Consider the following 81,644-nt stretch of genomic DNA (forward strand, 5'->3'; position numbering starts at 1 on the left):
GGTTTGTCTCCGGCACGTTCGACGACGATGCCGCCTTTGAAAAGTTGAAAGTAACGATCGACGAGCTGGATCGAGAGCGTGGAACCATGGGCAACCATGCGTTCTACCTCTCGATCCCGCCGAAGGCATTCCCGCAGGTGACCGAACAGCTTCGTCGCTCAGGCCTCGCCGACCAGAAAGCCGGTCAGTGGCGCCGCGTCGTCATCGAGAAGCCGTTCGGCAGCGACTTGAAAACCGCACGCGAATTGAACGCCGTCGTCGAGTCGGTCTTCCCGGCCGACTCCGTCTTCCGCATCGACCACTATCTCGGCAAAGAGACGGTGCAGAACATCTTGGCTCTGCGTTTCGCAAACCAGATGTTCGAACCGCTCTGGAATGCCAACCACGTCGATCACGTGCAGATCACCATGGCCGAAGACATCGGAGTGGGCGGCCGCGCCGGCTACTACGACGGCATCGGCGCCGCACGCGACGTCATCCAGAACCACCTGCTCCAGCTGCTGGCGCTCACCGCGATGGAAGAACCGATCTCGTTCGACGCCGCAGACCTCCGCACCGAGAAAGAGAAGATCCTCGCCTCGGTGCGTCTCCCCGACGATCTCGGCACCGGTACCGCCCGCGGCCAGTACGGCGGCGGCTGGCAGGGTGGTGAGAAGGTTCTCGGCTTCCTCGACGAAGACGGAATGAACCCGGAATCTCTCACCGAGACCTATGCAGCACTGCGCCTCGAAATTGACACACGTCGCTGGTCGGGTGTGCCGTTCTACCTGCGCGCCGGCAAACGTCTCGGTCGCCGCGTCACCGAGATCGCTGTCGTGTTCAAACGCGCGCCGCAGTATCTCTTTGCCGCGAGCCAGACCGCCGAGCTCGGTCAGAACGCTCTTGTGATCCGGGTACAGCCCGATGAGGGAGTCACGATCAGGTTCGGGTCGAAAGTTCCGGGCGTCGGCATGCAGGTGCGTGACGTGACGATGGACTTCGGTTACGGTCACGCCTTCACCGAGGCCAGCCCCGAGGCCTACGAGCGGCTCATCCTGGACGTGCTCCTCGGCGACCCGCCGCTGTTCCCCCGTCACGAAGAAGTTGAACTGTCCTGGAAGATCCTCGACCCGATCGAGGAGTACTGGGCAACCCAGGGCCAGCCGGAGCAGTACCGCCCGGGCACCTGGGGCCCCGATTCCGCTGATGAACTGATGGCCCGCGACGGCCGCACCTGGAGGCGTCCATGATCGTCGACCTGCCCGACACAAACACGTCGAAGATTTCGAAGGCACTGGTCCGCATCCGTGAGGAGGGCGGCGCCGTCGCCCTCGGTCGTGTCCTGACCCTGATCATCGCGTCGACCCACGGCCACGAGGAAGTCGCGATCGAAGCGGCCAACGACGCGTCGCGTGAGCACCCGATGCGCGTCATCGTTGTGTCGACCGCTGCGGTTGACGGCCCCGACCCGGATGCCGAAGCCCGCGTCGACGCCGAAATCCGTGTCGGCGGCGACGCCGGCGCCAGCGAGGTCATCGTGCTTCGTGTGTACGGCGAAGCGGGCGCCGACCCGGAGAGCCTGGTCACCGGACTTCTCCTCCCCGACGCTCCTGTCGTTGCCTGGTGGCCCGGAGAGGCACCCCACATCCCGGCAGAGTCGCCACTTGGCCGCATCGCCTACCGTCGGATCACCGATGCGTCGGCGCAGTCTGACCCGCAGGCGGCACTGCACCGGCTCTGCACCACGTACCGCCCCGGCGACACCGACTTCGCCTGGACCCGGTTGACGCTGTGGCGTGCCCAGCTTGCCGCGGTGCTCGACCAGCCACCCTACGAGACGATCACCGCCGTCGAGGTGACCGGTGCGGCCGACTCCCCCTCCACCGCATTGCTCGCCGCCTGGCTGCAGATGCAGTTGAAAGTTCCGGTCGACTACGAATTGACGACGGGGCCGCTGGCGAACGGCATCCACGGTGTGAGCCTCACCCGTGAGTCCGGTGTCATCTCGCTGGAGCGCGAGGTGCCGGATGTCGCGACACTCGCGCAGCCTGGCCAGCCGACCCAGGACCTGACGCTCAAGCGTCGGAGCCTGCGCGATTGCCTCTCTGATGAACTCCGCCGGCTCGACCCCGATGAACTGTATGGTGAGGTCATCACGCACGGTTTGCCGCATCTCGCCGACGCCGTCGCGCTACAGGCCGGAGTATGACCGTGACTAACGAACGACGCGTACTGGTTCATTCCGACAAGCTGGCGCTGGCCGGCTCGGTCGCGGCCCGCTTCATCACGAAGACTGTCGACATCCTCGACGACAACGGTGTGGCACACATCGTGTTGACCGGCGGATCCGTCGGCATCGCGGTCCTCGAGGCCATCAACGCCTCGTCGGCCCGCGACAGTATCGACTGGTCGAAGGTGAGCTTCTGGTGGGGTGACGAGCGGTGGCTTCCGCGTGCAGATGCCGAGCGCAATGACGTGCAGGCTCGCGCTGCGCTGCTCGATCACATCGCCGTCCCCGCCGAGAACGTGCATCCGTTCGCTGCGTCAGACGACGGAATCACGTTGGAGGATGCGGCTCTCGCCTATGCGGCGGAGTTGGCCGAGGCTGCGCCGTCCGATGCGGCTTTCCCTCGTTTCGACATCACCTTMCTCGGTGTCGGTGCCGACGGACACATCGCGTCGCTGTTCCCGCACCTCGGCGGCATCCGTGAGACGGAGTTGAGTGTCGTCGCGGTCACCAACTCGCCCAAGGCACCTGCGGAGCGTCTCAGCCTGAGCCGCCCGGCCTTGAACTCGTCAGACCGTGTCTGGTTGGTATTGGCGGGCGCCGACAAGGCATCCGCCCTCGGGCTGGCCTTGGCCGGCGCGAGCCGCGATGAGGTTCCGGTCGCCGGAATCAAGGGCCGTCGCCGCACGGTCTTCTTCGTGGACGGTGCCGCGGCCGCGGAGGTTCCCTCGAACCTGATTGCGCCCAGCTACTAAGCGAAGCAATCCGGTCGACCTTCCGGTTAACCAACTGTGGCCCAGCTGATGAGAATCAGCTGGGCCACACGTGTATAACGGGGCGAAACCTTAGTTGGTCGCAGAGAGCTTTCCACGACGGATGCGCAGCTGCACGAGCGCCTCTTCGAGAAGCGACTCGGCTTCTTCTTCCGTACGACGTTCCTTCACGTAAGCGAGGTGCGTCTTGTACGGCTCAAGCTTGGCGACCGACGGCGGGTTCTCCTTGTCGCGACCTGCCGGCAGACCGGAGGTCGGGCAGTCGATCGTCTCGGGGATTTCTTCGTCGGGCAGGTTCGCCGCGAAGTAACGGACCGTCTCGTTGCCGAGGGCATCCCAGTAGGAGACCTTGATACGGTCCGCGTGGAAGCCACGGTCCTGCTCGCCCATGGGGCCAGCTCCAACACGGGAGCCGCGAATTGCGCTACCACCAGATGCCATTGTGTTCCTCTGCTAGAAATCTAAGTGTGTGTCAGGTGCCTGACGCGCTGAGTCTGGAGAAACTTACGCGCCGGTGTCGAACTTGGTGATCAAACCAAGAACCACGATCGTCGAGATCCAGAGCAGACCCAACACAACGGTGAAACGGTTGAGGTTGCGCTCGGCAACACCCGATGAACCGAGGCCCGATGTAACGCCGCCTCCGAACATGTCTGACAAGCCGCCACCGCGGCCCTTGTGCAACAAAATAAGCATGGTGAGCAGGAGGCTCGTAATGCCGAGCAGTACCTGCAACACAACCTGGAGAATCTCCACGCGAAACCTTTCACAAAGCGGTGGGCATGAGGGCACCACCAGGGCCACTGGCAATTATAGCCTGACGGCAGTCCCCGGCCGGGGACGACCCGCACGTGCACGACGCACAAGCGTCAGCCGGCGAGCAGAAGAAGGCCCGTGTCGACCGGCATCCGCCGGCTGACACGGGCCGTCTTGCTACAGTCCGACGTGCTTCTGGTAACGAACGATGCTCGAGAACTCCGGGATGTCGAGGCTGGCGCCACCGATGAGAGCTCCGTCCACGTTCGGCTCACGCATGAAACCGGCGATGTTTGCCGCCTTCACCGAACCACCGTAGAGGATGCGGGTCTTGTCGGCGACATCGTCACCGAGCAGTTCCTGGATCACGGCGCGGAGTGCCGCGGCAACCTGCTCGGCCTGCTCGGGCGTTGCGGCCTGTCCGGAACCGATCGCCCAGACCGGCTCGTAAGCGACGACGAAGTCGGCGGCGTTGGACACGCCGGCGAGAGCGGCGCGCAATTGGGACACCGGGACGGCGCTCGGGCCGTGCTCGGCGAGGTCTTCGGCGGTTTCGCCGACGCAGATGACCGGGACCAGGTTGTGTCCGAGGGCTGCGGTCACCTTTGCGGCGACGACCTCATCGGTCTCGTTGTGCAGAGTGCGACGTTCGGAGTGACCGATCAACACGTACTGGCATTCCAGCTGAGCCAGGAACGATGCCGAGACCTCGCCGGTGTAGGCGCCCGATTCATGCATTGACACGTCCTGCGCACCAAAGGTCAGCGGAAGCTTGTCCGCCGAAATGAGGGTCTGCACCGAACGCAGGTCGGTGAACGGCGGGAAGATCGCAACCTCGACGGTGGCGAAGTCGTGGTGCGCGTCTTTCAGGCTCCAGGCCAGCTTCTGCACGAAGGCGATCGCCTGAAGATGGTCAAGGTTCATCTTCCAGTTGCCCGCCATCAGCGGGGTACGACGCGGGTTGATGGTTACGCCCATCCGAGGACCTCCAGTCCTGGCAGTCGCTTACCCTCGAGGAACTCGAGGCTGGCGCCACCGCCTGTTGAAATGTGACCGAATTGGTCGTCGTTGAATCCGAGAATGCGCACGGCCGCGGCTGAATCGCCACCGCCGACCACGCTGAGGCCGTCGACCTCGGTGAGCGCTGACGCGACGGCACGGGTGCCTTCGGCGAACGGTGCCAGTTCGAACACGCCCATCGGGCCGTTCCAGAACACCGTCTTCGAGTCGCGGATGATTGCAGCGAACGCCTGCGCCGTGTCGGGGCCGATGTCGAGCCCGAGGCCTGCGGCACCGAACGGGGTGTCCTCGATGGCGTCGGCGGCGGTGACGACAACATCGGCGTCGGCGCCGAACTTCGAGGCCACGACCACGTCGGTGGGCAGCACGATCTGCACGCCGAGACGCTCAGCCTCAGCCAGGTAGCCGCGCACGGTGTCGAGCTGATCGGCTTCGAGCAGACTGGAGCCCACCTTGTGACCCTGAGCGGCCAGGAAGGTGAATAGCATGCCGCCGCCGATGAGCAAGGAGTTCACGCGGGGCAGCAGGTGGCCGATCACGCCGAGCTTGTCCGACACCTTCGAGCCGCCCAGGACGACCGTGTACGGCGCCTCAGGCTTCTCGGTGAGGCGATCGAGTACATCGAGCTCTGCGGCGATCAGAAGACCGGCAGCGCTCGGAAGAATCTGGGCGAGGTCGAAGACACTCGCCTGTTTGCGGTGCACAACACCGAAGCCGTCGGAGACGAGAGCGTCACCGAGTTCGGCCAACTGCGCGGCGAAAGCGCCACGCTCGGCGTCGACCTTGCTCGTCTCCCCCGCGTTGAAACGCAGGTTCTCGAGCACGACGATCTCGCCGTCGGCCAACGCGGCGACGGCATCCGTGGCGGATGCGCCAACCGTGTCGGTCGCGAAGGACACCGGGCGCTCGAGGAGCTCGCCGAGGCGGGCGGCAACCGGCGCCAGGCTGTACTTCGGGTTCGGCTCCCCGTCGGGGCGCCCAAGGTGGGAAACAACCACCACGCGGGCCCCCTCGGCGAGAAGCGCAGTGAGAGTGGGCAGTGACGCTCGCACGCGACCATCGTCGGTGATCCGGCCGTTGTCCAACGGCACATTCAGATCACAGCGAACGATGACGCGCTTGCCGCGGAGCGTGCCGAGCGATTCAATGGTGCGAAGCGTCACTGCTCTTCCCCTACAGGCTCTCTGCGACGAACTCGGTCAGGTCGACGAGACGGTTGGAGTAACCCCACTCGTTGTCGTACCACGAAGCAACCTTGACCTGGTCGCCGATCACCTTGGTGAGGCCGGCGTCGAAGATCGAGGAGTGCGGGTCGCCGACGATGTCGCTGGAGACGATCGGGTCTTCGGTGTACTTGAGGATGCCCTTGAGGGGGCCCTCAGCTGCAGCCTTGTATGCCGCGTTGACCTCTTCGACGGTAACCGGGCGCGAAGCCGTGACGGTCAGGTCGGTGATCGAGCCGGTCGGAACCGGAACGCGCAGGGCGTAGCCGTCGAGCTTGCCGATCAGCTCGGGGATGACCAGGCCGAGGGCCTTGGCCGCACCGGTCGAGGTGGGGATGATGTTTGCGGCGGCGGCGCGGGCACGACGCAGGTCGCTGTGCGGGCCGTCCTGCAGGTTCTGGTCAGCGGTGTACGCGTGAACCGTGGTCATCAGGCCACGCTCGATGCCGAAGTTGTCCATGAAGACCTTGGCGAGGGGTGCGAGGCAGTTCGTGGTGCACGAGGCGTTGGAGATCACATCGTGGATCGCTGCGTCGTAGACGTGCTCGTTCACGCCGAGAACGATGGTCGCGACGTTGTCGCCCGTGGCGGGAGCCGAGACGAGAACCTTCTTGGCGCCGGCGGCGATGTGCTTGCGGGCCAGTTCAGCCTTGGTGAAGAAGCCGGTGGACTCGATCACGATGTCAACGCCCAGCTCGCCCCAGGGGAGGTTGGCGGGGTCGCGGTCGGCGAGCACCTTGATGCGGTGGCCGTTGACGACGATGGTGTCGCCGTCGAGCTCAACCGTGGCGTCCAGGCGACCGGTGATGGTGTCGTACTTCAGGAGGTGGGCGAGCGTCTTCGGGTCGGTGAGGTCATTGACCGCGACGATTTCGAGGTCGCTGCCCTTGGCAAGCGCTGCTCGGAAGAAATTACGACCGATGCGGCCGAATCCATTAATACCGATCTTTACAGACACAGATAACTCCTGTTACTGAGGGCGCCTGAGGCGCGTTGGGTGGTGAACAAGAATGGACGCCGGTGTCCCGCGGATGGGTCCACGGGACACCATCACGCTATGACAGTAGCAGCAGGCCGTTGGTCTTCTCGCGCGCGGTTTCGAAGCGCTGCTGCACGTTTGCCCAGTCAACGATGTTCCAGAACGCCTTGACGTAGTCGGCGCGCACATTGCGGTAGTCGAGGTAGTAGGCGTGCTCCCAGACATCGAGCATGAGAACGGGAATGGTGCCGGCAGCGAAGTTGGCCTGCTGGTCGAAGAACTGCTGAACGATCAGCTGCTGACCGATGGAGTCCCAGGCGAGAACGGCCCAGCCGGAACCCTGAACGCCCAGTGCGGTTGCCGCGAAGTGAGCCTGGAACTTGTCGAACGACCCGAAGAAGTCGTCGATGGCCGAGGCGAGCTCGCCGGTGGGCTTGTCGCCACCGTTCGGGGACATGTTGGTCCAGAAGATCGAGTGGTTGACGTGGCCGCCGAGGTTGAACGCCAGGTCTTTCTGCAGCTTGTTGACGTTCGCGAGGTTGCCGGACTCACGGGCCTCAGCGAGCTGTGCCAGGGCGGTGTTCGCACCCGTCACATACGCCTGGTGGTGCTTGCTGTGGTGCAGCTCCATGATGGCCCCGCTGATGCTCGGTTCCAGCGCCGAGTAGTCATAAGGCAGGGCGGGCAGAGTGTATTCGGGCATTCTTTTCTCCTCTGTGAGTTGCCGGTCGGCACGCTCGAGATTCGAGCTCGCTCACCAGCGTTGTGAACGACATTTTCAGTCTAGTCAGATCGAAAAGTGTCTCTCGGGTCAACGGTCGACACACTCCATCGATTCCCCGTGTGACGGTTTAGACGTCGTCGAGGTCAGCAGGCAGGTTGGCGTCGGTGCCCGGAATGTTCAGGTCGACGGCCTTCTTGTCGGCCATCGCGAGCAAACGACGGATGCGACCGGCGACGGCATCCTTGGTCATCGGCGGTTCGGCATGGTGGCCGAGTTCGTCGAGGCTCGAGTCGCGGAACTTCAGACGCAGCTCACCTGCGTAGCGCAGGTGCTTCGGAATGTCATCGCCGAGGATCTCCATGGCCCGATCGACGCGCGCACAGGCCGCAACCGCAGCCTGGGCTGACCGACGCAGGTTGGCGTCATCGAAGTTGACCAGACGGTTGGCGGTGGCGCGCACTTCGCGGCGCTGACGCAGCTCTTCCCAATTGAGCACGGTGTTTGCCGCGCCCATCTGAACGAGCATGGCGCCGATCGCGTCGCCGTCACGGATGACGACGCGGTGGATGCCGCGCACCTCACGGGCCTTGGCAGCCACGCCGAGACGACCCGCGGCGCCGACGAGGGCCATGGCCGCTTCGTTGCCGGGGCAGGTGATTTCGAGTGCTGCCGAGCGACCCGGGTCGGTCAGGGTTCCCTGAGCCAGGAACGCGCCGCGCCAGATGGCCGCGACTTCTTCCTTGGATCCGGTGGTCAGACGGTTCGGCAGACCGCGGATCGGACGACGTCGGGCGTCGAGCAGACCGGTCTGGCGGGCGAGAGTTTCGCCGCCTTCGAGCACACGGACAAGGTAGTGGTTGGTGCGGCGCAGACCAGATGCCGGAATGACGGTGGCCGTGCTGCGCACACCGTAGAGTTCGGCGAGATCTTTGCGCACCCGACGGGCAAGCAGCGGGGTGTCGAGTTCGGACTCAATTGCGATGCGACCCGAGATGAGGTGCAACCCGCCGGCGAAACGAAGAATCGTCGCCAGTTCTGCGGCCCGCACTGAGGTCTTCGAAACCTCGACGCGGGTGAGTTCGTCTTTAACGTCGGCGGTGAGTGCCAATCGTATTTCCATTCTGTTGTTCTGGCCGACTTCTGTGGTGTACAGCGGCCGTAATTATTCGCGCCCCAGGTCGCGGTGCTTGATGCTGACCGCAACGCCGGGAAACTGAGAAATCAAGGATCCGATTTCAATGGCAATGGCGACCGAACGGTGTTTGCCGCCCGTGCAGCCGATCGAGATGGTTGCATGTCGTTTGTTTTCGCGCTGATAGCCGGCCAAAACCGGCTCCAGTGCTGCCGCATAGAGGTCGATGAATTCGCGTGCACCCGTTTGGGCCAGTACGAACTCACGCACCTGCGCGTCCAGTCCATTGTGTGAACGGAGCTCTGGCACCCAAAACGGGTTCGGCAGGAAGCGGGCATCGGCGACAAGGTCAACATCCGTTGGCAACCCGTACTTGAAACCGAAGCTCATAATTGTAACCTGCACACCGGCGGTGTTTTCATCAGCGAAGCGTTCGGTGATGGTCGTGGCCAGCTGGTGAATGTTCAGATCTGATGTGTCGATGACGCTGTCGCTTGACTCCCGCACCTCCTTCAGGCGCGTACGCTCAGCGGTGATCCCGTCGAGAATGGTTCCCTCGCCCTGCAACGGGTGGGGGCGCCTGACCGATTCGAATCGGCGAACCAGAATGTCGTCGCGCGCTTCGAGAAAGATCACCCTGACCTGGGTGCCGTTGCGCAGCGACTGCACCATCTCCTGAAAATCACTGAAGAAGTCGCGGCCACGGATGTCGACGACTGCTGCGATCTTCGGCAGATTCGTTCCGGCCCGCGACACCAACTCGACGAGTGGTCGCAGCATCTGCGGGGGCAGATTGTCGACAACGTACCAGCCCAGGTCTTCAAGAGCGTTTGCGACGGTCGAAYGACCCGCTCCGGACATTCCAGTCACGATCAGCATCTCCTGCTGCTCGTTCTCCGTTGTCATCGTTGATTTACGCCTTCGTTCGAGGGGAAGTCTGTTCCCCCAGCCTAGCGACAGCCTGCCTGATCAGGCGCGCAAATGCTGGTGAATAGTGACGGCCAGCGCCGGGCCGATCCCCTGCACGTCACAAATCTGCTCCACCGACGCTTCTTTCAGCTTGGCGACCGAGCCGAAGTGCCGCAGCAGCACCTTCACCCGGGCCGGGCCGAGGCCGGGAACCTCACCGAGTACCGAGGTGATGTCGCGCTTCCGCCTGGCCCGTTGGTGGGTGATGGCGAAGCGGTGCGCCTCGTCTCTGATGCGCTGAATCAAGAACAGCGCGTCACTGTTTCGCGGCAGGATGACGGGGTAGTCCGAGTCGGGAAGCCAGATCTCTTCGAGCCGTTTGGCGATGCCGCAGAGCTGGATACCGGTCACCCCCGACTCCTCAAGGGCTCGGGCCGCGGCCGCCACCTGGGGCTGACCGCCGTCGACAATGAGCAGGTTCGGGCGATAGCGGAACTTCTTGCGTTTCGTCTCAGCAGTCTCGGCCTCAACGCCCTCGGCCTCGGAAACCGAATCGGTGGGCGGCACCAGATAGGCCAGCCGGCGCGTCAGCGTGCGGTACAGCGAATCGGTGTCGTCGGTCGACTCCGGAATGCTGAATCTGCGGTACTCGTCTTTGCGCGGGAGACCGTCTTCGAAGACGACCATCGACGCGACAATGTTCGTGCCGCCGAGGTGAGAGACGTCGTAACATTCCATCCGCAGGGGGGCGTCGGACATCCCGAGCGCCTCTTGGATGTCTTCGAGCGCCTTCGACCGGGCGACGAAGTCCGAGCTGCGTCGCGACTTGTACAAGATGAGGGATTGCTTGGCGTTCTGTGTTGCGGTGGCCAACAATGCGGCCTTCTCGCCGCGCTGCGCGGCAACCAGCTTGACCTTGCGCTGCGAGATCTGAGCGAGCCATCCGTCAAGTGCCTCGGCGTCGTCAGGCAGTTCGGGAACCACGATTTCGCGGGGCGGTGGGTTGTCGGCGTTGTAGACGGTCTGCATGATCGAGTCGATGAGCTCACCGGTAGAGACGTCGAGTTCCTTGTCGACCATCCAGCCGCGCACACCGCGGATGCGTCCCCCACGCACGATGAACTGCTGAACCGCCGCGGCGAGTTCGTCTTGTTCGATGCCGAACAGGTCGATGTCGACGCTGTCGCGCAGCACCACAGCGCTCTTCTCCAGCACCGCTTCGAGGGCGAGAGCCTGGTCGCGACGTTTTGCGGCGAGCTCATAGTTCTGCTCGGCGGCCGCCACCTTCATCTCGGCGGTCAACGCGTTGATGAGCTTACGGTCTTGGCTCCCCATGAAGCTGACGAAGTCGTTGACGACGGCACGGTGCTCCTCGAGCGTGACCTTCTGCGAGCAGGGGCCGAAGCACCGGCCGATCTGGCTGGCGAAACACGGTTTGCCGCTCTGCATGGCGCGCTTGTAGTTGGCGGCGTTGCAGGTGCGGATCGGGAAGGCCTTGAGCATCAGGTCGATGGTCTCGTGTACCGCCCAGACCTTCGGGTACGGCCCGAAGTAGCGGGCTCCCTTGATGCCGGTGGTGCGGGTGACGAGGGCTCTGGGTGCCTCGTCGGCCAGGGTGACCGCCAGATAGGGGTAGCTCTTGTCGTCTTTGAACTGCACATTGAAGGGCGGATCGAACTCCTTGATCCAAGTCCATTCGAGTTGCAGGGCCTCCATCTCGGTGCCGACAACGGTCCATTCGAGGCTGCTGGCCGTGGTCACCATGCGCCGGGTGCGCTCGTGCAGGCTCGTCAGCGGCGCGAAATAGTTGCTCAGCCGGGCACGCAGGTTCTTCGCTTTGCCGACGTAGAGCACCCGGCCCGTGTCGTCGCGAAAGCGATACACACCAGGATCGGTGGGAATTTCGCCGGTTTTGGGCCGGTAGCTCAGCGCATTCGACATCGTTCTTCGCTCGCCTAGTTCGCGGCGAGAACTTCCTTGAGGAAGGTGCCGGTGTGGCTCTTCTTGACCGTCGCGATGTGCTCCGGTGTGCCGGTCGCGAGGATGCGCCCTCCCCCGGATCCGCCTTCAGGGCCCAGGTCGATCACCCAGTCGGCCGATTTGATCACGTCGAGGTTGTGCTCGATCACGATCACGGTGTTTCCCTTGTCGACCAAACTGTTCAGCACCAGCAGGAGCTTACGAACATCTTCGAAGTGGAGACCGGTCGTCGGTTCGTCGAGCACGTACACGCTGCGTCCGTTCGACCGGCGCTGCAGCTCGGTCGCCAGCTTCACCCGCTGCGCCTCACCGCCAGACAGTGTCGTGGCGCTCTGGCCGAGACGCACATAGCCGAGGCCGACCTCGACGAGAGTCTTGAGATAGCGGTGGATGGCGGAGATCGGTTCGAAGAACTCGGCGGCCTCGCTGATCGGCATGTCCAGCACTTCGGCGATGTTCTTGCCCTTGTAGTGGATGGTCAGCGTCTCCCGGTTGTACCGCGCACCCTGGCACACCTCGCAGGCCACATACACGTCGGGCAGGAAGTTCATCTCGATCTTGATGGTGCCATCGCCCGAGCAGGCCTCACAGCGCCCGCCCTTGACGTTGAAGCTGAACCGGCCGGGCAGGTAGCCCCTGGCCTTCGCCTCCATGGTCTCCGAGAACAGGGTGCGGATGCGGTCGAAGACGCCGGTGTAGGTGGCCGGGTTCGAGCGCGGGGTGCGTCCGATCGGCGCCTGGTCGACGTGGATCACCTTGTCGAGGTGGTCAAGTCCGGTCACCCGGGTGTGCTTGCCGGGCAACTTGCGGGCGCCGTTCAACTGGTTGGCCAGCACCCGGTAGAGAATGTCGTTGACCAGGGACGACTTACCCGATCCGCTGACGCCGGTGACGGCCGTGAACGTACCGAGCGGGAAGGTGACCGATACCTTCTGCAGGTTGTTCGCTGCAGCACCGGTGACCTTGATCTCGCGTTCCGGGTCGAGCGGGCGCCGTGACGTCGGGGTTTCGATCGACTTGCGACCCGAGAGGTAGTCAGAGGTCAGCGACTTCGTGTTGCCGAGCAGATCGTCGTAGGAGCCGGAGTGCACGACGTGGCCGCCGTTGACGCCGGCGCCCGGTCCGATGTCGACCACCCAGTCGGCCGTGCGAATCGTGTCTTCGTCGTGCTCGACGACGATGAGCGTGTTGCCGAGGTCGCGGAGCGCGACCAGTGTCTCAATCAACCGGCGGTTGTCGCGCTGATGCAGGCCGATGCTCGGCTCGTCGAGAACATAGAGCACCCCGGTCAACCCGGAGCCGATCTGAGTCGCCAGACGGATGCGCTGCGCCTCGCCGCCCGACAGCGTGGCCGCGGCCCGGGCGAGGTTCAGGTAGTTCAGGCCGACCCGGATCAGGAAGTCGAGGCGTGCCTTGATCTCGCGCAGCACCTGGGCGGCAATGGCAGCCTCGCGGTCGGTGAGAACCAGCTTGTCCATGAAGTCGCGGGCGTCGATGAGACTGAGTTCGCAGACATCCGCGATGCTGGCCTCATAGACCGTCACAGCCAGCACTTCCGGCTTCAACCGGGTGCCGTCGCAGACGGGGCAGTTGACCTCGCGGAGGTATTCAGCCCAGCGCTGACGCTGGGTGTCGGTTTCGGCCTGCAGGTACTGGCGTTCGATGTAGGGAACGACGCCTTCGAAGCCGGAGGTGTAGCTCATCTCCCGGCCGTAGCGGTTCTTCCACTTCACCTTGACCTCGAAGTTGTCGCCGCGCATCACGGCGTTCTGCACGTCGGGCTTGAGCTTCTTCCACGGGGTGTCCAACGAGAAGTTGAGGTCGCGGGCCAGGCCGTCGAGCAGTTTCTCGTAGTACTGGAAGAGCCCCTTGCCCTGGGTGGTCCAGGGCAGCACAACGCCTTCGGCAATGCTGAGGTCCGGGTCGCCGAGCAGCAGATCCTGGTCGACCGACATCCGGGTGCCGAGTCCCGAGCATTCCGGGCAGGCGCCGAATGGGGCGTTGAACGAGAAGGTGCGCGGTTCGATTTCGGTCAGCTGCACCGGGTGGTTATTCGGGCAGGAGAGCTTCTCAGAGAAGCTCTGCCAGGCTTCGTCGCCCTCGCGGTCGATGAAGTTGATCTGCACCAGGCCGTCGGTGAGCTTGAGGGCGGTCTCGAGCGAGTCGGTGAGGCGGCCGAGCAGCTCGGGGCCGGCGACGAGACGGTCGACGGTGACCGAGATGTCGTGCTTCTGCTGCTTCTTGAGAGTCGGCGGCTCACTCAGCTGAATCTGGATGCCGTCGACGACCGCTCGGGAGTATCCGCCGGCGGCCAGCTCGCTGAACAGGTCGACGAACTCGCCCTTCTTCTGCGAGACGACGGGGCTGAGAATCTGGTACCTGGTGCCGGTTTCCAGCTCCATCAGCTGGTCGGCGATCTGCTGCACCGTCTGCGACTGGATCTTCTCGCCACAGATCGCACAGTGCGGCACACCGATGCGCGCCCAGAGCAGACGCATGTAGTCGTAGATCTCGGTGATCGTTCCGACGGTGGAGCGCGGGTTGCGGTTGGTCGACTTCTGGTCGATCGACACCGCGGGGCTGAGGCCCTCGATGAAGTCGACGTCCGGACGGTCGACCTGGCCGAGGAATTGCCGGGCGTAGGCGCTGAGCGACTCAACGTAGCGGCGCTGGCCCTCGGCGAAGATGGTGTCGAAGGCGAGCGACGACTTACCGGAGCCAGAGAGCCCGGTGAAGACGACGAGGGAGTCGCGCGGGATCTCCAGATCGACGTTGTGGAGATTGTGCACACGTGCGCCGCGGACGCTGAGCTTGGACCCGGTTACCTTCGAAATTGACACTCGTCGAGTCTATGCAGTGCTGCCTCCGAAATGCCTGGTCCGACACGCGCTCTGAGCGAACATATGTTCGAGTTTTTTGAGCGTTCGTCAGGTCGATTCACTCAACGCCGCGAACCGCCGATGAGAAGTGTGGCGAGGTAGCGGTGGGCGTTGCGGGCACGGAAAGCGTTTCCGAGCACCAGGCGGAGCGCGTCGGCGTTCGCTCCTGGTTCGGACAAGGCGGCTTGCGCCCGCGTCTGCAGAATCGTTCGCCAGCCTGCGGCGTGGCGCACGACGTGATAGTCCTCGAGAGTCTCGATCTCCGCACCTGCGACCAGCACGGCCACCAGACGGGATGCTAGGTCAACGGCATCGAGCATCCCCGTGTTCAACGAGGAGCCGCCGGCGGAGAAGACGTGCGCTGCATCACCGGCGAGGAGCACCCGGCCGACTCGGTAACGTTCGGCTTGGCGGCTGTTCGCGACAGTCGAGCGCAGCCATTCGCCGCTGCTGATCGGCAAGTCGAATCCGAGGACCCGCGAGATGCTCGCCCGGAACTCGTCCAGGGAGATTTCTGTGGCCGACTCCTGCTCGTTGCGCGGCTCTTGGGTGCCGACCAGGTAGAGATCTTTCGGTGCGTTGCGGTCGAGGTCGGAGACCGGTGCCATGGTGAAGACGCCGGCAGCGGTGTGCTGGGGCTGGAACAGCATCAACTGGCGATCATGTTCCAGCGTGACGATGTTCCGTCTGCGACGCAGCGCCGAGGCCGGGATTGTGACTCGACCGATGCGGGCAAGTTGATCGCTCGTGATGCCAGGAAATGCGACGCCGAGCCGATGACGAATGAAGCTGTGCGCCCCGTCGCAGCCTGCGAGAAAGCGCGTAGTCACGGCGTAAGCGCCCTCGTCGGACTCGACGGTCACGGTGACGCGATCACCCTCATCGTTGAATTCCGCAACAGCATGGCCGCGCCGGATGTGCGCGCCGAGAGCAACCGCACGTTGTGCGAGCAATTCCTCAAGACGACGCTGCGGAACGGGGAGCACTCGCAATGGGTTGGCTCGGAACGGATTCAACCGCAGCGTGAGAACTCCAAACGAATAACGCGGCACCGGGAGTACTCGCAGGCCTTTCTGCCCATGCAGGAGCCCGCGCTTTCTCAGCACGTTCGCGATCTCCCCAACCAGGCCGTTGCCCTTCGGCATCGCATCCGGCTCAGATTCCTTCTCGAGCACCAGCGCTCGGATCCCCGACCGCCCCAGCTCACACGCGAGCATGAGCCCTACCGGCCCCGCACCCACGATGACGACATCCGCCTCGTCCGGATCAACCACCGCAATTCCGCCTTCCGTTCACGACGTCCCGAGCCCTCAGCAGGGACCAAAGCGTGCCCGCTCGGCCTCGTGCTCTGCCGCTACGAGCTCAGGTGGCCGGCCTTCTCCATCTGACGCAGCTCCCGCTTGAGCTCAGACACCTCGTCACGCAACCGGGCGGCGAGCTCGAACTTGAGCTCCCCGGCAGCCTCGAGCATCTGTGTGTTGAGGTCGAGGATGATCGATTCGAGGTCGTTGGCACCGTTCGCGGCAAGACCCTCCCGGCGCAGATTGGGCGTCGGCGCTTTCTTGCGCTTGTCGCGCCCGGCGAGAAGTTCGGCCGTGTCGGCCTCTTCGCGCGCGAGTATGTCGGTGATGTCGGCGATCTTCTTACGGAGCGGTGTCGGGTCGATGCCATGGAGGGTGTTGTAGGCGACCTGCTTTTCGCGCCGTCGGTTCGTCTCCTCGATGGCGTGCGTCATCGACGGTGTGATCCGGTCGGCATACATGTGCACTTCGCCGGACACGTTGCGCGCGGCGCGACCGATGGTCTGGATGAGTGACGTCGACGACCGCAGGAATCCTTCCTTGTCGGCGTCGAGGATGGCGACGAGCGAGACCTCCGGCAAGTCGAGACCTTCACGCAGCAGGTTGATGCCGACGAGCACGTCATAAATGCCGGCCCGCAGCTCAGACAGAAGCTCGACTCGGCGCAGCGTGTCGACATCCGAGTGCAGATAGCGCACCCGCACGCCGGCCTCCGTGAAGAAGTCGGTGAGTTCCTCGGCCATCTTCTTGGTCAGCGTCGTCACGAGCACACGCTCATTGAGAGCGGTACGTTTGCGGATTTCTTCGAGCAGATCGTCGATCTGCCCGGCGCTCGGCTTGATCACGACCTCGGGGTCGATCAGGCCGGTCGGGCGAATGATCTGCTCGACGATGCCGTCGGCGATGCCCATCTCGTACTTGCCCGGCGTTGCCGACAGGTAGACGGTCTGGCCGACACGGTTCTTGAACTCACCGAATTTGAGCGGACGGTTGTCGAGCGCACTCGGCAGACGGAAGCCGTGATCGACGAGGGTGCGCTTGCGGGAGGAATCGCCCTCATACATGGCGCCGATCTGCGGAACTGTGACATGCGACTCGTCGATCACGACGAGAAAGTCGTCGGGAAAATAGTCGAGCAGGCAGTGCGGGGCCTCCCCCGGCTTGCGGTCGTCAATGTGCCGCGAATAGTTCTCGATGCCGGAACAGAAACCGATCTGCTCCATCATCTCGAGGTCAAAGGTCGTGCGCATGYGAAGCCTCTGCGCTTCGAGCAGCTTTCCTTCGCGTTCAAGCTGTTCGAGGCGCACCTCGAGTTCTTCTTTGATGCTGACGATCGCGCGCTGCATCACGTCGTTGCTGGCGACATAGTGCGACCCGGGGAACACCGACACCGAGTCGAGTTTGCGCACGATGTCGCCGGTCAGCGGATGCAGGCTGTAGAGCGCTTCGATCTCGTCACCGAACATCTCGATTCGAATGGCGAGCTCTTCATACATCGGGATGATTTCGATCGTGTCGCCGCGCACCCGGAAGTTGCCACGCGAGAAGTCGACATCGTTGCGCTGGTACTGCATCGAGACGAATTTGCGGATCAACCAGTCGCGGTCGATGCGCTGGCCCACCTGCAGGGCGATCATCGCTTCGAGGTAGCCCTCTGGGGTGCCGAGGCCGTAGATGCACGACACCGTCGAGACCACGATGACATCGCGGCGGCTGAGCAGTGAGTTCGTCGTCGAGTGCCGGAGTCGCTCGACCTCGGCGTTGATCGAGGAGTCTTTCTCGATGAAGGTGTCGGTCTGCGGAACGTAGGCCTCAGGCTGGTAGTAGTCGTAGTACGAGACGAAGTACTCGACGGCGTTGTTCGGCATCAGCTCGCGGAACTCGGTGGCCAGCTGGGCCGCCAACGTCTTGTTGTGCGCGAGCACGAGCGTGGGGCGCTGCACCTGCTCGATCAGCCACGCCGTCGTCGCGGACTTGCCGGTTCCTGTCGCACCGAGCAAGACGACGTCGGTTTCACCGGCGTTGATGCGGGCGGCGAGGTCGGCGATTGCACCAGGCTGGTCGCCGCTCGGGGTGTATTCGCTGATGACCTCAAACGGATGAACGGAGCGCGTTGGTTCCATGGCCCCAGTCTACAAAGCACCACCGACACGCGGCTGTCGATCCCTCACGATCACCGAGCGCGCAGGGGAACGTCCACATCGGCACCGCCCTCTTCGGTGAGGCGACCGCCCATCGTGACCATGGTCGGAGCGAGTACGAATCCACCGGCGAACAATCCCTCTCCCTGAAGGAAGCGCGGTGACCTGGCCAGCATCGCGGCCGGGACAAAGCCGAAGATCGTCGCGAGTTCGTCAAGATCGACGGGAGAACTCATCTTCATCAACACGAGGTTGTCGCATTGCGAGACGATGCTCGAATGCACCCGGGATGGCCGCTGCGTCGAGAGCAGAAGCCAGAGGCCGAATTTTCTGCCTTCGGCCGCGATCTGAATGATCCGGTCACGGACGGCCGTGTGGAGCGGGCTGTTCTGCTCGGGCGAACAGAAATTGTGCGCCTCGTCGATGACGATCAAGATCGGCCGCCGTTGCTCCCGTTTCGCCCACAGATCGTCCAGCACGGCCATCGCGACGAGGAGCGGCTCATCCGGATAGGTGAACCCGCCGAGGTCCAATACCGTCGCGTCTGGCCGGGAGTCGATGATGTCGGTGACCGCTGCTTTGCCGCCGGCCCAGACGTCCCAGTCGGTGAGGCTCAAATTCTCGATTCGGTCGGCCAACGCGTGCGCAGCCGCACTGTTGCTCGCGCGCAGCTTCGGCGCGATCATCTCGGGGCTCAGGCTGCCGACCGTCTCTTCCAACCGGGCCAGCTCGTTGTACTCCTCCCTGTCGGCCAGCGGATCCAACCGGAATACCGCCGCTCTTCCGCGCAGCGGGAGGTCGGTGAATTTCACCCGCAGAGGGTCGTGATCGTCCAAATCGGGCCGCAACACCCGGATTGTGCGCTCGGTCAACGCCTTTTGCCCGTCAGACTCGGCGTCGGCACCGCCGATGTGACGGAGCTCACGCAGCCGAACGAAGTCGGCATTCGGGTCGAAGATGACCATCGGCAGCTCGGTGTGAATGAGAAGCTGTTCGAGAACGACACCGAGGGCATAGGTCTTTCCGGACCCGCTCTGGCCACACCAGAAAGTGTGACGGTTGAACCGACGTGAGAGCAACCGGGCCGAGACGTCGCCCGCCGCCATCACCGTCCCGATTCCCACTGTCGGCACAGATTCGGGATAGAACCGGTCGAGGGTGCCCGGATCTGCCGGGCGCACCTCTGCAGCGGAGAACCGGCTGAACGTTCGAGTGTCGAGCCGGCCATCGGCTTTCAGCTGACCGATCACGCGGCCGGAGCCATACGGCGCCGATCCCATGGTCAGCGTCACATCCTCGATCTGCCCGACCCTGACCGGACTTCCCGGCGAGTGAATGGTCACGAAGTCGCCGGAGTTTGCCGAATCGTCGGCCGCGCCGGCAAACTGAAAGTGGCGCCCATCGAGCGAGTCAGCTGTCGCCACGGGGCCGGGCTGGAATGCGGTCAACACAGCCGAATGTTCCATGATTCCTCTTCCCCGTTGTGCCGTCCTGCGCTACTGCAGTGCAGAGGTGAGTCGGGCAACACCGTCGAGGAAGGTGGCCGTCGCCGGTTCCTTGTCCCATTCTTCGAGGGTGAGCACGCGTCCGGCGTCGCGGTAGCCCTGCTCTACCTCCCGCATCTGCCGCACGAACTCGGTTCCCCGCACGAGCAAAGTCACCTCCGAGTTGAGGGCGAACGAGCGGATGTCCATATTGCTCGATCCGATCACCGCCACGTCGTCATCGATCGAGAGGTGCTTCGAGTGCAGAATGAACGGTGCCTGGTAGAGCCAGATCGTCACACCGGCCGTGAGCAACGGGCGATAGTACGAGCGCTGGGCGTGCCAGACCGACCCCTGGTCCCCGATCTCAGAGACGAAGAGCTGCACATCCAGGCCGCGCTGGCAGGCGGAGGTGATCGCGTACATCATCGCCTCATCCGGCACGAAGTACGGACTCGTGATGATCACCTTGCGCTGAGCCGAAGTCACCAAGGTCAAGAACTGGCGCAGGTTGTTCTCGCTGTCGTAGCCAGGGCCGCTGGGCACGACCTGGCAGACGAGGGCATCCGCCGACGGGTCCCGCGGCACATCGATGGCGGGAAGGTTGGCCTCGTCACCGAGCAGCTCGTCGGTTTCCAAGTACCAGTCGGAGAGGAACACGGCATTCGTCGCCGCCACGATCGGGCCGGAGACCCGGGTCACCAGCTCCTGCCACTTGAGCCCGCGTTTGAGGTTCTTCGGCGAGTTGTAGCTGCGGTCGATGAGGTTCTGGGAGCCGACGAATGCCACCAGGCCGTCGACGATGACGAGCTTGCGGTGGTTGCGCAGGTCGGGCCGGGAGTACTCCCCCTTGAACGGGCGTACTGGGAGCATGTAGCTCCATTTCACCCCGATGCGGTCGAGTTCGGCGAACGTCTCGTCGTGGCCGGACACGCGCCGGGAAGCCACATAGTCGGCGAGGAGGCGCACCTGGACGCCACGTTGCACGGCGCGTTCGAGAGCGGCGAAGAAACCTCGCGTGGTCGCATCGAACGAGACGATGTAGAACTCCACATTCACGAAGCGGGTTGCCGTGTCGATCTCCGTCGCCATCGCATCGATCGACGCCTGGTACTCGCCGATCAGAAGCGCCGTGTTTCCTCCGGCGGCCGGCAGCGCGCCCACCGCCTGGTTCTGCCGCACGAGCGACGCGAACCAGTCGGGCCAGGTGTCGCGATCGGTCACGAGATCGACGTGCGCGGCACGCTCTGTGATCATCGTGTTGAGTTCGTCCTGCTTCTGACGACGCTTCTTCGGCAGCGAGACGTTGCCGATCAGGAGGAACAGGATGATGCCGACGAACGGGATGAGGAAGATCGCGAGCAGCCAGGCCATCGCCGCAGTGGGCTTGCGGTCTCGCGGAACAATGATGAGGGCGGTGATGCGGATGGCGAGATCTACGACGACAAGTACGCCGCCGGTAATCGCCGTGAGGTCACTGATCACGTGGCACCTTCCCCGATGGCCGCTGCACGCGGCATGGTCGTGAGTATGCCAGTAGTTGGCCCCGGGTGGTACAAAAAAGTTCTTCGGTTCGGCGGCAGCCCGTCAAAATCTGCGCGCGGTGTATTCCGTTCGGCGCGGGTAAAAGCGCGCGCCCAGCGGGATAATCCGCGCCGAGATTAGTGCGAGAGCGCAGCGGCTTTGTGCGCCCGTTCCCAGAGCTCATCAACCTGCGCCAGCGTGTGCTCGAGTGTGCCGTCGGTGTCGATCACGACGTCGGCGACGGCCAACCGCTCGGCGTCGCTGGCCTGCGAGTTGATGCGATTCGCGGCATCCGTCTCGCTCATCGCCCGGAGCTCGACCATGCGGCGCAATCGGGTCTCCTCGCTGGCATGCACGACAACAATAAGATCGAACGGATGGGCATGCGGCTGGGCGGTGCTCGCCTCGATCAGCAGCGGCACGTCGTAGACGACTACTGCCTGCGGATCGGCCGAGGCTTCGCGGATCAGAGAATCGGACAGCTCGCGCACCGCGGGATGCACGATCGCGTTCAGCTTTTCGAGCTCGGCGGCGTTGCTGAACACATGGGCGCCCAGGGCAGCACGGTCAAGACTGCCGTCGGCCCGGATCACGCCAGCGCCGAAGGTCTCGCTGATTGCCGCGAGCCCGGGCGTTCCTGGTTCGACGACGGCGCGGGCAAGCTGGTCCGCGTCGATGTGCACGGCACCGTGTTCGACGAGCCGGTTGGCCACGGTGCTCTTGCCTGCTGCGATCCCGCCGGTGAGTCCAATCAGATACACGGTTGCAATGCTAGCGGCGCCGCATGGAACTTCCCGCTCCGTATGGAAACCACCGACGACTACCCGGTGGGCGCTGCGATCCAGGTCTCGGTGAGATACGGCAGCTGTATTGGGTCTTCCCGCGTCTCGGCGTGAGCGTCGAGAACGGCCTCAACACGCCGAAGGATGGCGGCCTTTTCGGCGTCACCGGCCACGAGATAATAGCTGCGCGTCGTCACCAGGTTCCGGATGCCGTCGCGCGTGGTCTCCTGCATCCACCGGTCCACGCGTTGGTCGATCAGAGCCCAATCCTCGCCCAGCACGGGCGCGAAGGCACCGGCCGCATGCTGCCCCGGGTTCATCGCCCGCGACAGTTCGTTGGCCCAGGGCACCGATTCGTCCCGGCTGTTCCAGACGAGGGCCAACCGGCCCCCGGGGCGAAGAACGCGCCGCACTTCGGCACTCGCCGCGGCAACGTCGACCCAGTGCCAGGCCTGGGCGTATGTCACCAGGTCGACCGACGAGGCAGGCAGCGGGATGCGCTCCCCCACTCCCTCAATCGCCTGCGCGGTGGGAAAATGCGCGCGGAGCACCCGCAACATGTCCGCCGACGGGTCGACGGCCACGACGCGGGCTCCGAGCTCGACCAGGAGGCCGGTGAGTTTGCCGGTGCCCGCACCGATGTCGGCAACCTCACCGGCGTTTCCGAGCAGCCAGGCGACGGTCTCGCGCGGGTACGACGGCCGATGGGCGTCGTACGCGTCGGCTCCCGCCTGGAACGATTCGGCGTGAACGTGGAGGCGACCTTCTTGCATGCATCGAGCCTACGTCGGGCGCCGGATGTCGGTCATCCGTTCTGCCAGTGTGAGGGCCTCTCGAGATCTGCCGGAAGAAGGGTGAGGAGCGTGCCCCGAGCCGCGTTGACGTGCGGCTGGGTGAGGAACAGCGACTGGGAGAGGTCAGCGCCGTCGAGCCGCGCGTCACGGAGGTCGGCGCCGAGCAGATCCGCGCCAGACAGGTCACTCCCCCGCAGATCCGAGGCGATCAGATAGGCGCCCCTGAGGTCAGCCCCGCACAAGCGGCGTGACCTCAGATTCTGGCCCATCAGGTCAGCGCCCGGCTTCAGCGCGGCATCGAGATGGTCGTCGCCAGCGGCGAGATACGAAGCCCGGACTTCCAGACTGACGTCAATCAGCGTTGACCGCACCTGGGAGTGAAGGTCCTGAACATTCAATTCGAGCAGATCCGTCAGCTCGCCACCGACGGCCTGTCCGATCGTGTCGCTGAGCCGTGTCACGCGATCTGAGGCATCCGGATCGAAGGTGCGCGCCTGAGCCTCTGCCAAGTACCAGAGCATCTCATGCAGCTGTCGCGCGGCAGCGAACGCGGAGAACATTTCGGCTTTCGTCTCAGGGTTTTCGAGCCAGCTCTTTCCGGCGTAGAGCCGCTGCGACACGTATTGGCCTGCTCCGAAGCAGTCGAAGACCGTGCAGCCACGGAAACCGCGCGGCCCGAGGCTGTCATGGATCGTGCAGGAGAAGTCAGAGGCGAGGTTGCTGCACGGGGTACCGGCCGGTTTGTCGATGGGAAAATCTGCGGAGCGCGAGAATCCGAAAGCTGTGCAGCAGAGTGCGAAGCAATTGCCGCAGTCAGCTCGCAGGGATTGCCGGCCAGCCAGAGTTGAGCCAGACGGTGTGGAGCCAGACGGTGTGGAGCCAGACGGTGTGGAGCCAGACGGTGCGCCCGCGGCAGACGACGTGTCAGTGGCAGACGAAAAGGGTGCGGAAGAATCCGACGATGTCATGTGAATAGGCACTTTCAGTAGTGAGTTCGAGAGAGGGCCGGTGCGTCGGGGAACTCACAATGGAGTTCCCTGCGCGGGCACACTGAATCACCACTCCGACGCGAATCGCACTGATCCGGAGCGAACTGAAGCTACTGGAAGGACTCTGAGTCACAGAGAAATATGAATTGGCACTGACGTCAGACTAGCTGGTCAGCAAGCCCTGGTTAACGCAAACTGGCCGCACCCCGAAGGGTGCGGCCAGTCTGTAGTTCACTTAGCGACTACTCCGAGGAGTACGCGTTCAAGCTGACTAGTTGCCGCCTGACAGCTTCTCGCGCAGTGCGGCAAGAGCCTCGTCGTCGGCAAGGGTGCCGGCGCCTGCGGTCTCGCTCGAGAAGGAGGAGCCAGCAGCCGACGCGACGTCGCCGACAGCGATGACCTCGTCGTTTGCCGAAGCAACCTGCTTCTTGTGCGCTTCCCAACGAGCCTGGGCTGCAGCGTAGTCCTGCTCCCACTTCTCGCGCTGGGTCTCGAAGCCCTCGCGCCACTCGTTGGTCTCCGGGTCGAATCCTTCAGGGTACTTGTAGTTGCCCTGGTCGTCGTACTCGGTGAGCATGCCGTAGAGCGCCGGGTCGAACTCGGTGCCTTCGGGGTCGACACCCTCGTTGGCCTGCTTGAKGCTCAGCGAGATGCGGCGACGCTCGAGGTCGATGTCGATGACCTTGACGAACACCTCGTCGCCGACCGAGACAACCTGCTCAGCGAGCTCAACGTGCTTGCCGGACAGCTCGGAGATGTGGACGAGGCCTTCGATTCCCTCGGCAACGCGAACGAACGCACCGAACGGAACGAGCTTGGTGACCTTACCCGGTGCAACCTGGCCGATGGCGTGGGTGCGGGCAAATACCTGCCACGGGTCTTCCTGCGTAGCCTTGAGCGACAGGGAGACGCGCTCGCGCTCCAGGTCAACCTCGAGGATCTCGACGGTGACTTCCTGGCCAACCTCAACGACCTCGCTGGCGTGCTCGATGTGCTTCCAGCTGAGTTCTGAAACGTGAACCAGACCGTCAACGCCACCCAGGTCGACGAACGCACCGAAGTTGACGATCGACGAGACGATGCCCTTGCGGACCTGTCCCTTCTGGAGGTTGTTGAGGAACGTGGTGCGGCTCTCAGACTGGGTCTGCTCGAGCAGCGCACGACGCGACAGAACGACGTTGTTGCGGTTCTTGTCGAGTTCGAGGATCTTCGCTTCGATTTCCTGGCCCAGGTACGGGGTCAGGTCGCGAACGCGACGCAGCTCGATGAGCGAGGCGGGAAGGAAGCCACGGAGACCGATGTCAACGATGAGGCCACCCTTGACAACCTCGATGACTGAACCGGTGACAACACCGTCTTCATCCTTGATCTTCTCAACGTCGCCCCATGCACGCTCGTACTGAGCACGCTTCTTCGACAGGATGAGGCGGCCTTCTTTGTCTTCTTTCTGAAGAACGAGGGCCTCAACCAGGTCGCCGACCTTGACAACCTCGGAAGGGTCAACGTCGTGCTTGATGGAAAGTTCGCGGGAGGGAATGACGCCCTCGGTCTTGTATCCCACGTCGAGGAGTACCTCGTCGCGGTCGATCTTCACGACGGTGCCCTCGATGAGGTCTCCATCGTTGAAGAATTTCAGCGTCTTTTCGACCGCGGCGAGAAAGTCTTCAGCAGATCCGATGTCATTGATGGCGACCTGCTTGGGTGCCTTGTCGGTCGTTGCGATTGTCATGTAGTAGTTGCTCCAGTATGGACATATATCGGGCCGGCACAGGCAGAACGTCAAGTTTCGACACTCTGGTTACTCCGCACCGGCAGCGGATAGTTCGTCACGAACGTGACGTTCAAGCTTAGCTGTTTGGCCGCGTCTTCAGCAAGCCGCGATTATGCACGATTTGAGTGAGTGCCGGCTCCAAATTCGGGTACGAAAACGCATAGCCGCTACTCACGAGTCGTTCCGGAATCACCCAGCGACTCTTCAGCACAAGTTCAGTTTCAGTACGAATCAGGACGGACCCGGTTTCCAGCATCCAGCGTGGCGTCGGGATGCCGACCGGCGCGCCGACCGCGCGCCGCAGGGCCGCCATCATCCGCTTGTTGTCTTCGGGTTCGGGGGCCGCGGCGTTGATCACGCCGTCGATCTCGTCGTGATCGACGAGGTAACGGATGATGCCCAGCACGTCGTCGATGTGGATCCAACTGAAGCGCTGGTGTCCGCCGCCGGTCCGCCGTTCGTGGAACGTGCCGGCTTCCCGTCGTGCCCGGGTGGACGGCCAGCGTCCGTCGAGCTGCGACCCGCCGAGGCCGAACTGCGCGAGGCGAATCAGCGGGATCAGCGCACTGCCGTCACCGAGCACGATGGCCATCCGGAGCGCGACCCGTCGCGTGCCGGGGAGCTCCCCGGCAAAGAGCTCCTTCTCCCAGGCCGTGGCAATGCCGACCGAGAACCCGGTGCCGATCTCACCATCCGCCTCGGTCATCGGGTGGTCTTCGGCATGCCGGTAGATGGTGGCCGTCGACGAGTTGACCCAGAGCGGTGGCGGCGTGGCACAGGCCCGGATGGCCGTGGCCAATTCACGGGTGGTCTCGACGCGAGAGCGCATGATTTCGGCACGGTTCACCGGGGTGTACCGGCAGTTCACGCTCTTGCCGGCCAGATTGACCAGCAGGTCGGCCCCGTCGAGCAGCCGGCTGATCGCGGCGGTGTCGCCCCACCGGGCGTCGGGACCCGAGCGGCCGATCAGGCTCACCTCGGCGCCGTCGGCGCGAAACGCCTCGGACAGATACTGCCCGATGAAGCCCGAACCGCCGGCGATCACGACGCGCCGCGGTACGGCATGCTGATGCTGAGTCACGCTGAACCATCCCCCTCGCGGAGGCCATAGCTGAACGACCCCGCGTACTCGTACACCGTACCGATCAGCGGCGCCGTGAGAGTCATCGCCACGCGCTGCAGCCCGACGACATCGTCGAAGCGTTCCACCAGGGTGACGTGTGGCGAGAGCACCTGAGGCAGCGTCAGCCAGCGGCGACCGATTCGCAGCGCGACAACGGTCGAGTCGAGGTGCATCGAGCCGTCGACGACGCTCGCCTCAAGCGACGCCCGCACGCGGCGGTGGGCGCCGAGATAGTCGACGAGGCCGATCGGCGCCGATTCGGCGGTGATCGCGTCAACCATGGTGCGGTCACCCGACGTGAAACGAAAAGTGCGGGAGGCGGCGACGGCTGCAGCGCCGGACGGGGAGCACGCCGGTCGGTTGATCACCGTGAACGGGACGTTCTGGTGCCAGCCGGGGAACACGACATCCGGCCGCCCGAACAGCCAGAGGAACGGCCAGAGCCAGCGCCTGGGGGTGCCGACACGTTGGAAGACGCCGTGCCCGTAGCCGTGGTGACCCGGCGGGATGGCCCCGCAGTAGTCCCGCAAGCGGGAATGCAGGGTGTCGGGAATTCCGCGCCAGACCGTCTCATACGGCGAGAGACGCTCTGCCGGTACTGGTTGTTGCGGATCCCCCGACACCTCGACTGCCGCTACTTCAGCAGGGTCGAACGCAGTGTGTCGAGTCCGACACCGCCGAGATCAAGGGCGCGCTTGTGGAAGTCCTTGATCGAGAAAGCTGCCCCCTCCCGCGCCTGGCACTCGTCGCGCAGCTGCTCCCAGATGCGTTGGCCGACCTTGTACGAGGGCGCCTGGCCCGGCCAGCCGAGGTAGCGATTCACCTCGAACTTCACGAAGCCGTCGTTCATGTTCACATTCTTGCCGAGGAAGTCGAACGCGTAATCGGCCGTCCAGGGGCCCGAACCGTCGGGCAGCTGCTTCTCGAGGTGCACGCCGATGTCGAGTACGACGCGGGCGGCGCGCATCCGCTGCCCGTCGAGCATGCCGAGACGGTCGGCGGGGTCGTCAAGGTAGCCGAGCTGTTCCATCAGGCGCTCGGCATACAGCGCCCAACCTTCGGCGTGGCCTGAGGTGCCGGCCAACTGGCGGCGCCAGGTGTTCAGCGTCGCTCGGTTGTAGACGGCCTGGCCGATCTGCAGATGGTGGCCCGGAACGCCCTCGTGGTAGACCGTGGTCAGTTCGCGCCAGGTGTCGAACTCGGTGACGCCGACGGGTACCGACCACCACATGCGGCCGGCTCGCGAGAAGTCGTCGGTCGGACCGGTGTAGTAGATCCCGCCCTCCTGGGTCGGGGCGATCATGCATTCCAGCCGACGGATCTCCTCGGGAATGTCGAACTGGGTGGCCGAGAGCTCGGCGACAGCCTTGTCGCTCGTCTCCTGCATCCACTTCTGCAGCGCATCGGTGCCGTAGAGCTTGCGCGCGGGGTCGGCGTCGAGCAGCTCGATGGCCTCGAGCACGCTGGCTCCCGGCTTGATCTGGTCGGCGATGCTCTCCTGCTCCTCGACCATTCTGGCGAGTTCTTCGATGCCCCACTCGTAGGTTTCGTCGAGGTCGATCTTCGCGCCGAGGAACCGGCGGGAGGCGAGCTCGTAGATCTCGCGGCCGACGGCATCTTTCGAGGTCGCGGCGGGTTCCAGCTCGTCGCTGAGAAAGGAGGCGAGGGTGTTGTAGGCCTCGGCCGAGACACGTGCGCCGGCGTCGAGGTCGGCGGCCAGGGCGGCGGGGACGCCTCCCGATTCGAGTCGCGCGCCGGCGACGAAGCTGGTGAAGAAGCCGTCGGCCGCGGCCGTGCGCTTGGCCTGCTCGATGACCTCGCGCACCTGGCGCTTGGCCGGCGTGACGCCGCGTTCGATGCCAAGACGGAGCGTCTCGATATAGCCCTCGACGGCGGCCGGCAGCGCGGCGAGGCGCTGGGAGACCATCTCCCAGTCGTCAGTGCTGTCGGTGGGCATGAGGTCGAAGGCTTCACGGATGCTCTGGGCCGGCGACGCGATCACGTTCAGGTCGCGCAGCTGCAGCTGGGCCTCTGCGCTCTCCAGCTCGAGGGCGAGGGCGCTCCGCAGATCGGTCTGCGTGACGACGTCGACCTCGTCGACGGCGGTGGCCGCATCCAATTTCGCGATGACGCGCGTGATCTCGTGGACTGTGCGTTCGTGGCCGGCCGGCGAGTAGTCGCCGAAACGGTCGTTGACGTGGGTGCGCCCGATGTAGGTGCCGATGGTCGGGTCGAGTTCGACGAGGGTGTCGACCCAGTCTTCGGCGATCTGGTCGATCGCGGTGGGAGTGCGCTGAATGTCGTTGCTCATGGCTTCAGCCTGGCGTGAATCATCTGCCCGATGCAACCGCGACGCACATCGCTTGCGAAATCAGGCGCACATGCGTCCGGAAAAACAGCAAACGGCACCGGATGCCGCACCATGTGTGCGGTATCCGGTGCCGCTCAGGCAATCCTTGCGGTATCCGGTGACACCGATCGCCGCCTAGTGCGCGGCCGAATCCCAGTTCGTGCCGCGGCCGACGTGCACGTCGAGCGGCACCAGCAGCTCGGCGGCGGTCTGCATGCGGTGCGTGACGACGTCTTTCAAGGCGTCCCACTCCCCTGGCGCGACGTCGAAGATCAATTCGTCATGAACCTGCAGCAGCATGCGCGAGTCGAGCTGCTTCTCGCGCAGGTCGACGGCGATGCGGTTCATCGCGATCTTCATGATGTCGGCGGCCGACCCCTGAATCGGGGCGTTCAACGCCGCGCGCTCCGCGTTGTCGCGCAGCACCCGGTTCGGGCTGTGCAGTTCGGGGAACGGGCGGCGGCGACCGAAGATCGTCTCGGTGTAGCCGTCGACCTTGGCCTGTTCGACGACGTGACGCAGGTAGTCGCGCACGGCGCCGAAGCGTTCGAAGTAGTCGGTCATCAACTTCTTCGCCTCTTTGGTCTCGATGCGGAGCTGCTTCGAGAGTCCGAAGGCACTGAGGCCGTAGGCCAGACCGTAGGACATCGCCTTGACCTTGGAGCGCATCTCGTTCGAGACATCTTCCGGCGCGACGCCGAAGATGCGGGAGCCGACGAAACGGTGCAGGTCTTCACCCTCGTTGAACGCCTCGATCAAGCCGGCGTCCTCCGACAGGTGCGCCATGATCCGCATCTCAATCTGCGAGTAGTCGGCGGTCAGCAACGACTCGGCCTGGTCGCCCGCATGGAAGGCGGCACGGATGCGCCGGCCCTCCTCGGTACGCACCGGGATGTTCTGCAGATTGGGGTCGTTCGAGGAGATGCGCCCGGTTGCCGTTCCGATCTGCACGTAGTTGGTGTGGATGCGTCCGGTTTCGTCGATCGCCTTGTCGAGGGTCTCCACGATCTGGCGCAGCTTCGTCGCGTCGCGGTGCTGCAACAGGAGGCCGAGGAACGGGTGCGGGTTGCTGGCCTGCAGGTCGGCGAGGGCACCGGCATCCGTCGTGAACCCGGTCTTGTTGGCGCGCGTCTTGGGCATTGCCAGCTGGTCGAAAAGCACCTCTTGGAGCTGTTTCGGTGAGCCCAGGTTGACCTCACGGCCGATCTCCGCGAATGCGGACGCGGCCAGGTTGGCGACGCTCTCGCTCAGCTGGGTGGACAGCTCTGACAGCTCGTCGTGCGACACGGCGACACCGGCCAGCTCCATGTCGACGAGGGCCAGCAGGGTGGGAATCTCGATGTCGGTGAGAACTCGGAGCGAGCCGCCGTCGAGCGCCTCGAGAATGGCCGGGGCGACCCGCAGCGTGTACCACGCCTCGGTCGGGACACCGGCCGAGTCGTCGGGAACCAGCTGGTTGGGGTCGTGGATCGGGAGCGTCTCGTCGAGGTAGCGCGTGACGAGATCGGACAGGGTCTTGTCCGGTCCGCCCGGACGCAGCAGCCAGCCGGCGACGAGGGTGTCGGTGATGAGCCCGTCGAAGGCGAGTGCGCTGCGCTTGAGCGCCTTCAACTGTGGCTTCGCATCGTGCATGATCTTGGGGGCGGGGCCGGAAAGCCACGCCTCGAGCGGGGCGTAGTCGCTGCGGCCGGTCTGCCAGGGCAGGTTGAGACTCTCGGTTGCGCTCGACAGGCCGAACCCGATGACGTGGCCGTCCTGCACCTCGACGGTCAGGCCGAGACCGGCCGGGGCCGCCGCTGAATTGCGGGCGAGCCAGAGCTCGAGCTCCTCATCGAGCAGGTCTTGCGACTTCGGGGCCGTCGGAATCTCGGGCAGCGCCACCTCGGGCTCTGCTCCGGCAATGGCGCCGCCGACGACAGCACCGTTCTCGCCGCCTTCGAGCTTGATCACCCGGTCGAGCAGACTCTTGAACTCGAGACGTTCGAACACGGCGCGCACGGCCGGCTCGTCGATCGGCGCGCGCTCAAGCTCCGTCACCTCGACCGGGAGGTCGAGGTCGGTGAGCAGACGGTTGAGGCGGCGGTTGCGGATCGCGTTCTCTTTCTGCTCCCGCAGGTTGTTGCCGACGACGCCCTTGATCTCATCGGCGTGCTCGAGAATGCCGTCGAGGCTGCCGTACAGGCCGAGCCACTTGACGGCGGTCTTCTCGCCCACCTTGGAGATGCCGATCAGGTTGTCGCTGGTCTCGCCGACGAGCGCCGCGATATCCGGGTACTGGTGCGGATCGATGCCGTACCGCTCGCGCACGGCGGCCGGGTCGTAGCGCTTGAGGGCAGACACGCCCTGACTCGCCGGGTAGAGCAGTGTGACGTTCTCGTTGACCAGCTGGATCGTGTCGCGGTCGCCGGAAACGACGAGCACGTCGTAGCCGGCCTCCGTGCCACGTACCGACAGGGTGGCCAGGATGTCGTCTGCCTCGTAGTCCTCTTTGGTGAGGGTACGGATGTTCATCGCCGCGAGGGCATCCTGCAGCAGCGGGATCTGACCCTTGAACTCCGACGGCGTCTCGCCGCGGGTGCCCTTGTACTCGGGGTACTCGCGGGTGCGGAACGAGAAACGGGAGATGTCGAACGCCACGGCGATGTGCGTGGGCTTCTCGTTGCGGAGCAGGCTGAGCAGCATCGACAGGAAGCCGTGGATGGCGTTCGTGTGCTGCCCGTCGCGGGTTTGGAAGCTATCCACAGGCAGGGCGTAGAAAGCCCGGAACGCCAGGGAATGGCCGTCGATGATCATCAGGGTAGGCTTTTTTGAGTCCGACACAGACCCAGCCTACAAGCGTCGCCTTGAGCGAGCGGGCAGACGAGCAAAGGTGACCATGATCGATCAAACTGCGGATGCCCTCGACTGGGTCAAGGAGCGGGGCCTCGGGGCCCTCGCCGACAAGATGGGCATCGAGTTCATCGAGTTCTCGGTTGAGCGTTCGGTGGCGACGATGCCGGTGGAGGGCAACACTCAACCGGCGATGCTGATGCACGGCGGCGCGTATGTCGTTCTCGGCGAGTCGCTCGGTTCGATGGCCGCCAACCTCTACGCCGGGGCCGGAAAGCTCGCCGTCGGAATCGAAATCAACGCGACGCACACCCGTTCGGCGACATCCGGGCAGGTGACGGCAGTGTGCACTCCGATTCACCTCGGGCGCACGCTCACCACGCACGAGATCGCCGTCTCCGACGATTCGGGCCGACGCTGCTCGACCATCCGCATCACGAACCTGATCAAGGATGTCTCCGGCTACTCAGCCTGACCTCCTGCAGCAATAGAAAAGCCCGGCCGATATCGGCCGGGCTTTTTCTGTGTGTCTGGTGAAAAGTGTTACTTCTTGGCTTGAGCTACTTCTTGGCGCTGAGCTGCTCGATGATCGCCTGGGAGACATCGTGCATGGTCAACCGGCGGTCCATCGATGCCTTCTGAATCCAACGGAAGGCTTCGGGCTCGCTCAGGCCCATCTTCTCGTTGAGCAGGCCCTTGGCCCGGTCGACGAGCTTGCGGGTCTCGAAACGCTCGACGAGGTCGGCGACCTCGGCTTCGAGCGTGATGATCTGGCTGTAGCGCGAGAGGGCGATCTCGATGGCGGGAAGGAGGTCGTTCGGGGTGAACGGCTTCACCACGTAGGCGAGGGCGCCGGCTTCGCTGGCACGCTCGACGAGCTCCTTCTGGCTGAAGGCCGTCAGCAGCACAACCGGAGCGATGTGCTCCTTGGAGAGGCGCTCTGCGGCGCTGATGCCATCGAGCTGCGGCATCTTGACATCCATGATGACGAGGTCGGGGCGAAGTTCGCGCGCCAGGGCGACAGCGGTCTCGCCGTCGCCAGCTTCGCCGACCACTTCGAAGCCGTTGTCACGGAGAATCTCGACGATATCGAGGCGAATAAGGGACTCATCCTCCGCGACGACAACGCGGCGGGGAGGAGCGGGGGTAGTGTCTTGGTCGGTCACACCTAAAACCTTACGGTATTCTGATCGAGGTGTTGTGAGCCGGTGTGGCGGAATGGCAGACGCGGAGCACTCAAAATGCTTTGTTCGAAAGGACGTGTGGGTTCAAGTCCCACCACCGGCACCATCACGAAGACCCCCGTACATCCCTGTGAATCGCAGGATGTGCGGGGGTCTTCTGCATTGCGGGCACACGTAAGGCAGGGAGCCGGGGAGAAACACTCCCCGGCTCCCTGCCAATTCGCCAGACGCGTGCGCGCCCGACGCTCGTCTACTTCTACGTACTACCCGCGGCCGAGCGCGCTGGGCATCTCGCTGCGCCATTCTGCCGGGGCTTCGGCCGCCGGCGCGGCGGGCAGGTTTCCCTTGCCGTCCGGCTCAGGGATCGCCGACAGCAGGGCTTGGGTGTACGGGTGCACCGGGTCATTCCAGATGTGGTGCGACACGCCCGACTCCACAATTTTTCCGCGATACATCACGACGGTGCGGTCGGCGATCAACCGGACGATCGCGAGGTCGTGCGAGATGAAGAGGAGCCCGGCTCCGGCATCGAGGGCGAGCCGACGCATCATGTCGGCGACCGAGGCCTGGCTCGACGCGTCGAGCGCCGAGATGGGCTCGTCGGCGACGAGCAGGTCCGGGCGCGCCGCGAGGGCGCGGGCGATGGCGACGCGCTGGCGTTGACCGCCGGAGAGTTCTGACGGATAGCGCCCCACCATCGAGGTCGTTAGTCCGACCCGCTCCAGCCACTCTTCGGGCACCGAACCGGCCTCGCCACGGGCCAGGGCTGTGGTGATGCCCTCGCTGATCTGCTGGCCGACGCGCACGCGCGGGTTCAACGAGGAGTTGGGGTCCTGGAACACCATCTGAATCGAGGTGAACTGTTTGTCCCGACGGCGCACACCGAGCAGTGGCACCGTGCTCCCCCGGTAGCTGACGCTGCCGGAACGCGGCTTCTCCATGCCGACGACGGCGCGGGCCAGGCTGGATTTTCCGCATCCACTCTCACCGACGAGGGCGAGAACCTCACCGGGTTCGATCGAGAGGGAGACGTCGTCGACGGCCCGCACGACCTGCGTGCCGTGATACTCGACCACGAGGTTCGTGACGTTCAGCAGTGCGCTCATCGGGCATCCTCTTCACGTGCGGCCACGATCAGATCGCGGCTCGATGGACCCTCCTGTGCTCCGGGCAGGGAGTCCAGGAGTTCGCGGGTATAGGCGTGTTCCGGCGATCCGAAGATCTGCGCTCTCGGGCCGGACTCGACGATCGCCCCGTGGCGCATGACCGCGACGTCGTCGGCGATCGCGCTCATCACACCGAGATCATGAGTGACGAGCAGAACCGCGAGGTTGCGCTCGAGTGCGAGGTCTTTCAGCAGGTGCAGAATGCCGGCCTGCACCGTCACGTCGAGCGCGGTGGTCGGCTCGTCGGCAAGCAGCACGACCGGGTCGCAGGCCAGTGCGATCGCGATGGCGATGCGCTGCCGTTGCCCGCCAGAGAACTGGTGCGGGTAGCGCCGCAGCGCTTCCTCGGGACTCGGCACGCGCACGCGGGTGAGCAACTCGACTGCCCGAGCCCTGGCATCCGCCGCGTTCAAGCCGAGGTGCCGGCGCACATGGTCGGTGAGTTGCGCGCCGACCATGATCTGCGGGTGCAGGCTCGACGACGGGTCTTGAAAGATCATCGCGATGCGACGGCCACGGATGTTGTTCAGAGCCCGGCGGCCCATCCCAATCAGTTCAGTGCCATCGAGTTCGATCGACCCGCCCACGACGGCGTTCGCCGGCAGCAAGCCGAGGATCGCCAGGGACGAGACGGTCTTACCCGAGCCGGATTCCCCGGCCAGGCCCTGAATGCGTCCGGGAATCAGGTCGAAACTGATTCCCGTGACGATCGGTTTGGGGCTCTTCTTCGCACCGATGGCGATCGTGAGGTCGCGCACCCGCAGAACGGGGGCCGGGGTGATTCTTTCAGCGGTGAGTGTTGCGGTCATGATCAGACTCCTGTCCGGCCGAGCTGCGACGTCGGATCGAAAATGTCACGCAACGAGTCGCCGATGAAGTTGAACGCCATCACGACGGTGAGAATGGCCAGGCCGGGGAAGACGCCGATCCACCAGCTGTCGAAGTTCGCCATCGCGGCCGAGATCATCGATCCCCACTCCGGGGTCGGCGGCTGAGCACCGAGCCCGAGGAACGACAGTCCGGAGAGCAGCAGGATCGCCGTTCCGATGTCGAGGCTCGCGAGCACGAGGATCGGGCCGACCACGTTCGGGGCGATGTCGACCCGGAGTGTTTTGCCGGGCGAGAAGCCGAGCAGGCGGCCGGCCATCACGTAGTTCTGGCTGCGGAGGCCCAGCACGATGCTGCGCGTCATGCGGGCGTACTGCGGCCAGGAGACGACGAACGCGGCGATCACGGCGTTGAACAACGACGGGCCGAGTGCCGCAGCGACGACCATGGCGAGGATGACGGTGGGAAATGCCATCACCAGGTCGGTGATGCGCATGAGCACCTCGTCGACCCATTTGCCGAAGTAGCCGGCGATCGCCCCGATGAGGGTGCCGACGACCATCGAGAGCACCACGAGCAGCAGCGCGAGCGGGATCGTGACGCTTGCGCCGGTCATCAACCGGGAGAAGATGTCGCGACCCAGGGCATCCGTGCCCATGATCGTGTCGATTCCCGGCGCCTGCAGGCGCGGAAGGTCCTGCGCGAGCGGATTGAACGGAACCCAGAGCGGAGCCGTGAAGGCGACGACGACCCAGAACAGTCCGACGACGAGGCCGATGATGCCGAGCGGCGTCACCCAGGCTTTCGGAACGCGGTACCAGCGGCGCCTCATGCGAGTCTCACTCTCGGGTCGAGCACGCCGTAGAGCAGGTCAACGGCGAAGTTGATGGCCAGGTAGATGAAGCCGACGACAAGTCCGACGCCCATCACGCCGGGCAGGTCGAGGCTGGTTGCCGAGTTGAAGGCGTAGGTGCCGAGGCCCGGCCAGGCGAACACTGCCTCGACCAGAACGGTGCCGGAGAGCAGGGAGCCGAAAGCAAGCCCGACGATGGTCAGGATCGGCAGTGAGGCTCCGCGCAGCACATAGCCGAAAAGCATCCTCGAGCCGCTGAGGCCCTTGGCCCGGCCGGCCCTGATGTAGTCGGCGTCGAGCACCTCCAGCACCGAGGTGCGCACGAAGCGGGTCAGCAGACCGATGGTGAACAGTGACAGCACGAAGACCGGCAGCATGAGGTGCGCCAGGGCATCCATGAAGGTGGTCCACTGACCGGCCAGCAGCGCGTCGACCGTGTACAGCCCGGTCACCGTGGGCGGCGGGCTGAGGATTGGCGAGAGTCGGCCGGAACCGGGTGCGATGCGCAACTGCAGAAAGAAGAAATTGAAGCTGACCAGCGCCATCCAAAACGTCGGGATGCTCAGGCCGATCAACGAGAGCACGCGCACGAGCTGATCGCTAATCTTGCCTCGACGGTAGGCGGCGATCGAGCCGAGGGTCACGCCGAGCGCGAGGCTGACGATGATCGCACCGATCGCCACTTCGAACGTGGCCGGCAGCGCTTTCTGCAGGTCGGTCGCGACGGGCTGGCCGGTGCGGAGCGACACGCCCATGTTGCCCTGGAACAGATTGGCCAGGTAGGTGAAGTACTGCACGGGCAGCGGCTGGTCGAGTCCGTGCTTGGCGATGTACGCCTCGACGGTGGCGGGGTTGCTCGCTGCGCCCTCACCGAGAGCAGCCACGATCGGGTTGCCCGGAACGAGGTTCGCGAGAGTGAACGTCACGAGGGTGACGCCGAACAACAGCAGTACAGACATTCCGAGGCGACGAAGCACGTACCCGGCCAGGGCGGACCTGGCCGGGGACGTGCGGGTCGCGCGGGTGGTGTTTCCCACGCTGATGGTTCCTTCTACTTAGCTTGCAGCTCGGCGATGTCCATCGTCCACGTCGAGTTGTACGAGACACCCGAGATGAAGTCAGCCGTCGCGATGTTCGAGCCGGGAACGATCAACGGTACGAACGGGCCCTGCTCCTGCAGGCTCTGTGCGAATGCGCTGAACGCGCCGGCACGCTGGTCCATGCTCGTGGCGTTCTCGGCGGCCGCAGCGAGTGCAACGACCGACGGGTTCTGCTCGGCGGTCCAGCCGGCGCGCAGGCCGACCTTGGCGCCCGCAGCGAACGGCAGGAAGTTCGCCGAGTCGGCGTAGTCGGGGCCCCAGAACCAGATGCTGAAGCCTTCGCGTCCGTTGACGTACTCGTCGATCTGCGTGGTGAACGGTGCCGGAGCGAGCTCGATGTTGATTCCGGCCTCAGCCAGCTGAGACTGGACACGCTCGGCCAGCGGGGTGAAGCTCACGCCACCGACCGGGTAGTCGTTCGGGTACTCGAGTGTCACGGTCTCACCGGCATAGCCCGATGCGGCGAGTGCCTTCTTCGAAGCGGCGAGGTCCTGCTTGACGCCATCGGTCAGTGCGCCGAGGAACGACGGCGGGATGACGCCGGTCGCCTGCTCGGAGCCGGCACCGGCGAGCTCGAGCAGCGCGTCATAGTCGAGCGCGTAGCGCACGGCCGAAACGAATTCCGGCTTCGAGGTGACGGGGCTGACGTCGGCGTTCTGGTTCAGCAGCAGGAAGATCGTCTGGGCCGACGGGGTCGAGGTGACGGTGACACCCTTGCCGAGGCCGGCAACCTGGTCACCGCTCAGGTCGATGGCGACCTGGGAGTCTCCACCTTCGAGGTTCATCTTCTGCGTTGCGCTCTCCGAGACGCTGCGAATGACGACCCGTGAGAAGTCGGGGTCCTCTGCACCGTTGTACTTCTCATTTTCGGTGAGCACGACCTGCGACTCGAAGTCGATGGAGTCGATGATGTAGGGGCCTGAACCGGCCGACGTTCCGTTGAGGAACTTCTCGGCGGCATCCGTGTTGTCGGTGGTTCCGCCGTTTTCGATCACGACTTTGGAGTTCAGGATGGCCAGGGACGGGTTGGTCATGAGTGCCGGCAGCTTGAGCGACGGGGTTACCGTGGTCAGCAGGACGGTGTGGTCGTCGACCTTCGTGACCTCGATGCCCTCCATCAAGAAGTTCGCCTTGCTCTCGGTCATGCCCTTGACCCGGTTGAGGGAGAATACAACGTCGTCGGCGGTGACCGGGGTGCCGTCGGAGAAGACGCGGTCGGCGTCGAGCGTGAAGGTGAACTCGGTGGCGTCGTCGTTCTGGGTGTAGCTGGCCAGGCCGTCGACCGGAGTGCTCTCGTCGGAACCCTTGAAGTCGAGGAGGGTCTCATAGACGGCCTTGGAGACCATGTAGCCGGTCGGGACGTAGTTGCGGCCCGGATCGCCGGTCTCGAGGGTGAAAGCCGTGTCGATCACGACGCTCGTCGGTGCTGCTGCGTCGCCGCTCGGTGCACCGGCTGCGCAGCCGGTCAGGGTCAACGCCACGGTCAGGCCGAGGGCCGTCGTGACAATTCGGGTGTTCTTACGCAAGGGGGAACTCCTTCTGTGAACTCAGGGGTTGTAAATCGAGCATCGTTGCCGCGAAAAGCCAGGCTGAGGGGATGCTCCACGCTGCCGTCCGATGAATATGCCTCTGGACGGCTTTGGTTGAGATTTGCACAGATGGCGCTAGTCTGTCCAATCAAAGCCCTAATCGACAGAACTTGTGTCTTGCGCGAAGGAGAAATTCATCAATATGTCTAGCAAAGCAAGCGGTGTCTCTCCTTCGAGTGGACAATCGCCGCTGCCCCTCGACGAGACCAATCTGCGAATTCTTGCTGAACTCCGGGAAAACGGCCGAATTTCGATGGCCGCACTGGCCGAACGAGTGAATGTTTCGCGCGCGAACGTCTACACGCGGGTCGAACAGATGATTGACGAGGGTGTCATCACCGGCTTCACCGCGCAGGTCGATCCGGCCAAGGCCGGCCTCGGCATCTGCTCGCTCGTGTTCCTCTCCATTCATCCGCAGATGTGGAGCTCGTTCCGCAGCCGGATCGAGCAGATGACGGCTGTCGAGTCGTGCCGGATCACCACCGGCGAGCACGACGTCATGCTGCTGGTTCGGGCCAATGAGGTCGGTGCGATCCACGACTTCGTCATCGGCACCCTGGCGGCGCTGCCCGAGGTCAAATCGGTCGAGACGGTACTCGTTCTCGACGAGATCTTCGATCGGCCGTTTCTTCTCCCCAGCGACCTGCCCCCACGAGAACCCGCGGCAGCCCAGATCGGACTCACCCGGTTCACCCGCGTGGATCCGAGCAGGCAGGGTCTCGGCCGGTAGAGCCCCCGGCCGGGCGGGCCCCGGCCGGGTGCGGCTCAGTCAGCCGGGCTCAGGCTCAGGAAACCTGAACGCAGACGCTGTACCCGGGCACGCCGTCAAGCACGAAGTCCTCCACCAATTCGAGGCGCCCGTCCTCTCGCGTCTGCACGCGGGTGCTGCTGTCGCCGAGCAGGGTGGCGTCGCTGGCGACGACATGGTGCACGAAGTACTCATCAAGCACGCCGTCGCGATAGCGCCCGACGCAGTGCCCGGTCGTGACCGTGTCGCCGCGATACGTGCCCCAGACGATGCCGGCTGCCTCGCGGAATTCGAAACGGGTCGGATTCTCGCTCACGACACTCGCCGTCGTGCTCTCGAGGAGAAACGCGGCTCCATCGATCATCGGGAAACCCTCGCTCGCAACCGAGACGAGGTCCCGGTCGGTGGAGTCGCTGGCGGCGGGGGCTTCGATGCAGACGCTCGTGTGCAGCTCGCCGTCCTTCTCGAAGGTCTCGAAGAGACGCAGAGCGCCGTCTTCGGTCCGCTGCAGTTCGCTGGTGGCCGTGCCCAGCACAATCTCTGGGCCGCCACTGAGGCGGTGGGCGAAGCAGATGGTGATGGTGTCGCCGTCACGGCGTCCGACAAAGCGTCCGACGCTGACGGTGTCGCCCACATAGTCGCCCCAGACCATCTGCCCGTCCTGCCGGTAGTGAAAGCGGGTGGGGGCCGAGTCGGCGACCTCGCTTCCGGTCGAGGACGTCATGACGAATTCAATTCCGTCGATCGAGGTGGGAATGGCGAGAGTTGTCTGTTCAGCGGTCACGGTGTCGAGTATGGCGGAACCCCGGTCTGTATAGAAACAGGTCGAAATCAGTCCAGATGATCTTGAAATCATGGTGAATTCTGCGACTTTTGCCCACCCTTTCTCTGCATGCAGATACAAAACGTCTTGACGGCCTGTTTACGCTCCTATTCTGATTCCTCCCCGTACGCCGGTAGAGTTGCCGACACGATCCGCTCTGGAAGGCCCGCTCATCAACCGCCCGCACCTCGCTCCCCTCGCTGCCGCAGCCCTCGTACTCGGCGGCTCGCTGAGCATCCAGGTGTCTGCAGCACTCGCCTCAGAGTTGTTCGACAGCGTTGGAACGCTGGGCGTCAGTGGGCTGCGGATGGCGATTGCCGCGGCTGTGCTGCTCGTCGTCTTCCGGCCCCGTCTGCGCGGGCGAAGCACCACTGCCTGGCTCGGCATCGTTCTCTACGGAGTCGCGATGGCCGCGATGAACGTGCTCTTCTACAACGCTCTCGTGCACCTCCCACTCGGCATCGCCGTCACTTTGGAGTTCCTCGGCCCGCTCGCCGTTGCGGTATTTGCCACACGGCTGCGCTGGGAAGCGCTTTTACCCGTCGCGACGCTGATCGGCGTGGCACTCGTCAGCAATCCGTCGGGCGGCATGACCTGGATCGGGCTCGCGTTCGGTCTGGGCGCTGCCGTCGCTTTCGGCGGATACACCGTGCTCGCCGGTCGTGTCGGGGAAAGCTCGGACGGGCTGGACGGACTCACCCTATCCGTCATGGTCGGTGCCGTCCTGCTGGCGCCCTTCTCGATTGAGGCACTCCCCCGGGTCGACGGCCAGGCCTGGCTGATTCTCGCCGCCTCCGGGCTCATCGGAGTGGCCCTGGCGTTCAGCCTCGATTTCATCGCGGTACGGGTGACGTCGCCGCGCCTGGTCGGCACCCTGTTCGCGATCGACCCGGTGATGGGCGCGGTCATCGGCGCCGTTCTGCTCGGCCAGGTGCTGACCGCATCCGTGGTCATCGGGATCCTGCTCGTGGTGGTGTCCGGCGGCGTCGTCATTTGGCTGGCCGGCAAGGCGCAATCGAAGTCGCTCTCACTGCCCGCGGTCGCCGCACCCGAACAAGCCTGAGGCGACCCGGGTGCGCCGCGCGCGTTGGAAACCGTCACGCGCGTTGAGCTCAGCGCGCGCCGCGGTTTTCGACCCGCGCGGCTCATAGCTCAGGCTGACACACACCCGTGCGGCCACCCGACGCCTCAGCGGGCGACGGGCGTGAGAGCTCGCCGACGATGCCACTCCGCCCGCGCCGCCATGAGCCCGACCGCCGCGACGGCTCCCGCCACGTACCCGGTGGCCGTCACGAACGGCGTCAGCACCAGCAATGCCAACGGCAGCAGCACCCCGACAGGCGCCCAGCGCAGCACGTCGCGCAGCCGCTCGCGGTAGCGCAACGCGATCAGGGCATTCGTGCCGTAGAACAGCGCGATGCCGCCGGACACCGCGGCCGCTGCCCCCGGTGAAATTGGTTCCAGCGGATCGGCCACGGCGGTGCCGAGCCCCGCAGCCAACAGCACGATCGAACTGACGAGCAGGAACGGCAGATACATCACCGTGTCACGGAGAGCGCCGATGTTTCCCGCGGCGTGCAGGCGCCGCCAGCTGCGCTCGGCGCTGTCGGCACTGTAGGTGAAGAACGCCCAGGCCAGCAACGCGATGGCGGCGAACGCGAGGAGTGCGGTGAGCCCGGATGCGACGCTCCAGCTGGCACTCCACTCGGCGAAGACCGCGAGCACTGATTCCCCGAACACGATGACGACGAAGAGTCCGACGCGCTCGGTCACGTGGTCGATGTTCAGCGCTTGACGCAACCAAGACGATTCACGACCGAGAAACGCGAGCAACACCACTTCGATCCCGATGGCTATCGCCCAGAGCAGATAGCGCCCGGGCGGTGGCACGACGGCCGACACCGCCCAGAGCACGGCCGTGACGCCGCAGTACAGCACCGGCCGATACCAGGCGACGCCGTTTCGACGCCCCTGCGTCCACCAGGCGAAGAACAGCATCAGTCGCAGAATGGCGTTGCCGAGGGCATAGGCCCAGGCCCGGTCGCCGAGCCCGCCGATACTGGCCGCCGCCATCATCCCGACGGCGAACATCGCCACGCTGACCATCAGCCAGATTTTTCCGGTCACGCGTTCGCCGAACAGGTTGAGGGTGAGCATCACGTTGACCCACGCCCACCAGGCAGGGAAGAACAAGACGGCGAAAGTCAGAAACTGCAGCGGATGCGGGTCGCCATGCACTCCGAGGGCGAGCTGGCCGACGAACGCCACCATCACCAGATCGAAGAACAGCTCCAACCAGTTCGCCCGGCGGGGCGTGCGCGCGGTGGACTCGGACTCCGCACCCGCGGCATCCGCGCCCCCGTTTGGCTCTTCGGCTGTGGCCACGGCGCCAGCGTAGTCCGCGTTCCCGTGCCGCGCGCACGACAAAGCCCCGCCTGCCTGTCTGTGACGACGCGGAAGCGGGGCTTTGAACTGCTCTACCTACTTCTTGGCGTAGGCGGGTGCGACCTCGTTGTGAGCGTCGCCGACCCGGTAGACCCGGATGTCGTTGGTCGATCCGATGATTCCGGGAGGGGATCCGGAGATCACCACAACCTTGTCACCGACCTCGGCCAGGCCTTCGCCCAGCAGGATCGTGTCGACCTGAGCGAACATCGCGTCGGTGTGCGTGACGCGGTCGACGAGGTACGTCTGCACGCCCCAGGTCAGCGCCAGACGACGACGGATGCCGGGCTCCGGCGTGAAGGCGATCATCGGGATCTGCGAGCGGATGCGCGCCATGCGACGCACGGAGTCGCCGGACTCCGTGAAGATGCACACGTACTTCGCGTCGACGAACTGGGCGACCTCGCTGGCGGCGAGAGTGATCGCACCACCCTGCGTGCGCGGCTTGACGGTCAGCGGCTGGATGCGCTCCAGGCCGTGCACCTCGGTCGAGTCGACGATGCGCGCCATGGTCTGCACGGTGACGACCGGGTATTCGCCCACGCTCGTCTCACCACTCAGCATCACGGCGTCGGCGCCATCGAGCACGGCGTTGGCCACGTCGGAGGTTTCGGCGCGCGTCGGCACGGGGCTGTGAATCATCGATTCGAGCATTTGCGTGGCAACGATGACCGGCTTCGCCATGCGGCGAGCGATCTCGACGGCGCGCTTCTGCACGATCGGCACGGCTTCGAGCGGAAGCTCGACGCCCAGGTCGCCACGGGCGACCATGATTGCGTCGAAGGCGTCGATGATCTCTTCGAGGTTGTCGACAGCCTGCGGCTTCTCGATCTTGGCGATGACCGGAACGCGGCGGCCTTCTTCGTCCATGATCTCGTGAACGCGCTTGATGTCGGCGGCGTCACGCACGAACGACAGCGCGATCAGGTCGGCGCCGAGCTTCATGCCCCAACGCAGGTCGTCTTCGTCCTTCTCCGACAGAGCGGGAACGTTGACGGCAACGCCGGGCAGGTTGATGCCCTTGTTGTTCGAGACCGGGCCGGCGACGATCACCTTGGTGGTGACGACGACGCCATCCGTTTCGACAACCTGGACCTTGACCTTGCCGTCATCGATCAGCAGGAAGTCGCCGGGGTTCACGTCCTGGGGCAGGCCCTTGAACGTGGTGCCGCAGATCTGCTGGTTGCCCAGGATGTCTTCGGTGGTGATCTTGAAGATGTCATCGACAGCGAGGTCGTAGGGTCCGCCTTCGAACTTACCGAGGCGGATCTTCGGGCCCTGCAGGTCAACCATCACGGCGATGGCACGACCGGAGTCATTGGCTGCCTTGCGCACGTTGGCGTAGACGCCTTCGTGGACCGCATAAGTGCCGTGGCTGAGGTTCATGCGGCATACGTCGACGCCGGCATCGATGATCGCCCGAATCTGCTCGTAGCTCGATGCTGCCGGCCCGAGGGTGGCAACGATTTTCGCGCGTCTCATTCTGGTAATTCTCCGTTTTCCGCGCCCTGTCGGCGCATTTCTTGCGGGTAATGAAAGAGTGTTAGATCGAAATCGGTCGGTCGGTCGGCTTGACCGGCGAGGGAAGTCGAGTGCTGCCGACGAGATACTCGTCGACGGCTGCCGCTGCAGCGCGGCCTTCAGCAATGGCCCAGACGATCAGTGACTGGCCACGTCCGGCGTCACCAGCCACGAAGACTCCTTCACGACTGGTTTGGTAATCACCGGCACGTTCGACATTACCGCGCAGATCGAACGGAATCTGCAGCTGAGCAGACAGATCGTCTGATTCAGGTCCGGTGAAGCCGAGCGCCAGCAGCACCAGATCCGCGGGAATCTCCCGTTCAGTGCCCGCTTTCGGCACACGACGGCCATCCATGTACTCGGTTTCGGCGACTCGAATCGCACGAACTTCGCCGACCTCATTGGCCAGGAATTCAACCGTCGACGCGAGGAACTGGCGTGTCCCGCCCTCTTCGTGTGCGCTTTGCACCTCGAACAGGGTCGGCGACATCGGCCAGGGCTGGTTGCTCGGGCGTTCGTGGCCCGGCTGGGTTCCGATCGCCAGGTTGGTGACGGATGCGGCGAGCTGACGGTGCGCAGTTCCGATGCAGTCTGCTCCGGTGTCGCCGCCGCCGAGAACGACGACGTGCTTGCCTTCCGCGGTGATCTGCGCGTGCACACTGTCGCCGGCGCCGACCTTGTTCTGCTGCACGAGGTATTCCATCGCGAAGTGAACGCCGGCCAGGTCGCGGCCGGGAATCGGCAGGTCTCGCGGCACGAGGGCGCCCGTGGCGATCACGACCGCGTCGTAGCGGGCACGCAGGTCATCCCAGGTGATGTCGACACCGATGTTCACGCCGGCACGGAACCGGGTTCCTTCGGCAGCCATCTGGGCGAGGCGGCCTTCCAGGTGCTTCTTCTCCATTTTGAAGTCGGGGATGCCGTACCGCAGCAGTCCGCCGATCCGGTCGTCGCGCTCGAACACGGCGACGGTGTGCCCGGCCCGGGTCAGCTGCTGGGCGGCCGCGAGGCCGGCCGGCCCGGAACCGACCACGGCGACCGTCTTGCCGCTCAGGCGTCCGGGCGGCTGGGGGGTGACCCATCCGTTGGCGAAGGCCTGGTCGATGATCGAGACCTCGACCTGCTTGATCGTGACGGCGGGCTGGTTGATGCTGAGCACGCACGCCGATTCACACGGTGCCGGGCAGAGCCGGCCGGTGAATTCGGGAAAGTTGTTCGTGGCGTGCAGGCGCTCGATGGCCTGGGCGCCCTCGTCCCGCCAGGTGAGGTCGTTCCATTCGGGAATCAGGTTGCCGAGTGGGCAACCCTGGTGACAGAACGGAACACCGCAGTCCATGCACCGGCCGGCTTGACGCTTCAGAACAGCGGCGTCGCCCTGCTCGTACACCTCTTTCCAGTCCATCAAACGCACGGATACCGGGCGACGGGCGGGAAGTTCACGCTCCGTCGTCTTCAGGAATCCCTTCGGGTCAGCCATTGGTTACCTCCAAGATGCGGTTCCAGACGATGTCGCCATCGGGGTCGAGGCCTTCGTCGAGCGCCTGTTGGCGGGTCGACAGCACGGCGGCGTAGTCACGCGGCAGCACCTTGACGAAGGTCGACATGGTGGTGTCGAGGTCGGCCAGCAGGCGTGCGGCAAGCGCCGACTCTGTCAGGTCGCGGTGTTGTTCGAGCAGGTCGCGCACGATTTCACGATCGGCACTTCCGAGCTCCTGCAGTTCGAGCTCGCCGGAGTCGAGCGACTGCCGGTTGACGTTCTCGGTGCGGAGGCCATAGACATACGCGGTGCCACCGGACATGCCGGCGCCGAGGTTGCGCCCGGTTCCGCCGAGGATCAGGGCGAGACCGCCGGTCATGTATTCGAGGGCGTGGTCTCCGACCCCTTCGACGACGGCCGTCGCACCGGAGTTGCGCACCAGGAAGCGTTCACCGACGATGCCGCGGATGAACATGCTGCCCTGGGTGGCGCCGTACCCGATGACGTTGCCGGCGATGACGTTGCGTTCGGCCGGGAAGACGCTGTTGCGGTCGGGGCGCACGGTGATCGAACCACCGGAGAGCCCCTTGCCGACGTAGTCGTTCGAGTCGCCCTCGAGGTGCAGGGTGATTCCGCTCGGCAGGAACGCACCGAAGGACTGCCCGGCGCTTCCTGTCAGCGTCACGCTGATCGAGTCGGCGGGCAGGCCGTTGGCGCCGTGACGGAGGGTGACTTCGTGGCCGAGCATGGTGCCGACGGCGCGCTCGGTGTTGCGAATCGGCAGTGCGATGTTGATCTGACCGCCGTGTTCGAGAACTCCGGCGCTCTGGCGGATCAGCTCGTTGTCGAAGTGAGCCTCGAGTTCGTGGTCCTGCGGACGCGAGAACTGGCGGGGTTCTGAGTCGGAGAAGTCCGGGCCGATCAGGATGGGAGACAGGTCGAGACCGGAGGCCTTCCAGTGTTCGATCGCGCCGTTCATGTTGAGCATTTCGCGGTGCCCGATGGCCTGCTCGAGACTCGTGAAGCCGAGTTCGGCGAGGTATTCGCGCACCTCCTGGGCGATGAACTCGAAGAAGTTCACGACGTGGTCGGCCTGACCCGTGAAGCGCTTCCGCAGTTCCGGATTCTGGGTGGCGACGCCGACCGGGCAGGTGTCCAGGTGGCAGACCCGCATCATGATGCAGCCCTCGACGATCAGCGGCGCCGTGGCGAAGCCGAACTCTTCTGCGCCGAGGAGCGCGCCGATGATCACGTCGCGGCCGGTCTTCAACTGGCCGTCGACCTGCACGACAACGCGGTCACGCATCCCGTTCAGCATCAGCGTCTGCTGGGTCTCGGCCAGGCCGAGCTCCCACGGGGTGCCGGCGTGCTTCAGCGAGTTGACCGGGCTGGCGCCGGTTCCGCCGTCGTGGCCCGACACCAGGATCACGTCGGAGAGCGCCTTGGCGACGCCAGCGGCCACCGCACCGATACCCGACTGGCTGACCAGTTTGGTGTGGATGCGCGCCTTCGGGTTGGCTCGCTTGAGGTCGAAGATCAGCTGCTTGAGGTCTTCGATCGAGTAGATGTCGTGGTGCGGGGGCGGCGAGATGAGGCCGACGCCGGCCGTGGCGTGACGGGTGCGCGCCACCCAGGGGTACACCTTGGTCGGCGGCAGCTGGCCGCCCTCACCGGGCTTGGCGCCCTGGGCGAGTTTGATCTGGATGTCGTCGGCGTGGGTGAGGTACATGCTCGTGACACCGAACCGGCCGGAGGCGACCTGTTTGACCGCACTGCGACGCTCGGGGTCGAGCAGGCGCTCGAGGTCTTCGCCGCCCTCACCGGTGTTCGACTTGCCGCCGAGCCGGTTCATGGCGATGGCGAGTGTCTCGTGGGCCTCCTGCGAGATGGAGCCGTAGCTCATCGCACCGGTGGAGAACCGCTTGACGATCGAGGCGACAGACTCGACGTCATCGAGCGGCACCGGCTTGCGGGCGCCGGGGTTGAGCCCGAACAGTCCGCGCAGAGTCATCAACTCGGCCGCCTGGTCGTCGACGAGCTTCGTGTATTCACGGAAGATGTCGTAGCGACGCGTGCGGGTCGAGTGCTGAAGCCTGAAGATGGTGTCCGGGTTGAACAGGTGGGGCGGTCCCCCGCGGCGCCACTGGTACTCGCCGCCGGTGTTCAACCGTTCGTGGGCGGTGATCGCGGTGTCTTCCGGGTAGGCCGCGGTGTGGCGGTCGAGGTTCTCGGCCGCGATCACGTCGATGCCGATGCCGCCGAGCTTGCTCGTCGTTCCGGTGAAGTAGCGTGCGACGAAGTCCTGGTCGAGGCCGATCGCCTCGAAGGCCTGCGCGCCGGCGTACGACGACACCGTCGAGATGCCCATCTTCGACATGATCTTCAGCACACCCTTGCCGAGTGCCTTGATCAGGTTGTACACGGCCTTCTCGGGCGTCACGTTGGTGATCGCACCGCTGCGCACGAGGTTCTCGCAGGTTTCCATCGCGAGATACGGGTTGACGGCGGAGGCGCCGTAGCCGATCAACAGCGCCACGTGGTGCACTTCGCGCACGTCGCCGGCTTCGACGACGATGCCGACCTTCATCCGGTTCTCGGTGCGGATCAGGTGGTGGTGCACGGCGGCGATGAGCAGCAGCGACGGGACGGGGGCGAGGTCCTTGTTCGAGTCCCGGTCGGAGAGCACCAGAAAGTGGGCTCCCGCGTCGATCGCTTCATCGACCTCAGCGCAGATCGCGGTGATGCGGTTTTCGAGTGCGTCCGGCCCCTCATCGAAACGGTAGAGACCGCGGATGGTGGACGTCAGCCGGCTGCCCGGTCGCGGGTCGATGTGCTGGATCTTCGCGAGCTCATCATTGTCGATGACCGGAAAGTCGAGCACGACCTGGCGGGCGTGCTCCGCACCGGCCGAGAGCAGGTTGCGCTCCGGGCCGAGGGCGAGCTTGAGCGAGGTGACGACCTCTTCGCGGATCGAGTCGAGCGGCGGGTTCGTGACCTGGGCGAACTGCTGGGTGAAGTAGTCGAACAGCAGGCGCGGGCGCTCGGCGAGAACGGCGATCGGCGTGTCGGTGCCCATGGCGCCGAGAGGCTCCGCACCGGTGCGGGCCATCGGCGTGAGCAGCAATCGCACTTCTTCTTCGGTGTACCCGAAGGTGCGCTGACGCCGCACGACGGATGCCGGCGGGTGCACGATGTGCTCGCGCTCCGGCAGGTCCTTCAGGTTGATGCGTCCGGCATCCAGCCATTCGCCCCACGGCTCGCTCGCCGAGAGTTCGGCCTTGATCTCTTCGTCTTCGATCAGACGACCGGCGACGGTGTCGACGAGGAACATCTTGCCGGGACGCAGACGTCCCTTGCGCACGACGCGGCTCGGATCGATGTCGAGGACACCGATCTCGCTGGCGAGCACGACGAGGCCGTCGTCGGTGATCAGGTAGCGGCCGGGGCGAAGCCCGTTGCGGTCGAGGGTCGCGCCGACGAGGGAACCGTCGGTGAAGACGATCGCGGCCGGGCCGTCCCACGGCTCCATCAGCATCGAGTGGTACTCGTAGAAGTCGCGGCGCTCGGCCTCGAGGTCCGGCTGGTTCTCCCAGGCTTCCGGCACCATCATCATCACCGCGTGCGGCAGCGACCGGCCGGAGAGGCTGAGCAGTTCGACGACCTCATCGAAGGAGGCGGAGTCGCTGGCGCCGGGAGTGACGATCGGCAGCAGCGGGGCGAGTTCGCCGAGCAGCTCTGATTCGAGCTGCGACTGGCGGGCGCGCATCCAGTTGCGGTTGCCCTGCACGGTGTTGATCTCACCGTTGTGGGCGATCATCCGAAACGGCTGCGCGAGCGGCCACGACGGGAACGTGTTGGTCGAGTAGCGGGAGTGCACGAGCGCCAATTTCGACGCGAACCGCGGGTCGGACAGGTCGGGGTAGAAGGGTTCGAGCTGCAGCGTGGTGACCATGCCCTTGTAGACCATGGTGCGACAGGACAGCGAGGCGAAGTACACCTCGAGCTCCCGCTCGGCGCGCTTCCGCAGTCGCCAGGTCTGGCGGTCGAGGGCAATGCCGCCGACCAAGGCACCGGTCTCGGTCAGGAGCGTGCTCTGCACATACAACTGCTGGATGGCCGGCATGGCGGCCCGTGCCAGGTTGCCGACCTCGTCGGGCCGGACCGGCACCTCGCGCCAGCCGAGAACCGCGAGGCTCTCGGCGGCGGCGATCGCCGCAATCGACCGCTTGATGGCGCTCCGCGCCGTCGGGTCGGTCGGCAGGAACACGTTCCCGACCGCGTAGCGTCCGGGAGCCGGCAGGGTGAAGTCGACGACGTCCCGCAAGAACGCGTCGGGAATCTGGGTGACGATTCCCGCCCCGTCGCCCGTGCCCGCATCCGAACCGACAGCACCGCGGTGCTCCAGGTTGCGCAGAGCGTCGAGGGCCAACGTGATGATGTCGTGCCCCGCGGTGCCGCGCAATGTGGCGACCATCGCGAGCCCGCAGGCGTCACGCTCCTCAGCCGGATCGTAGAGTCCCTGCGGTTCCGGCATTGTGCCAAACCGCGAGAAGGGAGGCTTGACTGCCATGAAACCGTCCTCACATGCAAAGTGATAGCGAGGGACGACGCTGGCCCGCTAGGGGAAGAGAGACGCCACCAGATCGACCGGGTAACGGGCCGTGATCAGGGGGGTGGTGACGGGATCTCTCAGTTCGAGACGCTTCTGCTTGTGGCCGCGTGCTCCGCCGATCCGGTGGAATCAGAGGCTTCATTGCCGCCGCCATCTACTTCGGACTCGGTGTCGTCAGATTCTACATCAGCATCGGGAGCGCTCCACTCACGACCGGGCACGTAGGGGCTCAATTCGATCCCGGTGTGCTCCCGGTTCTGAATGATGATGATCAAAAGACCGATCAGAATCGCCAACAGGGCTGCCCAGACATTTGTGCGGATTCCGAAGAAAATCTCGCTTGGGTCGAGGCGAATCGACTCAAAATAGGTGCGACCCAGTCCATACCAGATGAGATAGACGCCAAACGCTTTGCCCCAACGGAGGGTGAATTTGCGCTCCAGGTAGAGCAGAACGGCGACGCCGAGCAAGTTCCAAATAATTTCGTAGAGGAACGTCGGAGTGAACAAAGTTCCGGCCGGAAGACCCGCCGGGAACGCCGGATTCGTCGACTCGATCTGCAGACCCCAGGGCAGGGTGGTCGGCTGGCCGAAGAGTTCGTGGTTGAACCAGTTGCCGAGGCGACCCATCGCCTGGGCGACGAGCATGCCGGGCGCGAGAGCGTCAGCGAACGACCAGAAGCGGATGCCCGTCATCCGGCATCCGATGAACGCACCGACGGCGCCACCGAGCAGCGCACCGAAGATGGCGTTGCCGCCCTCCCAGATGTAGAGCGTGCGCAGCAGATCGGCGCCGGGGTAGAAGTAGTCCCCCGGGTGGGTGAGCACGTGGTAGATGCGTGCGCCGACGATTCCGAGCGGCACCGCCCACAGAATGATGTCGAGCACGATGCCCGGCTCAGCCCCACGCTTGGTCAGGCGGCGAGAGGTCATCACGGTGGCGACGATGATGCCGGCGAGAATGCACAGCGCGTAGGCGTGAATCCTGAACGGTCCGAGGTCGAAATAGCTCCAGTCGGGGCTGGGGATGCTCAGGGGAAACGACACCTCGGTACTACCTTTCACGTCGTGACGCGAGTCACTTTCAGCGCCCAATCGAGCGCCTCGGTCAACTTATCTTAGTTTTCAGACTGCGGAGGCTCAGCACCACCGCGGGTGGCTAGAGTGCGCGGGTACCGGCAGCGAGCTGGGCGGCGAGGGTGCCGAGCGCGTCGATACCCCCATCGGTGAGTGCCTTCACCAGGGCGGAGCCGACGATCGCGCCGTCGGCGTAGCCCAGGATCTCGCGCACCTGGTCGGGGGTTGAGACACCGATACCGACGCAGGCGCTGGTCGAACCGGCCAGACGCAGCCGTTCGATGAGCACACGTGCCGCAGCGTCGACATCCGCGCGTGCACCGGTGATGCCCATGGTCGAGACCGCGTAGACGAAGCCACGGCTGGCCTCGACGGCCTGCTTGATCCGGGCGTCGGATGACGAGGGCGCGGCCAGGAAGACGCGGTCGAGACCGGTGCGCTCACTGGCGGCGAGCCAGGCGTCGGCCTCATCGGGGATGAGGTCCGGCGTGATCAACCCGGCTCCACCGGCCGCGGCCAGGTCGTCGGCGAACCGGTCGACGCCGTACTGCAGCACGGGATTCCAGTAGGTCATCAGCAGAATCGGCGCCGAAACCTGCGCAGTGATCGCCGACACCGCTTCGAAAGCGTGGTGCAGCCGGAAGCCGTCGGCCAATGCGCGCTGAGTGGCGACCTGGATGACCGGGCCGTCCATGACGGGGTCGGAGTAGGGGACGCCGAGTTCGATGACGTCCACGCCGTTCTCGACCAGGGCGACGGCAGCATCGATGCTCTCCCCCAGGCTCGGGAAGCCGACGGGGAGGTAGCCGATCAGCGCGCCGGAGCCCGCCTCACGCCGTGCCGCGATGGTGCGCTCGACGGTGCTGGTCGAACCGGTGCTGGTCGAACCGGTGCTCTGCTTCTGTTCGGTCACGACTGTTCCGCACCTTCGTCGAGCAGATCGAAGTATCGACCCGCGGTCTCCATGTCTTTGTCGCCACGACCGCTGAGGTTCACCAGGATCGTCGCGTCGGGGCCGAGGCGCTTGCCGAGTTCCAGCGTGCCGGCGAGGGCGTGCGAGGACTCAATGGCCGGGATGATGCCTTCGGTGCGGCTGAGCAGGCGGAGGGCGTGCATCGCCTCATCGTCGGTGACGGGTAGGTAGGTGGCACGACCGATGCTGGCCAGCCACGCGTGCTCCGGGCCGACACCCGGGTAGTCCAGACCGGCAGAAATCGAGTGCGACTCCAACGTCTGGCCGTCGGCATCCTGCAGCATGAGGCTGCGGGCGCCGTGCAGCACACCGGGGCTTCCTTTGGTGATCGTTGCCGCGTGACGGGGCGTCTCAGCACCCTCGCCGGCAGCTTCATAGCCGTAGAGTGCGACGTCGGCGTCGTCGAGGAACGCGTGGAAGATGCCCATCGCATTCGACCCGCCGCCGACGCAGGCGGTCACTGCATCGGGGAGACGACCGGTGAGATCGAGAACCTGCTGGCGCGCCTCTTCACCGATGATCTTCTGAAAGTCGCGCACCATGGCGGGGAACGGGTGCGGGCCGGCCACAGTTCCGAAGATGTAGTTGGTGGTCTCCACGTTGGTGACCCAGTCACGCATCGCTTCGTTGATCGCGTCTTTCAGGGTGCGGGAGCCCGCGGTGACGGGGATCACTTCAGCGCCGAGCAGACGCATCCGGGCCACGTTGAGAGCCTGACGCTCGGTGTCGACCTCGCCCATGTAGACGACGCAGTCGAGACCGAACAGGGCGGCGGCGGTCGCGGTGGCGACGCCGTGCTGACCTGCACCGGTTTCGGCGATGACTCTGGTCTTGCCGATGCGCTTGGTGAGCAGGGCCTGGCCGAGCACATTGTTGATCTTGTGCGAACCGGTGTGGTTCAAGTCTTCACGCTTGAGGATGATGCGTGCCCCGCCGGCGTGCGCGGCGAACCGCGGCACCTCGGTGATGATCGACGGGCGACCGGTGTAGGTCTTGTGCAGCTCCATCAGCTCAGCGGCGAACGAGGGGTCTTGCTTCGCCAGTTCGTACTCAGCGGTGAGCTCGTCGAGCGCGGCGACGAGCGATTCCGGCACCCACCGCCCGCCGAACTCGCCGAAGTACGGGCCGGATTCAGTACGTAGGGACATTTAGACCGCCAGAAACTCGGAAAGGGTACGGAGGGGATCGCTGGTCACGAGGGCTTCGCCGACCAGAACGACGTCGGCGCCTGCTACCCGGTAGTGGGCGACATCCGCCGCCGTCTTGACGGCGGACTCAGCCACTTTCACCACACCGGAGGGGATGGAGCCGGACAAACGGCCGAAGAGTTCGGTGTCGAGCTCGAAGGTCGCCAGGTCGCGGGCGTTCACGCCGACGAGCCGGGCATCGATGTCGATGGCTCGGCTGACCTCATCGGCACTGTGGGTTTCAACCAGCGCGGTCATGCCGAGCTCGTTGATGAGGCTGTGCAGCGACGCCAGGGTGCTCTGGTCGAGCGCCGCGACGATCAAGAGTACGAGGTCTGCACCGGCGGCCCGCGCTTCGAAGACCTGGTACGCGTTGCCGATGAAGTCTTTGCGCAGCACGGGGATGCGTACCGCTGCCTTCACCTGCTCAAGGTCGGCGAGCGAGCCCTTGAACTTGCGGCCTTCGGTGAGCACGCTGATCGCGCTGGCTCCGCCGGACTCGTAGTTGAGGGCGAGTGCCGCTGGATCGACGATGTCGGCCAGGGCACCGCGCGACGGGCTGGCCCGCTTCACTTCGGCGATGATCTTCACCCGGTCGGCCGGAGCCAGAACGGCCAGCGCGTCGAGTGCGGGCACCCGCAGAAGTGCAGCCTGTTCGACAACGGCGAGTGAACTCACCGCTTCACGTGCTTCGGCGTCGGCGAGTGAGCCGGCCAGAAGGTCGGTCAGCAGGTCGGTCGCCACGAAACTAGTGGTTCGCCGGAGCAGAGTCTGCGACGCCGTAGCCGACCTTCGACATGACGTAGCCGACAATGAGTCCGACGACGAGGAGACCGGCCGACGCCCATACCAGCCACGCCATCTCCAGGAAGAACGCGACGGTTCCAATGGTGAAGGCGAGAAGCATGATGATGACGGCGGTCCATGCTGCCGGCGAATGGCCGTGACCGGGGTCGATGGACTCGATGCTCATACTGCTCCTTGAAGTGTGTTGATGTTCATGCCAAGTCTAGCGGGTTGGGTCTTCGCCACGACTCAGGTCGTCCCAGTCGCCGATTGAGTCGCCGGAGCTGGTGCTGCGGTCGGTTTTCGTGTCGGGGCGGGCGGATGCGGCCGGCCCCGAGCCGTCGCCGCTGCCGTCAGTCGTGCCGTCGGTCGAAATGTCGGTCGACTCGTCAGCGCCGGCGACCGGCTCCAACCGGGTCGCCTGAAAACGACTCGTCGCCCCGGGCCAGCGTGATGAGGTGACGAGAACCGCGACACCGGCGGCGACCATGATGACCGCCGCGATGAGGGCCAGATACGGCCACAATGTCAGGCTCGTGGTCACGACGCCGTCGCCGGCGTGCTTGCCGGCCACGCCGGTCAGCTTGGTGATGGCGCCTGCGCTCGCGCCGGCCGGATCGCTCACCGCGCCATACGCCGCGATGCCCACCGAGACGCCGAGGAGCACCTCGAGAACGCCGAGAACAATGCGGATGATCGGCCCGGCAATGGTGAGTGCGCCGCCGAGGGCGAGTCCGGCCAGTGCCAGGGCCGTCAGGGCCGGGGCTGCGATTGCACCGTCGATCTCGAGCTGTTGGGCGCCGCCGGAGTGACTGAAAATGGTGGTTGTCACCCAGGTCTGCGTCCAGGCCAGCAGAGCGAGTCCGCTGCCGAGCAGAATTGCGACGATGATGAGCAGTTTGATGCGGGAGGCGGCTGCCCTGGCCTGCTTCTGAGCCGGCGTTCCGGCCGGTGACTGTGTCATCTAGAACACCCGCGCCATCTGGTTCGCCACGGCGACCGCGCGCAGCGGCGCCGCGGCTTTGTTCTGCGACTCTTGATACTCGGACGCCGGGTCGGAGTCGGCGACCAGCCCGCCGCCGGCCTGCACGCGCGCCACCCCGTTGATGATCGTCGCCGTGCGGATCGCAATGGCCAGGTCGGCATCACCGGCGAAGCCGAAGTATCCGACAACTCCCCCGTAGACGCCGCGCTGGGCGGGCTCGAGGGCGTCGATGATCTCCAGCGCCCGTGGCTTCGGTGCTCCGGAGAGAGTACCGGCCGGGAACGTCGCCCGGAAGACATCGATGGCGCTCTTGTCGGGGAGCAGATCGCCCTCGACCGACGAGACGAGGTGCATGATGTGGCTGAATCGTTCGACGCGCATGAATTCGGTCACCTCGACCGATCCTGCCGCACAGACCTTGAGCAGGTCGTTGCGGGCGAGGTCGACGAGCATCAGGTGCTCGGCCTTCTCTTTGGCGTCGCCGGTGAGCTCCACCTCGAAGTCCGCGTCGGCATCCGGAGTCGCACCGCGCGGCTTGGAGCCGGCGATCGGGTGAGTGAAAACGCGACCGTTTTGCACCTTGACGAGCGCCTCGGGTGACGAGCCGACAATCCAGTACGGCTCACCGGCCGGTGACTCGAGGCTGAGCAGATACATGTACGGGCTCGGGTTCAGGCTGCGGAGCACCCGGTAGACGTCGATCGGGTGCGCCGTGCACTCCTGATCGAAGCGCTGCGAGATGACGACCTGAAAGATGTCGCCGTCGACGATGTGCTGCTTCGCCGTGTCGACCGACGCCAGAAAATCGGCCCGCTCCGTGCGGTTGGTCGGCGAGGGCAGCGTCGAGAGGTCGATCGTCGACACCCAGGCTTCGGACGGAGCCGCCAGACGCGCCTGCAGGCTGTCGAGACGGGCCTGCGCGTCGTTCCAGAGGGCATCCGCAGAGTCGACGCCGTCGTTCAGAACGTTGGCGATCAGCTGCACGGTGCCGAATTTGTGGTCGAGCACGACGAGGTCGGCGACGAAGCTGAAAGCCTGCCCCGGCACGTCATAGTCGGCCGGCGGCTGGTCGGGAAGATTCTCGATCTGACGGATGGCTTCCCAGCCGATGAAGCCGACGAGGCCGCCGGTCAGCGGCGGGTGTTCGGGCAGCCGCGGGGTCTGCCAGGCCGCGTAGAGGTGGGCGAGCGCGGCAAGCGGGCCGAGGGTGATGGCGTCGCCGAGAGCACGTTCGGCCGAGAGGCCGTAGTCGAGCCACTCGCTCGTGTCACCAGTCTGGGTGAGCACGCCGAACGAGGAGACGCCGACGAAGGAAAAGCGCGACCAGATCCCGCCCTGCTCGGCCGACTCGAGCAGGAAGCTGCCCGGGGCGCCGTTGGCGAGTTTGCGATAGATGCCGACCGGCGTCTCGCCGTCGGCGAAAAGCTCGCGAACAACCGGGATCACCCGGTGTTCGCTCACCAGTGCGGTGAACTGGTCATGGCGCGTGGTTCCGGCTGTCGCGGCGATCAATTTCGGATCCTTTACTCGTGCGAGATCAGTGGCGTGGTATCCGGCCGGTGGCCGGGGGTGGCGGCGAGGTCGCGACCGTCGAAACAGGTGCGCGTGCCGGTGTGGCACGCGACTCCGACTTGGTCGACCTGCACCAGCAGGGTGTCGTTGTCGCAGTCGAGCGCCGCGGCGTGCACGTACTGCGCGTGGCCGGACGTGTCGCCCTTGCGCCAGTATTCTTGGCGGCTGCGCGACCAGAAGGTGACCCGGCCCTCACGGAGCGTGCGGCGGAGCGCCTCGCGGTCCATCCAGCCGAGCATGAGCACCTCATGGGTGTCGTATTGCTGGATGACGGCAGGGATCAGACCGTCTGAATTGAACACCGCAGCGTCCAGAGCCGTCTCGACGGCCGCCGTGTTGTCGTTGTTCGTTGTCATCAGCGCACCAGCATTCCTGAGTCGGCCAGCTCACGTTTGACGTCGCCGATGGTGAGTTCGCGGCTGTGGAACACGGAGGCGGCGAGCACGGCGTCGGCACCGGCGCGAATGGCCGGCGGGAAGTCTTCGACCCGTCCGGCGCCGCCGGAGGCGATCACCGGAACCGTGCTGATGGCGTGCATCAGGCTGATCAGCTCGGTGTCGAAGCCGGCCTTGGTGCCGTCGGCATCGATGGAGTTGACCAGCAGCTCCCCCGCGCCCAGTTCGATCGCGGTTCTTGCCCAGGCGAGCGCGTCGAGGTCGGTCTCGGTGCGGCCGCCGTGGGTGGTCACGACGAAGCCCGATTCGGTGCGGTCGCTGCGTTTGACATCGAGAGAGAGCACGAGCACCTGCGAGCCGTAGCGGTCGGCGATCTCGCCGATCAACGCCGGGCGCGCGATTGCCGCACTGTTCAGGCCGATCTTGTCTGCGCCGTGCCCCTGCAGCTTCGCGACGTCTTCGACGCTGCGGATGCCGCCGCCGACGGTCAGCGGGATGAACACCTGTTCTGCGGTGGCCTGCACCACGTCGTAGGTCGTCGCCCGGTTGTCGACCGTTGCCGTGACATCGAGAAAGGTCAGTTCGTCGGCACCCTGCTCGTAGTAGAGCCGGGCCAGTTCGACCGGATCGCCTGCGTCGCGCAGGTTCTCAAAGTTCACGCCTTTGACGACGCGGCCGTTTGCCACATCGAGGCAGGGAATCACGCGCACCGCGAGAGTCATGACCGGTACTCCTTCGCCGTTTCGCAGCTCGTCGAATCACTCAGGGTCAGATCACTCAATTTCAGAGCAGTCATCATCACAGCCTAAAGACGCGCGTTGTGAATTGTCGTGACGAGGATGGCGCGGGCACCGAGTTCGTACAGGTCGTCCATCACCGAGTTCATGTCCTTGCGCGGGATCATCACCCGCACGGCGACCCAGTCGGGATCGTGCAGCGAGGACACGGTGGGCGATTCGATGCCGGGAGCCAGCTGGCAGGCGGCATCCAACTGGGCAACCGGGATGTCGTAGTCCATCAGCACGTACTGACGGGCGACGAGAACACCCTGCAGGCGACGGAGCAGCGTGGCGATGCCGGGCTTGTCGTTGCCGGAGTCGATCAGAACCGCGGTGGATTCGAGGATGACCGGGCCGAAGATCTCCAAGCCGGCCTTCCGCAGCGTCGACCCGGTGGACACGACGTCAGCGACGGCATCCGCGACACCGAGCTGAACGGCGGATTCGACGGCGCCGTCGAGCGTGACGAGTTCGACCTCGACATCGTGGGTGGCGAGAAAACGCTCGACGAGACCCGGGTAGCTGGTGGCGACGCGGAGGCCCGCGAGGTCGGCGAGAGTCTGGAAACGACCGGCCGGGCCGGCGAAACGGAACGTCGAGTCGCCGAAGTTGAGGTTCGCGATCTCGACCGCCGGTGAGTGGGAGTCGAGCAGCAGGTCTCGGCCGGTGATCCCCACATCAAGGGCGCCGCTTCCGACGTAGGTGGCGATGTCGCGGGGGCGCAGGTAGAAGAACTCGACGTCGTTGGCCGGGTCGGCGACAACGAGGTCGCGCGGGTCGCGGCGACCGGTGTAGCCGGCCTCGAACAACATCTGCGCGGCGGTTTCGGACAGGGAACCCTTATTGGGAACGGCAATTCTCAGCATGATGCACTTTCGTATGGTTCAGGGATGGGCGGAGTCAACAGAGCAATCAGTGGCCGTAGGCCACAGTGATCACAGATGTCGGTAAATGTCCGCCGGGGTCAGTCCCTTGGCCAGCATGAGAACCTGCAGGTGGTAGAGCAGCTGCGAGATCTCCTCGGCCGTCTCGGTGTCGCTCTGGTACTCGGCAGCCATCCATACTTCGGCGGCCTCCTCGACGATCTTCTTACCAATCGCGTGCACGCCGGCGTCTAGCTCACGTACTGTTCCAGAGCCTTCAGGCCTGGTCAGTGCCTTTTCGCTCAGTTCGGCGAAAAGTGCGTCAAAATTCTTCACGAGTACAGGCTACTAGTGCGCGTGGCGGTGTTCGTTCGCCGCAGCCCGCAGCAGTGCGATCTGCTCGGCCGGTTCGCCGCGGAAGACGCTGGAGCCGGCGACGAAGGTGTCGGCGCCCGCCGCGGCGGCGATCTGGATGGTGTCGGCCGTGATTCCGCCGTCGACCTGCAACCAGATGTCGAGACCGGTCTTCTTCACCGCGTCAGAAAGCAGCTGCAGTTTCGGCATGGTCGACTGATCGAAACTCTGCCCGCCAAAGCCGGGTTCGACCGTCATCACCAGGATCTGGTCGAACTCGTGGAGGAGCGGCAGGTAGTCGGTGGCGTCGGTTCCCGGCTTCAGCGCCAAGCCAGCCCGTGCCCCGATCGAGCGCAGGGTGCGAGCCAACGCGACGGGATCGGCCGCCGCTTCCGCATGGAAGGTGACCGAGAAGGCGCCGACCTCCGCGTAGCCGGGTGCCCAGCGGTCGGGGTCGTCGATCATGAGGTGCACGTCGAGCGGGATCGGCGACACCTGCTGCAACCGTTCCACCATCGGCAGGCCGAACGTGAGGTTGGGAACGAAATGGTTGTCCATCACGTCAACGTGCGCGAGGTCGGCCGTGCTGATGCGCCCGAGCTCCCGTTCGAAGTTCGCGAAGTCGGCGGCGAGGATGCTGGGGTTGATTCGAGTCGACATTCTGCGAGCCTACTTCGTGCGTTCGATCAGGGTGATGAACATGGCGTCGGTGCCGTGGCGGTGCGGCCAGAGCTGCACGACACCGGGGTCCCCGGCCAGGTCGAGCTTCGATTCGGAGAGAGACTGCACGACGGCCGCGGTGTCGAGCTGGGTGACCGTGTCGCCCCACTTCTTCAGGGCGGTGGCCACGATCCCGCGGGTCTCGGCGATGTGCGGCGAGCAGGTGACGTAGGCGAGGATGCCGCCGGGAGCGAGGGCGGACAGCGCCGCGTCGATGAGGTTCGACTGCAGGCCCGACAGCTCGGCGACATCCTTGGGCTGCTTGCGCCAGCGCGCTTCGGGCCGGCGGCGCAGGGCGCCGAGGCCCGTGCAGGGGGCGTCGAGCAGGATGCGGTCGAAGGTGTCGGCATGCCGGGTCGCGATGGTCGTGCCGTCGGTCTCCCAGACGGGAACGTCGAGCGGAACCGGCGCGAGGGCGTTGCGCACCAGGGCCGCGCGAGCCGGGACCACCTCGTTGGCGACGAGGAAGGCTCCCCCGGCCAGCGCTTCCGCAGCGAGCAGGGCCGCCTTGCCGCCGGGGCCGGCGCAGAGGTCGAGCCAGCGTTCGTCTTTGTTCACCGGGCGGGCCCGGGTCAGGGCGAGTGCGGCGAGCTGGGAGCCCTCGTCTTGCACGCGGATGGTGCCGTCGTGCTCCTTCATCAGGTGGAACGGGTCTCCCCCACCGAGCACGAAACCGGTCGGTGAGAAGGCGTCGAGGTCGCCGAGCGACGCGCGGAGTTCCGGCGGGGTGAGGCCGGGAAGCGCGACCATGTTGACCTTGGCCGCCTCATTGTCGGCGGCGAGCAGTTCTTCGAGTTCGTCCTGGCGGCCTTCGGCGAGCAGCGCCTGGCGGAAGGCGCGCACAACCCAGACCGGGTGCGAGTAGAGCGCGGCCAGCTTGTCGTCGGCACTCGTGGCCTCGGCGACGACCTGGTCGCGCCACTCGTCGGCGCTGACTCGGGAGATCGCGCGCATCACGCCGTTGGTGAAACCGGTCGCGGAACGGGAGCCCACCTGCTTCGCCAGCGACACCGACTCGTTGACCGCGGCATGCGTGGCGATGCGGGTGGCGAGCAGCTGGTGGGCGCCGAGGCGCAGCACGTCGAGGATGGCGGGGTCGATGGCCGTGACCTCGCGGCCCGCCGCGATGGCGATCACGCGGTCGTAGTAGCCCTGCATGCGCAGGGTGCCGTAGGTGAGCTCGGTGGCGAGAGCGGCATCCGCGGTGTTCAACGCTGCACGCTGAATCTTCGTCGGCAGCAACAGGTTCGCGTAGGCGTCGTCAGCGCGCACGGCGGCGATGACTTCGTAGGCGACCCGGCGGGCGGGCTGCACGTAGTCTGCAGGTGACGGGTTGGAGCGGGGCGGGCGCGGGTTGCGCTCGGCGCGCGTGGGGCGCTGTGCGCGAGGCGGGCGTGGCGGGCGTTCGGCGCTCATGAGGCGACCACCTCGGTCGTTGCCACGCCACGCCACCAGTCGATTGCATTCATGGGGTTCTTTCCAGCCGGTTGAACGCGCAGCAGCTCGAGCGGCTCTGTCGCGGTGCCAATCAGCACTTTCTTGTCGTGTTCGCGGATGATGCCCGCGGGCAGTGTCGGGATCTCGCCGGCGACCTGTGCGGAGACAGGTGCGGCTTCGAGAAGTTTGAAACGTGAGTCGCCGATGACGGTGAAGGCGCCGGGTTCCGGGGTGACGCCGCGCAGGCGGTTGAAGACCGCGTCGGCGGGGGCATTCCAGTCGATCCGGGCGTCGTCGATGACGAGTTTCGGCGCCAGGGTGACGTCGCCGGTCTGTTCGATGGCCGTCGCGGTGCCCGCTGCGAGCTCGTCGACCACGCGGAGGAGCAGTTCTGCGCCGCTCAGGCTGAGGGCGTCGAGCAGGCTGCCGCTCGTCGCATCCGCGGGAATGGCGGTGCTGAAACTGCCGAACACGGCACCGGCGTCGAGCTCGGCGACAAGCTGGAACACAGCGGCGCCCGTCTCGGCGTCGCCGGCGATCACCGCGCGCTGCACAGGCGAGGCGCCGCGCCAGCGCGGCAGCAGCGAGAAGTGCAGGTTGATCCAGCCGAGGCGCGGGGTCGACAGCAGTGGCTCCCGCACCAGTCCCCCGTAGGCGACGATGACACCGAGGTCGGGCTGCAGCGCGGCGATCTCCGCGGTGGCCGACTCGTTCAGACGGTTGGCCTTGATGACGCGGATGCCGCGCTGGGCAGCGGCGTCGGCCACGGGCGACGGGGTGAGCACGCGCTTCCGGCCGAGCGGGGCATCCTCGCGGGTGATGACAGCCGCGATCTCATGGTCGGAATCGGCCAGCGCGGTCAGGCTGGGGATGGCGACGGCGGGAGTACCGGCGAAGACGAGCCTCATGCGCTGCGCCTTGTGTCGTAGAGGGCTTTCGTGATCCGTCGGAATGTCATCACTACGTCACAGTCCTGACTGCTCATTGGCCTGATGGTTCGTGGCCAGAATGTTCTTGGGCGATTCTTCGGCGCGCATCGCGCGCCTGGTGCTCACTGCGCCGCTCGTCGGAGCGGCGCATCCCACTATTCTCCGGCACTGGGCGCCATGCCGCGAATTCAGCGTCGGCCCGCCGGTGTTGCGAGGAGTTCACAGGGTCAACGACAGATCTGACCTTCTCGGTGGTTGAGGAGCAGCCGACGAAGGAGGCCGCGTCTCGAAACCTCGCGAGCAAATCCTCACACTCGGGTCGCGTCTGGAGATCGACTCACGAGGTTTCGAGACGCTCGCTGGCGCTCGCTCCTCAACCACCGGAGCGGAGAAGTCGACCGCCGGAGCGGGGACTGAGGTGCCATTTTCGCTAATGAACTACAGGCTCATATGACTCTGAAGCTCATGAGGGAAAACGGCAGTTCCGCCACCTGCGCAAAGCTAGATCAGCTCCGGATCATCGAACCGCACCTTGAGCGTCGGGGCCGGACGGAACGAGCCGCCCTTCGGCGCACGACGCTTGGTGGCGTTCTGCACGATGTGCGCCTTCAGCACCCGCGCCACCTCGTCGCCCCCCGCATAGGCGAACCGCACGATCGCCCGCACGAGCGGAGCCTCCGTCGTGACCGGGCCGAGCACGTCGACACCGGCGATCGTTTCGACCTCGACGAGCGCACGGGTGACGTCGTCGACAGTGCCGGTGACGGAGGCGACACGCACCGCCGGCGGGAATCGCAGCAGGCGTCGGTCATCGAGTTCCGATTGGGCGAACGCGTCGGCACGCCAGTTGTTGAGCGCCCGAGCGATCTCTCCCCCGACCCCGACCAACACGACCGATGCACCGGGTGCCGCCAGGGCCGCCGTGTTCGACCAGGACCGCAGCAGGTCTTCTCCGACGCGCAGCGACTCCCGCGCCAGCATCCGTTCGCCGTCGAGCAGCAGGATGGCGTGATAGCCGCCGGTCGGAGTGGGTTCGGCGCCCCGCGTCGCGATGACGAGGGCCGGCTCGGCGCCGAGGTGCTGCACGAGGTGGTCGCCGTCGGCGAGAATGACCCGCGAGCCGGGGAACGCGCGCCCGAGCTCTTCGGCGGTGCGCCCCGACCCAACCAACATGACCCGCAACGTGTGACCCTCACAGTGCACGCAGCGCCACTCGGCCGCCAGCGCGCCGCACCAGCGGCAGGCCGGGGTGGCGTTCGCCGACGCCAGGGCGAGCGGGCCCTGACAGTGGGTACACCGCGCCGCCTTCTTGCAGGTCTGGCAGGCCAGCATCGGCGCATAGCCGGGAGTCGACACCTGCACGAGCACCGGCCCGGTCGCAATCGCCGCTTTTGCGGCCTGCCACGCGGCGGTCGGGATGCGCGCCGCCCGCGCCTGCGGGTCGGGCTCGCCCTGGTAGTCGGTCGGGATCACCCGCGGATGAATGTTCTTGGTGGGGTGCACCTCCCCGAGCCAGCCGAGCGCGACGAGACGTTGCACCTCGACGCTGCGGGCATGGCTGAGAAAGACGAGGGCGGAGCCCGACTGCTCCTGGCGCACCAAAGCGGCGTCGCGGGCGTGAACGTAGGGGCTGAGCGGCTCCGCATGCAGGGGGTCGCCGTCGTCCCAGAGCGCGATCAGTCCCAGGTCATGTGCCGGTGCGTAGACGGCCGAACGGTTGCCGAGGATGATGCGCGGGGCGTCGCCGAGGCAGGCCAAGAACGCGCGGTAGCGATCGGGATTGCTTTGCCGGGCGTCGACCCGGCTGACCGATCCGGCGGGAGCGAGTTGCTCGAGCGCCGCCTGCACCTGATCCTGGTCGCGAAAGTCGGGCACGACGAGAATCGCGGTGCGCCCGAGCGAGTGGGTGTGCACGGCGAATTCGGCGAGCGTCTGCGCCCAGTGCCCGATCGTGCGGCCGTCGGCCAGGCGCACCAGGCGCGGCACCGCTGAGACAGCGCGGCGGCCCTTTTCGGCCAGCACCGTATCGAGGGCATCCGCGGGGTAGTCGGCGAATCGTGAGTGTGCGGGCGCTCCAGTCGCCGGTTGTCCAGCCACGGCCTCGGCTGCCGCCGGTTCGACAGCCACCTCGACCCCCACGTCCGTCTCACCGGTCGGCGCCGCATCCGCCTGCTGCGCGTTGGCAGCCAACCACGCCTTCTCCACACGCACCTGCCTCCCGGGAACAGCGAGCCGGATGATGTCGTTCGCGTTGCCGGCGGCCCGGTCGGCGAGGCGTCGGGCCAAGCGGTACACGGGTTCCGTCAGCACCGGAACGCTCGACACGACCGACTCGATCGGACTCAGGGTTCCGTGGAACTCCTCGGCGCCCTCGGCCGCCGCAGCGGCCGGATCGAACACCTCGACCAGATAGCCGTCGATGGTGCGGCCGGCCGACCGCCATGGAACCGTGACCCGCACCCCGGGGAGCGCCAGATCGGCGAGCTCCTCCGGAATGCGATAGTCGAAAAGGTGGTCGAGCTGCGGGAGCGGCGAGTCGATGAGCACCCGCGCGACGAGGCTGGACCCCGCCATAGCTAGAGGCCCGCCATCGTTACAGGCCGGCTGCGCTACGCAAGTCGTCGACGCGGTCGAGGCGCTCCCAGGTGAAGTCGGGGAGTTCGCGACCGAAGTGGCCGTAGGCCGCCGTCTGGGCGTAGATCGGGCGCAGCAGGTCGAGATCGCGGATGATCGCTGCCGGACGCAGGTCGAACACCTCCTGCAGAGCGCGAGTGATGTCCTTGTCGCTCATCACCCCGGTGCCGAAAGTCTCGACGTAGAAGCCGACGGGCGCGGCCTTGCCGATCGCGTAGGCGATCTGAACTTCAAGACGCTCGGCCAGCCCGGCGGCGACGGCGTTCTTCGCCACCCAGCGCATGGCGTAGGCGGCCGAACGGTCGACCTTCGACGGGTCCTTGCCGCTGAACGCACCGCCGCCGTGACGGCTGGCTCCGCCGTAGGTGTCGATGATGATTTTGCGACCGGTCAGGCCGGCATCCCCCTGCGGGCCGCCGATTTCGAAGCGACCGGTGGGGTTGATCAAGGTGGTCAGGCCCGAGGCGTCGAGGTCGATGCGCTCAAGAACCGGGCGGATGACGAGCTCGTTGACCTCGGCGCGCAGCGTCTCGTTCGACACCGTCGGCGAGTGCTGGGTCGAGACGACAACCGTTTCGACGGTGCGCGGAATGATTCCGTCGTAGCCGATCGTGACCTGGGTCTTGCCGTCGGGGCGCAGGTAGTCGAGCTGGCCGGTCTTGCGCACGGCAGCGAGGCGCTCGGCGAGGCGGTGCGCGATCCAGATCGGAATCGGCATCAGCTCGGGGGTCTCCCGGGTGGCGTAGCCGAACATGATGCCCTGGTCGCCGGCGCCCTGCTTGTCGAAGTCGTCTGTGCTCGACTCGACCCGTGACTCGAACGCGTTGTCGACGCCCTGGGCGATGTCGGGCGACTGGCCGCCGATCGAGATGGAGACGCCGCAGGAGCGACCGTCGAACCAGACGTCGCTGGAGTTGTAACCGATGTCGGTGATGCATTTGCGCACGATCGACGGGATCTCGACATACGCTTCGGTGGTCACCTCGCCGGCGACATGCACGAGTCCGGTCGTGACGAGGGTCTCCACGGCGACCCGGCTCTGCGGGTCTTCGGTCAGCAGCGCGTCGAGGATGCTGTCGGAGATCTGGTCACAGATCTTGTCCGGGTGTCCCTCGGTGACTGATTCTGATGTGAAGAGGCGAAGGTCGCTCATCTGGCCCGTCTTTGTCAAAAGCTGAAAGTGAAAATAGTGGGTATGAAAACAGCGAGTCGCAGCCGGGCCACGCCGAGCCGTTCTCGCAGCGAGCTGCTGCTAGACGGCGCCCTGGGCGATGACGTCGAGGATGCGATTGGCCACCGAAAGCTTGCTTCCGGAAGCCTCATTCACTATAGCTCCGGTCGCATCGAGCACGATCACGACGTTGTCATCTGACGCAAAGCCCTCGGTCCACCCGACCCGGTTCACCACGAGATAGTCGCAGCCCTTGCGCGCGATTTTCGCCTGGCCGAGCGCCAGCAGCGCATCGGTGTCGGGTTCGGTCTCAGCGGCGAAGCCGACCACGATCTGGCCGGGGACTTTGGCGGCGGAAAGCGCCGCGAGAATGTCGGGGTTCTTGATCAGGTCGAGCGTGAGCGTTTCGCCCGCCTGCTCTTTCTTGATCTTGCCGGTCGCCACCGTCACCGGGCGGTAGTCGGCCACGGCGGCGGCCATGATCACGACATCAGCCGTCGGGGCTTGCTCCCGCATCGCCGTGTCGAGGTCGAGAGCGCTGGAGACGCGCACGACATCGATGCCGGCCGGGACGTCCACTTCGAGATGCGCGGCGATCAACGTCACCTGTGCACCCCGGTCGGCAGCGGCCCGCGCGAGCGCGACTCCTTGCTTGCCGCTCGAACGGTTGCCGAGGAAGCGCACCGGGTCAAGCGGTTCGCGGGTTCCCCCGGCACTGATCACGTAGCGTCGACCGGTCAGGTCGCCGGATACGAAGCCGCCAAGTGACAGGACCGGCGCGGTGAGTCCGGATGCCGCAGCGAGGGTAGCCAACGCCACCTCGACGATCGTCTCCGGCTCTTCCATGCGGCCGGGGCCGACATCCGTGCCGGTCAGCGCACCGACGCCCGGGCCGACGATCGTGACGCCGCGGGAACGGAGGGTGGCCACGTTGGCGACGGTGGCCGCGTTGTTCCACATCTCGGTGTGCATGGCCGGTGCGATCACGAGCGGAGCAGTGCTGGCGAGGATCGTGTTGCCGAGCAGATCGTCGGCGAGGCCGGCAGCGAGCTTGGCGATCGAGTTGGCGGTGGCCGGAGCGATCACGATCAGGTCGGCGGATTGCCCGATCGCCACATGGCGCACCTCGGAAACGCCGTCGTACAGCCCGGTGTAGACCGGGTTGCGCGAGATCGCCTCGAGAGTCGGCGTGCCGACGAAACGAAGCGCCGCCTCGGTGGCGACGACGTGCACGTCGAATCCGCGCAACACAAAGGCGCGCACAACATTGACAGCCTTATACGCAGCGATGCCGCCGGTGATACCGACGACAATCCTGGGAGCTGACGACATTATGCGCGCCTCGGTGTAGTGGATGAGCTCAGTGAAATTGAATCAGTGAAGCTCACGAGAGAAGTTACTCGACGATGGGCTTCGAGGTGAGCTTGTCCTCGTTGATTTCGCGCAGCGCGACGGACAACGGCTTGTCGTCGACCGTCGAGTCGACGAGCGGGCCGACGTTGTCGAACAGGCTGCCTTCGTGAAGGTCTGCGTAGTAGTCGTTGATCTGACGAGCACGCTTGGAGGCGAAGATCACCAGGGCGTACTTCGAGTCAACCTTGGAGAGCAGGTCGTCGATGGGCGGGTCAATGATGCCAGCGGGCTTGGTGGCCATTGGTGTCTCACTCCTTCAGAGCAGGTCGCGCAGATGCGCAATTTCAAGTGGATCAGGCGTCGAAAGCGACGCGGATACGAATGCCAATGCGCTTATGGGCGCGCGGAATCCGTAGGAATCTGCATCAAGTCTACGACCTCGCGCGCCGCGTCGGCCACGGTGTGGTTCACGACACGGTAATCGAACTCGTCCTGAGCAGCCAATTCAAGCCGTGCAGTGTCGAGACGACGGGTCTGTTCCGCGGAATCCTCGGTGCCGCGACCGATCAGTCGACGCACAAGTTCTTCCCAGCTGGGAGGAAGCAGAAAGACGAGTTTCGCCTCCGGCATGGCCGCTCGAACCGAGCGGGCGCCCTGCAAATCGATCTCCAGCAGCACACTGTTGCCGTCGGCGATGGCCTGTTCGACCGGCCCCCGCGGCGTGCCGTAGCGGTAGGCGTTGTGAACGGTCGCCCATTCGAGCAGTTCGCCGGCCTCGACCATCCGGTCGAATTCTTCGTCATCGACGAAGAAGTAGCTCACGCCTTCGACCTCGCCGGGGCGCGGCTTGCGGGTGGTCGCCGAGACCGAGAGCAGCACGTTCGGATAGTTTTCCCGGATGTACCCGGCCACAGTTCCCTTGCCGACCGCGGTCGGGCCGGCCAGAACGAGAAGTCCCGATTCGGCGGTGGCCGGGTCGGCGGACGTCGACGCAGCAGTACTCGACGCAGCAGCGCTCGGCGCTGTGGTCGAACGCCGCGAAGCCTCGAGGCCGCTGAGGAAGTCGTGAAGCCGCACGCGCTGGTGCGTGCCCAGGCCGCCGAGCCGCTTCGACGGCGAGATGCCCTGCTGCTCCATGATGCGTTGCATCTTGGTGACCCCGATGGCGGGGATGCTGGTGAGCAGCTCGGTCACCCGCAGGCGACCTTCGACGCCGTTGGGTTCGGCGGTTGCCGCGGCCAGAACGTCGAGTGGGGTGCGTTCACGGGCGGCCACCGAGGCCTTCACCGCGGCGCGCGCACGACGTGCGGCGACGGCGGCCCGTGAGGCGGCGACCCGGTCGACGTCGGGTGGGGTGGAATGCTTCTCAGCCACGGGCAGATCCTGCTTCCGCTACTCGTTGCGTGATCGTCTCGGTGAGCCGGTCGGGTCCGGCGGAGAGGATGCTGCGCGATTCACTCAGGATAACGCCTGGTGCATAACCCCCGAAGAGGGCGTTCACTTCGGAAAGCTCCGCGCCCTGATGCCCGAACCCGGGTGCGAGCACCGGGGTCAGTGCACGCGTCGGCGCGGCGTGCACGTCGATGCCGAAACTGGCCAGATCAACCGTGGCGCCGAGCACAACGCCCAGCGACCCGATCGCACCGGAATCGCTCTCGGCGTTGCGAACGGCCACGTCATCGAGAACGGCACGGGCGACACTCGTGCCGGCATGCGCGCCCTCCCCCACGATGGCGCGCTGAAGTACCGCGCCCTCGGGGTTGGAGGTGGCGGCCAGCAGGAACAATCCCTTGCCGAAGCGCCGGGCCACGGCGATCGCGGTGTCGAGCGAACCGACACCCATGTAGCTGCTCATGGTGAGCGCGTCGACTTCGAGCGACGAGCCGGGGCTCAGCCAAGCGTCGGCGTAGGCTTCGACACTCGTGCCGAGGTCGCCGCGCTTGGCGTCACCGATCACGAGCAATCCGGCGGCCCTGGCATCGGCCAGCACCCGTTCGAGGGCGACGAATCCGGCCGAACCGAAACGTTCGAAGAACGCCACCTGCGGCTTGACGATGCCGGCCTGCCCGGCCGCAGCGGCGACAACCGTGCGGCCGAACGACTCGGCACCATCCGCGGTGTCGGGCAGATTCCAATCGGAAAGCAACCAGGAGTGCGGGTCGATGCCGACGCAAAGCTGGCCGTAGTCAGCGAACGTCTGCGATAGACGATCGCCGAACGACAAGACGTCGGACTGCACCGGGACGCTCAGTGTTCCGTCGGTCACAGGGCAGCCTCGCGCGTGATCGCATATTCCTGCAGCGACGTGACTTCGAAGCCTTCACGGATGGCGTCGATCGAGGCCACAGCGGCAGCGAGTTCGGCGATCGTCGTGAACAGCGGCAGGTCACCGGCGACGGCGGCCGCGCGGATCTCGTAGCCGTCGGCGCGTGCGGTGCGACCACCGGGCGTGTTGATGACCACGTCGACCTCTTCGCGACGGATCAGGTCGACGATCGACAATTCGCCATCGAGCGGCTCGCTGAACTTACGCACGACCTGCGCGTCGATGCCATTGCGCTTCAGCACGAGAGCGGTTCCCTCGGTGGCCATGATCTCGTAGCCGAGCTGCTTCAAGCGCAGCACGGGCAGGATGATGGCGCGCTTGTCGCGGTCGGAGACCGAGACGAACACGGTGCCGGTCAGCGGCATTCCGCCGTAGGCGGCCATCTGGCTCTTGGCGAACGCACGCGGGAAGTCGCGGTCGATGCCCATGACCTCACCGGTGGAGCGCATCTCCGGGCCGAGCACCGAGTCGACGACGTCGCCGGCCGGGGTGCGGAAGCGCTTGAACGGCAGCACGGCTTCCTTCACGGCAACCGGGGCGTCGAGCGGCACACGGGAGCCGTCGATCAACGGCAGCATGCCGTCGGCCTTCATCTCGGCGATGGTGCGGCCGACCATGATCAGCGAGGCGGCCTTGGCCAGGGTGATGCCGAGCGCCTTGGCGACGAACGGCACGGTGCGGGAGGCACGCGGGTTGGCTTCGAGCACGTAGAGCACGCCGGCGCCGATCGCGAACTGCACGTTCAGCAGGCCGCGCACGCCGATGCCCTGGGCGATGGCCAAGGTGGCGTCGCGCACCCGGTCGATCTCGGCGCGGCCGAGGGTGACGGGGGGCAGGGTGCAGCTGGAGTCACCGGAGTGGATGCCGGCCTCCTCGATGTGCTCCATCACACCGCCGATGTACAGCTCGTGACCGTCGTAGATGGCGTCGACATCGATTTCGATGGCGTCGTCGAGGAAGCGGTCGACCAGCAGCGGGTGCGACGGGCCGATGATGCCCTGACCGGCCATCCGGGTGAAGTAGTCGGCCAGCGAGGGGCTGTCGTAGATGATCTCCATGCCGCGTCCGCCGAGCACGTAGCTGGGGCGCACGAGAACCGGGTAGCCGATCTCCTCGGCCACGACGACGGCACCGGTGTAGTCGGTGGCCGTGCCGTTGCGCGGGGCCAGCAGGCCGGCTTCGTCAAGGATGCGGGAGAACTCTCCGCGCTCCTCGGCCAAGTCGATCGCTTCGGGGGTGGTGCCGAGGATCGGGATGCCTTCGGCCTTCAGACCCTTGGCCAGGCCGAGTGCGGTCTGGCCGCCGAGCTGCACGACAACACCGACGAGCTCGCCGCTCTGGCTTTCGGCGTGGATGATCTCGAGCACGTCTTCGAGCGTCAGCGGCTCGAAGTACAGGCGATCACTGGTGTCGTAGTCGGTCGAGACCGTCTCCGGGTTGCAGTTGATCATGATGGTCTCGTAGCCGGCATCCGACAGCGCGAACGAGGCGTGCACGCAGGAGTAGTCGAACTCGACGCCCTGACCGATGCGGTTCGGGCCGGAGCCGAGGATGACAACCTTCTTGCGGTCGCTCGGCGTGACCTCGGTCTCCTGGTCGTAGCTCGAGTAGTGGTACGGCGTCGCAGCGGGGAACTCGCCGGCACAGGTGTCGACGGTCTTGAAGACCGGGCGCACGCCGAGGATGTGACGCACCTTGCGGACATCCGCTTCACCGAAACCACGGAGCTCGCCGATCTGGGCGTCGGAGAAACCGTGGTCCTTGGCGAGGCGCAGGATGTCGGTGTCGAGGGTCTCGGAGGCGGCGACGGCATCGGCCACCTCGTTGATCAGCACGATCTGGTCGAGGAACCACGGGTCGATCTTCGTGGCTTCGAACAGCTGTTCAATCGTGGCGCCCTTCCGGAACGCCTGCTGCACGGTGACGATGCGGCCGTCGGTGGGGATCTCGGCGGCGATGAGCAGCTCGTCGAGGGTGCGGTCTTCGGCTCCCCAGTGGAACGAGGAGCCGCGCTTCTCGAGTGAACGGAGCGCCTTCTGCAGGGCGGAGGCGTAGTTGCGGCCGATGGCCATGGCCTCGCCAACCGACTTCATGGTGGTGGTCAGGCGGGCGTCTGCGGCCGGGAACTTCTCGAACGCGAAACGGGGAACCTTGACGACCACGTAGTCGAGCGTGGGCTCGAAGCTGGCCGGGGTGACCTTGGTGATGTCGTTGGGGATCTCGTCGAGACGGTAGCCGAGGGCAAGCTTGGCGGCGATCTTGGCGATCGGGAAGCCGGTGGCCTTGCTGGCCAGGGCCGAGGAGCGCGAGACGCGCGGGTTCATCTCGATCACGATGATGCGGCCGTTGGACGGGTCAATCGCGAACTGGATGTTGCAGCCACCGGTGTCGACACCGACGGCACGGATGATGTCGATCGAGATGTCGCGCAGCTTCTGGTACTCGCGGTCGGTCAGGGTCAGCGCGGGGGCGACGGTGATCGAGTCGCCGGTGTGCACGCCGACCGGGTCGACGTTCTCGATCGAGCAGACGACGACGGTGTTGTCCGCCGTGTCGCGCATCATTTCGAGTTCGTACTCTTTCCAGCCGAGGATCGACTCTTCGAGCAGCACCTCACTGGTCGGGCTCTGGTGCAGGCCGTCGCCGACGATGCGGCGCAGTTCTGCTTCGTTGTAGGCGAAGCCGGACCCGAGGCCGCCCATGGTGAAGGAGGGTCGAACGACCATCGGGTAGCCGAGGTCGGCGGCGAAACCGACGGCCTCTTCGACGGTGTGCGCGATGTGCGAGCGGGCGACATCGGCGCCGGCTGCGAGCACGAGCTCTTTGAAGATCTGACGGTCTTCACCCTTTTGGATGGCCTCGAACTTCGCGCCGATCAATTCGACGTTGTACTTCTCGAGGATGCCGAGCTCGTGCAGCTGCATGGCCGCGTTCAGCGCGGTCTGGCCGCCGAGGGTCGGCAGGATCGCGTCGGGACGTTCCTTGGCGATGATCGTCTCGAGGATCTCCGCGGTGATCGGCTCGATGTAGGTGGCGTCGGCGAAGTCGGGGTCGGTCATGATCGTGGCCGGGTTGGAGTTGACCAGGATGACGCGCACCCCCTCTTCGCGGAGGACGCGGCACGCCTGGGTGCCTGAGTAGTCGAACTCGCAGGCCTGACCGATGACGATCGGGCCGGAGCCGATGACAAGGACGCTGTTGATATCGTCGCGCTTGGGCATTACTGGGCGTCTCCTGCTCCGGTGGTTGCCGTCTGGGCAAGCACCATCTCCCTGAATCGATCAAAAAGGTAGTTGGCGTCGTGCGGGCCGGCCGCAGACTCGGGGTGGTACTGCACGCTGAACGCGGGGATGTTGAGGCAACGGATGCCTTCGACCACGTTGTCGTTGAGGCTGTAGTGGCTCACTTCGACGTTGCCGAAGCCCGTACGGGACTCGTGCACGCCCTCGATCGGCATGTCGACGGCGAAGCCGTGGTTCTGCGAGGTGATCTCGACGCGACCGGTCGACTTGTCGAGCACCGGCTGGTTGATTCCGCGGTGACCGAACGGCAGCTTGTAGGTGCGGAAGCCGAGTGCGCGGCCGAGCAGCTGGTTGCCGAAGCAGATGCCGAAGTACGGCAGGCCGGCGCGGAGGCATTCCTGCAGCAGGGCGACGTGGGCGTCGGAGGCGGCGGGGTCGCCGGGACCGTTCGAGAAGAACAGCGCGTCGGGCTTCAGCGACAAGACGTCTTCGGCGGTCACCGTCTGCGGCAGCACGAGAACCTCGAAGCCGCGCTCGGCGAGGAAGTTGAGGGTCGAGGTCTTCACGCCGAGGTCGAGCACGGCCACGGAGCCGATGCGCTCGCCCTGCGCGGGAAGCGAGAACGGGTCGACCGTCGAGACCTCGTCGGAGAGGTTGCGGCCGGCCATGTTCGCCGCGTTCTGCACACGCTCAAGCTGTTCGGCCTCGGACAGGTCGAAGTCCGGTCCGGAGAAGATGCCAGAGCGCATGGAACCCGCCGAGCGGATGTGACGCGTGATCGCGCGGGTGTCGATGCCGCTGATGCCGACGACTCCCCCGGTCTCCAGGTCGGAGTCGAGGCTCCGCTGCGACCGGAAGTTGGACACGACGCGGGAGGGCTCGCGTACGACGAAGCCGGACACCCAGATGCGGCGCGATTCCATGTCTTCATCGTTGGCGCCGGTGTTGCCGATGTGCGGCGCCGTCATCAGCACGATCTGGCCGGCGTAGGACGGATCGGTGAGCGTCTCCTGGTAGCCGGTCATGCCGGTCGCGAAGACGAGCTCGCCCAGGGTCTGACCGAGTGCGCCGTATGCCTTTCCGACGAATCGCTTGCCGTCTTCCAGCACGAGCACGGCCGGAGCAGCTCGGTCGGTAATGGTTCGGTTGCTGGCTGAGTAGCTCACGCTACGCCTCACTTTCGGTGGAGAGATCCGGGCCGGTGGCCTCGGGAGCGATGGTTCGAAGGGCTGCAACGATCCGAACCCGGTCGGCCGGGTCGGTGATGCGGAAGTAGCTGTCGACGCTGGTGGTCACGGTAGTTGACGGTGCAGTGGTCGACGGTGCGGTGCTCAAGCCTGCTGCCGGAGAGGATGCCGTGGCGGACGTTTCTGGAGCGTTCAGCTTCCAGCCGATCAGCAGGAGCCCGCCGGTTTCGACGGCGCGGTCGATGGCCCAGGTGGCCTCGGTCACACGCTCAAGCGCGGAGACCGGGATGAACACCGGGGCTTCCCCGTTCGGAGCGACGATCACGCCGGCATCCGTCACGGTCAGTGTGGCGCGAGCGCGGAAGGCTAGGCCTCGAATGGCCAGGCGCTCCAGCGGAGCATCACGGGGGGTTGTCGCGACGTACAGCGCGGTGGAGGACTCAAGTTCTGTGCTGGCGGCGGGAGCTTCGTAGCCGCCGAAGAGCCCGGCGTCGCGACGCGAGCGTCGGCGCCAGCTGCGCAGCATGAGCAGGAGAACCAGAAGCAGAACAACAACGACGATGACGGTGGGCAGAACCTTATCCACGGCTGAGCTCCCCTGCGTTGACGGTGCCGGCGAGGGCTGCGATCTCGGCGGCCTCGCGTAGCGCGCCATCCAGCACCGTGGCATACCCCCGGTGGAAGGTAGCCTGCACGCGGCCCGGAAGGGTCATGGCGAGGTAGGGCGAGTTGATGCCCTTGCCGGCGAGGTCGCCGGCGCCGAAGACGCGGCTGGCTGCCGGGTCGTAGAGGGTCAGTTCGGCGGGTGCGCCCACTTCGAGTGGCTGCCCCTGCGTGGAGAGGCCGCCGATGCGAGCCGGCGTGGCCGAGAGTACCCGGGCGACGTCAGACCAGCCGAGCAGCCCGGTGGCGACGACGGAGGCGTGCACGACCGACAGAGCCGATTCGAGACCGACCATGCCGTTCGCGGCGGCATCCCATTCGCAGTCCTTCGACTCGACGGGGTGCGGCGCGTGATCGGTGGCGACGATGTCGATGGTGCCGTCGGCCAGGGCGGCGCGCAGGGCCAGGGTGTCTTCGCGGCGACGCAGCGGCGGGTTGACCTTGTACCGGGCGTCGTAGCCCGTGATCAGTTCTTCGGTGAGCAGCAGGTGGTGCGGGGTGACTTCGGCGGTGACCTGGATGCCGCGGGCCTTGGCCCAGCGGATCACGTCGACCGATCCGGCCGTGGAGACGTGGCAGACGTGCAGCCGGGAGCCGACGTGCTCGGCGAGCAGCACATCGCGGGCGATGATCGACTCTTCGGCGACGGCCGGCCAGCCGGTGAGGCCGAGCTCGGCCGAGACGACGCCCTCGTTCATCTGGGCGCCTTCGGTGAGGCGCGGTTCCTGGGCGTGCTGGGCGATGACGCCGCCGAACGCCTTGACATACTCGAGCGCACGGCGCATGAGCAGCGGGTCTGAGACGCAGAAGCCGTCGTCGGAGAAGACGCGCACGGTGGCGCGGCTGGCGGCCATGGCGCCGATCTCGGCGAGTTTCTGGCCGGCGAGACCGACGGTCACAGCGCCGATGGGCTGCACGGTAACGTAGCCGGCCCGCTCGCCGAGGGCGAGAACTTGCTCGACGACACCGGCGGTGTCTTGCGCCGGGGAGGTGTTGGCCATCGCGAAGACGCTCGTGAAGCCGCCGACCGCTGCGGCCTGGCTACCGGTGAGCACGGTTTCGCTCTGCTCGTAGCCGGGCTCGCGCAGGTGGGTGTGCAGGTCGACGAGGCCGGGCAGGGCGACGAGGCCGTCGGCGTCGATGACCGTTGCGCCGGCAGCGGAGAGGCCGGTGCCCATCTCGAGGATGCGCGTGTCACCAAGCACGAGGTCAGACCGCGTGCCGTCGGGCAGGGTCGCTCCACGAATGAGGTAGCGTTCGTTTTGCTCATGTGACATCTATGAATCCTCCCGATCGCCGGAGAGCAGCAGATACAGTGCCGCCATCCGAACCGACACACCATTGGTTACCTGCTCAAGCACACTCGACTGGGCGGAATCCGCCGCTTTCGACGAGATTTCCAAGCCGCGATTCATCGGACCGGGGTGCATGACAATGCTATCCGCACGCAGCCGTCCGAAGCGCGCGTCGTYGAGACCCCAGTTGCGGGAATACTCCCGGCTGCTGGGGAAAAACGCGGCGTGCATCCGTTCAGCCTGAATGCGCAACATCATGATCACGTCTGGCCCGGCGTCGACGGCGGCGTCGAGGTCGAATCCAACGGTGGCGGGCCACGACGAGTGGTCGGCCGGCACCAGGGTGGGCGGGGCGACGAACGTGACGTCGGCGCCGAGGGTGGTGAGCAGCCAGAGGTTCGAGCGGGCGACCCGGGAGTGCAGGATGTCGCCGACGATGGTGACGCTCACCCCGTCGAGGTCCTTGCCGCGGGAGGCCGCGCCGTGCAGGCGGCGGCGGATGGTGAACGCGTCGAGAAAGGCCTGGGTCGGGTGCTCGTGGGTGCCGTCGCCGGCGTTGATGATGCCGGCGTCGATCCAGCCGCTTGCGGCGAGCACCTGCGGTGCGCCGGAGGCGTGGTGGCGGATGACGACGCCGTCGGCGCCCATCGCGGCCAGCGTTTGCGCGGTGTCCTTCAGGCTTTCGCCCTTCGAGACGCTCGAGCCCTTGGCGCTGAAGTTGATCACATCGGCCGAGAGGCGCTTGGCGGCCGCCTCGAACGAGATGCGGGTGCGGGTGGAGTCTTCGAAGAAGAGGTTGACGACGGTCTTGCCGCGCAGGGTCGGAAGCTTCTTGACTTCGCGGTTGGCGACATCCGCCATGTCTTCAGCGATGTCGAGCAGGCCGATCGCTTCGGCACGCTCGATGCCCTTGGTGGAGAGCAGGTGCCTCATGCGTCGTCACGCCCGTTCGTCGTGGCCGAGCTGGACTCGACAGGTGTTGATTCAGTGCGTGTGGTTTCGATGCTCACGAACTCGTCGCCGTCGACCTCTGCGAGGTGAACGTTGATGCGCTCGTCGGTGGAGCTCGGCAGGTTCTTGCCGACGAAGTCTGCGCGGATCGGTAGTTCGCGGTGACCGCGGTCGACAAGCACGGCGAGGCGCACGGCGCGCGGGCGACCGTGATCGCCGAGGGCGTCGAGGGCGGCACGGATGGTGCGACCGGAGAAGAGCACGTCGTCGACCAGAACCACGGTCTTGCCGTCAATGCTGCCGGGAACCGAGGTGGGCGCCGGGGTACGCGTCAGCGAGTGCGCGAGGTCGTCGCGGTACATCGTGACGTCGAGTGAGCCGACCTGAACGTCGGTCGCGCTCGGTTCGATCCGGGCGATGGTGTCGGCGATCCGCTGGGCGAGAAGAACGCCGCGGGTCGGGATGCCGAGAATCACGAGATTGTCTGGGCCACGATTGGACTCCAGGATCTCGTGGGAGATCCGAGTCAACGCTCGGGCAATATCAGCCTGCTGCAGCACGGTACGCGCCATCAACCGACTCCCTTCCCCGTCTCACAGGACGGCTCTTAAAGGTTGTCAACCTGTTCAGCATAACAGGGGCGGGAGGTGCGTCCGGCCGTAGGCTGGCGGCATGAGCGAGCAATCCCCGAAGCGACTGGTCATCATGCGGCATGCGAAGTCAGACTGGCCGCCCGGCGTTCCCGACTTCGATCGCCCGCTGCTCCCCCGCGGCCACGCCGAAGCCGCCTTGGCCGGCGAGTGGCTGCGCGACCACGACCTCGTGCCCGACGTCATCCTCTGCTCGTCGGCGACGCGAACTCAGCAGACCTGCGCGGGGGTGCTCTCGGAACTCGGAGATGACGCTCCCACCCCCGCGCTGCACGATGCGCTCTATGCGGCAGCACCGCTCAGCATGCTCGCCGTCATCAATCACCAGCCGGAGACCGCGCGTTGCGTGCTGGTGATTGCCCATATGCCTGGTGTGCAGGAACTCGTCGACCACCTGGCCTCCCCCGACTCCGACGACGATGCGGAGATGGACGCGACCTCGCGCTATCCGACGAGTGCGTTCACCGTGCTCGAACCTGAGACGCCCTGGGCCGAACTCGACGGCCGGGATGCCCGGGTCACGCACTTCGTCGTGCCGCGCGCGCACTGAGAGGCCGAAGAGAACCAGCAGAACCGGCAGAATGCTGCCGAATCACAACGGGGCTTCGCCGTGCGGGATGAGATCGTCACTTTTCGGAAATATATTGCCGAAATTGAATTAGTAGGTGATCATTGAACCCAGTGACTGCCAGAACCGGCAGTTTCTTGCTGATTTGGGAGGGCCACATCAACGATATTGAGGCGATCGCCGCACGCATCCGCAGCGCCCGCAAGTCCGCCGGACTCACGCAGGAGGATTTGGCCCACCTTGCCGAGACGTCAGAACGCACAATTCGAGCGATTGAGACAGCCACCGGAAACCCCTCTCTACGCGCGGTGACTGCTGCGGCTCGCGTGCTCGGCCTCCGGGTGGAGGCGCACTGATGGCCGGTGACCTTCAACAGCTCAAATTCCTTCGCGACGCCGACGTCTACAAGAGTGGGACTCTCGCCGGGCGACTGCGACGGACAGATTCCGGCGGAGTCGAGTTCTCCTATAGTGCCGGCTACCTCGTGAGCGGACTTCCACCGGTTGCGGCCTCGCTCCCGCTCTCTACCGACATCGTCGAGGCCCCGTCCGGCGCCCTGCCGCCATTCTTCGCCGGCCTACTCCCTGAAGGACACCGCCTCTCAGTTCTGAAGAATGCCGCGAAAACCAGCTACTCCGACGAGCTGACGCTCATCCTCGCGGTGGGGGCAGATGCTCCCGGTGACGTGCAAGTCGTGCCGGCCGGCGAAAACCCGCTCGAGCCCGATTCGCTGGCTGACCCGTCGCATCCTGCCGATCTGGACTTCGCCGCGCTCGCAGACGCCGTCGACCTGCACAGCCTCCCTGGTGTGCAGAACAAGGCAAGCGCCTCCATGTTGACGACACCGCTCGCACTCGCCGGCAAGCGTTACCTTCTCAAGCTCGACCCACCGGAGCATCCGCACCTGGTCGCCAACGAGGCCGCCCATCTGGCCGGAGCGGCCCGGCTGAAGATCCCGGTCGCCCGAGCCAGGATCATCACCGACCGAAACAACCTGCCGGGTCTGCTCGTCGAGAGATTCGATCGCACGCGAGGCGCTGACGGGATCTGGGGGCGACTCCCCCTCGAAGACGGAACCCAGGTGATGGGACTGCCGCCGGCAGCGAAGTACGGCGTCACTGCGGAAGAGGTCACCTTCGCCCTCTCGCGCCTCTGTGCTGCACCGGTTGTCGCCCGCCGCAATGCGTACCTGCAATTCGCATTCGCCTGGTTGACCGGCAATGGCGACCTGCACGCCAAGAACCTGTCGATCCTCGGCAATCACAGCGGCGCATTCGCGATGGCCCCGGTCTATGACGTTCCGTGCACCCTCCTCTACGGTGACAACACCCTCGCGCTTTCTCTCTCCGGAAAGACCCGGAATCTGAAAGCGAAGCACTGGGAGGAGTTTGCAGACAGCCTGGGGCTGCCGCAAAAAGCTGCGCAGGCGGCCAAGCAGATCGCGTTGAAGGCGGCCACAGCCATTCGTCTCGAGGATCTCCCGTTCGCCGGTTCTCCCCTCAACGGAACGATGCGGGAGCTCCGTGCGCGCCGCTCGGAATTTGCGGCCTGAGCTCCAGGAAATTCTGTCCCGGTCGCTTCTAGCTCGGGCCGCCCGTGTCGATGTTCTCGGGCGCCTTCGCATCAAGCTCAGACGGCAGCTCGAGCGGGCGGCGCCGGAAGTAGGCGGCTCCCTTGCGCCAGTAGATGATCATGGGCACGATCCCGAGAGCGAGTGCGCCGAGCCCGATGACGATCACAATCGTGTCGAGCGAGGGAATCGAGACGAAGAAGATCCACACCATGAACAGGGCACCGAGCGCCGGCCAGAGTCCGATGAAGATGAAGTTCTTCACCGAGGTGAAGATCACCCTGCGATAGGCGACAACCACGGCAATCCCGGCAAGGGCGTAGTAAAACGCGATCTGCAGCCCGATCGAGCTGATGGCGTTACTGAGAATCTCGCCGACGCTGCCCAAGAAGTTCGAACCGATGAACAGCACCACCGAAACACCGGTCACCACCAAAGTCGCGAACGCCGGGGTGCGCCACCGGCGATGCGAGTGACCGAACGCGGCGGGAATGGTGTTGTCCCGACCCATCGCGAACAACGTGCGGGTGACCTGGATCAACGTTGTCTCCAGCGTTGCGATGGTCGAGAGCATGACGGCGATGATCAGGATCTTGCCGCCGATGCCCGGCCAGATCGCGTCGCCGAGCACCGCCAGCACGTTGCCGCTGTTCTCCTCGATCGTCGCCGCCGGCAAAATCACCAGCGTCGCGACCGTGAAGATCTCGAACAGGAGAAACACGATGATCACCCCGACGAGTCCGCCGATGCCTGACGCCTTCTTGCCGTTCTTCGTCTCCTCGTTCAGGTTCGCCGCGACATCCCAACCCCAGTAATAGAACGCGGCGACCAAAGCGGCGGCGACGAAAGTGCCGACCCCGTTGAAGTGGCTGAAGCCGAACCAGTCCCAGGAGAAGGCCGGACCCGCCGCGGATCCGGACATGGCGTGCACAATGGCAACGATCGCAAAGACCACCAGGATGGTGACCTCGATCGACGTCATGACCCACTGTGCTCGCGCCGTAATGCGCACGCCGACGAGAACGCAGGCCGCCATGACCAGGAACCAGACGGCGCCGATAGCGGTGACCAGCGGCACGTTGTCCGTGTTCTCCGGGCTGAACAGCGCGACGGTCATCACTCCGGCAGGCAACGCGCCGGCGACCATGAAGATGGTGGCCGAGACGACGAGGGCCCAGCCCGAGAGAAAACCGAGAATCGGATGCAACGCCCGGCCGACCCAGGAGTATGCCGCGCCGGCATTGACATCGGCTCTGCCGAGATAGGCGAACGCCCAGGCGATCCCGAGCATCGGCAGTGCACACCAAAGCAGAGCAGCCGGGCTCGCCAGGCCGGCCACGGCAACCAGGGTCGCCGTCGTCGCGGCGATCGAATAGGCCGGGGCGCTGCCGGCAACGGCCATCACRATCGACCCGGCGGCGCTCACCCCATCTGCCTGAAGTTGGTGCTCGTGTTCCTGACGAGAATCGTTTGGTTGGGTGACATCGGTGTCGGCCACAATCGCCTCCTCGAGACGTGCCAGTGCGCGTTCACCGGGAACGCTAGCACCACGGGTCGACCGCATCAACGGCCCCCGTGCCCGACACCATGAGCAAGTGGTCAGAATCGAAAGCGCTCGGTATCAGCCCCATTTGTCAACCCCCGTCCTGTTTTCGGCCGCGCTGTCGGTGGTGCCCGGTTGACTGGGGGTATGGATCAGCTGGAGCTGTTGCACGACGAGGTCGAAGACTTCGGGGTGTTCACCGATCTCGACCCGCTGGAGTGTCACTTCGGGATGTCTCCGGCCGAGTTCCCGGGGTTCGTCGACGCATTGCTGCCCGACGATCCGGGCGAGGGCGAACGGCGGGAGTCCGGGTACACGGCCCGGTTGAATGAGTACCTCGATGTGGTTGTGGCCGAGGAGAAGCAGCTGGCGGTGCATTCCGCCCGCCGCGCCCGCGCCGTCGACGAGGCCCGGAGG

The 81,644-nt window shown here is 65.4% G+C and carries 70 protein-coding genes and 1 tRNA gene (1 of these 71 running past the window's edge); 11 read left to right on the plus strand and 60 right to left on the minus strand.

The genetic code is table 11. From position 1 onward, the window contains the following. The 3 genes in view from zwf to pgl are tightly spaced (at most 2 nt apart) and all read left to right on the plus strand, a layout consistent with a single transcriptional unit that may run on beyond the window. Positions 1 to 1,229: the 3' portion of a glucose-6-phosphate dehydrogenase gene (gene zwf / locus AB4Y63_RS04565; protein WP_441789857.1), read on the plus strand. The gene continues 313 nt to the left of window position 1, outside the view; 1,229 of the gene's 1,542 nt are visible here — the last part of the coding sequence; its start codon lies off the left edge, out of view; it ends in the stop codon at positions 1,227 to 1,229. After that, the gene (locus tag AB4Y63_RS04570) at positions 1,226 to 2,188 is read left to right on the plus strand and encodes a glucose-6-phosphate dehydrogenase assembly protein OpcA (protein ID WP_441789858.1); all 963 of its coding nucleotides are present in this window, start codon (positions 1,226 to 1,228) and stop codon (positions 2,186 to 2,188) included. The genes zwf and AB4Y63_RS04570 overlap by 4 nt, the downstream gene beginning before the upstream one ends. 2 nt (positions 2,189 to 2,190) lie before the next feature. Further along, entirely contained in the window at positions 2,191 to 2,961 is a 771-nt protein-coding gene (gene pgl, locus AB4Y63_RS04575) for a 6-phosphogluconolactonase (protein WP_441789925.1), read from the plus strand. A gap of 90 nt (positions 2,962 to 3,051) precedes the next feature. Here the strand turns inward: pgl and AB4Y63_RS04580 are convergent, their stop codons facing one another. The 22 genes from AB4Y63_RS04580 to polA form a co-directional block, all read right to left on the minus strand. Next, positions 3,052 to 3,420: an RNA polymerase-binding protein RbpA gene (locus AB4Y63_RS04580; protein WP_441789859.1), complete on the minus strand. Its 369-nt coding sequence runs from the start codon at positions 3,418 to 3,420 to the stop codon at positions 3,052 to 3,054. 63 nt (positions 3,421 to 3,483) lie between these two features. Continuing rightward, positions 3,484 to 3,735, minus strand: coding sequence for a preprotein translocase subunit SecG (gene secG, locus AB4Y63_RS04585; protein ID WP_345062583.1), 252 nt, complete (start codon positions 3,733 to 3,735; stop codon positions 3,484 to 3,486). 177 nt (positions 3,736 to 3,912) lie between these two features. After that, positions 3,913 to 4,713: a triose-phosphate isomerase gene (gene tpiA, locus AB4Y63_RS04590; RefSeq protein WP_441789860.1), complete on the minus strand. Its 801-nt coding sequence runs from the start codon at positions 4,711 to 4,713 to the stop codon at positions 3,913 to 3,915. After that, positions 4,704 to 5,918, minus strand: a complete 1,215-nt coding sequence (locus AB4Y63_RS04595) for a phosphoglycerate kinase (protein ID WP_441789861.1) — start codon at positions 5,916 to 5,918, stop codon at positions 4,704 to 4,706. The genes tpiA and AB4Y63_RS04595 overlap by 10 nt, the downstream gene beginning before the upstream one ends. 10 nt (positions 5,919 to 5,928) lie before the next feature. Continuing rightward, positions 5,929 to 6,936, minus strand: a complete 1,008-nt coding sequence (gap, locus tag AB4Y63_RS04600) for a type I glyceraldehyde-3-phosphate dehydrogenase (RefSeq protein ID WP_441789862.1) — start codon at positions 6,934 to 6,936, stop codon at positions 5,929 to 5,931. A 97-nt stretch (positions 6,937 to 7,033) separates the two neighbouring features. Continuing rightward, positions 7,034 to 7,660: a superoxide dismutase gene (locus AB4Y63_RS04605; RefSeq protein WP_441789863.1), complete on the minus strand. Its 627-nt coding sequence runs from the start codon at positions 7,658 to 7,660 to the stop codon at positions 7,034 to 7,036. A 148-nt stretch (positions 7,661 to 7,808) separates the two neighbouring features. After that, positions 7,809 to 8,789 carry a DNA-binding protein WhiA gene (gene whiA, locus AB4Y63_RS04610; RefSeq protein WP_441789926.1) on the minus strand — a complete coding sequence of 327 codons (981 nt, stop codon included), beginning with the start codon at positions 8,787 to 8,789 and terminating at the stop codon, positions 7,809 to 7,811. A 54-nt stretch (positions 8,790 to 8,843) separates the two neighbouring features. Then, entirely contained in the window at positions 8,844 to 9,719 is an 876-nt protein-coding gene (rapZ, locus tag AB4Y63_RS04615; RefSeq protein WP_441789864.1) for an RNase adapter RapZ, read from the minus strand. A gap of 63 nt (positions 9,720 to 9,782) precedes the next feature. Then, positions 9,783 to 11,663, minus strand: coding sequence for an excinuclease ABC subunit UvrC (uvrC, locus tag AB4Y63_RS04620; RefSeq protein ID WP_441789865.1), 1,881 nt, complete (start codon positions 11,661 to 11,663; stop codon positions 9,783 to 9,785). A 14-nt stretch (positions 11,664 to 11,677) separates the two neighbouring features. Next, complete coding sequence (uvrA, locus tag AB4Y63_RS04625; RefSeq protein WP_441789866.1) at positions 11,678 to 14,542, minus strand: excinuclease ABC subunit UvrA; 2,865 nt, start codon at positions 14,540 to 14,542, stop codon at positions 11,678 to 11,680. Between the two features lie 101 nt (positions 14,543 to 14,643). Further along, a complete protein-coding gene (locus tag AB4Y63_RS04630) occupies positions 14,644 to 15,855 on the minus strand; it encodes an FAD-dependent monooxygenase (protein ID WP_441789867.1) in 1,212 nt (403 codons plus the stop codon). 80 nt (positions 15,856 to 15,935) lie between these two features. Beyond that, positions 15,936 to 18,005, minus strand: a complete 2,070-nt coding sequence (gene uvrB, locus AB4Y63_RS04635) for an excinuclease ABC subunit UvrB (RefSeq protein WP_441789868.1) — start codon at positions 18,003 to 18,005, stop codon at positions 15,936 to 15,938. A 50-nt stretch (positions 18,006 to 18,055) separates the two neighbouring features. Next, positions 18,056 to 19,489 carry an ATP-binding protein gene (locus tag AB4Y63_RS04640; protein WP_441789869.1) on the minus strand — a complete coding sequence of 478 codons (1,434 nt, stop codon included), beginning with the start codon at positions 19,487 to 19,489 and terminating at the stop codon, positions 18,056 to 18,058. Positions 19,490 to 19,519: 30 nt separating this feature from the next. Beyond that, positions 19,520 to 20,992, minus strand: a complete 1,473-nt coding sequence (gene cls, locus AB4Y63_RS04645) for a cardiolipin synthase (protein ID WP_441789870.1) — start codon at positions 20,990 to 20,992, stop codon at positions 19,520 to 19,522. A 176-nt stretch (positions 20,993 to 21,168) separates the two neighbouring features. Beyond that, the gene (gene coaE, locus AB4Y63_RS04650; RefSeq protein WP_441789871.1) at positions 21,169 to 21,792 is read right to left on the minus strand and encodes a dephospho-CoA kinase; all 624 of its coding nucleotides are present in this window, start codon (positions 21,790 to 21,792) and stop codon (positions 21,169 to 21,171) included. A gap of 59 nt (positions 21,793 to 21,851) precedes the next feature. Then, positions 21,852 to 22,586 carry a class I SAM-dependent methyltransferase gene (locus AB4Y63_RS04655; RefSeq protein ID WP_441789872.1) on the minus strand — a complete coding sequence of 245 codons (735 nt, stop codon included), beginning with the start codon at positions 22,584 to 22,586 and terminating at the stop codon, positions 21,852 to 21,854. Between the two features lie 32 nt (positions 22,587 to 22,618). Continuing rightward, complete coding sequence (locus AB4Y63_RS04660) at positions 22,619 to 23,449, minus strand: pentapeptide repeat-containing protein (protein WP_441789927.1); 831 nt, start codon at positions 23,447 to 23,449, stop codon at positions 22,619 to 22,621. Positions 23,450 to 23,867: 418 nt separating this feature from the next. After that, a complete protein-coding gene (gene rpsA / locus AB4Y63_RS04665) occupies positions 23,868 to 25,325 on the minus strand; it encodes a 30S ribosomal protein S1 (RefSeq protein ID WP_441789873.1) in 1,458 nt (485 codons plus the stop codon). A 118-nt stretch (positions 25,326 to 25,443) separates the two neighbouring features. Continuing rightward, entirely contained in the window at positions 25,444 to 26,448 is a 1,005-nt protein-coding gene (locus tag AB4Y63_RS04670) for an epimerase (protein WP_441789874.1), read from the minus strand. Beyond that, positions 26,445 to 27,113 carry a DUF4166 domain-containing protein gene (locus AB4Y63_RS04675; protein WP_441789875.1) on the minus strand — a complete coding sequence of 223 codons (669 nt, stop codon included), beginning with the start codon at positions 27,111 to 27,113 and terminating at the stop codon, positions 26,445 to 26,447. Before AB4Y63_RS04675 ends, AB4Y63_RS04670 begins: the two co-directional genes overlap by 4 nt. Positions 27,114 to 27,124: 11 nt before the next feature. Then, positions 27,125 to 28,801, minus strand: a complete 1,677-nt coding sequence (locus AB4Y63_RS04680) for a DUF885 domain-containing protein (RefSeq protein ID WP_441789876.1) — start codon at positions 28,799 to 28,801, stop codon at positions 27,125 to 27,127. Between the two features lie 174 nt (positions 28,802 to 28,975). Further along, positions 28,976 to 31,660 carry a DNA polymerase I gene (gene polA, locus AB4Y63_RS04685; protein ID WP_441789877.1) on the minus strand — a complete coding sequence of 895 codons (2,685 nt, stop codon included), beginning with the start codon at positions 31,658 to 31,660 and terminating at the stop codon, positions 28,976 to 28,978. A 55-nt stretch (positions 31,661 to 31,715) separates the two neighbouring features. Between polA and AB4Y63_RS04690 the strand changes: the two genes are divergently transcribed. Beyond that, complete coding sequence (locus AB4Y63_RS04690; protein WP_441789878.1) at positions 31,716 to 32,144, plus strand: hotdog fold thioesterase; 429 nt, start codon at positions 31,716 to 31,718, stop codon at positions 32,142 to 32,144. A gap of 85 nt (positions 32,145 to 32,229) precedes the next feature. Here AB4Y63_RS04690 and AB4Y63_RS04695 read toward each other — a convergent pair whose 3' ends face one another. Then, entirely contained in the window at positions 32,230 to 32,835 is a 606-nt protein-coding gene (locus tag AB4Y63_RS04695; protein WP_345062536.1) for an ANTAR domain-containing response regulator, read from the minus strand. 38 nt (positions 32,836 to 32,873) lie between these two features. Between AB4Y63_RS04695 and AB4Y63_RS04700 the strand changes: the two genes are divergently transcribed. Beyond that, a tRNA-Leu gene (locus AB4Y63_RS04700) sits at positions 32,874 to 32,959 on the plus strand. Between the two features lie 157 nt (positions 32,960 to 33,116). On the opposite strand, the gene AB4Y63_RS04705 is transcribed toward AB4Y63_RS04700, so the two are convergent. Genes AB4Y63_RS04705 through AB4Y63_RS04725 form a run of 5 tightly spaced genes read right to left on the minus strand, consistent with a single transcriptional unit; the run spans position 33,117 to position 38,326 of the window. Next, positions 33,117 to 33,959 carry an ABC transporter ATP-binding protein gene (locus AB4Y63_RS04705; RefSeq protein ID WP_441789879.1) on the minus strand — a complete coding sequence of 281 codons (843 nt, stop codon included), beginning with the start codon at positions 33,957 to 33,959 and terminating at the stop codon, positions 33,117 to 33,119. After that, positions 33,956 to 34,828, minus strand: a complete 873-nt coding sequence (locus AB4Y63_RS04710) for an ABC transporter ATP-binding protein (protein ID WP_441789880.1) — start codon at positions 34,826 to 34,828, stop codon at positions 33,956 to 33,958. The genes AB4Y63_RS04705 and AB4Y63_RS04710 overlap by 4 nt, the downstream gene beginning before the upstream one ends. A 2-nt stretch (positions 34,829 to 34,830) precedes the next feature. Continuing rightward, positions 34,831 to 35,679, minus strand: coding sequence for an ABC transporter permease (locus AB4Y63_RS04715; RefSeq protein WP_441789881.1), 849 nt, complete (start codon positions 35,677 to 35,679; stop codon positions 34,831 to 34,833). Next, positions 35,676 to 36,737 carry an ABC transporter permease gene (locus tag AB4Y63_RS04720; protein WP_441789882.1) on the minus strand — a complete coding sequence of 354 codons (1,062 nt, stop codon included), beginning with the start codon at positions 36,735 to 36,737 and terminating at the stop codon, positions 35,676 to 35,678. Before AB4Y63_RS04720 ends, AB4Y63_RS04715 begins: the two co-directional genes overlap by 4 nt. 14 nt (positions 36,738 to 36,751) lie before the next feature. Next, a complete protein-coding gene (locus AB4Y63_RS04725; RefSeq protein ID WP_441789883.1) occupies positions 36,752 to 38,326 on the minus strand; it encodes an ABC transporter substrate-binding protein in 1,575 nt (524 codons plus the stop codon). Positions 38,327 to 38,531: 205 nt separating this feature from the next. Between AB4Y63_RS04725 and AB4Y63_RS04730 the strand changes: the two genes are divergently transcribed. Beyond that, on the plus strand, positions 38,532 to 39,119 hold the full coding sequence (locus AB4Y63_RS04730) for an Lrp/AsnC family transcriptional regulator (protein WP_441789884.1): 588 nt from the start codon (positions 38,532 to 38,534) through the stop codon (positions 39,117 to 39,119). A gap of 55 nt (positions 39,120 to 39,174) precedes the next feature. Here AB4Y63_RS04730 and AB4Y63_RS04735 read toward each other — a convergent pair whose 3' ends face one another. Continuing rightward, positions 39,175 to 39,921 carry a hypothetical protein gene (locus tag AB4Y63_RS04735; RefSeq protein WP_441789885.1) on the minus strand — a complete coding sequence of 249 codons (747 nt, stop codon included), beginning with the start codon at positions 39,919 to 39,921 and terminating at the stop codon, positions 39,175 to 39,177. 178 nt (positions 39,922 to 40,099) lie between these two features. Here AB4Y63_RS04735 and AB4Y63_RS04740 point away from each other — a divergent pair, with 178 nt between their 5' ends. Continuing rightward, complete coding sequence (locus AB4Y63_RS04740; protein ID WP_441789886.1) at positions 40,100 to 41,023, plus strand: EamA family transporter; 924 nt, start codon at positions 40,100 to 40,102, stop codon at positions 41,021 to 41,023. 125 nt (positions 41,024 to 41,148) lie between these two features. On the opposite strand, the gene AB4Y63_RS04745 is transcribed toward AB4Y63_RS04740, so the two are convergent. The 30 genes from AB4Y63_RS04745 to pyrR form a co-directional block, all read right to left on the minus strand. Beyond that, the gene (locus AB4Y63_RS04745) at positions 41,149 to 42,345 is read right to left on the minus strand and encodes a low temperature requirement protein A (protein ID WP_441789887.1); all 1,197 of its coding nucleotides are present in this window, start codon (positions 42,343 to 42,345) and stop codon (positions 41,149 to 41,151) included. A gap of 96 nt (positions 42,346 to 42,441) precedes the next feature. After that, entirely contained in the window at positions 42,442 to 43,887 is a 1,446-nt protein-coding gene (gene pyk, locus AB4Y63_RS04750) for a pyruvate kinase (protein ID WP_441789888.1), read from the minus strand. 61 nt (positions 43,888 to 43,948) lie between these two features. Further along, entirely contained in the window at positions 43,949 to 45,406 is a 1,458-nt protein-coding gene (locus tag AB4Y63_RS04755; protein ID WP_441789889.1) for a glutamate synthase subunit beta, read from the minus strand. Next, on the minus strand, positions 45,399 to 49,976 hold the full coding sequence (gltB, locus tag AB4Y63_RS04760; RefSeq protein ID WP_441789890.1) for a glutamate synthase large subunit: 4,578 nt from the start codon (positions 49,974 to 49,976) through the stop codon (positions 45,399 to 45,401). Before gltB ends, AB4Y63_RS04755 begins: the two co-directional genes overlap by 8 nt. Positions 49,977 to 50,095: 119 nt before the next feature. Then, positions 50,096 to 51,064 (minus strand): prolipoprotein diacylglyceryl transferase, encoded by a 969-nt coding sequence (gene lgt / locus AB4Y63_RS04765; protein ID WP_441789891.1) that lies wholly within the window; start codon positions 51,062 to 51,064, stop codon positions 50,096 to 50,098. A gap of 112 nt (positions 51,065 to 51,176) precedes the next feature. Then, complete coding sequence (trpA, locus tag AB4Y63_RS04770) at positions 51,177 to 52,007, minus strand: tryptophan synthase subunit alpha (RefSeq protein ID WP_441789892.1); 831 nt, start codon at positions 52,005 to 52,007, stop codon at positions 51,177 to 51,179. Then, positions 52,004 to 53,215, minus strand: a complete 1,212-nt coding sequence (trpB, locus tag AB4Y63_RS04775) for a tryptophan synthase subunit beta (RefSeq protein ID WP_441789893.1) — start codon at positions 53,213 to 53,215, stop codon at positions 52,004 to 52,006. The genes trpA and trpB overlap by 4 nt, the downstream gene beginning before the upstream one ends. Next, positions 53,216 to 53,986 carry an indole-3-glycerol phosphate synthase TrpC gene (trpC, locus tag AB4Y63_RS04780; protein WP_441789928.1) on the minus strand — a complete coding sequence of 257 codons (771 nt, stop codon included), beginning with the start codon at positions 53,984 to 53,986 and terminating at the stop codon, positions 53,216 to 53,218. Between the two features lie 16 nt (positions 53,987 to 54,002). After that, positions 54,003 to 54,227 (minus strand): DUF6704 family protein, encoded by a 225-nt coding sequence (locus AB4Y63_RS04785; RefSeq protein WP_441789894.1) that lies wholly within the window; start codon positions 54,225 to 54,227, stop codon positions 54,003 to 54,005. Between the two features lie 36 nt (positions 54,228 to 54,263). Continuing rightward, a complete protein-coding gene (locus tag AB4Y63_RS04790) occupies positions 54,264 to 55,004 on the minus strand; it encodes a Trp biosynthesis-associated membrane protein (RefSeq protein ID WP_441789895.1) in 741 nt (246 codons plus the stop codon). Further along, positions 55,005 to 56,537 carry an anthranilate synthase component I gene (locus AB4Y63_RS04795; RefSeq protein WP_441789896.1) on the minus strand — a complete coding sequence of 511 codons (1,533 nt, stop codon included), beginning with the start codon at positions 56,535 to 56,537 and terminating at the stop codon, positions 55,005 to 55,007. A gap of 11 nt (positions 56,538 to 56,548) precedes the next feature. After that, positions 56,549 to 56,953, minus strand: coding sequence for a phosphoribosyl-AMP cyclohydrolase (hisI, locus tag AB4Y63_RS04800; protein ID WP_441789897.1), 405 nt, complete (start codon positions 56,951 to 56,953; stop codon positions 56,549 to 56,551). Beyond that, the gene (gene hisF / locus AB4Y63_RS04805; protein WP_441789898.1) at positions 56,953 to 57,714 is read right to left on the minus strand and encodes an imidazole glycerol phosphate synthase subunit HisF; all 762 of its coding nucleotides are present in this window, start codon (positions 57,712 to 57,714) and stop codon (positions 56,953 to 56,955) included. Before hisF ends, hisI begins: the two co-directional genes overlap by 1 nt. Positions 57,715 to 57,797: 83 nt before the next feature. Then, positions 57,798 to 58,637, minus strand: coding sequence for an ATP phosphoribosyltransferase (hisG, locus tag AB4Y63_RS04810; protein WP_441789899.1), 840 nt, complete (start codon positions 58,635 to 58,637; stop codon positions 57,798 to 57,800). A gap of 69 nt (positions 58,638 to 58,706) precedes the next feature. After that, the gene (locus tag AB4Y63_RS04815; protein ID WP_441789900.1) at positions 58,707 to 58,970 is read right to left on the minus strand and encodes a phosphoribosyl-ATP diphosphatase; all 264 of its coding nucleotides are present in this window, start codon (positions 58,968 to 58,970) and stop codon (positions 58,707 to 58,709) included. 12 nt (positions 58,971 to 58,982) lie between these two features. Further along, entirely contained in the window at positions 58,983 to 59,648 is a 666-nt protein-coding gene (gene rpe, locus AB4Y63_RS04820) for a ribulose-phosphate 3-epimerase (protein WP_441789901.1), read from the minus strand. A 9-nt stretch (positions 59,649 to 59,657) separates the two neighbouring features. Then, positions 59,658 to 61,124, minus strand: coding sequence for an RsmB/NOP family class I SAM-dependent RNA methyltransferase (locus AB4Y63_RS04825; protein ID WP_441789902.1), 1,467 nt, complete (start codon positions 61,122 to 61,124; stop codon positions 59,658 to 59,660). Then, positions 61,121 to 62,053, minus strand: a complete 933-nt coding sequence (fmt, locus tag AB4Y63_RS04830; protein WP_441789903.1) for a methionyl-tRNA formyltransferase — start codon at positions 62,051 to 62,053, stop codon at positions 61,121 to 61,123. Before fmt ends, AB4Y63_RS04825 begins: the two co-directional genes overlap by 4 nt. Positions 62,054 to 62,575: 522 nt before the next feature. Further along, on the minus strand, positions 62,576 to 64,648 hold the full coding sequence (locus tag AB4Y63_RS04835) for a primosomal protein N' (protein WP_441789904.1): 2,073 nt from the start codon (positions 64,646 to 64,648) through the stop codon (positions 62,576 to 62,578). 19 nt (positions 64,649 to 64,667) lie between these two features. Continuing rightward, positions 64,668 to 65,861: a methionine adenosyltransferase gene (gene metK / locus AB4Y63_RS04840; RefSeq protein ID WP_441789905.1), complete on the minus strand. Its 1,194-nt coding sequence runs from the start codon at positions 65,859 to 65,861 to the stop codon at positions 64,668 to 64,670. A 99-nt stretch (positions 65,862 to 65,960) separates the two neighbouring features. Next, positions 65,961 to 67,211, minus strand: a complete 1,251-nt coding sequence (gene coaBC / locus AB4Y63_RS04845) for a bifunctional phosphopantothenoylcysteine decarboxylase/phosphopantothenate--cysteine ligase CoaBC (RefSeq protein WP_441789906.1) — start codon at positions 67,209 to 67,211, stop codon at positions 65,961 to 65,963. Positions 67,212 to 67,275: 64 nt separating this feature from the next. Beyond that, positions 67,276 to 67,533: a DNA-directed RNA polymerase subunit omega gene (gene rpoZ, locus AB4Y63_RS04850; RefSeq protein ID WP_345062487.1), complete on the minus strand. Its 258-nt coding sequence runs from the start codon at positions 67,531 to 67,533 to the stop codon at positions 67,276 to 67,278. A gap of 92 nt (positions 67,534 to 67,625) precedes the next feature. Next, a complete protein-coding gene (gene gmk / locus AB4Y63_RS04855) occupies positions 67,626 to 68,606 on the minus strand; it encodes a guanylate kinase (RefSeq protein WP_441789907.1) in 981 nt (326 codons plus the stop codon). Continuing rightward, positions 68,599 to 69,498: an orotidine-5'-phosphate decarboxylase gene (gene pyrF, locus AB4Y63_RS04860; RefSeq protein WP_441789908.1), complete on the minus strand. Its 900-nt coding sequence runs from the start codon at positions 69,496 to 69,498 to the stop codon at positions 68,599 to 68,601. Before pyrF ends, gmk begins: the two co-directional genes overlap by 8 nt. Continuing rightward, a complete protein-coding gene (carB, locus tag AB4Y63_RS04865; RefSeq protein ID WP_441789909.1) occupies positions 69,495 to 72,779 on the minus strand; it encodes a carbamoyl-phosphate synthase large subunit in 3,285 nt (1,094 codons plus the stop codon). Before carB ends, pyrF begins: the two co-directional genes overlap by 4 nt. Further along, positions 72,779 to 73,966: a glutamine-hydrolyzing carbamoyl-phosphate synthase small subunit gene (gene carA, locus AB4Y63_RS04870; protein WP_441789910.1), complete on the minus strand. Its 1,188-nt coding sequence runs from the start codon at positions 73,964 to 73,966 to the stop codon at positions 72,779 to 72,781. Before carA ends, carB begins: the two co-directional genes overlap by 1 nt. A gap of 1 nt (position 73,967) precedes the next feature. Continuing rightward, entirely contained in the window at positions 73,968 to 74,573 is a 606-nt protein-coding gene (locus AB4Y63_RS04875) for a PH-like domain-containing protein (protein WP_441789911.1), read from the minus strand. After that, positions 74,566 to 75,927: a dihydroorotase gene (locus AB4Y63_RS04880; RefSeq protein WP_441789912.1), complete on the minus strand. Its 1,362-nt coding sequence runs from the start codon at positions 75,925 to 75,927 to the stop codon at positions 74,566 to 74,568. The genes AB4Y63_RS04875 and AB4Y63_RS04880 overlap by 8 nt, the downstream gene beginning before the upstream one ends. Next, entirely contained in the window at positions 75,928 to 76,878 is a 951-nt protein-coding gene (locus AB4Y63_RS04885) for an aspartate carbamoyltransferase catalytic subunit (protein ID WP_441789913.1), read from the minus strand. Continuing rightward, positions 76,875 to 77,471: a bifunctional pyr operon transcriptional regulator/uracil phosphoribosyltransferase PyrR gene (pyrR, locus tag AB4Y63_RS04890; RefSeq protein ID WP_441789914.1), complete on the minus strand. Its 597-nt coding sequence runs from the start codon at positions 77,469 to 77,471 to the stop codon at positions 76,875 to 76,877. Before pyrR ends, AB4Y63_RS04885 begins: the two co-directional genes overlap by 4 nt. A 97-nt stretch (positions 77,472 to 77,568) precedes the next feature. On the opposite strand from pyrR, the gene AB4Y63_RS04895 reads away from it, so the two are divergent. From AB4Y63_RS04895 to AB4Y63_RS04905, 3 genes are all read left to right on the plus strand, one after another. Beyond that, entirely contained in the window at positions 77,569 to 78,096 is a 528-nt protein-coding gene (locus tag AB4Y63_RS04895; RefSeq protein WP_441789915.1) for a SixA phosphatase family protein, read from the plus strand. 131 nt (positions 78,097 to 78,227) lie between these two features. Next, a complete protein-coding gene (locus tag AB4Y63_RS04900) occupies positions 78,228 to 78,470 on the plus strand; it encodes a helix-turn-helix transcriptional regulator (RefSeq protein ID WP_441789916.1) in 243 nt (80 codons plus the stop codon). Beyond that, entirely contained in the window at positions 78,470 to 79,666 is a 1,197-nt protein-coding gene (locus AB4Y63_RS04905; RefSeq protein ID WP_441789917.1) for a type II toxin-antitoxin system HipA family toxin, read from the plus strand. Before AB4Y63_RS04900 ends, AB4Y63_RS04905 begins: the two co-directional genes overlap by 1 nt. A gap of 28 nt (positions 79,667 to 79,694) precedes the next feature. On the opposite strand, the gene AB4Y63_RS04910 is transcribed toward AB4Y63_RS04905, so the two are convergent. Continuing rightward, entirely contained in the window at positions 79,695 to 81,182 is a 1,488-nt protein-coding gene (locus AB4Y63_RS04910) for an APC family permease (protein WP_441789918.1), read from the minus strand. Between the two features lie 192 nt (positions 81,183 to 81,374). On the opposite strand from AB4Y63_RS04910, the gene AB4Y63_RS04915 reads away from it, so the two are divergent. Continuing rightward, positions 81,375 to 81,644, plus strand: a 270-nt coding sequence (locus tag AB4Y63_RS04915) for a hypothetical protein (RefSeq protein ID WP_441789919.1), incomplete at its 3' end; no start/stop codon positions are given.

This window comes from Leifsonia sp. YAF41 (assembly GCF_052113185.1).
GTDB lineage: Bacteria > Actinomycetota > Actinomycetes > Actinomycetales > Microbacteriaceae > Cryobacterium.

Bases quoted from the DNA above. Each gene is read 5' to 3' on its own strand.
- coaBC (WP_441789906.1), bottom strand. From the start codon at position 67,211: ATGTCGTCAGCTCCCAGGATTGTCGTCGGTATCACCGGCGGCATCGCT.
- AB4Y63_RS04710 (WP_441789880.1), bottom strand. From the start codon at position 34,828: ATGACCGCAACACTCACCGCTGAAAGAATCACCCCGGCCCCCGTTCTG.
- metK (WP_441789905.1), bottom strand. From the start codon at position 65,861: ATGAGCGACCTTCGCCTCTTCACATCAGAATCAGTCACCGAGGGACAC.
- AB4Y63_RS04570 (WP_441789858.1), top strand. From the start codon at position 1,226: ATGATCGTCGACCTGCCCGACACAAACACGTCGAAGATTTCGAAGGCA.
- AB4Y63_RS04825 (WP_441789902.1), bottom strand. From the start codon at position 61,124: ATGAGCGCCGAACGCCCGCCACGCCCGCCTCGCGCACAGCGCCCCACG.
- hisI (WP_441789897.1), bottom strand. From the start codon at position 56,953: ATGACAACGAACAACGACAACACGGCGGCCGTCGAGACGGCTCTGGAC.
- fmt (WP_441789903.1), bottom strand. From the start codon at position 62,053: ATGAGGCTCGTCTTCGCCGGTACTCCCGCCGTCGCCATCCCCAGCCTG.
- AB4Y63_RS04835 (WP_441789904.1), bottom strand. From the start codon at position 64,648: ATGGCGGGGTCCAGCCTCGTCGCGCGGGTGCTCATCGACTCGCCGCTC.
- carB (WP_441789909.1), bottom strand. From the start codon at position 72,779: ATGCCCAAGCGCGACGATATCAACAGCGTCCTTGTCATCGGCTCCGGC.
- AB4Y63_RS04790 (WP_441789895.1), bottom strand. From the start codon at position 55,004: ATGACACAGTCACCGGCCGGAACGCCGGCTCAGAAGCAGGCCAGGGCA.
- uvrC (WP_441789865.1), bottom strand. From the start codon at position 11,663: ATGTCGAATGCGCTGAGCTACCGGCCCAAAACCGGCGAAATTCCCACC.
- pyk (WP_441789888.1), bottom strand. From the start codon at position 43,887: ATGAGACGCGCGAAAATCGTTGCCACCCTCGGGCCGGCAGCATCGAGC.
- AB4Y63_RS04690 (WP_441789878.1), top strand. From the start codon at position 31,716: ATGATCGATCAAACTGCGGATGCCCTCGACTGGGTCAAGGAGCGGGGC.
- AB4Y63_RS04640 (WP_441789869.1), bottom strand. From the start codon at position 19,489: ATGGAACATTCGGCTGTGTTGACCGCATTCCAGCCCGGCCCCGTGGCG.
- AB4Y63_RS04605 (WP_441789863.1), bottom strand. From the start codon at position 7,660: ATGCCCGAATACACTCTGCCCGCCCTGCCTTATGACTACTCGGCGCTG.
- AB4Y63_RS04715 (WP_441789881.1), bottom strand. From the start codon at position 35,679: ATGAGGCGCCGCTGGTACCGCGTTCCGAAAGCCTGGGTGACGCCGCTC.
- gltB (WP_441789890.1), bottom strand. From the start codon at position 49,976: ATGGCAGTCAAGCCTCCCTTCTCGCGGTTTGGCACAATGCCGGAACCG.
- hisG (WP_441789899.1), bottom strand. From the start codon at position 58,637: ATGCTGAGAATTGCCGTTCCCAATAAGGGTTCCCTGTCCGAAACCGCC.
- AB4Y63_RS04755 (WP_441789889.1), bottom strand. From the start codon at position 45,406: ATGGCTGACCCGAAGGGATTCCTGAAGACGACGGAGCGTGAACTTCCC.
- AB4Y63_RS04905 (WP_441789917.1), top strand. From the start codon at position 78,470: ATGGCCGGTGACCTTCAACAGCTCAAATTCCTTCGCGACGCCGACGTC.
- trpB (WP_441789893.1), bottom strand. From the start codon at position 53,215: ATGTCCCTACGTACTGAATCCGGCCCGTACTTCGGCGAGTTCGGCGGG.
- AB4Y63_RS04730 (WP_441789884.1), top strand. From the start codon at position 38,532: ATGTCTAGCAAAGCAAGCGGTGTCTCTCCTTCGAGTGGACAATCGCCG.
- hisF (WP_441789898.1), bottom strand. From the start codon at position 57,714: ATGACTCTCGCGGTGCGCGTGATTCCCTGCCTCGATGTGGCAAACGGC.
- AB4Y63_RS04895 (WP_441789915.1), top strand. From the start codon at position 77,569: ATGAGCGAGCAATCCCCGAAGCGACTGGTCATCATGCGGCATGCGAAG.
- AB4Y63_RS04785 (WP_441789894.1), bottom strand. From the start codon at position 54,227: ATGAGCATCGAGTCCATCGACCCCGGTCACGGCCATTCGCCGGCAGCA.
- AB4Y63_RS04655 (WP_441789872.1), bottom strand. From the start codon at position 22,586: ATGCAAGAAGGTCGCCTCCACGTTCACGCCGAATCGTTCCAGGCGGGA.
- AB4Y63_RS04880 (WP_441789912.1), bottom strand. From the start codon at position 75,927: ATGTCACATGAGCAAAACGAACGCTACCTCATTCGTGGAGCGACCCTG.
- AB4Y63_RS04580 (WP_441789859.1), bottom strand. From the start codon at position 3,420: ATGGCATCTGGTGGTAGCGCAATTCGCGGCTCCCGTGTTGGAGCTGGC.
- rpoZ (WP_345062487.1), bottom strand. From the start codon at position 67,533: ATGGCCACCAAGCCCGCTGGCATCATTGACCCGCCCATCGACGACCTG.
- AB4Y63_RS04680 (WP_441789876.1), bottom strand. From the start codon at position 28,801: ATGAGCAACGACATTCAGCGCACTCCCACCGCGATCGACCAGATCGCC.
- AB4Y63_RS04705 (WP_441789879.1), bottom strand. From the start codon at position 33,959: ATGAGCGCACTGCTGAACGTCACGAACCTCGTGGTCGAGTATCACGGC.
- rpe (WP_441789901.1), bottom strand. From the start codon at position 59,648: ATGTCGACTCGAATCAACCCCAGCATCCTCGCCGCCGACTTCGCGAAC.
- tpiA (WP_441789860.1), bottom strand. From the start codon at position 4,713: ATGGGCGTAACCATCAACCCGCGTCGTACCCCGCTGATGGCGGGCAAC.